Source organism: Bizionia saleffrena (assembly GCF_008086175.1).
Lineage (GTDB): Bacteria > Bacteroidota > Bacteroidia > Flavobacteriales > Flavobacteriaceae > Bizionia > Bizionia saleffrena.
In genome coordinates this window covers 173,014-288,356 of record NZ_VSKM01000001.1, presented here as the reverse complement: position 1 = coordinate 288,356, position 115,343 = coordinate 173,014, and the positions used below count along the sequence as shown (strand labels likewise).

The 115,343-nt window shown below is 34.7% G+C and carries 97 protein-coding genes, 1 pseudogene and 1 CRISPR repeat array (2 of these 99 only partly in view); of the genes and pseudogenes, 53 read left to right on the top strand and 45 right to left on the bottom strand.

Annotated elements, in window-relative coordinates; genetic code table 11:
- Positions 1 to 318: the 5' portion of a glutamine synthetase beta-grasp domain-containing protein gene (locus tag ES676_RS01260; RefSeq protein WP_148368303.1), read on the bottom strand. It extends 699 nt beyond the left edge of the window; only the first 318 of its 1,017 coding nucleotides appear in the window; it begins with the start codon at positions 316 to 318; its stop codon lies off the left edge, out of view.
- 187 nt (positions 319 to 505) lie between these two features.
- Between ES676_RS01260 and ES676_RS01255 the strand changes: the two genes are divergently transcribed.
- The 13 genes from ES676_RS01255 to ES676_RS01195 all read left to right on the top strand — a co-directional run bounded on the left by ES676_RS01255 (position 506) and on the right by ES676_RS01195 (position 15,426).
- Entirely contained in the window at positions 506 to 2,692 is a 2,187-nt protein-coding gene (locus tag ES676_RS01255; protein ID WP_148368216.1) for a glutamine synthetase III family protein, read from the top strand.
- 293 nt (positions 2,693 to 2,985) lie between these two features.
- Entirely contained in the window at positions 2,986 to 4,425 is a 1,440-nt protein-coding gene (locus tag ES676_RS01250) for a curlin (RefSeq protein WP_246130269.1), read from the top strand.
- A gap of 115 nt (positions 4,426 to 4,540) precedes the next feature.
- Complete coding sequence (locus ES676_RS01245; protein ID WP_148368214.1) at positions 4,541 to 5,083, top strand: hypothetical protein; 543 nt, start codon at positions 4,541 to 4,543, stop codon at positions 5,081 to 5,083.
- Positions 5,010 to 5,900 carry a CsgE family curli-type amyloid fiber assembly protein gene (locus ES676_RS01240; protein WP_148368213.1) on the top strand — a complete coding sequence of 297 codons (891 nt, stop codon included), beginning with the start codon at positions 5,010 to 5,012 and terminating at the stop codon, positions 5,898 to 5,900. The genes ES676_RS01245 and ES676_RS01240 overlap by 74 nt, the downstream gene beginning before the upstream one ends.
- A 2-nt stretch (positions 5,901 to 5,902) precedes the next feature.
- On the top strand, positions 5,903 to 6,313 hold the full coding sequence (locus ES676_RS01235) for a curli production assembly/transport component CsgF (RefSeq protein ID WP_148368212.1): 411 nt from the start codon (positions 5,903 to 5,905) through the stop codon (positions 6,311 to 6,313).
- A 17-nt stretch (positions 6,314 to 6,330) separates the two neighbouring features.
- Complete coding sequence (locus ES676_RS01230) at positions 6,331 to 7,824, top strand: CsgG/HfaB family protein (protein ID WP_148368211.1); 1,494 nt, start codon at positions 6,331 to 6,333, stop codon at positions 7,822 to 7,824.
- Entirely contained in the window at positions 7,811 to 9,367 is a 1,557-nt protein-coding gene (locus ES676_RS01225) for a carboxypeptidase-like regulatory domain-containing protein (RefSeq protein ID WP_246130267.1), read from the top strand. Before ES676_RS01230 ends, ES676_RS01225 begins: the two co-directional genes overlap by 14 nt.
- A 91-nt stretch (positions 9,368 to 9,458) precedes the next feature.
- Complete coding sequence (locus ES676_RS01220; RefSeq protein WP_148368210.1) at positions 9,459 to 10,637, top strand: AIR synthase related protein; 1,179 nt, start codon at positions 9,459 to 9,461, stop codon at positions 10,635 to 10,637.
- A gap of 21 nt (positions 10,638 to 10,658) precedes the next feature.
- The gene (locus ES676_RS01215; RefSeq protein ID WP_148368209.1) at positions 10,659 to 11,630 is read left to right on the top strand and encodes a DUF3078 domain-containing protein; all 972 of its coding nucleotides are present in this window, start codon (positions 10,659 to 10,661) and stop codon (positions 11,628 to 11,630) included.
- Positions 11,631 to 11,728: 98 nt separating this feature from the next.
- The gene (locus ES676_RS01210) at positions 11,729 to 12,445 is read left to right on the top strand and encodes a hypothetical protein (RefSeq protein ID WP_148368208.1); all 717 of its coding nucleotides are present in this window, start codon (positions 11,729 to 11,731) and stop codon (positions 12,443 to 12,445) included.
- Between the two features lie 175 nt (positions 12,446 to 12,620).
- Positions 12,621 to 13,697 (top strand): peptide chain release factor 1, encoded by a 1,077-nt coding sequence (gene prfA / locus ES676_RS01205; protein ID WP_148368207.1) that lies wholly within the window; start codon positions 12,621 to 12,623, stop codon positions 13,695 to 13,697.
- A gap of 111 nt (positions 13,698 to 13,808) precedes the next feature.
- Positions 13,809 to 14,630 (top strand): orotidine-5'-phosphate decarboxylase, encoded by an 822-nt coding sequence (gene pyrF, locus ES676_RS01200; protein ID WP_148368301.1) that lies wholly within the window; start codon positions 13,809 to 13,811, stop codon positions 14,628 to 14,630.
- Positions 14,631 to 14,661: 31 nt separating this feature from the next.
- Positions 14,662 to 15,426, top strand: coding sequence for an ABC transporter substrate-binding protein (locus ES676_RS01195; protein ID WP_148368206.1), 765 nt, complete (start codon positions 14,662 to 14,664; stop codon positions 15,424 to 15,426).
- Here ES676_RS01195 and ES676_RS01190 read toward each other — a convergent pair.
- Both ES676_RS01190 and ES676_RS01185 read right to left on the bottom strand, forming a co-directional pair.
- On the bottom strand, positions 15,409 to 15,606 hold the full coding sequence (locus ES676_RS01190) for a Lacal_2735 family protein (protein ID WP_148368205.1): 198 nt from the start codon (positions 15,604 to 15,606) through the stop codon (positions 15,409 to 15,411). The two genes, ES676_RS01195 and ES676_RS01190, sit on opposite strands and share 18 nt — an antisense overlap.
- A 261-nt stretch (positions 15,607 to 15,867) precedes the next feature.
- A complete protein-coding gene (locus ES676_RS01185; protein WP_148368204.1) occupies positions 15,868 to 16,578 on the bottom strand; it encodes a DUF4197 domain-containing protein in 711 nt (236 codons plus the stop codon).
- Between the two features lie 192 nt (positions 16,579 to 16,770).
- Here ES676_RS01185 and ES676_RS01180 point away from each other — a divergent pair, with 192 nt between their 5' ends.
- From ES676_RS01180 to ES676_RS01165, 4 genes are all read left to right on the top strand, one after another.
- A complete protein-coding gene (locus ES676_RS01180) occupies positions 16,771 to 18,252 on the top strand; it encodes a catalase (protein WP_148368203.1) in 1,482 nt (493 codons plus the stop codon).
- Positions 18,253 to 18,534: 282 nt separating this feature from the next.
- Entirely contained in the window at positions 18,535 to 21,951 is a 3,417-nt protein-coding gene (locus tag ES676_RS01175) for a methylmalonyl-CoA mutase family protein (protein WP_148368202.1), read from the top strand.
- A 554-nt stretch (positions 21,952 to 22,505) separates the two neighbouring features.
- Entirely contained in the window at positions 22,506 to 22,745 is a 240-nt protein-coding gene (locus ES676_RS15030; RefSeq protein ID WP_246130266.1) for a transposase, read from the top strand.
- 141 nt (positions 22,746 to 22,886) lie between these two features.
- Positions 22,887 to 23,366: an OsmC family protein gene (locus tag ES676_RS01165; protein ID WP_148368201.1), complete on the top strand. Its 480-nt coding sequence runs from the start codon at positions 22,887 to 22,889 to the stop codon at positions 23,364 to 23,366.
- A gap of 30 nt (positions 23,367 to 23,396) precedes the next feature.
- On the opposite strand, the gene ES676_RS01160 is transcribed toward ES676_RS01165, so the two are convergent.
- From ES676_RS01160 to ES676_RS01150, 3 genes are all read right to left on the bottom strand, one after another.
- Entirely contained in the window at positions 23,397 to 24,875 is a 1,479-nt protein-coding gene (locus tag ES676_RS01160) for a sodium:solute symporter family protein (RefSeq protein ID WP_148368200.1), read from the bottom strand.
- Positions 24,876 to 25,040: 165 nt separating this feature from the next.
- Positions 25,041 to 25,472: a DUF5763 domain-containing protein gene (locus ES676_RS01155; RefSeq protein WP_148368199.1), complete on the bottom strand. Its 432-nt coding sequence runs from the start codon at positions 25,470 to 25,472 to the stop codon at positions 25,041 to 25,043.
- A gap of 123 nt (positions 25,473 to 25,595) precedes the next feature.
- Positions 25,596 to 26,033 (bottom strand): M23 family metallopeptidase, encoded by a 438-nt coding sequence (locus tag ES676_RS01150; RefSeq protein WP_148368198.1) that lies wholly within the window; start codon positions 26,031 to 26,033, stop codon positions 25,596 to 25,598.
- Positions 26,034 to 26,339: 306 nt separating this feature from the next.
- Here ES676_RS01150 and ES676_RS01145 point away from each other — a divergent pair, with 306 nt between their 5' ends.
- Positions 26,340 to 27,017, top strand: coding sequence for a class I SAM-dependent methyltransferase (locus ES676_RS01145; RefSeq protein ID WP_148368197.1), 678 nt, complete (start codon positions 26,340 to 26,342; stop codon positions 27,015 to 27,017).
- Between the two features lie 293 nt (positions 27,018 to 27,310).
- Positions 27,311 to 31,900, top strand: a complete 4,590-nt coding sequence (cas9, locus tag ES676_RS01140) for a type II CRISPR RNA-guided endonuclease Cas9 (protein ID WP_148368196.1) — start codon at positions 27,311 to 27,313, stop codon at positions 31,898 to 31,900.
- 110 nt (positions 31,901 to 32,010) lie between these two features.
- A CRISPR array of direct repeats spans positions 32,011 to 35,004; the repeat unit is 36 nt; unit sequence GTTGTGGTTTGATTAAAGATTAGAAAACACGATATT.
- Between the two features lie 377 nt (positions 35,005 to 35,381).
- Here cas9 and cas2 read toward each other — a convergent pair.
- Positions 35,382 to 35,711, bottom strand: coding sequence for a CRISPR-associated endonuclease Cas2 (gene cas2, locus ES676_RS01135; protein WP_148368195.1), 330 nt, complete (start codon positions 35,709 to 35,711; stop codon positions 35,382 to 35,384).
- Entirely contained in the window at positions 35,702 to 36,586 is an 885-nt protein-coding gene (gene cas1, locus ES676_RS01130; RefSeq protein ID WP_148368194.1) for a type II CRISPR-associated endonuclease Cas1, read from the bottom strand. The genes cas2 and cas1 overlap by 10 nt, the downstream gene beginning before the upstream one ends.
- Before the next feature lie 378 nt (positions 36,587 to 36,964).
- On the opposite strand from cas1, the gene ES676_RS01125 reads away from it, so the two are divergent.
- Entirely contained in the window at positions 36,965 to 37,825 is an 861-nt protein-coding gene (locus ES676_RS01125) for a phospholipase A (RefSeq protein WP_148368193.1), read from the top strand.
- A 78-nt stretch (positions 37,826 to 37,903) separates the two neighbouring features.
- On the opposite strand, the gene ES676_RS01120 is transcribed toward ES676_RS01125, so the two are convergent.
- The gene (locus tag ES676_RS01120) at positions 37,904 to 38,761 is read right to left on the bottom strand and encodes an outer membrane beta-barrel protein (protein WP_148368192.1); all 858 of its coding nucleotides are present in this window, start codon (positions 38,759 to 38,761) and stop codon (positions 37,904 to 37,906) included.
- A gap of 353 nt (positions 38,762 to 39,114) precedes the next feature.
- On the opposite strand from ES676_RS01120, the gene ES676_RS01115 reads away from it, so the two are divergent.
- The 3 genes from ES676_RS01115 to ES676_RS01105 all read left to right on the top strand — a co-directional run bounded on the left by ES676_RS01115 (position 39,115) and on the right by ES676_RS01105 (position 42,673).
- Positions 39,115 to 40,233, top strand: coding sequence for a helix-turn-helix domain-containing protein (locus tag ES676_RS01115; RefSeq protein ID WP_148368191.1), 1,119 nt, complete (start codon positions 39,115 to 39,117; stop codon positions 40,231 to 40,233).
- Positions 40,234 to 40,322: 89 nt separating this feature from the next.
- Positions 40,323 to 41,867, top strand: a complete 1,545-nt coding sequence (locus tag ES676_RS01110) for an alanine/glycine:cation symporter family protein (RefSeq protein WP_148368190.1) — start codon at positions 40,323 to 40,325, stop codon at positions 41,865 to 41,867.
- Between the two features lie 260 nt (positions 41,868 to 42,127).
- Positions 42,128 to 42,673 carry a sigma-70 family RNA polymerase sigma factor gene (locus ES676_RS01105; protein ID WP_148368189.1) on the top strand — a complete coding sequence of 182 codons (546 nt, stop codon included), beginning with the start codon at positions 42,128 to 42,130 and terminating at the stop codon, positions 42,671 to 42,673.
- Here ES676_RS01105 and ES676_RS01100 read toward each other — a convergent pair.
- Positions 42,670 to 43,065 (bottom strand): hypothetical protein, encoded by a 396-nt coding sequence (locus ES676_RS01100; RefSeq protein WP_148368188.1) that lies wholly within the window; start codon positions 43,063 to 43,065, stop codon positions 42,670 to 42,672. The two genes, ES676_RS01105 and ES676_RS01100, sit on opposite strands and share 4 nt — an antisense overlap.
- Before the next feature lie 119 nt (positions 43,066 to 43,184).
- On the opposite strand from ES676_RS01100, the gene ES676_RS01095 reads away from it, so the two are divergent.
- Positions 43,185 to 43,631 carry an Lrp/AsnC family transcriptional regulator gene (locus ES676_RS01095; RefSeq protein WP_148368187.1) on the top strand — a complete coding sequence of 149 codons (447 nt, stop codon included), beginning with the start codon at positions 43,185 to 43,187 and terminating at the stop codon, positions 43,629 to 43,631.
- Positions 43,632 to 43,737: 106 nt separating this feature from the next.
- Here the strand turns inward: ES676_RS01095 and ES676_RS01090 are convergent, their stop codons facing one another.
- Positions 43,738 to 44,967, bottom strand: a complete 1,230-nt coding sequence (locus ES676_RS01090; protein ID WP_148368186.1) for an MDR family MFS transporter — start codon at positions 44,965 to 44,967, stop codon at positions 43,738 to 43,740.
- 254 nt (positions 44,968 to 45,221) lie between these two features.
- Here ES676_RS01090 and ES676_RS01085 point away from each other — a divergent pair, with 254 nt between their 5' ends.
- The gene (locus ES676_RS01085; RefSeq protein ID WP_148368185.1) at positions 45,222 to 45,827 is read left to right on the top strand and encodes a DUF1684 domain-containing protein; all 606 of its coding nucleotides are present in this window, start codon (positions 45,222 to 45,224) and stop codon (positions 45,825 to 45,827) included.
- Here ES676_RS01085 and crcB read toward each other — a convergent pair.
- Both crcB and ES676_RS01075 read right to left on the bottom strand, forming a co-directional pair.
- Complete coding sequence (crcB, locus tag ES676_RS01080; protein WP_148368184.1) at positions 45,824 to 46,192, bottom strand: fluoride efflux transporter CrcB; 369 nt, start codon at positions 46,190 to 46,192, stop codon at positions 45,824 to 45,826. The genes ES676_RS01085 and crcB overlap by 4 nt on opposite strands.
- A 212-nt stretch (positions 46,193 to 46,404) precedes the next feature.
- Positions 46,405 to 47,451 carry an SRPBCC family protein gene (locus tag ES676_RS01075; protein ID WP_148368183.1) on the bottom strand — a complete coding sequence of 349 codons (1,047 nt, stop codon included), beginning with the start codon at positions 47,449 to 47,451 and terminating at the stop codon, positions 46,405 to 46,407.
- Between the two features lie 338 nt (positions 47,452 to 47,789).
- Here ES676_RS01075 and ES676_RS01065 point away from each other — a divergent pair, with 338 nt between their 5' ends.
- Complete coding sequence (locus ES676_RS01065; protein ID WP_148368181.1) at positions 47,790 to 48,179, top strand: pyrophosphohydrolase domain-containing protein; 390 nt, start codon at positions 47,790 to 47,792, stop codon at positions 48,177 to 48,179.
- Positions 48,180 to 48,270: 91 nt separating this feature from the next.
- Here the strand turns inward: ES676_RS01065 and ES676_RS01060 are convergent, their stop codons facing one another.
- Positions 48,271 to 49,338 (bottom strand): branched-chain amino acid aminotransferase, encoded by a 1,068-nt coding sequence (locus tag ES676_RS01060; protein ID WP_148368180.1) that lies wholly within the window; start codon positions 49,336 to 49,338, stop codon positions 48,271 to 48,273.
- A gap of 113 nt (positions 49,339 to 49,451) precedes the next feature.
- Between ES676_RS01060 and ES676_RS01055 the strand changes: the two genes are divergently transcribed.
- From ES676_RS01055 to ES676_RS01045, 3 genes are all read left to right on the top strand, one after another.
- A complete protein-coding gene (locus tag ES676_RS01055; protein WP_148368179.1) occupies positions 49,452 to 49,985 on the top strand; it encodes a DUF4920 domain-containing protein in 534 nt (177 codons plus the stop codon).
- A 1-nt stretch (position 49,986) separates the two neighbouring features.
- Complete coding sequence (mnmD, locus tag ES676_RS01050) at positions 49,987 to 50,670, top strand: tRNA (5-methylaminomethyl-2-thiouridine)(34)-methyltransferase MnmD (RefSeq protein ID WP_148368178.1); 684 nt, start codon at positions 49,987 to 49,989, stop codon at positions 50,668 to 50,670.
- A 76-nt stretch (positions 50,671 to 50,746) separates the two neighbouring features.
- On the top strand, positions 50,747 to 51,649 hold the full coding sequence (locus ES676_RS01045) for a TIGR01777 family oxidoreductase (RefSeq protein WP_148368177.1): 903 nt from the start codon (positions 50,747 to 50,749) through the stop codon (positions 51,647 to 51,649).
- An 84-nt stretch (positions 51,650 to 51,733) separates the two neighbouring features.
- Here ES676_RS01045 and ES676_RS01040 read toward each other — a convergent pair whose 3' ends face one another.
- Positions 51,734 to 52,402, bottom strand: a complete 669-nt coding sequence (locus ES676_RS01040; protein WP_148368176.1) for a YceI family protein — start codon at positions 52,400 to 52,402, stop codon at positions 51,734 to 51,736.
- A 160-nt stretch (positions 52,403 to 52,562) separates the two neighbouring features.
- Here ES676_RS01040 and ES676_RS01035 point away from each other — a divergent pair, with 160 nt between their 5' ends.
- The 9 genes from ES676_RS01035 (at position 52,563) to ES676_RS00995 (ending at position 61,530) form a co-directional block, all read left to right on the top strand.
- Positions 52,563 to 53,099 carry a nucleotide exchange factor GrpE gene (locus tag ES676_RS01035; RefSeq protein ID WP_148368175.1) on the top strand — a complete coding sequence of 179 codons (537 nt, stop codon included), beginning with the start codon at positions 52,563 to 52,565 and terminating at the stop codon, positions 53,097 to 53,099.
- Positions 53,100 to 53,108: 9 nt separating this feature from the next.
- Positions 53,109 to 54,230 carry a molecular chaperone DnaJ gene (gene dnaJ / locus ES676_RS01030; RefSeq protein ID WP_148368174.1) on the top strand — a complete coding sequence of 374 codons (1,122 nt, stop codon included), beginning with the start codon at positions 53,109 to 53,111 and terminating at the stop codon, positions 54,228 to 54,230.
- Positions 54,231 to 54,604: 374 nt separating this feature from the next.
- The gene (locus tag ES676_RS01025) at positions 54,605 to 55,531 is read left to right on the top strand and encodes an ABC transporter ATP-binding protein (RefSeq protein ID WP_148368173.1); all 927 of its coding nucleotides are present in this window, start codon (positions 54,605 to 54,607) and stop codon (positions 55,529 to 55,531) included.
- 6 nt (positions 55,532 to 55,537) lie between these two features.
- Positions 55,538 to 56,851 carry an ABC transporter permease gene (locus ES676_RS01020; protein ID WP_148368172.1) on the top strand — a complete coding sequence of 438 codons (1,314 nt, stop codon included), beginning with the start codon at positions 55,538 to 55,540 and terminating at the stop codon, positions 56,849 to 56,851.
- Position 56,852: 1 nt separating this feature from the next.
- A complete protein-coding gene (locus tag ES676_RS01015) occupies positions 56,853 to 57,806 on the top strand; it encodes a mechanosensitive ion channel family protein (RefSeq protein WP_148368171.1) in 954 nt (317 codons plus the stop codon).
- 25 nt (positions 57,807 to 57,831) lie between these two features.
- Entirely contained in the window at positions 57,832 to 58,731 is a 900-nt protein-coding gene (locus ES676_RS01010) for a DUF6268 family outer membrane beta-barrel protein (RefSeq protein ID WP_246130265.1), read from the top strand.
- A complete protein-coding gene (locus ES676_RS01005; RefSeq protein ID WP_148368170.1) occupies positions 58,731 to 59,894 on the top strand; it encodes a sigma-54-dependent transcriptional regulator in 1,164 nt (387 codons plus the stop codon). The genes ES676_RS01010 and ES676_RS01005 overlap by 1 nt, the downstream gene beginning before the upstream one ends.
- A gap of 12 nt (positions 59,895 to 59,906) precedes the next feature.
- Complete coding sequence (locus tag ES676_RS01000; RefSeq protein ID WP_148368169.1) at positions 59,907 to 60,809, top strand: PPK2 family polyphosphate kinase; 903 nt, start codon at positions 59,907 to 59,909, stop codon at positions 60,807 to 60,809.
- A 151-nt stretch (positions 60,810 to 60,960) separates the two neighbouring features.
- Positions 60,961 to 61,530, top strand: a complete 570-nt coding sequence (locus ES676_RS00995) for a hypothetical protein (RefSeq protein ID WP_148368168.1) — start codon at positions 60,961 to 60,963, stop codon at positions 61,528 to 61,530.
- Between the two features lie 400 nt (positions 61,531 to 61,930).
- Here the strand turns inward: ES676_RS00995 and ES676_RS00990 are convergent, their stop codons facing one another.
- The 3 genes from ES676_RS00990 to ES676_RS00980 form a co-directional block, all read right to left on the bottom strand.
- A complete protein-coding gene (locus tag ES676_RS00990) occupies positions 61,931 to 62,335 on the bottom strand; it encodes a response regulator (protein ID WP_148368167.1) in 405 nt (134 codons plus the stop codon).
- Positions 62,322 to 63,842 carry a PAS domain-containing sensor histidine kinase gene (locus tag ES676_RS00985; RefSeq protein WP_148368166.1) on the bottom strand — a complete coding sequence of 507 codons (1,521 nt, stop codon included), beginning with the start codon at positions 63,840 to 63,842 and terminating at the stop codon, positions 62,322 to 62,324. Before ES676_RS00985 ends, ES676_RS00990 begins: the two co-directional genes overlap by 14 nt.
- Positions 63,843 to 63,983: 141 nt before the next feature.
- On the bottom strand, positions 63,984 to 64,259 hold the full coding sequence (locus tag ES676_RS00980) for a winged helix-turn-helix transcriptional regulator (RefSeq protein WP_394348785.1): 276 nt from the start codon (positions 64,257 to 64,259) through the stop codon (positions 63,984 to 63,986).
- Between the two features lie 156 nt (positions 64,260 to 64,415).
- On the opposite strand from ES676_RS00980, the gene ES676_RS00975 reads away from it, so the two are divergent.
- A complete protein-coding gene (locus tag ES676_RS00975) occupies positions 64,416 to 64,925 on the top strand; it encodes a VOC family protein (protein WP_148368164.1) in 510 nt (169 codons plus the stop codon).
- Positions 64,926 to 65,180: 255 nt separating this feature from the next.
- Entirely contained in the window at positions 65,181 to 66,374 is a 1,194-nt protein-coding gene (gene sucC / locus ES676_RS00970; RefSeq protein WP_148368163.1) for an ADP-forming succinate--CoA ligase subunit beta, read from the top strand.
- Between the two features lie 52 nt (positions 66,375 to 66,426).
- Here sucC and ES676_RS00965 read toward each other — a convergent pair whose 3' ends face one another.
- Positions 66,427 to 66,741: a DUF1456 family protein gene (locus ES676_RS00965; protein WP_148368162.1), complete on the bottom strand. Its 315-nt coding sequence runs from the start codon at positions 66,739 to 66,741 to the stop codon at positions 66,427 to 66,429.
- A gap of 171 nt (positions 66,742 to 66,912) precedes the next feature.
- On the opposite strand from ES676_RS00965, the gene ES676_RS00960 reads away from it, so the two are divergent.
- Positions 66,913 to 67,308 carry a TerB family tellurite resistance protein gene (locus ES676_RS00960; protein WP_148368161.1) on the top strand — a complete coding sequence of 132 codons (396 nt, stop codon included), beginning with the start codon at positions 66,913 to 66,915 and terminating at the stop codon, positions 67,306 to 67,308.
- On the opposite strand, the gene uvrB is transcribed toward ES676_RS00960, so the two are convergent.
- The 12 genes from uvrB to ES676_RS00900 all read right to left on the bottom strand — a co-directional run bounded on the left by uvrB (position 67,305) and on the right by ES676_RS00900 (position 88,387).
- On the bottom strand, positions 67,305 to 69,308 hold the full coding sequence (uvrB, locus tag ES676_RS00955; protein ID WP_148368160.1) for an excinuclease ABC subunit UvrB: 2,004 nt from the start codon (positions 69,306 to 69,308) through the stop codon (positions 67,305 to 67,307). The genes ES676_RS00960 and uvrB overlap by 4 nt on opposite strands.
- Before the next feature lie 41 nt (positions 69,309 to 69,349).
- Complete coding sequence (locus ES676_RS00950; protein ID WP_148368159.1) at positions 69,350 to 69,868, bottom strand: hypothetical protein; 519 nt, start codon at positions 69,866 to 69,868, stop codon at positions 69,350 to 69,352.
- 282 nt (positions 69,869 to 70,150) lie between these two features.
- Complete coding sequence (locus ES676_RS00945; RefSeq protein ID WP_148368158.1) at positions 70,151 to 74,962, bottom strand: T9SS type B sorting domain-containing protein; 4,812 nt, start codon at positions 74,960 to 74,962, stop codon at positions 70,151 to 70,153.
- A gap of 116 nt (positions 74,963 to 75,078) precedes the next feature.
- Positions 75,079 to 76,914: a T9SS type B sorting domain-containing protein gene (locus ES676_RS00940; protein WP_148368157.1), complete on the bottom strand. Its 1,836-nt coding sequence runs from the start codon at positions 76,912 to 76,914 to the stop codon at positions 75,079 to 75,081.
- A gap of 46 nt (positions 76,915 to 76,960) precedes the next feature.
- The gene (locus tag ES676_RS00935; RefSeq protein WP_148368156.1) at positions 76,961 to 79,354 is read right to left on the bottom strand and encodes a T9SS type B sorting domain-containing protein; all 2,394 of its coding nucleotides are present in this window, start codon (positions 79,352 to 79,354) and stop codon (positions 76,961 to 76,963) included.
- A 1-nt stretch (position 79,355) separates the two neighbouring features.
- Complete coding sequence (locus ES676_RS00930) at positions 79,356 to 82,697, bottom strand: T9SS type B sorting domain-containing protein (RefSeq protein ID WP_148368155.1); 3,342 nt, start codon at positions 82,695 to 82,697, stop codon at positions 79,356 to 79,358.
- A gap of 108 nt (positions 82,698 to 82,805) precedes the next feature.
- Complete coding sequence (locus tag ES676_RS00925) at positions 82,806 to 83,639, bottom strand: ABC transporter permease (protein WP_148368154.1); 834 nt, start codon at positions 83,637 to 83,639, stop codon at positions 82,806 to 82,808.
- Positions 83,640 to 83,682: 43 nt separating this feature from the next.
- Complete coding sequence (locus ES676_RS00920; RefSeq protein WP_148368153.1) at positions 83,683 to 84,585, bottom strand: ABC transporter ATP-binding protein; 903 nt, start codon at positions 84,583 to 84,585, stop codon at positions 83,683 to 83,685.
- Positions 84,586 to 84,806: 221 nt separating this feature from the next.
- The gene (locus tag ES676_RS00915) at positions 84,807 to 85,337 is read right to left on the bottom strand and encodes an IS1096 element passenger TnpR family protein (RefSeq protein WP_148368152.1); all 531 of its coding nucleotides are present in this window, start codon (positions 85,335 to 85,337) and stop codon (positions 84,807 to 84,809) included.
- A 22-nt stretch (positions 85,338 to 85,359) separates the two neighbouring features.
- Positions 85,360 to 86,394, bottom strand: coding sequence for a COX15/CtaA family protein (locus ES676_RS00910; RefSeq protein ID WP_148368151.1), 1,035 nt, complete (start codon positions 86,392 to 86,394; stop codon positions 85,360 to 85,362).
- Position 86,395: 1 nt separating this feature from the next.
- Positions 86,396 to 87,811, bottom strand: a complete 1,416-nt coding sequence (locus ES676_RS00905) for a CCA tRNA nucleotidyltransferase (RefSeq protein ID WP_148368150.1) — start codon at positions 87,809 to 87,811, stop codon at positions 86,396 to 86,398.
- 15 nt (positions 87,812 to 87,826) lie between these two features.
- A complete protein-coding gene (locus ES676_RS00900; protein WP_148368149.1) occupies positions 87,827 to 88,387 on the bottom strand; it encodes an L-threonylcarbamoyladenylate synthase in 561 nt (186 codons plus the stop codon).
- Positions 88,388 to 88,512: 125 nt separating this feature from the next.
- On the opposite strand from ES676_RS00900, the gene ES676_RS00895 reads away from it, so the two are divergent.
- From ES676_RS00895 to ES676_RS00885, 3 genes are read left to right on the top strand one after another with little or no spacing between them, the layout of a single operon-like run.
- On the top strand, positions 88,513 to 89,592 hold the full coding sequence (locus ES676_RS00895; protein WP_148368148.1) for a DegT/DnrJ/EryC1/StrS family aminotransferase: 1,080 nt from the start codon (positions 88,513 to 88,515) through the stop codon (positions 89,590 to 89,592).
- Between the two features lie 5 nt (positions 89,593 to 89,597).
- Positions 89,598 to 90,233, top strand: coding sequence for a NeuD/PglB/VioB family sugar acetyltransferase (locus ES676_RS00890; RefSeq protein ID WP_148368147.1), 636 nt, complete (start codon positions 89,598 to 89,600; stop codon positions 90,231 to 90,233).
- 1 nt (position 90,234) lies between these two features.
- Positions 90,235 to 91,068, top strand: coding sequence for a glycosyltransferase family 2 protein (locus ES676_RS00885; RefSeq protein ID WP_148368146.1), 834 nt, complete (start codon positions 90,235 to 90,237; stop codon positions 91,066 to 91,068).
- Here the strand turns inward: ES676_RS00885 and ES676_RS00880 are convergent.
- Positions 91,065 to 92,162 carry a glycosyltransferase family 2 protein gene (locus tag ES676_RS00880; protein WP_148368145.1) on the bottom strand — a complete coding sequence of 366 codons (1,098 nt, stop codon included), beginning with the start codon at positions 92,160 to 92,162 and terminating at the stop codon, positions 91,065 to 91,067. The genes ES676_RS00885 and ES676_RS00880 overlap by 4 nt on opposite strands.
- A 179-nt stretch (positions 92,163 to 92,341) precedes the next feature.
- Here ES676_RS00880 and ES676_RS00875 point away from each other — a divergent pair, with 179 nt between their 5' ends.
- Both ES676_RS00875 and ES676_RS00870 read left to right on the top strand, forming a co-directional pair.
- Positions 92,342 to 93,523, top strand: a complete 1,182-nt coding sequence (locus ES676_RS00875; protein ID WP_148368144.1) for a glycosyltransferase family 2 protein — start codon at positions 92,342 to 92,344, stop codon at positions 93,521 to 93,523.
- Between the two features lie 93 nt (positions 93,524 to 93,616).
- The gene (locus ES676_RS00870) at positions 93,617 to 94,798 is read left to right on the top strand and encodes a glycosyltransferase (RefSeq protein ID WP_246124335.1); all 1,182 of its coding nucleotides are present in this window, start codon (positions 93,617 to 93,619) and stop codon (positions 94,796 to 94,798) included.
- A 5-nt stretch (positions 94,799 to 94,803) separates the two neighbouring features.
- On the opposite strand, the gene ES676_RS00865 is transcribed toward ES676_RS00870, so the two are convergent.
- Complete coding sequence (locus tag ES676_RS00865) at positions 94,804 to 95,769, bottom strand: CgeB family protein (RefSeq protein WP_148368142.1); 966 nt, start codon at positions 95,767 to 95,769, stop codon at positions 94,804 to 94,806.
- A gap of 92 nt (positions 95,770 to 95,861) precedes the next feature.
- Here ES676_RS00865 and ES676_RS00860 point away from each other — a divergent pair, with 92 nt between their 5' ends.
- The 3 genes from ES676_RS00860 (at position 95,862) to ES676_RS00850 (ending at position 98,431) form a co-directional block, all read left to right on the top strand.
- Positions 95,862 to 96,761 carry a hypothetical protein gene (locus ES676_RS00860; RefSeq protein ID WP_148368141.1) on the top strand — a complete coding sequence of 300 codons (900 nt, stop codon included), beginning with the start codon at positions 95,862 to 95,864 and terminating at the stop codon, positions 96,759 to 96,761.
- 3 nt (positions 96,762 to 96,764) lie between these two features.
- On the top strand, positions 96,765 to 97,562 hold the full coding sequence (locus ES676_RS00855) for a glycosyltransferase family 2 protein (RefSeq protein WP_317130813.1): 798 nt from the start codon (positions 96,765 to 96,767) through the stop codon (positions 97,560 to 97,562).
- A 107-nt stretch (positions 97,563 to 97,669) separates the two neighbouring features.
- Positions 97,670 to 98,431 carry a lipopolysaccharide kinase InaA family protein gene (locus ES676_RS00850; protein ID WP_148368140.1) on the top strand — a complete coding sequence of 254 codons (762 nt, stop codon included), beginning with the start codon at positions 97,670 to 97,672 and terminating at the stop codon, positions 98,429 to 98,431.
- Between the two features lies 1 nt (position 98,432).
- On the opposite strand, the gene ES676_RS00845 is transcribed toward ES676_RS00850, so the two are convergent.
- The 4 genes from ES676_RS00845 to ES676_RS00830 all read right to left on the bottom strand — a co-directional run bounded on the left by ES676_RS00845 (position 98,433) and on the right by ES676_RS00830 (position 102,196).
- On the bottom strand, positions 98,433 to 99,188 hold the full coding sequence (locus ES676_RS00845) for a glycosyltransferase family 2 protein (RefSeq protein WP_148368139.1): 756 nt from the start codon (positions 99,186 to 99,188) through the stop codon (positions 98,433 to 98,435).
- On the bottom strand, positions 99,185 to 100,273 hold the full coding sequence (locus ES676_RS00840; RefSeq protein ID WP_148368138.1) for a UDP-N-acetylglucosamine 2-epimerase: 1,089 nt from the start codon (positions 100,271 to 100,273) through the stop codon (positions 99,185 to 99,187). The genes ES676_RS00845 and ES676_RS00840 overlap by 4 nt, the downstream gene beginning before the upstream one ends.
- On the bottom strand, positions 100,273 to 101,319 hold the full coding sequence (locus tag ES676_RS00835; RefSeq protein WP_148368137.1) for a glycosyltransferase family 9 protein: 1,047 nt from the start codon (positions 101,317 to 101,319) through the stop codon (positions 100,273 to 100,275). The genes ES676_RS00840 and ES676_RS00835 overlap by 1 nt, the downstream gene beginning before the upstream one ends.
- Before the next feature lie 61 nt (positions 101,320 to 101,380).
- A complete protein-coding gene (locus tag ES676_RS00830) occupies positions 101,381 to 102,196 on the bottom strand; it encodes a 2,3,4,5-tetrahydropyridine-2,6-dicarboxylate N-succinyltransferase (protein WP_148368136.1) in 816 nt (271 codons plus the stop codon).
- A 224-nt stretch (positions 102,197 to 102,420) separates the two neighbouring features.
- On the opposite strand from ES676_RS00830, the gene ruvX reads away from it, so the two are divergent.
- The 4 genes from ruvX (at position 102,421) to mazG (ending at position 104,850) form a co-directional block, all read left to right on the top strand.
- The gene (gene ruvX, locus ES676_RS00825; RefSeq protein ID WP_148368135.1) at positions 102,421 to 102,831 is read left to right on the top strand and encodes a Holliday junction resolvase RuvX; all 411 of its coding nucleotides are present in this window, start codon (positions 102,421 to 102,423) and stop codon (positions 102,829 to 102,831) included.
- Between the two features lie 81 nt (positions 102,832 to 102,912).
- On the top strand, positions 102,913 to 103,503 hold the full coding sequence (gene def / locus ES676_RS00820; RefSeq protein WP_148368134.1) for a peptide deformylase: 591 nt from the start codon (positions 102,913 to 102,915) through the stop codon (positions 103,501 to 103,503).
- Between the two features lie 57 nt (positions 103,504 to 103,560).
- Positions 103,561 to 103,980, top strand: a complete 420-nt coding sequence (locus ES676_RS00815; protein ID WP_148368133.1) for a DUF5606 family protein — start codon at positions 103,561 to 103,563, stop codon at positions 103,978 to 103,980.
- Positions 103,981 to 104,076: 96 nt separating this feature from the next.
- Entirely contained in the window at positions 104,077 to 104,850 is a 774-nt protein-coding gene (mazG, locus tag ES676_RS00810; RefSeq protein ID WP_148368132.1) for a nucleoside triphosphate pyrophosphohydrolase, read from the top strand.
- Positions 104,851 to 105,185: 335 nt separating this feature from the next.
- On the opposite strand, the gene ES676_RS00805 is transcribed toward mazG, so the two are convergent.
- The 8 genes and pseudogenes from ES676_RS00805 to ES676_RS00775 form a co-directional block, all read right to left on the bottom strand.
- Complete coding sequence (locus ES676_RS00805; RefSeq protein WP_148368131.1) at positions 105,186 to 107,111, bottom strand: DUF349 domain-containing protein; 1,926 nt, start codon at positions 107,109 to 107,111, stop codon at positions 105,186 to 105,188.
- A gap of 109 nt (positions 107,112 to 107,220) precedes the next feature.
- The gene (locus ES676_RS15020) at positions 107,221 to 107,952 is read right to left on the bottom strand and encodes a shikimate dehydrogenase family protein (protein WP_246130274.1); all 732 of its coding nucleotides are present in this window, start codon (positions 107,950 to 107,952) and stop codon (positions 107,221 to 107,223) included.
- Positions 107,953 to 107,958: 6 nt separating this feature from the next.
- Positions 107,959 to 108,969 (bottom strand): annotated as a pseudogene (locus ES676_RS15015) (DUF368 domain-containing protein); the annotation flags it as partial.
- Positions 108,970 to 109,977 carry an undecaprenyl phosphate translocase family protein gene (locus tag ES676_RS00795; protein WP_148368129.1) on the bottom strand — a complete coding sequence of 336 codons (1,008 nt, stop codon included), beginning with the start codon at positions 109,975 to 109,977 and terminating at the stop codon, positions 108,970 to 108,972. It lies immediately after the preceding pseudogene.
- Positions 109,978 to 110,031: 54 nt separating this feature from the next.
- On the bottom strand, positions 110,032 to 111,417 hold the full coding sequence (locus ES676_RS00790; protein ID WP_148368128.1) for a tetratricopeptide repeat protein: 1,386 nt from the start codon (positions 111,415 to 111,417) through the stop codon (positions 110,032 to 110,034).
- Between the two features lie 147 nt (positions 111,418 to 111,564).
- Complete coding sequence (locus ES676_RS00785) at positions 111,565 to 112,755, bottom strand: aspartate aminotransferase family protein (protein WP_148368127.1); 1,191 nt, start codon at positions 112,753 to 112,755, stop codon at positions 111,565 to 111,567.
- On the bottom strand, positions 112,756 to 114,636 hold the full coding sequence (locus tag ES676_RS00780) for an OstA-like protein (RefSeq protein ID WP_246130264.1): 1,881 nt from the start codon (positions 114,634 to 114,636) through the stop codon (positions 112,756 to 112,758).
- 126 nt (positions 114,637 to 114,762) lie between these two features.
- A protein-coding gene (locus tag ES676_RS00775; RefSeq protein WP_148368126.1) for an adenylosuccinate synthase crosses the window boundary here: on the bottom strand, positions 114,763 to 115,343 show its 3' portion. The gene runs 691 nt beyond the window's last position; 581 of the gene's 1,272 nt are visible here — the last part of the coding sequence; the start codon falls outside the window, past its right edge; it ends in the stop codon at positions 114,763 to 114,765.

The following is a 115,343-nucleotide window of genomic DNA, read 5'->3' as shown; positions in this document are numbered from 1 at the left end:
ACCAAACCAGAAATCGTTTTCGTTGTCATCTATTAGTGCTCTACCATTAGAAATATGAGGGGTGCCGTCAGGATTTAAAACTTCTGTCATTACTAAATAACCCTCTTTTCGTGCGGGGTCTGGGTAAATAGCAATCGGCTTTAATAAGCAGTCAGACGCGGTGCCTTCAGCTTGCCGGGTAGAGCTGCCATCAAAAGACCATAAGGGGCAGTCTTCTAATTTTCCACTAAAGTTATCTTCTACTTTAGTTTTGCTTCTCATATTCTGAGTAGGCTCGTAACCATCGAGCCAGATGTATTCTAATTTAGATTTACTCATCATTTATAGTATTATCATTTAAGGCTGCAAATATATGCGATTTTGGTTTTAACTATGAAAAAACACAATTAAAAGTTCGTTTTTCTGATTAAATAGGGTTTTACCCCTAAATTTTATAGGGGTGAAAATAAAAACTGTCAGATAAAATCATTTTTTTTATATATTTGTAAAAAAATAAATAGAATCTATGTCTACATTACGCTTTTTTGCAATTAAAGAAACTTTAAATCGAAAACCGGTTGAAATTATAGAAGGAAAACGGCGCTCTGAGTTATTTGGAGAAAACGTATTTAATAAAGAAACGATGCGCCAATCACTGACAAAAGATGCGTTTGACAGTGTAAATAGTGCTATTGAGAAAGGGACGAAAATAGATAGAAATATAGCCAATCAAATAGCGCAATCTATGAAAGATTGGGCTTTATCAAAAGGGGTTACGCATTACTCACACTGGTTTCAGCCTTTAACAGGTACGACTGCAGAAAAGCACGACGCCTTTTTTGAAACTATTGATGATGGTGGTGCAATCGAGAAATTAGGAGGTAGTCAGCTAGTGCAGCAAGAGCCAGACGCATCTAGTTTTCCAAATGGGGGGATTAGAAACACTTTTGAAGCTAGAGGTTACAGTGCCTGGGATCCCACATCTCCAGCATTTATTTTTGGCACTACTATGTATGTACCCACCGTTTTTGTGTCTTATACAGGGGAAGCTTTAGATAATAAAACACCGTTATTGCGTGCATTGGCTGCTATTGACAATGCTTCGGTGGCCGTGTGTAAATATTTTGATAAAAATGTTAAAAAGGTAAATGCGTCTCTAGGCTGGGAGCAGGAATATTTTTTAATAGATAGTGCTTTAGTGTCATCGAGACCAGATATTTTATTAACCGGAAGAACCGTATTAGGGCATTCTTCGGCCAAAGGTCAGCAATTAGACGATCATTATTTTGGAACCATTCCATCACGTGCAAACGCTTATATGCGAGACTTGGAGATAGAATGTATGTTATTGGGGATTCCTTTAAAGACACGACACAATGAAGTTGCGCCAAATCAGTTTGAATTAGCACCTATATATGAAGAAGCAAATTTAGCAGTCGATCATAATTCATTATTAATGGATGTTATGAACAAAGTTGCAGAGCGTCATAACTTTAAAGTGCTCTTCCACGAGAAGCCATTTAAAGGCGTAAACGGATCTGGAAAACACAACAATTGGAGTTTAAGTACAAACACAGGAGTTAATTTATTAAGTCCCGGTAAAACGCCAATGAGTAATCTTCAGTTTTTAACCTTTTTTATAAATACAATAAAAGCAGTACACGATAACGAAGAATTAGTAAGAGCAACAATTGCTTCGGCGAGTAACGATCATCGTTTGGGAGCGAATGAAGCACCGCCAGCAATAATATCGATATTTATAGGAGAGCAATTAACCAGCGTTTTAAAGGAATTAGAAAACGTTACCAATGGTAAATTATCTCCAAAAGAAAAAACAGATCTTAAATTAAACGTGGTTGGTAAAATACCAGAGATTCTATTAGATAACACAGATAGAAACCGTACCTCTCCATTTGCATTTACAGGTAATAAGTTTGAATTTAGAGCCGTAGGGTCTTTAGCAAATTGTGCTAACCCAATGACTGTAATTAATTCTATAGTAGCAAAACAATTAGTGGATTTTAAAAGTGAAGTGGATGCGCTAATCTCTAAAAAAGAATTGAAGAAAGATGAAGCAATCTTTAATATATTACGAGAGTATATTAAAAAATCATCTAATATTCTTTTTGAGGGTAATGGTTATGGTGAAGCTTGGGAAAAAGAAGCGGCTAGAAGAGGGTTAAGTAATAATAAAACAACACCGGAAGCCTTAAAAGCTAAAATATCTGAGAAAACCATCGCGTTGTACAAGAGTGTTGGGGTTATGAATTGTGTTGAGGTACAATCGCGTTACGATATAGAAATGGAAGACTATATTTTACGTGTTCAAATTGAAGGACGTGTTCTAGGCGATTTAGCTAGAAATCATGTTGTACCAACCGCTATTAAGTATCAAAATACGTTAATTAGTAATGTGCAAGGTTTAAAAGCGATATATGAAGCCGATTTTAAAAGGGTGGCACACGCGCAATTAGAATTGATTGAAGATATTTCGGAGCACGTAGACGTTATTAATACAACAGTTACCAAAATGATTAATAAACGTAAAGACGCCAATACTATTGAAGATTTAGAAACAAAGGCTACCGTATACTGTAATGAGGTGAAACCAATGTTAGATGAAATTAGGTATCATTGTGATAAATTAGAATTGTTGGTGGACGACGAACTTTGGCCATTAACTAAATATAGAGAATTACTCTTTACTACGTAGATATACGTATAAAGACAGTGTATATAGGGCTTCGAGAAATCGAAGCCTTTTTTGTGTCACAACAAATTAGTAGCTTTTTTCTTACACAAAAATGCGCTTTAACGATTTTTGGACTCTAGTAGTCGAATAAAGTGTTAAAAAGCTTGGTTTTTACGTTAGCTAATATGTTTCATTGAAAATAAAACATATCTTTACAATGCTATTAATCAATATATTTAATTATGAAAAAAGTAATTCTTTGTGCTTCGGCACTATTATTTACGGGCGCTATGATGGCCCAGAATCCATCTACCATGTTAGATAACAAGGATGGAAGTGCGATTAGTCCGACTATCGCAACACCTTTATCACAAGCACCTTCATCAGCGAATGCTGGGGAATCTTACCAAAATGGTAATGACAACAAAGTATGGGTTCGTCAAGCTGGGACTAAACAATCTGTATATACTGAACAAGATAATGGATTAGGTACAGGTAACAACGCTGCACGTATTTGGCAAACAGGAGCTGTTCAAGCTACTAGTGGTGTCAAAAATGCTGCTATGGTTAAACAGCTAGGTACAAATAACCAATCGACGACTCAGCAAGAAGGTGATAAAAACCACGCTGTGACTCAACAAGGTTTAAAAGAAGGTACTTTAGGTGTGTCTGAAAACAACAGAGCTAAAATACGTCAAGGTACTGGACAACAAGCGGAGAAAAATTACGCTTCGATTGAGCAAGATGGGGCTAACAACAAGGCGTTAACTCTACAGACTTACGATAACAGTGAGGCTAGAACTGTTCAAGAAGGAGATAACAACAAAGCTAACATTAACCAAAATGCAGGGCCTAATAACTCTAGTGGTCATTCAGCTTTAGTAGAGCAGTATGGAGACTTTAACGAGAGTCATGTAACACAAAGTGGTGCCGGTGCTAGTAATAGATCTGCTTCAACTCAGACTGGTAACGGTAATGAGTCTCATCAAACGCAAGTGAATACTGCAAGTGGTGGTGGTGCGAATGCTAACGAGGCTTTTATTAATCAGGGTACAGTTGGTAATGACGGTGCGATTGCTCAAGATGCGACAGCTCTTTACGGAGATGTATCTGCTCTTGATGCTGTTGTTGGAGTTGGAACTTTTAACGGTCCAGGTTCTTACAATGCATTAGCTATTCAAAATCAAAATGGTGAATCTAATCAATCATCAATTTTCCAATTCGGTGCAGATGCTCCAACAGACGGTAATTATGCAGAGCAAGATGTTGACGGTGACAATAACGATGCTTTAATTGTTCAAAACAATTGGGGTACTTCAGCAGGTGGTAATAACTATGCGAAACAACGTCAAGATGGTGACAAGAACGAGGCTGGATTAGTTCAATTAGGTAATGACAACAAAGCTAGACAAGAACAACATGGTGATAAAAACTATGCAATGGCGACACAAAGAGGAACTGCTAATTTATTAAATACATGGCAAATGGGTGATAAGAACGCTGTAACAAGTGCTCAAAGAGGTCACGATAACCAAATCTTAATTGTTCAAAGAGATGGACAAAGCTATGTAGCTGAGCAGAACTTAAATGATGCTTGGTCTAACGGTAACAACGTAATTGATGTATTGCAATTAGGTCCTAACGGTAACTTTGCAACAGATGGTATAGATTGTGGTTTTGAGACAGAATTAGACCCTAGCTGTCCAGTTCCAGTACCAACATTTAATATTGATGCACCATGTGATGGATGTTAATATCTAATTTCAGTTTTTTATTAATAATAAAAAGTTGAAATATTAAAATAATCTAATATTAAAAGAGGGTGCACTATATAGCAGGTTGCCCTCTTTTTTTTTAAAATAAATAACAATGAAAACAACAATAAATTTAAAAGTAGTTTTTGCTTCTGTTTTATTCATGACTGTTTTTCAAATAAGTTTTTGTCAAAACTATAATAAAGAAAATACAGAAAGTGAAACCACGGTAACAAAGTTAAATGGAGAAAATGTCTCCCCAGAGATTTTTAGCTCCTTTTTTACTACAACTGTTAATCCTAAATTATCAATAGTTCAGGGTAATTCAGTGTTTGTTACTCAGATAGGCGCTTATAATACCATAGCGGCAGATGTTACATCTAATGCTAGTGAAATTAGAATTGCTCAAAACGGAGATTTAAATAAGGTGCAGTTAGATTATGAAGTTAATAAGGTAGTTGCAGATTTAAAGCAAATAGGAAATAATAATAACATTAAAGATTATGTTTTAGATCGAAATGCAGAAATTTCCTTAGATTTAATTCAGAATGGTGATAATTTAAAATTCGAACGTTTTGGAAGTAATGAAATCACAAAAAATATTAAATTTACTCAAACTGACGCTTCTCCTACAATTATTATTAGGAGTTTCGAATAATAGTAGCACAATGAAAATGGTGATTAAGAGCGTGTGCTCTTTGATTGTTTTTTTTATGTTGTCAACAAGCTTGTTGGCGCAAGAAATATATAATCAAGAAGTTAAAGCTCAAATTAATATTGAAAGAACAAGTGAATTTGTAACCTTTACAGCAACAGCTGAAAACTTAGACTTTTCAGATTTTAGTTTGCGATATGAATTTATGGTGTTTAAAGTCGATGGAAATAACAATTCATCGAAAACTTCACAGGCTAATCGTTTCTTTTTAAAAGGAAATGAAAAAAAAATACTATCTTCAGTAACAATAAATAATAACTCCGATGATAAATCTATTCTCTTACTTTTAATCTATCCATTAGAATCCTCAGATAAAAATCAAGGAGCGATAGGAAAGGATCGCCTAGTGGTTTATAATGATGGACAAGGAGGTTTGAAGATTGAGTTGGATAATGAACAAAAGGTAAATGTAAAAGAACAGCCTGAAGATCAAGATACTTCAGCAAAAGATGGCTTTTTTTTAAATGGACTAGTTCTTCAAAAAACATTGACGAAACCGGGAAGAGATTTCTATAGGTATTTTTATTCAGAGTATTATAATAAACAAATTAAGACAGGAAAGAATATTCTTATAGAAGAAGTGCCAGGACAACGACGTAGCACAAGAATATCAGTGAAAGTAGATGGTCAGCTCGTTTGGCAGTTTTTTTCAAGACCACAAAAAGAGTTTTTAAAAGATATGGCAGATAGAGCTTTAGATAGAAGTATTATGTATTTACAGCAATTAGCACAACAAAAAGAGTCATTAAAACGCTATTAATTATGAAATTCAAACTGTTTATCCTGCTATTTTTTGGTGTAATAATGTGCTCGTTCTCTCAGCAGTTTAGTTATAAGCCTTTAAATCCTGCATTTGGAGGAGACACCTTTAATTATAATTGGTTACTTAGTTCTGCATCTGCTCAAAATGGTTTTACAGCGCCAAGAGCAGAAAGCACTCAGCAATCTGAGTTGGATCAATTTGGAAATAGACTAAATCAACAAGTGTTAAGTCAGATTTCGAGAGTGCTACTGGCGCAACAAGTCCAAGCTGTTGGGAATTTCGATGAAGAAGGAACCTTTACTTTTGGAACTCTAAATGTTGAGGTTTTTGAGTCTGACGAAGGCTTAGTTATTAATATTTTAGACACCTCAAATGGTGAGCAAACCCAAGTAATTGTTCCAAATCCATAATTTAAGAATAATATTCTATGCTAACTAATCACAAATGTATTGCCTACTTATCTATTTGTATGCTAATGTGTTCTTGTGGAACATACTTCAATCAGCCATTTACTCAAGAAGCTGCTAGGATAGGAGAAGATTCGAAGTCTACTAACATTCTTCTAGATTTACCTCCGGCAAAAACACCTGTAGAGGTTGCGGTGTATAACTTTAGTGATCAAACAGGTCAATATAAAGCCGTAGAAAACGGAAGTACGTTTAGTACAGCTGTGACTCAAGGAGCAACCACAATTTTAATAAAAGCTTTAGGAGATTCGGGATGGTTTGTACCTATTGAAAGAGAAAACTTAAGTAATCTTTCTACCGAAAGAAATATTATTAGAAACACAAAACAAGAATATATTAAAGGATTGAATCCTAACGAGCCGCCATTGCCGCCATTGCTTTATGCGGGATTAATGCTTGAGGGTGGAATAGTCTCTTATGATACAAATATTATTACAGGTGGTGCAGGAGCGCGTTATTTTGGTGTTGGAGGTTCCGCCAAGTATAGACAAGATCGTATTACGGTCTATTTAAGAGCTGTTTCTACGAGTAATGGAGAGATTTTGAAGACCATCTATGTTTCGAAAACGATTTTATCTCAAGCGGTAGATGTTAGCTTGTTTCGCTTTGTAAAGTTTCAAAGACTACTAGAAGCCGAGACTGGATTTACTCGAAATGAGCCCGTTCAGTTAGCTGTAAAAGATGCCGTGGAGAAAGCAGTTCATGATTTAATACTTGAAGGTATTAAAGATGGCTATTGGTCTACTAAAGCCGGACCGGAAATAGACAAAGAATTAGTCGAAAACTATGTAGCAGAATTAGATGACTCTAAATTAACGGATCTTTATAACCGTAAACTTTATAAGAGACGGCCAATTAGTGCCATTCAATTGTCTTTGGGGGGTGCGCTTATTAACGGAGACTACGTGAATTCTCAATGGAAGTTAAATTCGAGAATAGGATATAAGCGCTATCTCAATAATCATTTTAATTTAAACTTAAACCTTAACAGATTTAATCTCGCTAACGAGAATATCTTTAATCAGAGTTTTTATGCTTTAGATGCAAATTTAGAATACACTATTTTACCATTCGATAAATTATCGCCTTTTGTTTTTGCGGGCGCGGGAACAAATATTTCTAACGATTTTAATGGCATCCACCCCAAATTGTTTTTTGGCGGAGGTCTTGAGTATCTAGCTCTAAATAATCTTGGTATTTCCCTATTTTTAGATAATAATTTTGTGTTTAGCGATGATTTGGACGGTGTTGTTAGAGGGGAAAGAGATGATATGTATCTACGAGCAGGAGTTGGTTTAAATTTTTATTTAGGAAATAACGATCCTAAAAAACAAGAAAAAAGAGCACGTAAAAAAGAATTAAGAAGAATAAAAAGGAATAATATTGAGAAAAGTTTTTATAAAGAAGAAACAAATGAAAGTGAATTAAAACCGGTAAGCAATGATAGTAACTAATATAAAAGATGTGATGATGAAACAGTTAAAAACCTTAGTATTCTTACCACTTTTGTTACTAGTATTTACAACATGTAGTGAAGAACAAATAGATGGTGATCGCATTGGAACAATCAACGGTAAAGTTGTGGCAAAAGGAACCAATGCACCCTTAGAGAACGTAAAAGTATCAACCAATCCTGTGTCTAGTACTGTTTTCACCGACGAGGAAGGAAACTTTATGATTGAGAATGCGGTAGTAAATACGTACGCTGTTCAAGCTGAGTTAGCGGGCTATGTCACAGCTTTTGAGTCGGTTGCAGTGTTGGAGAATACAGTAGCTGTAGTAGCATTTGAGTTAGCCTTAAGTAACGCGAATAACCAACCACCTAGTGTGCCAGTTTTAGTGTTTCCTGAAGATTTACAAACAGACGTTCCTTTCGAGGTACAATTTACTTGGGAATCGTCTGATCCAGATACAGATGATGATTTAAGTTACATACTGGAGTTGAGAAATGGTGCAACAAACAATATAGAACTTTATGAAACTGCTCAAGACACTTTTTATTTAGCATCTAACTTGGATTTAGCAACAACGTATTTCTGGCAAGTAAAAGTAAATGATGGCGTTAATGACGATGTGGTCTCTCAAATCAGTCAGTTTACAACAATTGCTTTACCTAACAATCCTTACTTTTTTGTTAAGAGAGAGGAAGGAAATAGTGTTATTTATTCCGGCAATGAAGATGGCCTAAATGGTAACGAATCAGAAGCTGATATTAGTGTGTTAAAGTTGACGAGTGCTGCGAATAATAGCTTTAGACCTCGTTCAAACCCCGTAATTAATAAAGTTGCGTATCTACGAAATGTGGGAGGGAATACACAGATTTTCACTATGGACACTGGTGGTGGAAATAAAACACAGATAACTTCAGTAATCCCAGTTAATGGATTTAGAATAGATGAGGCCGATTTTTGCTGGGCACAAAACGGGAGTCAGTTATATTACCCGAACCTCGATAAGTTGTACAGAGTAAATGCAGATGGAAGCGGTACGGTTCTAATGTATCAAACAACTGATGGATCTTTCATAACGGAAGTGGAAGAGGCCGCATTCGATACCGATTTATTGCTTATAAAAACGAATGATTATAGTGGGTACAATGCAAGAATTTTTACCTATCGATTATCTTTAAATACAGAAGAGACGATTGTAACGCAAGGGGTGCCTGGCGCTTTAGGCGGTATAGATATTACTGCAAATGGGCAAAGAGTGGTTTATACGCGCGATGTTTCTGGAAGCGAAAATCTAAATTATCGAATTTTTGAGAGTCGTATGTTTGTTTTCGATATACCATCAATGGTTGGGGCTCAACTATCAACAGATGCGGCACTAGGTGAAAACGATTTAGATGTAAAATACGCGCCGAATGAAGGTGCTGTTATTTTTACTAGAGTTGGTAATAATATAGGAGCTATTCCTAGTGTTTTTAAATTACAGTTTGATACCACAATAGAAGAAAAGCAATTATTTAGCGCGGGTTCTATGCCCGACTGGAAATAAAAGCCACTTTTTTCACAATTTAAACCTAAAAGCACACAATATACTTGTGTGCTTTTTATTTATAAATATATTTGCAATTCAACAACATACTATGAGTTCTGAAATAAGTAAACGTTACAGTCAAAGAGGAGTGTCAGCTTCAAAAGAAGATGTTCATAATGCCATAAAAAATATCGATAAAGGATTGTTTCCTAAAGCATTCTGTAAAATCGTTCCCGATTATTTAACCAACGACGACGATTATTGCTTAATAATGCACGCCGATGGAGCAGGTACCAAAAGTGCCTTAGCCTATATGTACTGGAAAGAAACAGGCGATATCTCTGTCTGGAAAGGTATTGCGCAAGATGCTTTAATAATGAATATTGACGACTTGCTTTGTGTCGGTGCTACCGATAATATTATGCTGTCGTCTACCATTGGGAGAAATAAAAATTTGATTCCAGGGGAAGTGCTTTCAGCAATTATTAACGGAACGGAAGAACTCATTGAAGAATTAAAAACCTTCGGGGTTACAATCCACTCTACTGGTGGTGAAACTGCCGATGTTGGTGACTTGGTAAGAACTATTATCGTAGATTCTACAGTTACAGCCAGAATGAAACGTAGCGATGTTATTGATAATGCTAATATAAAAGCGGGTGACGTTATCGTTGGATTGGAGAGTTTCGGACAAGCATCTTACGAAAAAGAGTATAACGGAGGAATGGGAAGCAACGGGCTAACGTCGGCCAGACATGATGTGTTTCATAACTATTTAGCTAAGAAATACCCGGAAAGCTTTGATGCCGCAGTACCAAGTGATTTAGTGTATTCCGGACAAATGATGTTAACAGATACTGTTGAAGATTCGCCAATAGATGCCGGAAAATTAGTGTTATCTGCGACGCGAACGTACGCGCCCATTATTAAAAATATATTGTCGAAATATACAAGTGAAGATGTTCATGGAATGATTCACTGCTCGGGTGGTGCACAAACAAAAATTCTTCATTTTGTAGATCAATTTCATATTGTAAAAGATAATTTATTCCCCGTACCACCGCTTTTTAAATTAATACAAGAACAATCTAAAACGGATTGGAAAGAAATGTACCAAGTGTTTAACTGTGGGCACAGAATGGAATTGTATGTTAGTCCAGAGGTTGCAACCGAAATTATAGAAATATCTAAAAGTTATAATGTTAATGCTCAGATTGTTGGGCGCGTGGAAGCTTCCGAAGATAAAAAGCTTACAATTAAAAGTGAATTTGGTACGTTTACCTATTAAATGCAAATATTTTATTGTCGTATGAGAGTTTTTATTTTATTACTTACGCTATGTATTAGCATAAATGTAGGTGCTCAAGAAAACATTATTACTGTTAAAAGTGAGCAAGAACAAGATTCTATAGTTCAAAAAGATTCAATTAAAACGTGGACTAATAAAAATAAAGTGGGTCTGGATTTAAGTGAAGTAACCTTTGTAAACTGGAATGCAGGAGGGAGTAATTCTATTTCGGCTTTAAGTGGTTTTATAACCAATTTAGATTACAAGAAAGATAAAATTACCTGGAAAAATAGAGCTGTTATTAGATTGGGCGGCAATAAACAAGAGTCTCAAAAACTGCGCAAAACAGACGATGTTTTAGAGATTTCTTCTAAATTTGGTTATCAGAAAGACACATTGTCTAACTGGTATTATTCAGCACGATTTAATTTCAAATCACAATTTCTCCACGGGTATAGTTACCCCAATCGCGATAATCCCATTTCTAAATTTATGGCACCTGGTTATAGCTTTGTTGGTGCGGGCGCAGAGTACGGTAAAAATATAGAGAAAATGTCGCTATACTTATCGCCATTAACGTATAAAGGTACCATTGTATTAGATCGCGATTTATCTAATGCAGGGTCTTTTGGAGTGGAGCCAGCAGTTTACGACGATAATGGGAATACTATTAGAGAGGGAGAACGTGTGCGGTCGGAACTTGGGATTTTAATAACGAGTGCTTACGAGACTAATTTATTCGAAAATATTGACTTTAAAAGTCTAATAGAATTGTATACAGACTATGTAAATAGCTTTGGGAATGTAGATGTAAACTGGGAGCTTTTGGTTAATTTTAAAGTCAATGATTACGTAAAAACGGCTTTAGGTTCGCATCTTATCTACGATGATGATATTAGTACTTACCAAGAAATCGATGGCATGCAAGTAGAGAAGGGGCCAAAAATGCAATGGAAACAGATTCTTGGTGTAGGGGTTATTTTCGATTTTTAAAACAGTTATAATTACGCTTTCTATAAGATTTTAGAATATTTATATTAAAATAAGCGCTTTTTAACTCTTTGTTTGTACTTTCCTTCAAACATTAAGATTTGAAGAAATATCTTTTATTTGCGATAACTATAGTGTTATTTTTAATGAATATTTACGTCATTCAATTTTATGGGTTAGATGTTAGTAGAAGAGCGTGCTTAATTAGTAATTTAGTATTACTGTGTTTCTTTTTAGCGTACAGAGGTTTTAAAAATAAGAAATTACTAATAGCATTTTTATTTTTAATACTTGGAGATATATTAATGTTGAACTTTGAAAACATTATAAATAAAAACCTTACCCTTTTGTCTATTATCATTGGTTATAGTTTTATTTCGCTTCACATATTTCTTAAAATTAATAAAATTAAAACTAAAAAAGGCTTATTTCGAGTGGTTGCAGTTAGTTTAACAGCACTGACTATTATGTTAGTAACAATTATCGATGTGGTAGATTTTAAGCTCAGTGGTATTATTCATAAACTGCTATTTTATATTTATGGGATTGCTATTATTTTTATGCTAATTTTAGTGAGTATCTATAATTTTAGATATTACTCTTTACAATCTACACTATGTGTATACTTTGTTTTAGGATTATTCTTATCGGATATCTTTGTGTTGATTGCCTATTATTTAGACTTCGAAATCTTCTATTTTCCAAATCGTATTTTTTATCTATTAGGCACTTCTATGTTAGTTTGGTATTCAATTTTAGATTTTGGGGAAGAAGTTGTTTTTGAAGACGAATCTTTTTTAGAAGAGAAAGCGAAATAAAAATTCAAAAATATAACGGTTTCCAAAAGTATTCTAGTTAATAAAACTGTTTTAAATCACGGTAGCGTAGAGTAAGTAAAATAAATAAGAGATGAATATTTTTCAAACTCTAAATACCTAATACATATTGCGAATTAATAAATTATCGTATTTTTGTTACACAATAGAAATTTAAATGTTAGAGAAATTACAAATAGTAAAGCAGCGTTTTGATGAGGTTAGTGATTTAATTATTCAACCGGATATTATTTCAAATCAAAAACGTTATGTAGAACTTACTAGAGAATATAAAGATTTGCGTCTCCTAATGGATAAGCGTGAGCAGTATTTAGAATTGAATGGTAATTTAGCTGAAGCGGAGGCCATTATTTCCGAAAGTAGTGATCCTGAAATGGTAGAGATGGCTAAAATGCAATACGACGAAGCTAAAGAAGGAATTCCTGCATTAGATGAAGAAATTAAAGTGTTATTAATCCCTAAAGATCCTCAGGATTCTAAGAATGCTGTGGTTGAATTACGTGCAGGAACTGGAGGAGATGAAGCAAGTATTTTTGCTGGAGACTTGTTTAGAATGTACTCAAAGTACTGTGAAAGTAGAGGTTGGACCGTAAGTACAGTAGATTATAGTGAAGGAACAAATGGTGGTTTTAAAGAGATTCAGTTTGAAGTTACTGGAAACGACGTCTACGGGATATTAAAGTTTGAAGCTGGTGTGCACCGTGTACAGCGTGTACCACAAACAGAAACACAAGGTCGTGTTCATACTAGTGCAGCAACAGTAATGGTATTCCCGGAAGCTGAAGAATTTGATGTAGAGATTAATCCGAAAGATGTTCGTGTAGATTTTTTCTGTTCTTCTGGCCCAGGAGGACAATCAGTAAATACAACATATTCTGCGGTGCGTTTAACACATATTCCTACTGGTTTAGTGGCGCAATGTCAGGATCAAAAATCGCAACATAAAAATAAAGAAAAGGCGTTTAAAGTATTACGTTCTAGACTTTACGATATGGAATTAGCAAAAAAACAAGAAGAAGACTCCGCTTTGCGTGGTACAATGGTAACTTCTGGGGATCGTAGTGCTAAAATTAGAACCTACAATTACTCGCAAGGTCGTGTTACCGATCATAGAATTGGTTTAACACTTTACGATCTGTCTAACATCGTAAATGGAGACATACAAAAAATTCTAGACGAATTAATGTTAGCTGAAAACACTCAGAAACTGAAAGCTAATAGCAATACAATTTAATACTAAAGCCTCTATTTTGAGGCTTTTTTAATAACATATAAGCATAGATTTACCTATGCTTACTTCAAAAATAAACAGATAAAAAACACCCTGTTTTTGGGGAAATCGGTAATGACTACACAACAACTCACTAGCGAAATACGCAAAAAAAACTCGTTTCTATGTATTGGATTAGATGTCGATTTAGATAAAATTCCTAAACATTTATTAGAACTAGAAGATCCTATTTTCGAATTTAATAAAGCCATAATACAGGCTACTCACCATTTGTGTGTCGCTTATAAGCCCAACACTGCTTTTTATGAAGCTTACGGTTTAAAAGGATGGAAAGCGTTACAGAAAACGATAGAATACTTAAATGATAATTATCCGGAGATTTTTACAATCGCTGATGCGAAACGTGGCGATATTGGTAATACAAGTACGATGTATGCTAAGGCTTTTTTCGAGGATTTAGCCTTCGATAGTGTTACGGTCGCTCCTTATATGGGTAAAGATTCTATCGAACCGTTTCTAGCTTTTAACAATAAGCACACTATTATGTTGGCACTAACATCAAATACAGGAGCTTTCGATTTTCAGACTCAAAAAATTGACGATAAAGCGTTGTACAAACACGTCTTGGAAACCTCTAAACAATGGGAGAATTCAGAGCGTTTAATGTATGTAGTTGGGGCAACCAAGGCCGAATATTTTACAGATATTAGAAAAATAGTGCCCCATAGTTTTCTACTCGTTCCTGGTGTTGGCGCTCAAGGCGGAAACTTGCAGGACGTTTGTAAATACGGTATGAACGACCAAGTCGGTTTGCTTATAAATTCGTCTCGTGGGATTATTTACGCTTCAAATGACAAAGATTTTGCTTCTGAAGCAGCAAGTAAAGCGCTACAATTACAACAAGAAATGGAAGCTGTTTTATTGACGCTTTCCTAGAAATGAGAAGCTAATTTTTTAAACGGAGGTTATGATTATAGTAAAACAAACACCAATACGTATCGTTTCTTTGGTACCGTCCCAAACGGAATTGTTATACGATTTAGGTTTAGAAGATAATATTGTGGGCATTACTAAATTCTGTGTGCACCCTATTCACTTTAAAAACACAAAAAAGAGTGTTGGCGGAACGAAACAAATTAAAATTGAAAAAATAAAAGCACTTAAGCCTGATATTATTCTTTGTAATAAAGAGGAAAACACGAAAGAGATCGTGGAAGCGTGCTCCGAAATCTGCAAAGTTCACGTTTCAGAATTGTACACTCTTGAAGACACAATAGCATTGGTTAAAGAATACGGTGTTTTATTTAATAAACGCACGGAAGCGCTAAAAATCAGTGTTAAAATTGAATATAATTTAAACGAGTTCAAAGAGTTTATAAAAGATAAACCAGTGTTAAAAGTGGCCTATTTTATTTGGAGGGAGCCCTGGATGGTAGCTGCTAATAACACCTTTATAAACCATTTATTGGAACTTAATAACTTCAAAAATATTTATGCTAATTTAGAACGCTATCCAGAGGTCGAAATAAATAAATTACAACAACAAGGCGATCCAGATTTGGTATTACTTTCTAGCGAGCCGTATCCGTTTAAAGATGAGCATGCTTTTGAATTGGGCCGATTTTCTCATCACTCAAAAACAGTGTTTGTAGATGGAGAGTATTTCTCTTGGTACGGATCCCGATTAATTGGTGCATTCGATTATTTTAGAACGCTAAGAAATAGGTTGTGAGCTTTCTCCTCGAGCTAAAAACTCTAAACGATTCAGTTTATTAAGCGTTTTTAAGGCTCTAAACTCAGAGACATCGCTCATTGCGTGGTCTGTTTGGCGTAAATTATAAGCCTGCTCCATTAATTGATTATATCTTAAGTCGAGTTTTATTCGATTTTTAGAAATGTTCTTTTGTTTCATTATCAACTATCTTTAGGGAATTCACGTTCATAAATATACGTAAAATATTGAATAATAATGTACTCCGCCTTACTCTAATTTAAAGGGTCAATGAAACTTTAACAGACTCCGTTTTAAGAATATACAAAACCAAAAAAAAACCAATCTTATTTAGAGAGTTGGTTTTTTTTTGGTTTTGTAAACTAACGTACTAATTACTTTGTTTCGAAAGAGAATCTTAATACTTCAAATTATTGTAATCGAATAGTGATAATTGTTACGCTAATCTTGTAGTGCAAAAACACGTTTTAACAAGCTTGTAGTTCTAGATCCAACTTTATTTCTAATGTCTTGTTCCTCAATAGCAATCATTTTATAAACGCCCCGTAAAGCTTCATTAGTGACATAATCGGTTAAATCAGGATTAACAGTGCTTGTAAAAGGAATGCTATTGTACTTATTAATTAAGTTTGCCCAAATTTTATCGGCACCTACTTTACTAAAAGATTTTTTAATGATAGGGTTAAACTTGTTGTATAATTCAGTCTGTGTTTTACTAGTTAGATAGAGTGTTGCAGCAGTATCATTACCTAATAAAATAGTTTTGGCATCGTTAAATGTGATGCCTTTTACAGCAGTAATAAAAATTGGGGTCGCTTCACCAACAGCGTCTTCAGCCGCTCTATTTAAAACTTTTAGTCCTTCATCTGCAAGGTTATCTAAACCAATATCGCGCAAAGCTTTATCGACTTTCTGCAATTCTTCTGGTAATAGAATCTTTACTAAGTCATTATTATAATAACCGTTTTCTAACGTTAGTTTAGAGACTTGCTTATCAATTCCTAAATCTAAAGCTTGGCGCAAACCGGCAGCAATATCTGTGTTACTTAAAATGCCACCAGTTTGTTGCGGATATTGGTTAACCACCTGTTGTAATTCTGCACAAGAATTTAAGGTAAATAGCGCGATGCAAATAATAAGTCCTCTTTTCATTATATATAGTTTTATATGTCCATTCAAAATTAATGTAAAAAGGATAGTTTTTAGGTATGAATAATTCTTTTACGATAGTTTATTGTTATTATTGAATACAGTCAATCAATTATAATTATAGATTAGTTTTACAGTGTTTAATTAGATTTGCAATCAATAAATTAAACACTAGTAACTAATATATAATTGATTATGTCGACTAAAAAAACACTTACCACACAAGCAGGTACGCCTGTAAATAATTATGAAGATTCTCAAAGCGTAGGAGAGAGAGGGCCTCTTTTATTGCAAGATTATTTTTTACAGGAAAAATTAGCGCATTTTAATAGAGAGCGCATTCCGGAACGTGTTGTACACGCAAAAGGTTCTGGCGCTTATGGAACGTTTACGGTAACACACGACATTACAAAATATACCCGAGCAAAAATATTCTCAGAAATTGGGAAGCAGACTAAAATGTTTACGCGTTTCTCTACTGTAGGTGGCGAAAAGGGGTCGGCAGATGCAGAGAGAGATCCAAGAGGTTTTGCTTTAAAGTTTTATACCGAAGCCGGAAACTGGGATTTAGTAGGGAATAATACTCCTGTGTTTTTTATAAAAGATGCTAAAAAATTTCCAGATTTTATCCATACACAAAAAAGAGATCCTTATACAAATTGTAAATCGGCAACAATGGTATGGGATTACTGGTCGCTAAATCCAGAAAGTTTGCACCAGGTTTTAATTTTAATGAGCGATAGAGGAACACCAAAAACCTTTAGACATATGAATGGCTACGGAAGCCATGCTTTTTCTATGATTAATGCCGATAACGAACGAGTGTATGTTAAGTTTCATTACAAAACGATGCAAGGTATCGAGAATTTTACCGATGCTGAAGCGACCGAAATGCGAGGAATAGATCCCGACCACGCTCAGCGTGATTTAGTAAAATCTATAGATGAAAAGAATTTTCCAAAGTATGCATTAAAAATTCAAGTAATGACTTTAGAGGAGGCAAAAACGTTTAAATGGAACCCTTTCGATGTTACAAAAGTATGGTCGCATAACGACTATCCGTTACAAGATGTAGGGGTGATAGAACTCAATGAAAATCCCGATAATTATTTTGCTCACGTAGAACAATCTGCTTTTGCACCTTCTAATTTAGTGGATGGAATAGGGTTTTCTCCAGACAAAATGTTACAAGGTCGAATATTGTCTTACGCCGATGCGCACCGTTATAGAATAGGCGTTAATTTTGATGCTTTACCAGTAAATAAATGCCCATTTATGGTTAATAATTACCATAGAGATGGCGCAATGCGTAGTGATGGAAATGGGGGAAGCGCTCCAAATTACTTCCCAAATAGTTTTGATGATATTGAAGTCGATGACCAGGCAAAAGGTATTAACTATGCGTTAGAAAGTAATTTAGTAGGGTATTTTGATGGAAACGAGAATGATAATGATCATTATACACAGCCTGGAGATTTGTTTAGAATATTTACGCCAGAACAAAAAGCCAATACAATTAGTAATATTGTGGGGGCTATGAGTGGTATTGAGGGCGATAAAAAAGATGAAATTATTAATAGACAATTATGCCACTGGTTTAGAGCAAATGTAGAATTAGGAATGGGAGTAGCTAAAGGTTTAGGAGTTACTATAGACCCAAGCTTGCTAAGACAATAGAGCAAAATATTTTTTATTTATAAAAAAGACGATAAGCTATCTGTATAAAAGTGATGCTTATCGTTCTTTTTTTGCCTTGAAAGCCGTTTTTACTTTTTACTGCAAAACGGTATTTATTTATAACACCGATTAATTGTGGATTACAAATTACAAAACGAATGCCATATTTTGTGCTTCTACAAATCAATAGTGTGCCCTATCATTAGATATTTAAAGATAATAGCCTGTATTTTTTTAATATTCCGTAAATTTGCGCCTACTTAATTTTTGATTATAACACCAATGAAACAAGCAACACCATACAAACCAAAATATAAAGTTAGAATAGTAACCGCAGCGTCTTTATTTGATGGCCACGATGCCTCCATAAATATTATGCGTCGTATTATTCAGTCTACAGGAGTAGAAGTGATTCATTTAGGTCATGACCGTAGTGTAGAAGAAGTGGTCAATACAGCAATTCAAGAAGATGCAAATGCTATTTGCTTAACGTCGTACCAAGGAGGACATAATGAGTATTTTAAGTATATGTACGACCTTTTAAAAGAAAAGGGAGCAGAGCATATTAAAATTTTCGGAGGTGGTGGAGGTGTTATCTTGCCTTCAGAAATTAAAGAATTAATGGATTACGGTATTGAACGAATTTACTCGCCAGACGATGGTCGTGCCATGGGTCTTCAAGGTATGATTAACGATTTAGTACAACTATCGGATTATGCTATTGGAGATGTTTTAAATAATGAAGTAGATAAATTAGCAGAGAAAAATTCACAAGCCATTGCTCGTGTTATTTCTTCGGCTGAAAACTTTCCGGAAGTAGCAAAAGACGCATTAGATAAAATTCATATTAAAAATAAAACCTCTAAAACACCAGTTCTAGGAATCACGGGAACCGGCGGGTCAGGGAAATCGAGTTTAGTGGATGAACTTGTGCGCCGTTTTTTAATAGATTTTCCAGAAAAAACAGTAGGGTTGATTTCTGTAGATCCTTCAAAACGTAAAACTGGAGGTGCTCTTTTAGGGGATCGTATTCGTATGAATGCCATTAATTCACCGAGAGTATATATGCGTAGCTTGGCAACGCGTCAATCTAACTTAGCCTTATCAAAATACGTAAACGAAGCAGTACAAGTGTTAAAAGCTGCAGAATACGATTTAATTATATTAGAAACCTCAGGTATCGGGCAATCGGATACCGAGATAATGGAGCACTCAGACGTTGCTTTATATGTTATGACTCCAGAATTTGGAGCCGCAACGCAATTAGAAAAAATTGATATGCTAGATTTTGCCGATCTAGTAGCGATTAATAAATTCGACAAACGCGGTTCGCTAGATGCGCTTCGCGATGTTAAAAAACAATATATGCGTAACAATAATCTTTGGGATATCCCTCAAGATAAGTTACCAGTATATGGCACTATTGCGTCTCAATTTAACGATCCAGGAATGAACACGCTTTACAAAGCGATTATGGATAAGTTAGTGGAGAAAACAGACTCAGAAATGAAATCTACTTTTGAGGTGGCGCATGAAATGAGTGAGAAAATATTTGTAATTCCACCGAGTCGTACGCGTTACCTTTCTGAAATTGCCGAGAGCAACCGTGCCTACGATAAAACAGCGAATACGCAAGTTGAAGTCGCACAAACACTTTACGGCTTATGTAAAACCATACAGTCTGTGGTCGGTACTGCACCGGTTTTAGATAAATCTGGAATTAACGATGAGATTAATAAAGAGGTAACAGAAGAATCAAAAGATTTTGTAAAATTACTTATTGCAGAATTCGACCGGGTCAAATTAAATTTAGATCCTTATAATTGGGAAATTATTACCGGGTGGAACGATAAAGTAAATAGATATAAAAACCCTATTTATGCGTTTAAAGTTCGTGATAAAGAGATAAAAATTGAAACGCATACAGAGTCGCTATCACACACACAAATACCAAAAATAGCGCTTCCTAAATACCAGGCTTGGGGCGATATCCTAAGATGGTGTTTACAAGAAAACGTGCCAGGAGAATTCCCGTACACTTCAGGATTATACCCGTTTAAAAGAACGGGAGAAGATCCAGCACGTATGTTTGCCGGAGAAGGTGGGCCAGAACGTACAAATCGCCGTTTTCACTATGTAAGTGCCGGTTTACCTGCAAAACGCTTGTCTACCGCTTTCGATAGTGTAACGCTGTACGGAAACGATCCCGATTTACGTCCGGATATTTATGGTAAAATTGGAAATGCAGGGGTTAGTATTTGCTGTTTGGACGATGCTAAAAAACTGTATTCAGGATTTAATTTAGCACACGTATTAACATCGGTGAGTATGACTATTAATGGTCCAGCTCCTATGTTATTAGGGTTCTTTATGAATGCAGCTATCGATCAGCAATGTGAGCTTTATATTAAAGAAAACGAATTAGAAGAAGACGTCGAAGCTAAAATAACTGAAATATATAAAGGTAAAGAACGCCCGCAATACCGCGGCGAATTACCAGAAACTAACGACGGTTTAGGCTTGATGCTTTTAGGGGTTACCGGAGATTTAGTGTTACCGGCAGAGGTTTATGCAGAGATTAAAAAGAATACTATCGCTCAAGTTCGTGGTACAGTGCAAGCCGATATTTTAAAAGAAGATCAAGCACAAAATACTTGTATTTTTTCTACAGAATTCGCATTGCGATTAATGGGAGATGTGCAAGAGTATTTTATTGAGAATAATGTGCGTAACTTCTATTCGGTATCTATTTCTGGGTACCATATTGCCGAAGCTGGCGCCAATCCTATTACACAATTAGCATTGACGTTATCTAATGGTTTTACTTACGTGGAATATTATTTAAGTCGCGGAATGGATATTAATAAATTCGGACCAAACTTATCGTTTTTCTTCTCTAATGGTGTCGATCCAGAATATGCGGTAATCGGTCGTGTGGCTCGTAAAATATGGGCTAAAGCTATGAAGCATAAATATGGCGCCAATGCAAGAGCACAAATGCTTAAATATCATATCCAGACGTCTGGACGTAGTTTGCACGCTCAGGAGATTGATTTTAACGATATTCGTACAACACTGCAAGCGTTATACGCAATTTACGACAACTGTAACTCGTTGCATACAAATGCTTACGATGAAGCGATTACAACGCCAACAGAAGAGTCTGTGCGTCGTGCCATGGCTATTCAGTTAATTATTAATAAAGAATTAGGTTTAGCGAAGAACGAAAACCCAATTCAAGGCTCTTTCATTATTGAAGAGTTAACCGATTTAGTGGAAGAAGCGGTTTTATTAGAGTTTGATAGAATTACCGAGCGTGGTGGTGTTCTAGGGGCGATGGAAACAATGTACCAACGTAGTAAAATACAAGAAGAAAGTTTGTATTATGAAACACTGAAACATAATGGCGAATTCCCAATTATTGGTGTAAATACGTTCCTAAGTTCTAAAGGATCACCAACGGTGGTGCCAGCGGAAGTTATTAGAGCTACAGAAGAAGAGAAAGAATCTCAGATTAACACACTTCGTAATTTACAAGAATCAAATGATACTTCAGCGTTATTAAAAGACCTTCAAGATAGAGCGGTTAATAACGAGAATATATTTGAAGCCTTAATGGAGGTGTGTAAAGTGTGTTCTCTTGGAGAAATCACGTCATCACTATTCGAAGTTGGAGGGCAGTATAGACGAAATATGTAATTAAATTAGAGATTTATTTTCTCATATAACTATTAAAAAGATAGCCTTAGGGCTGTCTTTTTTTTTGGATTTAATTCTCTGATGGAATATTTTGCTGCGAGTCGTTGGTGGGGCTGCGTTGGGTTCTCGTGATAATTCTCGCGATGGCATAGAACAGTTCGCGAGCTTTCCGTAGCTCTCTCTCTCTCTCTCTCTCTCTCTCTTTCTTTCTTTCTTTCTTTCTTTCTTTCTTTCTTTCTTCTAGAAATTGCGCTCGAAATTGCTTCAGAAATCTCGAATTTAATCTATCCAGAATTTTCTTATATTTACGGATGGAATATGAAAAATAGAAAACGGAATAGATTAGAAGCGTATAATTATTAGCGAGATAATTTAATTGCGTTACGATCTGTGTGCAAGATAAAGTATGTTGTTTTGCTGAGGTTTTGAATATTTCTTCATTTGAAAAATCTAATATCGTAATGTACTTAAAGGCGTATGGCAAAATAGTTTTAGAACGCTTGCAATGGCTACCAACCCAATAGGAATATGTTGTGTTTCACGCTAGTGTGGTAATGCCAAATCACGTACACGTTATTATAGAGATAGACAGCTTGAAAGCTTCTGGAAAAGAGGTTAAAATAAAATCGTTGTCAAGTGTAGTCGGTGCTTTTAAAACATCGGCATCTAAACACATTCATCTTTCTGGTTTTAGTGCATTTAAATGGCAGCGCTCTTTTCACGATGCTATTATTAGAGATCAAAAAGGGTATCGGAATATTTCAAATTATAGTCCTAAAAATCCTGAGAAATGATATGAAGACACCTTTTATAGTACGTCTTAATTATGGGTTCTAGAGTATCTGTTTTATTGATCTTGGTTTTTCAAAGACGTTAACAAGAGCACACCTCTTTTATGGCAGCGCATTTCATTATCTTCAGCTTTAAAAATAAATATGCATTTAAATCATACTTTTAAAGCCACCGTAGTTTGGACACTAAAAGAAGGAGAAAGTACTAGTAAACCAAGAACTTTCAGTCGGAATCATAGTGTTCATATTTCAGATTCTAAGCCAGATTTGTCGGTTTCTGCTGCCAAAGCGTTTCGAGGTGACGACTCGTGTTACAATCCTGAAGATTTGTTGCTTTCTGCTTTAGTTTCTTGTCATATGATGTCTTATTTATATGTTTGTGCGCAAAATGGTATTGAAGTGATACACTACACCGATAATGCCGAAGCTTTTTTAAAAGTTAACCCTTCTGGAAGCGGGTTCTTTAATCGCGCTATTTTAAAACCATTAGTAACTATTACAGAGGCTTCAAAAAAAGACTTGGCGATACAATTGCACGAGAAAGCACATCACTTGTGTTTTATTGCTAATTCTTGTAATTTTCCGATTGAAATTCAGCCGGAGATAGTCGTAAATACGCTCTAAATTAGAAGGATTACTTCCGAAGAAAACAAATTAATTATCCTTTTTCAATACGACTGTTTTTCGGTTTAAAATATTGGCTTTTTGAATAAAACGTCTGCTTCTTTCAAAATCGGGACTTGTAAAAAGACTACAAACCACGTACACTATTAACGATGCTGAAAGTCCGATAATCGCTTGTTTTGCTGATGCAATGTCCCAAGCGACGGGCAAATCTACACCTAAAGCAACCAAGAGGTTGTATGTCGAGAATAAGAGTCCGAAAACCATAGAAATAGTTGCGGCTTTTGCAGTTCCTCGAGCCCATAAAAAGCCGAAAATTAAAGGTACAAATGCCCCACTAGTAAGAAAGTCGGAACCAATCCAAGAAATGGTTAATACCGATTTAATTTTAAGTGCAATAAATAATGCAATGGTACACATTATTAAGGTGGACCAGCGCGCAATTTTTACACTTTGGTTCTCTGTGGCTTCGGGATTTATGTATTTTTTATGAATATCGACAGTAAGCGATAAGGCCCCCGTGTTAATTAAAGAGTCCATCGTAGACATCATCGCCGAGCATAAACCCAAAAAAAGCAGAGCACTAAGTAATGGGTTTTCTATTTTACTAATAAGATCTGGTACAATACCAACTTGAGGAACAGTATCATAAATGACACTACTAAACATTCCTGTGTAAGTAACCATAAGGTATAGCGGGATAAAGGCCAAAAAGCTAATAACCATCATTTTTTTTGCATCGGAGGCTTTTTTTGCTGCCGAAATACGTTGCCAAATATTCGCTTGAATCATCCACGAGGTTCCAAAAGTGATCACATAAGCTAGATTATCTGATACTTTATTAAAAAATGAAGTGTAGCCCGTGTTACCGTTGGCTATTGCAGTAGACTTTACAGCTTCCATCCCTCCCGATTGTGTGTAGGTAAGATAAAACAGAAAAATTCCTGTAAAGAGAAAGAAAATAAACTGTAGGAAATCGGTAATAACAACACCTCGAAATCCACCAAATAAAGAATACGTTAATACGATTGCGGTGCCTATTAGCGCGCCCATTTCGTAAGAAATATTAAAAAAAGCATTAAAAAACTTCCCGATAACAATGACTTGAATGGCGGAAGCGATTACCATAAAGATAATAATAAATACGGTTAATAATAGGGCAACATTATCGTTGTAGCGCTCCCTCATTAACTGCGGTTGCGAGAGACTGCCAATATTTCTAATACCTTTGGCAAACAGAAACATTAATGCGGTGGCAATAAGCACGGGAACACCGTAAATCCAGAAAGAGCTCAATCCGTTTTGGTGGGCGTGATCGACCAAATCTATCGCGGAACCACCACCCCACCAAGACGCAATAAATGTAATGGCAAGTAGCCAAGCCGGTAATTTTCGAGAACCCAAAAAGTAATCTTCGCTGTTTTTACTTTTCCTATTTCGTATTCCAATAGTAATTATTCCTAAAACATAAAGTGATAGAAATAGAATGGTAAGGGTGTTATTGGGCATAGCGTGTTCGTGGTACGTTAATTATTGCGCAAAAATAAGTAATTAGGTTTAATCCTTATAGCTTCAGTTGGTTTTAGATTTAATCTTATTGTATTTGAGGAAAAATCTGATAGTTTTCTCTCTTTCAGCTTAAACAACTATAATTCAGGATATTAAAAGTGTTTTTTATTGATGCTGATAGCAATGTCCGCCGCTTTTTACTTTTCTTTTACAGGAGTTGCCAGCTTGGGTACGCGCGCCACAAGTAGCAGTTGTAGTGGGGTATTTAGAAGCTTTAATAGAAGAAGAGTTGTTTTGTTTTGTATGCTGATAACAATATCCGTTTGCAATTCTGGTGTTGTGTTTGCACCTGGAGCCTTTTTTAGTAAAGCCTCTACATCTCTCCGATTCCGATTGTCCTACCGCTTTGTTTGAAGCGGAATAAGTGCGCGAACGATAAGATAAAACGGAAGGTTTACAAATTTTGCAAGGCGCTAAGTTGGATTTTGAAATGTCGTTCGCTCCTAAAAGTTGTTTCGAGACGTTTTCAACCATTCTACACGATGATAAATGGTATTTCTTGCCGGAAGGTGTTTTGTAAACACTTTGCGCGTGCATAGAAATGCTGGTTACACATAAAAATAAGAGTAAATAATACTTCATAAGTAGGCTAAACTAATTAAAAGGAGTTCATTTTCTATATTTAATCTTGTGAATTTCTTGGTTTCAAATATGGTAGTGTTAAGTACCTTTTAAAAAATCAATAGGATTTAAATAAAACATTTTACGCCAACCTTGTCTATCCGTATCTATGCGCCAAATATAAGGGATAATAGGTGCTATTGCATAATGTAAATGTTGTGATTTTCCGGCTGCATTTCCGTTAGTTCCAATGGATCCAATGGTTGGTTTTTTGGTAACCATAGATAGTGTGCTTGTTTTTAAATCGTTTAGATGCGCGTAATAATGTAAACGCCATTTGGGGTCTAGTATAACCACTATATTTTCACCCATTCTTATTGTGCCAGAACATAAAACAAGACCTGACGTGGCAGCGCTAATCTTAGTTCCCTTTTTAGCAAGAATATCCACCCCTTTATGAGTTACCGATTTCCTCCAAGGATAACACCAATACGATTTCGAATTATAGTCGGAAGTGGTAGCATCGTTTACTGGCATTTGTAAATTCTGCGGAACTAAAAGACCAATTACTACGAGCGCTAAAAATGATATGAAGCAGAGTGTGCGTTTTTCAAAATACTGATAAAGGGGTTGCTGAGGGGGGGGGCGAGTAAATAGGAAGCTTACCAACCTTGAGGTTTGTAACAAAGCATCACCATAGTTTTATAAGCTATAAAATACGCATAAAACAGGAGGTTAAACCTCATAATACTTTATTGCATATTATGTAGTAGATTGTATTAATATTACATTTATAAACGCGTAATTATACCGTTATAGTTTACAAATAACGCTAAAGTATTTATGAAAAAGAAAGAGAGTGAGACTAAAAAAATAAAGACGGCCTGGCCAACCAAAATGGCAATGGCGCAGGTTTACGAAATGAAACTTTGGGGTGGTAATAGTGCTAGTTTCTATTCTGGTGCAGGATCGCATGCGCCAGAAATAGTAAATCCATATATAGATGCGGTAACCTCATTTTTAACAGCTTTTGAAAGTCCGATAGTAGTGTGCGATTTGGGTTGCGGGGATTTTAATGTGGGAAAAAAATTGGTAAAGTATACCAAGAACTATACTGCGGTAGATATTGTAACAGACCTAATAGAGCATAATAAAAAACAGTTTAAAGCAGAAAATTTAGAATTTTACTGTTTGGATATTGCCGTAGACGAATTGCCTTTGGGAGATTGTGCTTTATTGCGACAAGTGCTCCAGCATTTATCGAATGCAGAGGTGCAAAATATACTGTGTAAGTTAAGCGGCTTTAAATATGTTATTATAACAGAACATCTCCCCGATGGCGATTTTATATGTAATACAGACATTATTTCGGGACAAGGGACTAGACTGAAAAAACATAGTGGTTTAAATGTATTAGCTCCACCCTTTAATTTAAAGATAACAGCCGAAAAACAATTGTTATCTATCACTTTAAAAGAAGGTAAAGGAAGTATCGTTACTACGCTGTATACACTGTTTTAGTTTGTGATAATAGAAGTTTAGGGATTATTTTAATGAGAGTTGTTGTGTGTTTTACCACAATAATAATTGTGCGGTGGGGTTGTAATATTCTTTTAAACAAAAAAAAGTCCTACCGAAGCAGGACTAAAGATTTTCATCTACGGCATATAGCCTTATTGTGATAAGATTAAAGATTAGAAATTTTAATCAGTTACAAATATAGTGAATAAGTTTTAAATATACAATGTGGAAAACCGTAATGTGGAGAATTATGTTTTTTGTAGCTTTAGGGTTCGAAATAACAAAATGTATTTATGGCGAAGATTTTAGGATTAGATTTAGGAACCAACTCGATTGGTTGGGCAGTAGTATACGATGAGAATAATGAGATTGCAGGAATGGGAAGTAGAATATTCCCTGAGGGCGTTGTGGCAAAAACTATTGGTACAGGCGAAAAGGAAGAGTCAAAAAATGCAGCTAGAAGAAATAGTAGACAACAAAGAAGGCAGTTCTATCGGAAACGTTTAAGAAAAATAAAATTGCTAAGAACTCTAATTGATTTAAACATGTGTCCGTTGTCACACGCCGAATTAGATATTTGGGCGAAATGGGATAAATCAAAAGGTAAGATAGGACGTATAGCTCCTAATTCAAAATCTTATATAGAATGGCATATACAAAATCCATATTATTTAAGAAACAAAGCATTACACAAAGACTTAACGCTTTTTGAGATGGGGCGTGTTTTGTATCACATTATTCAAAGAAGGGGGTTTTTAAGTAATAGAAAAGGAAATGATGAAGGGAAAATATACAAAGGTAAAGAGGGAATGGTTGGTATTGACCAAACTCAAAAAAGTATCGTAGGCAGTACTCTGGGGAGTTTTTTAAATTCAATTTATCCGGTAGAAGGCGAACCGTTTAAATTGATTACTGACGAAAATGGTAATGAGCTTCGTGTTAGGGCGAGATACACCCTACGTGATATGTATGTTGAAGAATTTGATAAGATTTGGACTATTCAAGCAAAGCAATTGGGGTTATTAGGAAAGGTTGGAGAAAAAAATAAACTCACTTTTTTGAAAGGTAATTTGAGTTCAAATAGAAATAAAAAGAAAATAGAAAAGCTGTATAAAAAATACGGGGAAGAGAATGTTAACATTGAGGAAATTAAAAATGGGAAATCAGAAAAAAGTACTTTTAAAATAGTAACAAAATCTATTTTACCTTTAAAAGAATTTTTTGGCGGAGAAATTGAATATGACGAAGAAGGAAAAGTAAGATATAAGAGTGAAGATAGTCTGCTGTTTTGGCAAAGACCATTGCGATCTCAAAAGGGATTGCTGTCAAAATGTAGATTTGAACCCACTGTTGAAAAAGGAGGCGTATATCTACAGAAAGGAAAATCACCTTGTCATCTTTCTCATCCCACCTATGAAGAATTTAGGGCTTACCAGTATATAAACAATATTGAATATGGTAAAAAGCAGAAGTTAAATGGGATCCAAAGATTAATTGTGTTGGACTTAATAAATTGTAAGGATAGTAATTTTGATTTTTCTGAAATTCCCAAAAAACTAAAAATGCCTTATGAAAAATGGAATTATAGCGATGATCAAAAGGTTCCTGGTAATTACACAACAAAGCACTTGGCTGGATTGTTCCCAAAAGAGATTTGGGAAAATCATAAGAATAAAATATGGCATTGTTTTTATGATTTTAAGGATAATGATATTTTAGTAAAAAAGTTGATTTCAGATTTTGGTTTAGATGAAAAGCTATATGATAAAGTAAAGAAAATCAATTTAAAGGAAGGCTATTCTAATGTTTCATTAAAAGCTGTAAAAAACATACTGCCATTTTTAAGAGAAGGGTATCGAATGAGTGATGCTACTATTTTAGGAGGGGTAATGAATGCTTTTGGAAATCTAATTAGCTATTTTAAAGATTCTGAAGATGTTTTAGTAAAAGACATTATAAAGATTATAAGAGACAAATCAAATAAAGAAGGGGAAGCCATCGAGAAAATTAAAATTTATTTGGTGGAAAATAAATTCGGTTTTGTTAATGACGACAAACGTTTTATTAAATTATATCATCATAGTCAAGATATCGAAAGAAAGTCGCTTAAAGAAAAACTTGACCCTGTTGAGAACCTAAGAAACCCTATAGTGCAACAAGGTATTAATGAAACCAGAAGATTAGTCAACCAACTAATTAAAGAGCATGGTCAGTTTGATAGAATTCAAGTGGAATTAGGGCGTAATATCAAAAACAGTAAAAAAGGAAGACAAGAACAATCAAACAGAATTAACGAAAATACAGTAAAAAATGATGCTGCAAGAGAATTACTGACAGAGTATGGTTTAAAGCATAATAGAAACAATATTCAAAAAGTTTTGCTTTATAAAGAGATGCAAGACAGGGGAGTTGTTACTGTTTGCCCATACACAAATACTTCAATTAATATAAGTGATGTGCTAGGAGCGGAAAATAAGATACAGATAGAACACATTATACCTAGAAGTATTTCCTTAAACGATAGTTTTGCCAATAAAACTTTATGTGATTCAAAATTTAATACACTTAAAGGAAAACTAACACCTTATCAATTTTATCAGAAGAATAACGACCCTAAACTTTGGGGAGGAGCAGAGCGCTGGGAAGATATTGAACAAAGAGCATATAAATTATTACCTTATTATAAAGCAAAATGCTTCACTTCAAAAATCAAAATTGAAGACTCAGATGTTCAAAGTAGCTTTATAGAAAGACAGTTAAATGACATGCGCTACATTAGTAAAAAGACTAAAGAAATAATGAGTCAAGTATGCGATGATGTGCGTGTTTTACCTGGAAGTTTAACAGCCGAATTAAGACATCTTTGGGGACTTAACAATATACTTCAACCAGTAATGGATTTGGATATTACTAACAATAACATAAAAGAAGATAGAGTCTATCCACATTATGTTGTAATGGATGAAGATAATAAGGCCGTTTCAACAATTGTGTTATATAATAAAAAGCCTGCACTGAAACCTAGAGAGACTACGATAACTGGAATAATAAATAAGGACGTTTTTAAAACAATAGATGACTATGTTAACTTAACCTATGATACCAGGGCACTTAATAATGGAAAGTATTGGCTTAAACTAAAACTATCGCAACCAACAAAGATGGTTCGAATCTTTAAAGAGCGTCCAGAAAGTACAGAAAAAGAACTTGTTTTAAGAGGTAAAATAGATCGTGAAAAGTTTAAGAATAATAGTGTTGGAATGATTAACGCAAAAAATTTCGATAATGGTTCTTATTGGGCGAAGCTAGCCATAAAAGACAAAAAGTTTGTTTTACCAGAAATAGAGAAACAACCAAAAAAATTGAGAAATCAAGTTTTATTGTTTGGTGAAGTGAAAGATAATTATTTTACATCATTTATTTACGAGTGTGAAACCAATAAAATAGATGGTAAATATTGGCTTTTATTGGATGTAGATTTAGATAACGCTAATTTTAACCGCGCTATTAACGAAATGCCAGCGTTTGATTTAAACCAGATAAGAATTGAAGGTACACTCAATAGTGAGGGAGTTTTTGTTTCAGAAGTTGATACAGATCACCGTTTTAAATCTAAGGAAAAAGCAGGGAAATATTGGGTGGTGTTCGACATTGTTGAGAAACCAAATGAGTTTAATGCTATTGAAAATCCAAAGCCAATCTTAGAAGACAATCAGACTTTGATAGAAGGTAATATTTGGGTTGATAAATATACTGGAGAAATAAAATTCGACCCTAAAAAAAACAGGGGTGATCATAGACATCATGCAATAGATGCCTTGGTTGTTGCTTTATCAAAGCAAAGTTATTTTCAACAATTAAGTGACTATAATGCTCAACGCGAAGCAAAATATAAAGGGTTGCCATATGAAAAAGAACAACTAAATTTTCCAGAACCTTGGACGGATTTTCATACTACAGCAAAAAATAAAGCCGAGAAAATTTTAGTCTCGCATAAACAAAATAGAAAAGTGTTGACACAAGTTAGAAAGCGCATCATTAAAAACGGACAAACATATACAAGTGTTGGGGATGCGGTTAGAGGACAGTTACATAAAGAAAATATTTATGGACAAAGACAGGCGCCGTTTGAAATAAGTAAAGGTTATCATATTCGGAAGAAGGTAAGCGACCTAAAAGATAACCAGCTAAAAAAGATAGTTGATTTAGAGATTCGCAAAATCATTGTTAATGCAAGAGTAGAAGAAGTGAAAATGCAAAAGCAAATAACGATATTGCTCACACAGAAAAAGAAATCTCGTACAGATGAAGAAGAATTGATTATTGCAAATCAAATAGAATCATTTCAAAAAGATATTCAACAACTTTATACTTTAAAAAACAAAAATGGAGAACCCGTACCAATAAAAAAAGTAAGGGTAAGGGAGGAAATGTCTAATGCGCAGAAAGTTAAGGAATTAAATCAGTATGTAAATCCAAGGAACAATCATCATATTTTAATTTATAAAGATGAAAACGGTGAATTGAAAGAATGTATTAATTCATTTTGGAAAGTAGTAGAGCGACAAAAACAAAAACAACCAATATATCAACTGCCTAATACATACAATAAAGGCAGAATTATAAACACCTTAGAGGAAAATGATATGTTTTTATTAGGGCTTACAGATGAGGAGTACAATGATAGCAAAATGAACTATGATTTTTTAACCAAGCATTTGTTTAGAGTTCAAAAAATTTCTGAAGGAGATTATTCCTTTAGACATCATTTAGCCTCCACTTTAGAAAATAAAAAGGAGCAAGTCAGAATTGGCAGCTTAAAGAAATGGAAAGAAATGAATCCAATTAAAGTGAAATTAACTGAAATTGGTTCTTTAATTTAAATTTAAAATAATTAGAAAGTTCTTTGACATACGTTTTATCCTAAGTATCTAAACCACTACGGAAAAGATGTCTTTCTCAATGTTAAGTGGACTGTTTGTGAATCTTCTTGCAGTCGATTTGATTAAAGATTAGAAAACACGATATTTCGCAAGTAGATACGCTAGAAGGCATTATTGTTGTGGTTTGATTAAAGATTAGAAAACACGATATTACGCCTGGTTAAATGCGCCAACGCCGCTAGTTGTGGTTTGATTAAAGATTAGAAAACACGATATTATAACGCTCTCCATAAGTTAACGCAGAACCGTTGTGGTTTGATTAAAGATTAGAAAACACGATATTATCACTGGGGATTTAAATTCTAGCGGTGCGGTTGTGGTTTGATTAAAGATTAGAAAACACGATATTTAGAACGTACTTAACAACATTACCAAGATGGTTGTGGTTTGATTAAAGATTAGAAAACACGATATTAAAGTGGCGTAACCTTAACGACGACTTGCAGTTGTGGTTTGATTAAAGATTAGAAAACACGATATTCTCCAGCCTTTAATATAAAGTTTGATTGTTGTTGTGGTTTGATTAAAGATTAGAAAACACGATATTGTCAGGCAACCGCAGAGAACGGCTTATCTGTTGTGGTTTGATTAAAGATTAGAAAACACGATATTTAATACCTTTTAACGATTTTCGCTGTGTGGTTGTGGTTTGATTAAAGATTAGAAAACACGATATTATATTAGCGTTACTATCGAATGTTTTTATTGTTGTGGTTTGATTAAAGATTAGAAAACACGATATTCTACTCTGCTTTATAACGCGCCTAGCAAATGTTGTGGTTTGATTAAAGATTAGAAAACACGATATTTCTTTGTTAACGGTGTACGACGACGATTGGTTGTGGTTTGATTAAAGATTAGAAAACACGATATTATTCTCGTTAAACCCGAAGGACCAACGTGCGTTGTGGTTTGATTAAAGATTAGAAAACACGATATTCCTATGGGAGATGTAGAGCAAGGCGATGCGGTTGTGGTTTGATTAAAGATTAGAAAACACGATATTTTTATCTTTGAAAAAGAGTTAGATATTATGGTTGTGGTTTGATTAAAGATTAGAAAACACGATATTGTATCTCAAGCATTCCAGAACCCGTGTTCTGTTGTGGTTTGATTAAAGATTAGAAAACACGATATTTATTCGAGGGCGTTCACGATGCAATTAACGTTGTGGTTTGATTAAAGATTAGAAAACACGATATTCTTGCTTATGGATTAAAGGACTACCAAACTGTTGTGGTTTGATTAAAGATTAGAAAACACGATATTCACCGAACACTAACACTTTGGTTAACTTGCGTTGTGGTTTGATTAAAGATTAGAAAACACGATATTAATAGCTGTCTTTGGTGAAGCCAACACGGCGTTGTGGTTTGATTAAAGATTAGAAAACACGATATTTAATTGGTGATATGGCTGATTATAATAATAGTTGTGGTTTGATTAAAGATTAGAAAACACGATATTTAATTCAGCACTAGTAGCACCCATCCATTGTTGTGGTTTGATTAAAGATTAGAAAACACGATATTCAATGGGATATCATTAATGGTTTAGCTGCGTTGTGGTTTGATTAAAGATTAGAAAACACGATATTAATTCGAGAGCATACAGTTGTCGCCTAACGTTGTGGTTTGATTAAAGATTAGAAAACACGATATTTATGTCTGCTATATCACGCGCGGTTTCTGTTGTGGTTTGATTAAAGATTAGAAAACACGATATTCCGAGGTCACAACCTCTAATTCCTGTACCTGTTGTGGTTTGATTAAAGATTAGAAAACACGATATTAATCACTTAAGCGAAAAAGACGCGTTAATTGTTGTGGTTTGATTAAAGATTAGAAAACACGATATTTTCATCTTTGTATTCGTCATCATCGCTATTGTTGTGGTTTGATTAAAGATTAGAAAACACGATATTATAATGTAATTAATTGCATTATATTTGTGCGTTGTGGTTTGATTAAAGATTAGAAAACACGATATTACATCTTTAACAGCACTCGCCGTACCTTCCGTTGTGGTTTGATTAAAGATTAGAAAACACGATATTTTAGATGTTCCTTTATAAAGATTACTGGTGGTTGTGGTTTGATTAAAGATTAGAAAACACGATATTAAGCCGACGAAAAGTCACTTGAACAAAAAGGTTGTGGTTTGATTAAAGATTAGAAAACACGATATTCGAGAAAGTAATTAATATAAAGGCCGATGCGTTGTGGTTTGATTAAAGATTAGAAAACACGATATTAAGCACGTATTATATTAACATTCCCCTCGTGTTGTGGTTTGATTAAAGATTAGAAAACACGATATTAAAAACTAAAACAGGATTAAGCGTAGAGTTGTTGTGGTTTGATTAAAGATTAGAAAACACGATATTTTATATAATGGAATTACTTGTTCATCGGTTGTTGTGGTTTGATTAAAGATTAGAAAACACGATATTAAAAACCCATTATTTATGAGACTTGTCATCGTTGTGGTTTGATTAAAGATTAGAAAACACGATATTCCCAATGCCGCATTATAACCGTTTGCCCGTGTTGTGGTTTGATTAAAGATTAGAAAACACGATATTGGATTGCTTTCTGTTACCTCAAACTCCAGCGTTGTGGTTTGATTAAAGATTAGAAAACACGATATTCTAAAGATTTATCTTCATTCCTTCTAACCGTTGTGGTTTGATTAAAGATTAGAAAACACGATATTAATTTAGCAGAAATAGGTCAAGCGAATTGTGTTGTGGTTTGATTAAAGATTAGAAAACACGATATTTCTTTCTACTAAAGGTTGTGTATAAGTTGTGTTGTGGTTTGATTAAAGATTAGAAAACACGATATTCTGTTGCCAACCCCTCTGATACGGTGAATGTTGTGGTTTGATTAAAGATTAGAAAACACGATATTATCAAAAAAGGAACATCTCGTGTCAACTGGGTTGTGGTTTGATTAAAGATTAGAAAACACGATATTCTAACACGTTCTATCTTGCTCATTGAGACAGTTGTGGTTTGATTAAAGATTAGAAAACACGATATTAGTCGGCTTGTTATCGACTTATAGTAAGCTGTTTAGGTAAGGATATTGTTTTAAAAAATGCTTCTTTTTTGTTCTGATAAGGCACTCTTGAGGCATTTTTTAGTTTTAAACAGTTTTTTAAGTGCTATTTTTTAAAAAATAGTAGTGTATAATTAAAAATAGTTTAATTTTATTAGCCCCCTTTCAAAATAAAAGATGTCTCTTACTTTTTAAAATAACATCTTGCTTTTAGTAAATTATTTTGAGAAGATATTGAAGGTGTTTTTTCTTTTAAAGTTTATCCTGTTTGTTAGTTAGTATCAAGTATTGTTCTTGGTTCTAAGAGTACAGCGGTCTCATGTCTATTATCGTTCTAGAATGAAAAAAAAAATAAATCGTTAAAACAACTCCAGTTGCGTGGGTAAAGGGTCTTTAGAGACTGCAGCTTTACCCCAAAAATTCATAATGTTTCCAAACTGTTTATCTGTTATACGCAAAATACTAACCTTACCTAACGGCGGTAATAAGCGTTTAATTCGTTTTTCATGCACATCAGCACTTTCACTACTGGCGCAATGTCGCATATATACAGAATATTGCATCATTGTAAACCCGTCTTTTAAAAGGTTTTTTCTAAATCCTGACGCATTACGTCTGTCTTTAATAGTCTCGGTAGGTAAATCAAAAAAAACAAATAACCACATAATTCTATAAGCGTTTAATTCCATAACTGTGGAAACTTAATTTTTTTTCTATGTCCGGTATAGCATTGCTGCAACGAACTCGCTGTTTTTTGCAAGCCTACCATTACTGTGCTTTTTTCATTTTTAAAAAATACGGTTCGCGTAAGTGTTTTTAGTAGTTCCGATTTAATATCCGTAGTTAGCTCTTGCTCATCATAATGTTCCATTATAAAATGGACCGCTTCATCCACTATTGGTCTAAAGGGTTCCATAATATCGTCTGCCAAAGCAAAGGCATTATATTTGTTTTTATGATGTATGCCTAAGGTGTTTAATAATCCACTTCCTGACAAAGCTCTCGCTGTTGCTGCTCTTAAAATAGCGTAACCATAATTCAGAAAATTATTGGGGTAATTACCATAACGCTCACGTTTAAAGTCTTGCTCAAAAAACGATTTCCAATAAAAGTTAGCAGCAACGCCTTCCATATTACTAGTGTCTCCGCTTAATACTTTACTTGCAATAAAATCGAATTTATTATTCTGTTGTGTTATTTGTTCTAAAAGAAATCCCTGGTTTTTAATTTTCTCGATCACTGTTTGCTGCCAAAGTTGTTTTTTTAAGGGAAGACTAGCCATAATTTGATGTCTAAAAAGCTGTTGTTGTTTGTGGTGGCTATTTAAATTTAAGAATAAACCATTTGGTAAATGAGAAGCGTCGCATATTATAACGGCAGCGTTATTAGCAATGAGTAAATTTAAGGTGGGAATACTAATAAAAACTTCTGGGCTATCTATAACTATAAACCCAATGTCTTCAATGGGTATACTGCCTTCTCGAGTCTCGTTTTTTATTATAAGTTGAAGGTTTTTACATGAGACTTTACTTTTTCGTTCAATTAATACCGTCTTTTTTAGCATATAAGATATTTTTTATACAGTAATATACCAATACTAAGTATAATACAGAAATTTTATGCGGTGTATAATAGAAAGACTGTTTCAGGATAATCTAGCAGTTGTACTCATAGGGCATTTCTCTGTCGTCTCTAATAATGGTAAAATCGCAATTGTCGCTTCTTTACTCGTTTATGGACTAAATGTGGTTGTGGTTATTATAAATTTACGGTGTGATATAAGTAGTGTAAGTATATAAAAATTTATTTTTTTCCATTAGATTAAATCAATAGTTTTGTTGTGTTATTTTTTGCATAGTTATAACTATCTAAAAAGAGTGCTTGAAAAATAAATAAGTACTTAAAAACTTCTGCATTATAAATAAAACAGTCTCCATATTATATGAAAAAAAATAAAGTTAAACACTCAAGTCGTTTTGTTATTGCGCTAGTAATAGTTGTGCTTTCATCTACTCTTTGTAGTGCGCAGTCTATTTTGAAAGAAGAGTATAACGATTCCATACGTAAACTACCGTATTTTTCTATTCACAAAAACAATTACTTTATTTCGGGTGTGCCCACCAATAAACATATTGACCGCAATACGGCAAATGCAAAATACCAAATAAGTTTTAAACAAATGATCTCTCGAGACGCCCTGCCGTGGGACGCTTATTTATTTATAACTTATACGCAAAAGGCCTTTTGGGATATTTACAAAGAGTCGCTTCCGTTTAGCGATATTAATTTTAACCCTTCAGTGGACGTTGGTAAAGCTATATTCAATAAAAATAATGAATTGCAAGGTATTTTGGGACTGTCTCTGGAGCACGAATCTAATGGTAGAGATAGTATAGCATCTAGAAGTTGGAACCGATTAACGGCCAATTATACCACAACTATTTTAAAAAATACGACCGCAAGTTTTGAGGTGTGGCTGCCATTTATGTATAAAGAAAATAATGCTGATTTGCTGGAATATGTGGGGCTAGGAGAGATTAATATCTCCCACGAAATAAAAAGGAATAAACTTTATGCGGAGGTGATGGTGCGTAAAGGTTTAAATTTTAATGGCAAAGGAGTTGTGAGATCGCGTATTTATTATAATCCGTTTAAACGTAATCTATCCAATCAATATATAATGTTAGAATGGTATTTGGGCCAGGCCGAAACTTTATTAGATTACCAACAATCGCGAAGTATAATTCGCTTAGGTTACGTTATAAAAAGTAACGAGTTTAATTGGTTTAAACAAAGGAAATAGGGGGCGTTAAAAAACAAAAAAAAAGCTGATAAGAATGTTGGAAAACATAATTATCAGCTTTTTTTTTAAGAGACTGTTTTATTTTGTTGCTGAGTTGAATTTGTAAGTCACACCAAAATTAATTCCGAAAGAAGAATAAGGTACTTTTTCAGCTAATTTTTTAGAAGGATCAGTGTTGTCATTCGATAACTCATCTACGTAAGTTGTTTTTTTAACATAGCCTGCTGGTAAATTATCTAAGCTGTAAAATCCGCTTTGAGCAACGGTACCGTCTGGTAATTTGATGTCTGTATTAAACTCTGTAATTTCAGAATCTTTACGTTTTAAGCTAATACCATAGTATTCTGCTTCCACAAATAAACCAAAGTTATTGCCTAAGTCAAATTTATACCCAAGCGCTCCAACAAATCCTAAAGGAAATTGGCCGTGAAAATCTTCTACGTAATCCGTTTCAGAATACGAACCTTCTGGTAGGCCTTGAGCATTTGCTTCTGCAGGAGAGAATGTAGATCTTTGGTTAACTACAGCTTCAGTTTTACCCCCAACTTTAATTAACGCTCCAAAACGACCGTAAAGATTATTTGTAAATTTGTAAACTATAGAAGCTGATGCTCCAAAAGCACGTGCTCTAGCAACTGCATCTACCTGTTGACCTGGTACATTCACTTCAGAAATAGTTTGGTCCGTACCATGAAGATACCCCAGAGCGATATCTGCCCCAAATGAATCGTTGAAAAAGTAAGTCCCCCTTATTTGAACATTAGCGCCCTCACCGTAACTGCCATAAGAGTTTTCTCTTTCAGAGGCTGTAACCGTTTCGCCTAATTTCATACCCGCACTACCCATTGCGTAACCTGTACTAGCAGATATTTCAAATTGAGCATAAGACATTGTGCTCATAAATAACACTGCTAAAAGTACTATTTTTTGTTTCATAATTTTTGATTTTAATTCAAAGCAATTTAAAGATTATAAAACACTTTAGCAACACACTTATGTACTGTTATCCATAAATAGCGTTAAATATTTACAACGCCAGCGCAGCATGATTAAAATGTTTGTTTTAAATAGTAATAGGGAAAGTGCGTTTTTAGATTGATAGTAAGAGACTTATAAGGCGTTAATGGTGGCTTTATATTTCCTGATTTAAAAAGAAAGGAGGTGGGTTATTCTTAAAATTAACTTAAAATAAAAAAATGTGCCAATATAGCGGATACTTTAATAGCAAGAGGTAATTGTATAAGCGACACCAAAATTAGCAGTATCTTTATCGGCTTAAAACAATAGTTATGTTACCCCTTATAGAAAATAACGTTACCGCTATCGTGTGTTTAATTTCCGCTGTCATTATTCAGCGTATTTTTATAAAAGAATTGCGTCGTGGAACGGATAAGGAAGAGATTGAAGGTATAAAATGGTTTGGGTTAGCCATCCTTTTTTGGGGATTGGGTGCGTTTATAAACGTGTTGTGTATTACCTTATTTAATTGGGAAACGTCAAACAAAATCCTTATATATTTAGGGGTGATTATTTCGTTAGCGAATTCCCTATTTATCTTGTTGTCTTTACAATCTATAGAACACGACTCAAAACGGAGTTTAATTGTTAGGGTGGTGCAACGTTTTTCAACCCGAGAATTTGTAGGATTATATTGTGCAGTTCTAGGAATGATTGCCTTTGTGTTTGTGGCCGCATCATATAGCAATAGTGCCATTAGTAATAATTTTATTTGGCTAATCGATATCCCTATTTCGGTGTTTGTAGCATTATCGTTATTCTTTGAATTAAATAAAGCTTTTAAAAGCAGACAAATGCAGTTTATGTATTTGCCAACGTTTGCCTTGTTTACACTTATAATGATTGCGGTTTTGCAACGCATTATTCCACAAGACCGTGTTGTTGCTATCGTCGATCAGGAATTTTGGTCTTTAATGGGGACCATTACTGCTATTTCGTTTAAGTTTTTATTCATATTTCTATTCTCGATCTTATTATATAGTTGGAAATTTTTATCTGAAAATGAACAACAAGAAAGTCAGGTTAATAGGTTAACTGCCGAAAATAAAGCACTGTATTCTAAGTTAGAACACTTTGAAATAGCAAGCGAAAGTCATTTAGATACCATAAAAACGATAAAAAAGGAAATTACAGGCCTACGTGAAGCTCAAAAAACAGTATTATCCGAACGCCAAAAAGAAGTTTTAGCGTACTTAGCACACTACGGCACCACAAAATCGTATGGTGAAATAGCAGAAATAATGAACATTAGTGTCGACGGATTTCAAACCCATATTTATCAAGTTAAAAAAATATTAAATATTAGTGGGAATGCAGGTAAGGAGCAGCTAATTACCTACGCCTTAGTACAAAATCTTCGCATTAATTTAGACCAAAACCCCGCTACTTAACCATATGCTTAAGTAGCGTTAACCTAAATTTAAACATTGGTTAACCTTGCTGCTTGCGATGGTTTATCTCAATTTGGTAAAAAAAACGAATGCAGCCACTTTTAGTAATGCAGAATTCTCTAGACGATACTATAAACTACTATTTTGGCAATGCAACCCAATGGTTTGTAGATGCTGTTTTTTACGAAATTCCTATTACCGACGGTGTTAGTGTGCCGTGGGCAGTAATTATCCTTATTTTGGGAGCGCTTTATTTTACGGTGTTCTTTAAGTTTGTTAACATAAAAGGATTCCGGACCGCTATTAATGTAGTAAAAGGTAAATACGATGCTATAGACGAGGTGTCTTCCAAAGACAAAGAACTCAAATCTCCCGAAAATAATAGCAGCAACACTGCAAAGTCTCCTAAAGATAAAAATAATGGTGAAGTTACTCATTTTCAAGCCTTAACTGCTGCTATTTCTGCTACGGTAGGTTTAGGTAATATCGCCGGTGTGGCAATTGCGTTAACCATAGGTGGGCCAGGAGCAACGTTCTGGATGATTATTGCTGGTCTCTTCGGGATGTCTTCGAAATTTGTAGAATGTACGCTCGGTGTAAAATATCGAGAAGTCGCTGCAGACGGTACAATATATGGCGGTCCAATGTCGTACTTAAAAAACGGACTCAAAGAGAAAGGTTTCGCTAAGCTTGGGAAAGTATTAGCTGTTATTTTTGCGTTTATGTGTATTGGCGGCTCTTTTGGTGGCGGTAATATGTTTCAAGTTAATCAAGCCTACAAACTCGTGGAGTATGTTACCGGAGGAGAAAACAGTGTTCTACACGGTAATGCTTGGGTGTTTGGTTTAATTATGTCCTTTTTTGTGGGTATTGTTATCTTAGGCGGTATTAAAAAAATTGCCAATGTTACCGATAAATTAGTACCGCTAATGGTGCTTGTTTATCTACTTGCCATTATTACTATTTTAGTTCTTAATTATACCAAAATCCCTAATGCGTTCTTAGCAATTTGGGATGGTGCTTTTAACCCTTCAAGTATGGCAGGTGGTTTAGTGGGGGTTATTATTCAAGGATTTAGGCGTGCAGCAATTAGCAACGAAGCGGGTATTGGTAGTTCCTCGATCGCGCATAGTGCCGTAAAAACAAATTATCCAGCAAGTGAAGGTTTAGTTGCCCTTTTAGAACCGTTTATAGATACGGTTGTGGTGTGTACTATGACTGCTTTAGTTTTAATTATTACAGGGCAAGTAACCACAGGAATGGAGATTAATTTCGAACAAGGTGTACTCTTAACCGCATCGGCATTAGAAAGTGGAGTCTCTTGGTTCCCCTATGTTTTGGCTGTTGCTGTTGTGTTATTTGCGTTTTCATCTATGATTACATGGTCGTATTATGGGTATCAGTCATGGAGCTTCCTATTCGGAAGAGGAAAGAAAACAGAGTACACTTATAAAATTTTATTCTGTGTGTGTACCGTAATCGGTTCAGCAGTGAGCCTTTCAGCAGTTATTAATTTTGCTGATGCGATGATATTTGCTATGCTAATTCCTAACATGATTGGTTTGTTTATTCTGCGTAATAAAGTGAAAGAAGAGCTTATACGGTATAAGAAGGTTATCGGAGCGAAATTTTAGTGCTGAAAAAATAATGCTATAAAAAGGCATCTTTTTAAAGATATCAACGTCTATTATATGAACTTAAAATTTTATACCCATGAAAACTACCGAATGTACGTGTAACTGTACCAATTGTAAAGAAGGAAATTGTGCGAACTGTACTTGCGAGAATTGTACGTGTGCAAATTGCAACTGTTAAGTTATATTTAAAATGATGCACTTCAGCGTTTATTTTAGTAGCTTTATGCTAAAGTAAACGCTGTTTTTAGTCCTGATTTATGACCACAAAAGCCATTTGGAAATTATATGCAGAAGCCATTAAACACTTTATACAAAGTAAAGTGAAGGATGAAGCCGTAACCGATGATTTGCTCCAAGACACTTTTATAAAAGTACACACCAAACGCGAGAGTTTAAATGATGAAAGCAAGCTAAAATCGTGGGTGTTCTCGATTGCCAGATATACGGTTTACGATTATTTTAGACAAAACAAGTTAACAATCGATATCGCGGATAATGAGTTTCTAGCAGAAAATAATGAAGATAATGAGCATACCGAAAAAGACTGCTTACGCGGCATTATAAAAAATCTGCCTAAAAAATACCGAACACCGTTATTCTTAGCAGATATAAAAGGGATGAAGCAAGCCGATATAGCAACACAGCTACAATTGCCATTGCCAACGGTAAAGTCGCAAATACAGCGCGCAAGAACACTCATTGCTAAAGGGTTTATGGATTGCTGCGGGTTTAAACTTAATGATGAAGGGTACCTAGTAGGCGAACTACAAGAAAAAGCAGATTGTAAGGTCTGTGCGCATTAAAGCGTTAACATCCAGTGGTTCTTTATAGCTTTAAACTTTCGTAGTTCTTTTCTTAAAATTGGTAAATAGTCCTTTCCATTACTTTTAGATGTTTCTAAACGCTTACAATTTCTATACAATGCATTTGTAATGCGCTCTAAAGAGGCAATGTGTTTTTGCTTTTTTAAGGCACACAATTCTAATTCTACATTAATAATTTCGGGAGCCAAAGATACCGACTGCTGTACAATATCACCGCTAAAATAAATGTGCTCGTCTTCAGACCCATCTGCTTTTAAGTACGATAAATCTTGATTTAAATACGACGAAATACTTCTTGATAAGACAAAAATTTCTAATGCCTTTTTGTAAACAGGCAATTCAGAAAGGTAAGTAGGCATTATAGTAGACATAATTCGTATATCAATTTTACTCAAAAATAGGCACAAGTAAGCGGAAAATACTTTTTATATTAAAGCAAAACACTATATTTGCTTTAATATTTAACTAAATTATACTAATATTCTTTAATATGAGCATCGATTCCCTTAACTGGAAGATTTTAAACTGTTTACAGGAAAATGCTAGGCTCTCCAATGCCGAAATTGGACGACGCGTAGGGGTGAGTTCTCCTGCGGTCTCGGAGCGTATTAAGAAAATGCAAGACTTAGGGGTTATAGAAAGCTACAATGCAACAATCTCGTCATTTGAGGCAGGCTACCAACTTAAAGCATTAATTACTTTACGCGCCTTTATGGGGAAATTGAAGCCTTTTTTAGAGAAGGTTAAAACGTACGAGGAGGTTGTAAACTGCTACCGCATTACCGGAAATGAAAACTTTGTAATGGAGGTTGTTTTAAAAAACCAAAAGCATTTAGAGTTATTTATCGACCAACTTATTAGTTATGGTGAGACCAAAACCCAAATTGTTTTGTCGCACGTGGTTAAAAATAATACCATAAAAAAAGCAGGCTATTAACACAAATATATTCTGCAACACCTGCTTTCGTAAACCTTAAGAAGGCTCGTTTTTAAAGCTTCAGCTTAGCGTGTTTGTATTAAGCACTCTAGTCTAAAGTAAAGGATTATAGGTCGCTAGTTTTCTTCATATAATTATTCAAAAATATCAGTAGCAATACGCACAACGCTCCTAAACCAGTCATCACCAACCAGGTATTATTAAAGCCAACGCCATCTACCAGTCGTAATCCTGCATTATGACCAAAAATGTGCGAAAATGAAAAAGCTATAGAGTACATCGCCATATATTCCCCTTGGTTTCCTTTTTTAGCACGTTGCAAAGCAAAAGCGTTAGAAAACGGAAAAGCAATCATTTCGCCAATCGTCATTAATAGCATCCCGACAATTAATATACCTACCCAATTTGTCATAATCAGAATAATAAAGCTGCTTGCGGTTAATAGGGCGCCAAACAATATAAGCGTTGCTTTTTTAAATTTTGTTTTATCTAACCAGGCAATTAAAGGCATTTCGAATAGAAAAATAAAGAAACCATTAAAGCCCATTAATAATCCAATTTCGAATTCACTAAGGGCGTGCTCTCTTCTGTAATAGATAGGCATCGTAGAGAAATATTGAAGAAAGATAACGCCAAATAATACCATAGCAACAAAGAAAATTAGAAATGGGAAATCTTTATAAACAGATATGGGATTGCGTACCGTGATTTGGTCTTGTACTGTTGTTTTTTTAGGATGCAATACACGTACTAATAGTAGCGAGGCTAAAATACAAGAGATACCGTCAATCCAGAACAAACCACCATAACTTATTGTGGTAATAATTAAGCCGCCTATTGCTGGTCCTGCCGAAAAGCCCAAGTTTATTGCTAATCTAATAAGGGTTACACTTCGTGTTTTGTTTTCAGGTTTACTGTAAGCGCTTAACGCCACAAACATAGCCGGTCTAAACATATCGGCAACGACCATTAATAAAAAGATACCAATGCAAATAGAAGTAAGCGTATTAAGATATTGCAGACCAATAAACATAAAACCAGAAGTTAAAAGGCTAAAAACCATTATTTTGTAATAGCCAATTTTATCAGTTAATTTACCGCCAAGCCAAGAACCTACTACCGAACCTAAACCAAATGCAGAAAGAATGCTTCCTACATCTTTAAAACTGAAATGCAACTCTTCCGTTAAGTAAATAGAGAGAAACGGAATAACCATTGTACCAGCTCTATTTACAAGTGTAATGAGAGCAAGCCACCATACTTCTTTAGACAGTCCGTTAAAGGTGTCCAAATAAGGGTTCCAGATCTTATGTACAATAAGGTTGTAAATTTTCATTGTTACGTGTGTTTACCAAAGCATTCGCTTAAGTTTTAGAAATAAGAAAGTCCAACAATGGTGCTGGACTTTTTAAAATGTATTTTTTAAACGTTTAAAAGCATCAGTGCACATAAGTAGTCCGCGTTGTATTTATACAAGTGGTAATCTGCTTATAATTCCTAAATTCTAATCGCATTATATTTGTACTTTTGAAGAAGTAAAACTAAGCAAAAAAAGTTTATATTGTATTTGTGAATCGAAAAAAAATCCAAATGAAAAACCTGAGTGTCCTTATCGTTATAGTTGTCTTTGTCTTAAGTTGTTCGCAAAATAAAACACCTGTTATGGGCGACACACCGTTTCAGAAAAAGATAAATTCCGAATTTAAAGATGCAACAACATCGCCTTTAAAAGCAAAGGATAGAAAGACGTTTAGAAGTTTAGACTTTTATACCTATGATAACGATTTTGTGGTTTCGGCAACAGTAAAACGAACACCAGATTCAGAATTTTTTAACATGAAAACCACTACCGACCGCTTGACTAAAAGTCGTGTTTACGGCGTGTTAACTTTTAAACTGAAGGATAGCACCTACCAACTTAACGTGTATCAAGATAAAGTATTAATGACGACCGAAGGTTTTGAAAATTACTTATTGCTTCCGTTTTTAGATGAAACTAATGGCGAGGCGACGTACGGCGCCGGACGTTACATTGATTTAGAAATACCGGATAGCGATACACTAATTATCGATTTCAATTCGGCCTACAATCCCTATTGCGCTTATAACGAAACGTACTCTTGTCCGTTAGTGCCTAGTATAAACTATTTAGAAACCATTGTTGAAGCTGGAGTAAAAAAATACAAAAAACATTAGAAGCTTTTAGCTATAAATACGCCGCCAAAAACGGCTAAGAAACCAATAATAAAACTCGCAATGGTGTATAGAGCAAAACTGGTAAAGTCTCCAGATTTTAAAAACACATGATTTTCGTAAGCAAAAGTAGAAAAGGTGGTCAAGCCGCCACAAAAACCCGTTGCTAAAAGTACTATTTGGTTTTCTGATAATACATTTTTAGCCGCCAAGCCTAGAATAATACCAATAATTAAGCTTCCAATAATATTAGCAGCAAAGGTACCATAAGGAATTCCTGTGGACTGATTGTTTAGATGCTTCCCAATGGTATAACGTAAAACGCTGCCAAAACCACCTCCAATAAAAACAAGTATTAAGTTTTTCATACGCTATAATTCTTCTAAGATTACCCTATAACACTACAATAGTATTTAATTTTTTTTAATCTGGTCGTAAAATCGGGTAGAATCCTTCTAAGTTTTTAAATGATTGAATACCTTAAATTAAATTGTGAGCAGCTGTTTTTTAAAATAGAATTATAAAAAAAGCAGTTCTCATTAAAGAACTGCTTTTTTACACCTATATTTTCTATTGTATATTATTCGATTTCTTGTTCCTGTTCTTTAACAGCAATATAAATTTCGGTAACTAAATTTGCTGGGTTAGGAGTATTCAGGGGGTTGTTTAAATACGATTCTAACATTGGGCCGTTTTCATCGGGTTTTAATCCGTTAGCTTCAATAAATTTAAACGTACTATCCCAAGCCGCTTTTAAATTGCTATAGTCACCTTTTAAGGTCGTTTTTACAGCGGTGAATGGAATAAGTTGTCCGGTTAATATATCGGTTTCCGTAGTAATTACTTTTGCCGTAGTTGGTACTGCAGACGAAAACATAACGGCATTGTTCTCTACATCTCTTTTGTGATATAAAATAAAAGGGGCACCAGCCATTGTAATATTGTTTGTTTTAGCATAAGCCATTACTGTGGGTAACATCTCCTGCATTTTAGAAACGTAGTCACTTAATTTAGTAGAGGTTGTATTATAGAGGTAGTAACCACCACTGTGTGATGTTGTTTCACTGTCGGTTGTAACACTGTATTTTTTCATTGCTGTAACCACAATACTGTCTAATTTTTCTAAACTTCGTTCGTAGTCTGAGCCAATTTGTTCGTCCATAGATCCAGAGAACGCTGTGTAAGCTTTAAACATAAATGGAAGGTTATCGCCAGAGATAGCCCAAGTAACATCAGTTGTGCCCTCAGCATTTGGAGCAAATGTCCAAGAGACATTTGATTTTGGGTAATCTTCATCAAGTTCCATTTCTTGTGTAATAGAGGTATATGGAGATGCTGCAATTGTTCGCATTGTTCCAATACCATCATCACCTTCCCAAGAATAAGAGCCGCCAACACCGTTTGTGTTTTCTGGTAACATAATTTTTAAGCTTTCCTCTTTTTCAGCCCACGACGACCAAGATTCCCAGTTTTTAAAATCGATAACATTATCATAAATTACTGCAGCTGGTGCATTAATTGTGCGGGTACGCGAAACGTTATAGGAATTTGGTTGTACAGCAATGTAAATAGAAAGAGCTATTATAGCAATAAGTAATAGAAAGAAAATGTATTTGAAAGCTTTCATAATTTGGTGTGAGTTAGTTATCAAATTTACTAAAATTAAATAAGTATTTTCAGTGTTTTAAAAATGATAAGAGTATTAGTAGAGTTATAAAGTAACTACTAAGTAAATATAAATTTTATGCCCGCAATAAAACTAATAAAACCTATAAATGCGAGTAGTACCCATAGTGTGCCTTTATAGTGTTGTCTGTGTAACTTAAAGTCTTTTCTGTAAGTGTAAATAATTGCGCAGATAAACACGATTGCAAATAAAACACCAAAAACTAATTGTCCTCTACTAAACATATTCTTATTTTTATGCAAAAATAACCATTACAATCTTAATTTACTTTTTTAACTATGAAAAATAAAATAAAAGCAGTAACCGATTTTCATACCGCCTTTAAAATTGGACATCGCGAGACACCAATAGCCAATTTAGGTGAGGCAAAAAATACGTTGCGATTTAATTTAATGCAAGAAGAAAATGAAGAGTATTTAGAAGCCGCCAATAATAACGATATCGTTGAGGTTGCCGATGCCTTGGGCGATATGCTTTATATTTTATGTGGTACCATTATAGAACACGGAATGCAATATAAAATTGAAGACGTGTTTAATGAGATACAACGCAGTAATATGAGTAAATTAGGAAAAAATGGTGAGCCTATCTATCGAGAAGATGGTAAAGTACTTAAAGGCCCCGACTACTTTAAACCTAATATTGCTAAGATTTTAGATCTTAAATAATGCTAAGAATAATGCAGATTGTCTCCTACAATGTTAGCGAGAAGATTACATAAAAAAAAGGGAATAATTTAAAAATTATTCCCTTTTTTAATTATATTTTATATCTCCATCCGTGTGGATCTTCTGCCAAATTATATTGTATGGCATTTAATTTCTCTTTAAAGAAAGCAGAGTAAGGAGCGTCTTGTTTTGGTAATTCGTGTTTAAACTCTTTATGCTTAAATCCTAATATAGGGTTTATAACTGCCGCAGTACCAGAACCAAAAATTTCTTTTAAACTTCCGTTTTGAGCAGCGTCGTTAATTTCTTCAACTTTAATAGGTCTAATTTCAACGTCTATATTATTATCTTTAGCTAACTGAATCACACTTTTTCTAGTAATACCATCTAAAATTCTATCACTAGTTGGTGCCGTAATTAGGGTGTCGTTTATTCTAAAGAATATATTCATTGTTCCGGCTTCCTCTAAAAATTCGTGAGCGCTAGAATCTGTCCAAATAATTTGTTGGTAACCTTCTTTATGCGCTAAGCTCGTTGGGTAAAACTGTGCAGCGTAATTACCGGCAGCTTTAGCAAAACCAACACCGCCATCTGTAGCACGGCTATATTCCGTTGCAATAAGTACGCGAACTTCTCCAGCATAATAGGCTTGAGCGGGCGACATAATAATCATAAACTTATATTCGCTTGCTGGCGATGCAGAAATAGCAGGCTCGGTAGCAATAACAAAAGGTCTTATGTACATAGCACTTCCTTTTGTGTTTTTAATCCAAGCGTCGTCTAGTTTTAAAAGTTCTGTTAAACCCTCAAAAAAAACTTCTTTTGGAAATTCGGGCATAGCTAAACGCGCAGCCGAAATATTAATACGATTAAAGTTGTCTTCCGGTCTAAATAACCAAACTTGGTTATCTTGATCTTTAAAGGCTTTCATTCCTTCAAAAACCGCTTGGCCGTAATGAAAAACTCTTGCAGAGGGGTCAAGTGTTAATGGACTATAAGGTATTACTTTTCCTACTTGCCATTTACCATCTTTAAAGTCACAAGAGAACATATGATCGGTAAAAGAGCGTCCAAACGATAAATTATTAAAATCTACGCTATCAATTTTAGACTCTTTAGCTTTAGTTATTTCTAAATTATGTTTTTTTTCTGTGTTCATGATTCATTATTTTCAGCTGCGAAAATACAGAATTAAGGCGTATAAAAAGGGATTTTACACTTAAAATAGTATATTTACACGTGTTAAATAAAACACAATTCAATATAATTAATATGAAAAACTATTTACTTATTCCAGTTTTAGCTATTGCCTTAGTCTCTTGTAAAGAGGAAAACAAAGCTACAGATGCAGCGGTTGTAGAGACCGTAACCGAAATGGTAATTCCAGAAAATGTGACGAAAGGTGATTACGAATCTTTCGGTAAAGAAATTGTAGCAGACGATGCTATTGCTGCATCTTCTATGGCAGAACATTATAAAGGAATGAAAATTGGTGATAGCATCGACTCTAAAATTATTGCTAAAATAGACGAAGTTTGTCAGGCAAAAGGATGCTGGATGAAATTAGATTTAGGAGATGAAGAACAAGCAATGGTTAAATTTAAAGATTACGCTTTCTTTATGCCAAAAGACAGTAAGGGAAAAGAAGTGATTATTAACGGAAAAGCGTATGTTAAAGAAGTGTCTGTAGAGGAACAACGTCATTATGCAGAGGATGCAGGAGAATCTCCAGAAGCTATCGCCGCAATTACAGAGCCAAAACGCACCTATTCTTTTGAAGCTGACGGCGTACTTTTAAAAAAGTAATTTGAAACGCCAAATAATAACCACCGATGATGGTTCTAAAACTATTCATATTCCAGAATGGAATGAGCAGTACCATTCTAAACACGGCGCCATACAAGAGGCTAATTATGTGTATCTCGACAAAGGATTAATAGGGTTTTTATCTTCTGATAAACATCAAGGAAGCATTCCAAACGTATCGATTTTAGAAATAGGATTTGGTACTGGGTTGAATGCTTTTTTAACCTTGTTATATGCCGAAAAGCATCAGTTAGCGATTAAATATGTTGGAGTAGAAGCCTACCCCATTACGGCTGAAGAGCTTCAGTCGCTTAATTATTCAGAGGTCGCTTCAGACAATACATCAGAACTGTTTAATACAATACATTCGGTACCTTGGGAGACTTTTGAAACAATTTGTGAAGTCTTTCAGCTTAAAAAACAAAAAAAGAGTTTTCTAGAGATTGATGCTATAGCAGAATTCGATGTTATTTATTTTGATGCTTTTGGACCCAGAGTACAACCAGAATTATGGACCGAAGCCGTTTTTAAAACTATGTACACCGCCTTGAAAACAAATGGCGTTTTGGTAACGTATTGTGTACAAGGACACGCAAGACGTGCTATGATAAGTGCTGGTTTTACTGTAGAAAAACTTGAAGGTCCACCTGGAAAACGACATATGCTTAGAGCGCATAAAGAGTAGTGATAGCAATATGTTAAACCTAACTTAAACATAAAGAATGATGGTGCGATATTTTGTACTTTAAATAAAAAAAGAAATGCGCGTACTAATTACTGGAGCTACTGGATTAATAGGAAGTGAAATCGTTAAACAATGTCATGATAAGGATTTATTAGTGAGTTATTTAACGACGAGTACTTCCAAAATATCTAAAGATGATAACTATCGCGGTTATTTATGGAATCCTGAAACTGAAGAAATTGACGTTGATTGTTTAAAGGATGTGGACACCATTATTCATTTAGTGGGTGCCAGCATTTCTGAACGATGGACTACCGAACAAAAAAAAAATATTATAGATAGCCGTGTTAAAACAACGGCATTATTACATAAAGCATTAGCCAATAATGCGCATTCTATTAAACATATAGTTTCGGCGAGCGCAATTGGTATATACCCCGATTCTTTAACGAATTATTACACGGAAGAAGAGGAGCAAGTAAGCACTTCTTTTTTAGGTAAGGTCGTTTCCCTATGGGAAAATGCAGTCGATAATTTTTCTTCTTTGGGCATTACCGTGTCTAAAGTACGAATTGGACTAGTTCTGTCTAACGACGGAGGTGCTTTTCCAGAATTGAAAAAACCAATAAAATACGGACTTGGCGCAAATATGGGCTCGGGCGAACAATGGAATTCGTGGATTCATATTCAGGATTTAGCGCGCCTATTTATTTATATTACAGAGCATAAATTAGAAGGGGTGTATAATGGTGTTGCTCCAAATTCAAAAACCAATGCCGAAATCACAAAAGCAATCGCAAACCAATTGGATGTGCCATTGTTTTTACCAAACATTCCAAAATTTGTAATGAAATTAGTGTTAGGCGAAATGCATATTCTGCTGTTCGAAAGTCAGCGTGTGTGTTCTAAGAAAATCGAGAATAAAGGATTTCATTTCAAGTACCACAATTTGAGTGCGGCGTTAAATGAACTGATCTAGATAAAAGTAATAGCGACGGTATAAAAAAAAAGCCATTCTTAAATTAAGAATGGCTTTTTTTTGGTTGGTATTAACAATAAAGTATTACGCTTTTGTTGCTTTAATAATGATTTTTAATTCAATTTCGTCATTAATAAATTTATCTCCAAGATCTTCAAATACAGATTTAGAACTATAATTTACAGACCATTTTGTTCTATCAATAGTAAAGGCTTCACTTGTTAAAGTTAAATCGTCACCGCTTGTAGTAAAACTTACAGGAATAGTAATATTATTTTTATTTCCTTTTAAAGCTAAGTTTCCAGATAACATCATTTTGCCATCGGCATCAGTCGATGTGCCTGTAACTTCAAAAGCACCGGTAGGGAAATTTTCAACATTAAAGAAATGGTCTTCTTTACCTTCCATACTTCCTTTTAAATGGCCTTCAAGATCTGCTTTATCGTCACCTTCTAAATCGTTAACTGTAATAGACGTCATATCGATTAAAAAACTACCACTTTGGATTACATTATCTTCCAGGTTAAGCATACCTTTCTCTAATTTAATAGTTCCGTAATGCGTTCCTGTAGGCTTAAATCCTTTCCACTCGATAGTAGAATCGTCTGTAAGCACTTTATATTTTTGAGCCGTTACTTCAGTTACTGCGGCAGCTTCAGGTTCTGTTGTGTTAGCTTCTTTCCCTTCTTTACATCCAACAACAGCTAAGCCAATAGCAACAACGGCGAAAATATTTAAAAAATTTTTCTTCATAATTTTAATTTGTATTAAATGATTAGTGAGTTCAAATATAATTAATAAGACTATTAGTTTTACAAAATAAATCTTAAAGTTAAAAAGTGACATTATGACATTTTTATAAGAATGGCAGCACTTTTGCCACAAGTACATTGTGTTTAAAAAGGATACAAATATGAGTGAAGACATAGATAAAAACGAAGAAGCGGTAGAGCATCCAATGGATGAGAATACGGCTGAAGTTATTGAAAACGAAGCGCTTTCTATAGAAGAAAAGCTTACCGAAGAATTAAATCAAGAAAAAGATAAATTTTTACGTCTTTTTGCAGAATTTGAAAATTACAAACGAAGAACGTCGAAAGAGCGTGTAGAGTTGTTTAAAACAGCAAGTGAAGATGTAATACTGTCACTACTTCCTGTTCTTGATGATTTTGACCGTGCATATCTGGAAATGTCTAAGACTAAAGAAAAAGACCTTTTAAAAGGAGTGGAATTGATTAGTAAAAAATTAAAAAACACTTTAGAACAAAAAGGCTTAGCTGTAGTTGAGGTTAAATCTGGAGATAATTTTGATGCCGATGTGCACCAGGCGATCACGCAGGTGGCAGCACCAAGCGATAAGCTTAAGGGGAAAATTATGGACGTTTTAGAGAAAGGATATAAATTAGGAGACAAAATAATTCGTTTCCCAAAGGTGGTGACAGGCCAATAAAACAAAACGATGGCAAAGAGAGACTATTACGAAATACTAGGCATACAGAAAGGTGCTACAGCAGCTGAAGTTAAAAAGGCATATCGAAAAAAAGCGATAGAGTTTCATCCAGATAAAAATCCTGATGATACAGAAGCCGAAAGTAAGTTTAAAGATGCAGCTGAAGCTTATGAAGTTTTAAGTAACGCAGATAAAAAAGCGCGTTACGACCAATTTGGTCACCAAGCATTCGATGGTAGCGGCGGTTTTGGCGGCGGTCGTGGCGGTGGTATGGATATGGATGACATATTTAGCCAATTTGGTGATATTTTCGGTGGCGGCTTTAGCGGCGGCGGCGGTTTTGGAGGCGGTGGCGGCCAACGACGTGTTAAAGGGAGTAACCTTCGTGTGCGCTTAAAACTTACCTTAGAAGAAATTGCTAATGGTGTAGAGAGAAAAATAAAAGTAAAACGTAAAGTTCAAGCCGCAGGTACAACATATAAAACCTGTTCTACATGTAATGGCGCTGGCCAAGTGATGCGTGTTACCAACACTATTTTAGGCCGTATGCAGACGGCAAGTACGTGTACATCATGTGGTGGAGCAGGACAAATTATCGACAAAAAACCCGACGATGCCGATGCACAAGGTTTTAAAATAAAAGAAGAAACGATTCCTGTGAAAATTCCAGCAGGTGTTGTCGAAGGGATGCAGCTTAAAGTGTCTGGTAAAGGTAACGAGGCCCCAGGTAACGGTGTTTCGGGAGATTTGTTAGTAGCGATTGAAGAAGCAGAGCACGCCACCTTACAGCGTGAAGGTGATAACTTACATTACGATTTATATGTGAGCATACCAGATGCGGTTTTAGGAAATTCTAAAGAAATTGATACTGTAAACGGTAAAGTGCGTATTAAAATTGAAGCCGGAATGCAATCTGGTAAAATTTTACGCTTACGCGGAAAAGGAATACCAAGTATTAACGGTTATGGTACAGGAGATTTACTAGTTCATGTAAATGTTTGGACGCCTAAAACATTAAATAATACACAAAAAGAATTTTTCGAAAGTATGAAAGATGATGAGCATTTCGAACCTAAACCGGAAAACTCAGACAAATCATTTTTTGAGAAAGTAAAGGATATGTTTTCTTAATTAAGAAATTAAGTTAAGAAATTATTTTTTATGGTATATAAAAAAAACCCTGTTTTTCAGGGTTTTTTTGTTTTTAAGGAAGTTATTAGCCACTTTAAAGATTAATATAGTAAAAAATAGTATATTTGGTATATTGCTGGTATTGCGCCAGTAATATTTTTTCTTTTTCATAGCAATTTTTTCCCATCCTTATTTTTAAGGGTGGGTTTTGTTTTTAGGTCGTTTTCTAAATTGATATTAAGAACGTATTACTTGTAACTATTTTATAATTTTCAACTATTTTAATAGAACACATTAAAATACGCTATACAGCTAAACAGCAATCATTCCTTTTTTTTATATTTACAATGTGAAAATCATAGAAATATAATTATATGAACAATTTATTAGAGGTGCATTCAGTGTCCAAATCGTTTGGGGAGCATACTGTTCTCAATAATGTGTCTATAGCGGTACCTAAAGGTAGTGTTTTTGGACTTTTAGGTCCAAACGGTGCTGGGAAAACGACGCTGCTTAGAGTTATCAATCAAATAACAATGCCAGATACTGGTCACGTTTTATTGGATGGTGAACCTTTAAAAAATGCACATATTAAAGATATTGGCTATTTACCCGAAGAACGCGGGTTGTATAAAACGATGAAAGTTGGTGAACAAGCGATGTATTTAGCACAGCTTAAAGGAATGCCAAAGGCCGAAGCCAAAAAGAAACTTCACGAATGGTTTGAGCGTTTGGAAATAGGGGATTGGTGGAATAAAAAAATCCAAGAGCTATCTAAAGGAATGGCACAAAAAATACAATTTGTGGTTACCGTACTACACGAGCCAAAGTTGTTAATTTTCGATGAGCCTTTTTCAGGTTTCGATCCTATTAACGCAAATATTATTAAGGATGAGATTTTAAGACTTAAAAATGAAGGCGCCACTGTTATTTTTTCGACCCACAGAATGGAATCTGTTGAAGAGCTTTGCGATCATATTGCATTACTACATCAATCTAATAAAATTTTAGATGGCAATTTAATCGATATAAAAAAACAATATAAAACCAACACCTTTGAGGTGGGGTTAAATACCGATAATCCTGAGCAAGTACGAAAAAGTCTTTCAGAGAGATTTATTGTTAGTCCCGCCGAATTTAGAACACTTGGTAACGAATTAAAATTAAATATTAAACTGTCTCAAAACGGATCGTCGAACGAATTGTTAAGTTATTTAACAGGTAAAGGCGACGTTTCGCATTTCGTTGAGGTTATCCCTAGTGTGAATGACATATTTATTAAAACCGTAAAAAGTAACTAACACCTTATGAATCATTTACCACTTATAATTAAACGTGAATATCTTACTAAGGTTAGAAATAAATCGTTTATAATAATGACCGTTTTAAGTCCTATTATTATGATTGCTTTGGTGACTTTAGTAGCGTATTTATCACAAATAAATAACGATAAAGTTCGCCATATTTCTGTATTAGATACGTCTGGATTGGTGTACGATGTGTTTGAAGATTCAGAGTTTACCAAATATAATATTATTAATAATATGTCTTTGGACGCTGCTAAAGTAGTTGTTAAAGAACAAGAAGATTATGGTTTGTTACATATTTCTGCTTTCGATACGCCCGAAAATATAACGAAAGGTATCGCGTTTTATTCGGAAGAATCTGCTTCTATTTCGGTGATTTCAGATTTAGAAATGAAAATCGAAAGGCGATTAACAGATTTAAATTTAATAGCAAAAGAAGTTGATATTTCATTAATAAAATCATCAACTATCGATATAACGATTAAACAGGAAAATTTTGATGGCGAAAGAACATCAAAATTAGATAGTTTTTTCAAACTTATATTTGGTGGTGCCTCGGGGTATTTACTGTTTATGTTCATCATTATTTATGGTAATATGATTATGCGTTCGGTTATAGAAGAGAAAACAAGTCGTATTATCGAAGTTATTATTTCATCGGTAAAACCAATACAATTAATGCTGGGTAAAATTATAGGTACTTCCTTAGCGGGGGTCACTCAATTTGCTATTTGGATTATTTTAGGCGGTGTGCTATTTACGTTGGTCACACTTATTTTCGATATTGATTTGTCGCAATTACAAACACCACAGCAACAATTGCTTCAACAATCGCTATCAGATTCAGATATAAATACGCAGGTTGAATTGGGGCTAGCAGCCATTCAACGTCTACCATTAGTGAACTTAATTATTGCTTTTTTTCTGTTCTTTATTAGTGGCTATTTACTGTATAGTTCGCTGTACGCTGCTATTGGGGCTGCTGTGGATAGCGAAACCGATACACAACAGTTTATGTTTCCTATTTTAATGCCTTTAATTCTATCTGTTTATGTTGGGTTTTTCACTGTAATCGAAGACCCACACGGTACTATTTCAACATTATTCTCGTTTATACCATTTACGTCGCCCGTTGTTATGTTAATGCGTATTCCGTTTGGAGTGCCAATTTGGCAACAAGTTGTCTCTTTAATTATTTTAATCACTACTTTTATAGTAACGGTATGGTTTGCAGCGAAAATTTATAGGGTTGGTATTTTAATGTATGGAAAGAAACCTAGTTATCGCGAATTATTAAAATGGATGAAATACTAATATGCAAGATAAAGTAGCTGAAAACTTAGATAGGATTGAAGACGCGATAACCGGTAGTTCTTTTTGGGAACAATTTATTAATCTTCTAGAAATAAAGCTGTTACAAAGTGACGATAATACTATTACATTAACGGTAGGATTGTTATTGGTAGTTGTTGTTATTTTAATTCTAACCAGTTTTATTTTAGCAGTCTTTAAACGATTATTATCACAACGGTTGCCTAAAGAAGATAAAGCTAAATTTAATACTGTATTTTCATTTACAAGATGGTTTATTTATGTAATCGTTTTAATAATAGCATTATCAGGAATAGGCGTTAATGTTACGGCAATTATTGCTGCTTCAGCGGGACTTTTAATAGGTGTTGGACTAGCGTTACAAACCCTTTTTCAAGACTTTATTTCGGGTGTGTTTATACTAATTGATCAATCGGTGCACGTAGGAGATATTATTGAGTTAGAAGGTAAAGTAGGGCGTGTAGAAGAAATAAAACTGCGAACAACTAGAGCGGTGACATTCGATAATAAAGTGCTTATTATACCCAATCATTTATATTTAACAAACAGTTTGTATAACTGGACTCAAAATGGGACAAACACCAGAGAGTGGGTAGATGTTGGCGTTGGTTTTAACAGCGATATCCAACTGGTAGAAAAATTACTAATGCAAGCAGCAGAATCTATAGATTTAGTATTTAAATCACCACCCCCAAAAGTTACATTTATTGAGTTTGGAGAGAGTACGCTTAATTTTAGAGTAGCGTTTACGTTAGAAGACAGTTTTAATGCTAGAATACCAAAAAGTGATATTCGCTTTGAGATCAATAGATTGTTTAGAGAAAATAATATTAATATTGCTTACCCACAACGCGATATTCATATTATTCAAAAACCAGATCAGAATATTAAATTTAGAATGAACGTTTCAGAATCTGATACCAATAAAACAGAATAAATAACTTTAACAATTAAATAAGCATATGCTAAAACCTATAAAAAGTAATTCTTTACTTAAATATCCGTTTGTTTTTTTGGCGTTTTTCGCTCTTCAGTTTGCCCATGCACAATTAACCGATTTGGCGCGATTAGAGTATACCTATCTTCCAAAGTCAAAATCTGAAGACAGTTTCAACCGTTTTCGGGGTTTAATCAATTATCCTATTAAATTAAAAGAAGACACTTATTTAGTTATTGGAGGAGAGTACAGTCGTATTGCTTTAGATTTGGAGGATAAATATCCGTTTGATACGTCAAACTTTAAACGCTTACACATTATAGATTTTAGTCTGGCATATACATTTAAAGTTTCAGAACAATGGCGTTTGGGCGCTAAAATAACACCGAGAATAGCCTCTACGTTACGGCATGAAATAACAGCGAACGACTTATTTTTAAATGGTGGTGTTTATGCGATTGCCGATCGTAGAGATGATGAATCGTTAAATAAGCCCTATCGATTAATAATTGGGTTAACCTACAACAGTACAACGGGAATTCCCCTACCATTGCCCTTTGTTAGCTATTTTAGGCGTGTAAACGACAACTGGTCGTACAACTTGGGTGTTCCTAAAACAAACGTAAAATACTTTTTTAACGAGAAAAATATTATTCAAACCTATGCCAGTATCGACGGTTATTTTGCGAATGCACAAGAGGCTTTGTTAATTGATGGCAAAGTAGCCGAAAGCGTATCCCTGTCTATTATTGTTGCAGGGTTGGGTTACGAGCATTGTTTTACAGATCATATAGTATGGTATGCCTATGCAGGGTATTCTTTAAAAATGAATAACAGATTACGAGATAAAGACCGGGAGGATGTCTATAATTTAGATAATGATAATGCGCTTTATTTACGAACTGGAATTAAACTAAAAATATAATGTCTAAAATATTAGTAATAGAAGACGAAGCAGCTATAAGGCGCGTTTTGGTAAAAATTCTTTCCGAAGAAAATGATAAATACCAATTAGAAGAAGCCGAAGATGGACTTGTGGGAATAGAAAAAATAAAGAGAGAAGATTTCGACCTCGTGCTTTGCGATATTAAAATGCCAAAAATGGATGGTGTCGAAGTCTTGGAGGCGATTAAAAAGATAAAACCAGAAATCCCTATTGTTATGATATCGGGACACGGCGATTTAGATACTGCCGTAAATACAATGCGTTTGGGTGCTTTCGATTATATCTCGAAACCGCCAGATTTAAACCGTTTATTAAACACCGTGCGCCACGCCTTAGATAAAAAAGAACTTGTAAAAGAGAATAAAATTCTAAAAAAGAAGGTGAGCAAAAAATATGAAATGATTGGTGACAGCGATGTCATTGCGCAAATAAAACAAATTATAGATAAAGTAGCTCCTACAGATGCCCGCGTATTAATTACTGGGCCTAACGGAACAGGAAAAGAGATCGTTGCGCATTGGTTACACGAAAAAAGCGACCGGGCTAAAGGTAATATGATTGAGGTAAACTGCGCCGCAATACCTAGCGAATTAATAGAAAGCGAATTATTTGGGCACGTAAAAGGAGCCTTTACCAGCGCTATAAAAGAGCGCGCTGGAAAATTCGAAGCCGCAAACGGCGGGTCTATTTTCTTAGATGAAATCGGTGATATGAGCTTATCGGCGCAAGCTAAAGTATTGCGTGCATTACAAGAAAGCAAAATACAACGGGTGGGTAGTGACAAAGACATAAAAGTTGATGTTCGTATTATTGCAGCAACCAATAAGGATCTAAAAGCCGAAATAGCAAAAGGAACTTTTAGAGAGGATTTATACCACCGTTTAGCAGTGATTTTAATTAAAGTGCCCGCTTTAAACGAGAGACGCGACGATATTCCATTACTAATTACACACTTTGCTTCAAAAATATCTAGCGAGCAAGGTACAGCCATAAAAACGTTTTCACCAAAAGCAATACAGTTGCTGCAAGAATACGATTGGACAGGAAATATTAGAGAACTTCGCAATGTGGTAGAGCGCTTAATTATTCTTGGTGGTAAAGAAGTTAGCGAGCAAGACGTTAAATTGTTTGCTTCAAAATAAGATTCTATTACTATGAAAAACATCTCGATTTCCGACTTTAAAATCACAGAGACTATCGATCTCAAAAATCGTTTAACGGCTATCGATATGGAAGCCAATGACGCTATCTTAAAAAAAGAATTAAAAGACGTTCGTAAAAAGCTAGGCAAATTGCAAGACACGCTTTATGCTCACGATAAATATGCCGTTTTAGTGTGTTTACAAGGTATGGACACGGCAGGAAAAGACAGTTTAATTCGCGAGGTATTTAAAGATTTTAACGTGCGTGGTGTCGTGGTGCATAGTTTTAAAGTGCCCACCAGTTTAGAGCGCGATCATGATTATTTGTGGCGTCATTACATTGCGTTGCCGGCGCGAGGTAAATTTGGAGTGCATAACCGCACCCATTACGAAAATGTACTTGTAACCCGCGTACACCCTGAGTATTTGCTGGGCGAACAGCTACCAGACGTTAATAATTTGGAAGATATTACGCCAGCATTTTGGTCTCAGCGTTTCGAGCAAATTAATAATTTCGAAAAGCATATAGCAGCCAACGGCACAATCATCTTTAAATTCTTTTTAAATATTTCGAAAAACGAGCAGAAAAATCGCTTGTTACGCCGCTTAAATAAAAAAGAAAAAAACTGGAAATTCTCTTCGGGCGATTTAGAGGAACGCAAACTATGGGATAGTTACATGACGTGCTACGAAAAAGCTATAAATAATACATCTAAACCCAACGCACCTTGGTTTATAATTCCCGCAGATAATAAAAAAACGGCACGTTATATCGTAGCCAAAATTCTATACGACACCTTAAAAACCTACACCGATATTGAAGAACCGGAATTAGACGCGAAAACGAAAGCCAATATCGATGCTTATAAAAACGAGTTAAACCACGAACAAGACAGCGCGAAAAACAAAAAATAAGGCTAAAAATAGAATAGCGATGTGCATAATGCTAAACCTAAGTTGGTTTTGGGCGTTACCTAAAGGTCTCGTTTTACGTTATATCTTTTTTTGCCATTTGCTAAAGCAAAAAAAGGATGCCACTGCAACCGCTAACGCAAATAAACAAACAATGAAAATAATAACGCTGCTTTCAATACTCCTTTCAACAGTAGCCTTTTCTCAAGAAAGCGACAACGAATTACCGTATTTCCAATTACCCGAAGCTGCAAAATCATTTACAGCAGGAACAGTCGCGGCACGACAAGTGGATGCATTGGGTTTTAGGTTTTATTGGGCTTCTAAAGATTTAAATACAATCGATTTAGACTATAAACCGTCAGACGTGTCAAGGACGGCGCTTAAAACCATAGCACATATTTTCGATTTAAGTCGTGTTCTTTTAAACGCCACAATGCAAGAACCACAGTCTAAAATCGAAACGGACTCACTATCATATCAGGTTTTAAGAAGTGAAACCCTGCATAACCTAAAAAAAGCTTCCGATATCCTTAAAGAAAGTGAGGATATTTCTCAGTATAAAATCATTTTTGAAGATCATCAATATGAGTTTTGGAATGCCATTAATGGCCCCATAGCAGATGCTGTTTGGCATTGCGGACAATTAGCTACTTTTCGTCGTGTTACCAAAAATCCTATTAGCGCAAGGGTTAATCATTTTACAGGAACAGTAAAAAAATAAATTAGCTGTTCTACTATAATGTATAAAATATAGGAGGTTTTATTGTACAAAATGGTGCCGAAGCGCGGTGAGTTTTAAGGTGATATTGGGATTGTTTCTATTGCTTTTATACACGATTGTAAGTAATAGCTCTACATGGTAAACTAATGTGTACTATTAATATTTGGTTATACTAGCACGCGGTTTTAGAGTGAGAACTCTTCACTGTAAGATCAGTCTCAGCTATCGTTCCTTAAACTAGAGAGGTGGTGAATAAAGAGTTTAAATGAAGAATGTGTGAACCAAAAACATAGATTTAAGACATGTTTATAGGGTAATTGGGGAGTCTGTTTTATTGCGAAGAGCCAAACAAGTACCAAAACGGACTTACATTTTTTGGCAATTAATAAATAGTTGAGATTTATTTTTTCAATATAAATTTTTTAGTTATTTTTCTCAATGACGCTTTATCAATAGGTTTTATAATAAAACCACTAATCTTTTCATATTCTTTAGCTTTTTCGATATCTACCGGATCTATTGAAGAACTTACAATATATAAGGTTACCACTTTACTTAATTTTAGTTTTATAAATTCATCTAGAAATTGCCAACCGTCCATTATAGGCATATTAAGATCTAAAAAGATGAGATCCGGCACTTCCGTATCGTCTATATAAAGTGGTTTAAGATGATTGAAAGCATCTTCACCATTGTTAAAGACTAAAAAGTCCCCACCAAAATCAGATAACCTCAATACTTTTTTTGCGGTAAAAATAAATATTGGATCGTCGTCTATGATACAAATTAAATTAATTGTTTTCATATTTAAAATATACAGTGAATGTTGAGCCCTTATTAACTTCGCTTATAACGTCAATTTTTCCTCCAATGGCGTCAATTTGGTTTTTTGTAATAAATAAACCTAAGCCTCTAGAATCTTTATGTTTATGAAATGTCTTATACAGACCAAACATTTTATGTCTATGTAAATCTAAATTTATGCCTAAACCATTATCAGAAATATCTAGTTTAATATATTTTCCTTCCATACTGGCTGAAATGGTTATTTTAGGGGCAATATTTTCTCTTCGGTACTTAATAGCATTCGTAATTATGTTTAATAAAATGCTGTCTAAATAAGCAGGTAAAGCTAAGACAATTATAGAACTATTAATATTAAGATTTATCTCTGTGTTGGTTTCTATAATTTTAGCTATCGAACTGTTTATCGCTTTATTGGTAAAGTCAAGAAGATTTAAAGACTCTAAACCGGTGTCTTTTTTACTGTTTACTATCGAAATTTCGTTTAAATTCCCTACGGTGTCTGCCAAGTTCTTTACGGCCTGCTGAATAAGTGGGAAATACTCATTATTGGTTGCTGAGGGGATGTCTTCTTGTAATAATTCTAAAAGCATTGATAAATTTCCAGTGTGCGATCGTAAATTATGAGAAACAATATGAGCGAAATTTAAAAGTCTTAAATTTTGATCTTCTGTGGTTTTAAGTAATTTCTCTACCGTTTTATTAGCCTTTCTCATTGGGCCAATATTTATAACGCTTTTAATAAAATATAACGGCACATTATTCTCATCTCTTAAAAGCGAGGTCGATAAAAGACCGTGAATCTTTTTACCACTTTTATGAATATACCTTTTTTCTAATTGGAAGTTAGAAAAACGCCCATCCAGCAATTTTGAAATCTGTGTTTCAGTTTTATCGTAATCTTTAGGATGCGTTATTGTTTTACATTCAATACTTAGAAGTTCTTTTTCCGAATAGCCTAAAAAATCGCAAAGGCTTTTATTTACGGATAAAAAACCACCATGTAACCCGACTACAGCCATTCCGTTAGGAGAATGCGTTAATATAGTCCTTATTTCTTTTTCTTTTTGAATGGTCTCATGAAAGATATTTGCTTTAGCAGTTATGTCTTGGAATATACCCATAACTTTAATACAAATTCCCTCTTTAAAAACAGGATAGCCTATAGAGCGTACCCATTTACAATTATTTTTAGCAGTTGTTAATTGATATTCTATGTCGTATTTTTTTCCAGTGCTGACGGCTGTTTTAAAGAGATCATCTAATAAATCTCTATCCTTAAAGGAGGTGTAGAAATCTCGAGTGGCATCAAACTTTGGGACATAATCGGGGTCTACTTCGTGGATCTGTTTTGTCATCGGACTCCAATATATACGCATCGTTTCTAAATCTACTTCCCAAGCGCCTATAGTGATGGACTCTTGAATCGCATTTAAAAAAGTTGTGGTGTCATCCGGAGTATTTAAACCATCATCTATGGACAATAGTTTTTTATAAAAATCTTTCATTGGCTAAGGGAGACCGTTTATTGCTATCAGAATATAATATTCTATTGTTTTTTATTAAGAGATATATATAGTATTGTGAAATTAAAATATTTAATCTACTAATCTATAAAATTAAATGCGAAGAATGTGCTTTTTACACCATTAATTATCAGAGTCTTGTAATCCCCAGTGGTCCAAATGTCGCAAAATGAGCTCTAACGATTGTCCGCGCTCACTCAGTTTATATTCTACTTTTGGAGGAACAACAGGAAAAACCTCTCTATAAATGAGACCATCTTTTTCTAATTCTCGTACTGTTTGCGTAAACATTTTATTAGAAATTCCGGAGACTCTCTTTTGCAGCACTCCAGAGCGAGCGGCACCCTCTAATAAATGGAATAAAACCAGAGGTTTCCATTTTGTACCTATTAAATTCATTGTGTAGTGAAGCGGACAAGGATTATTTTGATTCATTTTAGTGTATAACTACTTGATATTATTCTATTTACTCTCTTTGGTAACTATAGTGCTTTTAGGTAAGTTGTTGTATTTTAGACAAATATAGTTTTGTTTTGCAGTATTAATAACATAATTATGACGACAACTAAAAATTATCCAAAATCATTTTCGCATATTGGTATTACCGTTCCCGATATTAAAAAAGCCGTTTCCTTCTATTCTGAAGTTATGGGGTGGTATGTTATTATGGAACCTTCAAAAGTGAAAAAAGAGAGCGATACTGCCATTGGGCAAATGTGTATTGATGTTTTTGGAGAGGATTGGGAGGGATTTGAAATTGCTCATTTATCAACTTCCGATGGGATAGGTATAGAATTATTCTCGTTTCCAAATGGGGTAAAAGAGGCTCCAGAATTTAATCCTTTTAACACAGGTCTTTTTCATTTCTGCATTCAAGATCCAAATATAGAAACGTTAATAGATAAAATTGTCTCTTATGGAGGTAAACAACGTATGCCTATAAGGTCGTATTATCCCAACGAGAAACCGTATAAAATGTGTTATGTCGAAGGTCCTTTTGGTATTGTTTTCGAAGTCTACACTCGTAGTAACGAGTTGACCTATTCTTCGGGGGCGTACTCATAATAAATGCCGAATTATAGACTATATGAAACCCTCATTTGGTTATAAAAAGCAAGCGCTTCAAGTTGTAGAAAATAGAAATTGAGAAATAGTCATCTTCATTTGCGATATAAAGTGAGCATTTTATTTAAAATGCGACGCTGTGCATAAACAACTCTAAAAAATATTGGTAAAAAGCTTAAGGTTAATTACTTTTGTGACATTAAAACTCTTCACCATATTATAACGAAGAAAAACTAATTTTTTTATTCTTAAAAGATGAATTTACACGAATATCAAGGGAAAGAACTATTAAGCAGCTTTGGCGTACGTATTCAACGTGGTATTGTTGCCCAAAATGCAGACGAAGCTGTAGCTGCTGCAAAAAAATTAACTGAAGATACAGGAACAAGCTGGCACGTTATAAAAGCACAAGTTCACGCAGGAGGACGCGGAAAAGGTGGTGGAGTTAAGTTAGCAAAAAGCTTAGACCAAGTTAAAGAAATAGCAGGACAAATTATAGGAATGGATTTGGTAACACCTCAAACTTCGGCTGAAGGGAAGCGTGTGCACCAAGTTTTAGTTGCTGAAGATGTTTATTATCCTGGGGCTAACGAACCAAAAGAATATTACATGTCTGTTTTATTAAATCGTGGTACAGGTCGTAATATGATTATGTATTCTACTGAAGGTGGAATGGACATTGAAACAGTCGCTGAAGAAACTCCAGAATTAATTTTTACTGAAGAAATAGATCCTTCAACAGGTATTTTAGCTTTTCAAGCACGTCGTATCGCTTTTAACTTAGGTTTAAGCGGAATGGCTTTTAAAGAAATGACAAAATTTGTTACTTCTTTATATAAAGCTTATGTAGAGTCTGATTCTTCTTTATTTGAAATCAATCCCGTTTTAAGAACTAGTGATGACAAAATAATGGCTGTAGATGCTAAAGTATCTTTAGATGATAATGCATTATACAGACATAAAGATTTAGCAGCGTTAAGAGATTTACGTGAAGAAAGTGCTATCGAGGTGGAAGCAGGAGAACTAGGATTAAACTATGTAGACCTTGAAGGAAACGTTGGTTGTATGGTAAATGGTGCTGGTTTAGCAATGGCGACTATGGATTTAATTAAGCAAGCAGGTGGTGAGCCAGCAAACTTTTTAGATGTTGGTGGAACTGCTGATGCTGCTCGTGTAGAAGCTGCTTTTAGAATTATATTAAAAGATAAAGGCGTCAAAGCAATCTTAGTTAATATTTTTGGAGGTATTGTACGTTGTGACCGTGTTGCTCAAGGTATTGTAGAGGCTTACAAGAATATGGGAGACGCTATGAATGTGCCAATTATTGTACGTTTACAAGGAACAAATGCAGATATAGCAAAAGAATTAATTGATAATTCTGGATTAGATGTTATGAGTGCAACAGAGTTTCAAGAAGCTGCAGATAAGGTTCAAGCTGTTTTAGCATAGTACTTTAAAAATATAGAGTGTAACAAATAGTTACACAAAAAAAGAGCAACTTTTAAAGGTTGCTCTTTTTTTGTGATGTAATGTCTGGTTTTACCTTCGGTTTACTTTTCTTGTTATCTGTAGTAGACGTTTTTGCTTTGTTTTTTGGAGGCATAGGGCCACGAAGATGAATGACTAAACCATTTAAGAAATTTCTTAATACTTGATCGCCACATTCCATATAATTTGGGTGGTCTTCGCGTCTAAAAAAAGCGCCTAACTCACTTTTAGAAAGCCTAAAGTCTACAAGCTCTAAAATTTTAATAATATCGTCGTCTCTTAATTGATGAGCAACTCTTAATTTTTTAAAAATATCGTTATTTGTCATTGGTTAACTATTTGATAATGAGTTGTTTTTAAGCTTTTTAATAAGTAAAACCGATAAAAAGTATTTAAAATACGGTGTAAATCTACATATTTTTCGACAAGTTACATTGTTTCAACGATTATATATTTTTGTTTTATTCTAACTTTACTCACTTGTTAAATAGGTGATAATATGTCTAATAGAATAGAGAAAATATGTTTGCTGTCTGATATTATGGCTTTCATAAAGTCTGATAAGATTATAGAAAGTATAGACTTTGAGTTTATACTTGATATTGCCCAATTTTTAAAAGTGTCGCAAGAAGATTTTGACTATGCTATCACAAATGCTATCTATAGAACAGAAACAACCAATTTTAACAATAGAATTCTTCATTTTTACAATTTGGTATCTTTATTACCTATCGAATATTCCCAAAGAGAATTAGAAAAACTATTTACATTCGGCTTAAAAATGTGCCTCAGTCACGAATTGGTAACTAAAGTATTGTATCTTATAGAAAGTTTTCCGAATAGAAGAGTGCCTAAAGAAGTCTTAATAGATGCTGCAAAAGTGCAATATAATTAAACTTTAAGTTTCTCTAATTTTCCTTGATACACTTTAATTTCATCTCGTAATTGTGCCGCAATAATAAAATCTAAAGCTTTAGCGGCTTGCTCCATTATTTTCCTTTTTTGTCTAATTTTATCTTCCAATTCTGGTTTAGATAAGTATTCATTTTCTGGTTCTGCAGCCTTTAACGCTTCCAGTTGGTAGCTATACGTACTTACCGAGTTTTTAGAAAGCGCACTATTAAGACTTTTATTAAGTGCTGTGGGTTGTATGTTGTGTTTGGTATTATATGCAATTTGTTTCGCTCTGCGGTATTCCGTTTCGTCCATCGTTTTTTGCATACTTTTCGTTATTTTATCCGCATACAGAATCGCTTTTCCTTCAAGATGTCTGGCGGCTCTTCCTACGGTTTGCGTCAATGATCTTGCCGAACGTAAAAAACCCTCTTTATCGGCATCTAGAATAGCAACTAAGGACACTTCAGGTAAATCTAAACCTTCACGCAATAAGTTTACACCAACTAACACATCAAAGATACCTTTACGTAAATCTTGCATAATTTCTACACGCTCTAAAGTGTCTACATCACTGTGTATATAACGAACTCTTATGTCAATTCGCGAGAGATATTTAGTCAATTCTTCGGCCATACGTTTCGTTAACGTTGTAATTAAAGTACGTTGGTCTTTTTCTACACGAATCTGAATTTCTTCAATTAAATCATCAATTTGATTCAGACTGGGGCGGACTTCTATTATAGGATCTAAAAGTCCTGTCGGTCTTATTAATTGCTCGACATACACACCGTCTGTTTTTTGTAACTCGTAATCTGCCGGCGTCGCACTCACATAAATGACTTGATTTTGAAGCGCTTCAAACTCTTCAAATTTTAATGGCCTATTATCCATCGCTGCCGGCAACCGGAATCCGTAATCGACTAAATTTTCTTTACGACTTCTGTCGCCACCGTACATGGCGTGTACTTGCGAAATGGTAACGTGACTTTCGTCGACCACCATTAAAAAATCGTCTGGGAAATAGTCTAATAAACAGAAGGGGCGTGTTCCGGGTTCACGACCATCTAAATAGCGTGAATAGTTTTCAATACCAGAGCAATACCCTAATTCCCGAATCATTTCTAAATCGAATTCGGTTCGTTCTTTTAAGCGTTTCGCTTCAAGATGTTTGCCAATCTCAATAAAGTAATCGTGTTGTTTCATCAAATCGTCTTGAATACTTTTTATGGCATTTTGTAACACGTCTGGAGAGGTTACAAACATATTGGCAGGATAAATAGTTAGTCTGTCGTAGGTGTCGATAACTTCATTGGTCTGCACATTAAACTGTTCAATTTCTTCAATTTCGTCTCCAAAAAAGTGAATACGAAAAGCATCATCGGCATAACTCGGGAAAACATCTACGGTATCGCCTTTAATTCTAAAGTTACCATGTTTAAAATCGGCTTCGGTTCTAGAGTATAAACTCTGTACTAATTTGTGTAATAATTCGGTGCGGGAAATCTCTTGATCGCGTTCTAAAGTGACCACGTTTTTTTGAAATTCCACGGGATTTCCTATACCATATAAACACGATACAGAAGCAATGACAATAACATCGCGACGTCCTGATAATAGAGACGACGTTGTGCTTAAACGCATTTTTTCTATTTCTTCATTTATCGAAAGATCTTTTTCGATGTAAACACCTGAAGAAGGGATGTAAGCTTCTGGTTGATAATAGTCGTAATACGACACAAAATATTCAACCGCATTATTGGGAAAAAACTGCTTAAACTCAGAATACAATTGGGCTGCTAATGTTTTGTTATGAGCCAACACTAAGGTCGGTTTTTGCACCTCTTCAATAACATTGGCTACGGTAAATGTTTTACCAGAGCCGGTAACGCCTAATAATGTTTGGTATTTCTCATTTGTATTTAGACCCTCGGCAAGTTGTTTAATTGCTGAAGGCTGATCGCCCGTGGGACTAAATTCAGATTGTATTTTAAATTTCATAATTTTTTAGTCTATCTCACTAGTGAAATGTATCCGCGATATTACGTCGCATTTGGAGGTGTTGCAATGTGTCCATAATTGTTGTTTGGTGGCGACAAACCTTCTAATATGCCGTGCCAATCTTTAATTAGGTTTGGCTGTGCAAGAAGTTTGCCATAACGTATAAAAATAAGAATTTTTATATTAGTATTACTTTCGGTATTGCTTCCTAAAGGATTTCTGGTAGTAAGCATTTTATCACAATCGAAATTAGAGTTCAACTCAGAACTGCCAGGTCCTAAAAAAATAGGAGAACTGTAGAGGTGATGCTGTGCGTCTGCATAACTCCAATTATTAAAATATGTTTCGTTAGGTGCCGTGGTTGTTGGTGTTTTAATTGTTTGTTGGTTAAAGTCTCTATCTATAACCGTGGTCTTCGGTTCTTGTAGGTTGTTTTCTAAATCAATTTCACCTCCCCAACTAGGCGCAGTGTCATCGCTTAAAGCTTTAATCGGGTTTTGTACATTATAAAGTTTACCCGTGTTTAAAGCACTTCTGTTTTTAAACAAAAAGGAAGGCATCGTATCCTCTAAATGACCTAAGCTTCTGTACGTGCCATTAAAATTTCGGACTGCAGTATTGGTTACTTTAACATTTGTAAAGTAATTGTTTACAAATAGTACGTTTTTAATACAGTGTTGCTGGGTGTCTATTGGTTTATTAGCTGTAATAGTCTGAGATTTTACCGAAGTGGTTAATACTGTCAGGAATTATAATAAGGAGCTTTTTCATCTTTAGCAATTAGTATACAAAGATAAGTAACTCCTTAATAGTTATTAAAAAAGATCTGTTAAAGCGTTATGTTATCGGCGTAAGGCAAAATGGCCTTTCACTTCAAACGAGATAGCGCCTTTTACCACTTTTGCGAGATACCAATAATCGGTTGCTGGCATCGCATTACCGTTGTAATTACCATCCCAACCTCTCGAATTGTGTTTAAGTATTTTTAATAATTTACCGTAACGATTAAAAATAGTGACTACTGTTCCTGGCAACTGACTGACACCTGTAATGTGCCACGTATCAAAATACCCGTCACCATTTGGGGTAACAAATTGCGGCGCATCAATAATGACAACATCTTTTGTGGTCGAGTTGCAACCGTATAAATCGATAACGGTAATGGTATGCGGTCCTAAAGCGACGTTGGTGAAAACGTTAGCCTCTTGAGGGTTTTGCTCATCTAATTGATACAGATAATTTCCTATTCCAGAGATACTAACCGTAATGTTGTTTGGGTTACTAAAATCGATCGTTTCGGTGAAGGTTATTTCGGCACTTTCAGATTCTAGAACATTAAAAGGTGCTGTTGTAATACAACCAAAATCTGTCGTTACAGTTACCCAATAGCTACCAATATTTTCAATAATAATATTAGGAGTAATTTCTCCAGTAGACCATAAATAAGTATCTGTTGAATACCCCGTTTCTGCAGTAACGGTAAGTGGTAAATTATCTAAACAAATAACTTGATCGGTAATATCGACAATAGGTTTCGGGTGAATAATCGTGGTAAAACGAGTGGTAGTAAAACAGTGCGTCGAATTGTTTTCTAAGCGAATATAAATGGATTGATTGTGTGATGCGGGGTACAAAGTACTACTAATAGCATTTGTATTGCTTTCGGCGTTGTCTTCTGTTTCAAAATAAGATACGGTATAGTCGTTAGTATTTAAACTCCCTAAAACTAGAGGTGTTTGTTGCGATAAATCGAATATTAAAAGGGCATCATAATCATCATCACAAGCTTCTAAATCAGGAACGAAACTCGCTATTGGTAATGGATTAACTCTAAAGCTAAAATTGTTAAAAGACACACATTGCGTTGCAATAAACTCGGCACGAACATAAATGGTTTCGTAGTTTGTGGGGTATATATAAAATGTACTTAACGGATTGGTTTCTAGATCGGCATCTTCTTGAGAGGTATAAAAAGAAACGGCTACATTCTCTTGGTTACCTATTAATTCAGGAATCATAGCGTTCAAATCGAAAGTATTATCGGTGTTTTCACACTCTTCAATAAGCGGAAGTGTTGCAATAGTTGGAGGTAGATTAACTATCAATGCAATAGGCACTGACACTGCACAATTAGATACGGTATTAGTAACTTCTATATAAACCGTTTGCGGATTTGACGTATTACTGTAATTTGTAGGGTCGGTGATAGGATTCGCATTATTTTCTAAATCTGTTGCGTTTTCATAATAGGTGATGACACTATTATCTTGACGTATTTGAAGTACTTCAACTTCAGCAACCGTTAAATCAAAACTAACACTACCATCGCTATTTGTATCACAAACTTGCATATCGGGTGCTGGATTTATTTCTGGCGATTGTACAACATTTAAAGTAAAGGACGCTATGCCTTTGCAATACGTGCTATTATCGATACTGACAAAAAGCTCTTGCGGATTTACAGTATTGGTGATATTTTCTGGTAAAGCGTTCTCTTGGTTTTCGGCGTTTGCTTGTGTTAAATGAAAAGTGATATCTAAAGTTTCAGGTGAATTTAAAGCGATTTGCGCTGCAATATCGGTCAGCGAAAATTCTGCCACGGCATCGTTAGAAATATCGTCGCATAAAAACACATTTATAGGTGCATTATACACCGGAATAGAACCGACCTCAATAGTAAAAGACGATACTCCAAAACACGAAGTATCTGTTGTGTTTTCCACGCGAACGTATATTGTTTGCGTTTGCGACGTGTTGTTATAGAGTACCGTTTTATCAATAGGGTTAACGTTGTTTATGGCGTTGTTTTCAGTTTCAAAATACAACACTTCTTTACCTTGTTGTCCGTTTAAAATTTCGTTGTCTTTTTCAGAGAACAAAAAATCTGCAATTTGGTTACCATCACTTTCACACTGTCTAAAATTAGTAATAGGAATAAATTCTGGTAACGTATTTACAATAAAAGTAATCGGAACTAGTGCAAAACATCCTGTCGCAGTGTAACTTACTTTTGCATAAATAGTCGTTGTTTGCGCTTGGTAGTTTAGCGTGTTTGTAATTTCGTTCTCGCTACTATTCGCATCGTTTATTGTAGGGAAATAACTTATTTCTATGTCATCATCCGTGGAAATAGAAGTGTTTAAATTTTCTAAATTAACCGTCGAAAGCCCGTCTTGATCGTCATCACAAATAATAATATCCGAAATAGCATTAGTAGCTGGTGCCGGAAGCACGTTAATAGTTACAGGTTGTATAGCGTAGCAACCTGTTGTGTCATTGGTAACACGAACAAACAATTGCGTTGGGTTCTGCGTGTTATTAAAAATTGATGGTAAAGCATTTACATCTGTTTCGGCATCTGTTTCAGAATTAAAATAACGTACGGATGGCATTGCAATCCCTTCGCTAAGAATGCCGTTAAAACTATCTAAATCTATTGCTGTTAGCGCATCGTTATCTGTATCGCAAAAGGTTAATGTGTCTGTGTTTATTATGTGTACCGACGGATTTACAAAAAGCTCAATGTTTGCATAGTGAAAACAATCTGGGTTTTCGATAGCGATAAATAACGTTTGAGAAGTCAGTACCGTGTAAGACACTGAGCTATCTATAGGATTTGTGTTGTTATCTAAATCCTCTTGAGTTTCGTAAAAAGTAATGGTAATATCTGGGAGTCCGTTGGCAATAACATCTGTAATTGACACTAAATCAAAAGGAGCAGCCCCATCATCGGGAGCTTCATCACACGTGCTGAAATCTCGAATATTCGTACCCGTTTCTAAAATATTGGTATGTAATTCTATAGCCACAATTTCGTAACAAGAGTTAGAATCGTTTTGAATTCTAACGTAAACGGTTTGAACGTTTGGTATGGTATTAGTGAAATCCGACGGATTAACTATGGGGTTTTCACCGCTATTAGCATCTTCAATAGTAATGTGATACGTTATTATTGTGTTTGTGGTATCGGTAATAATGGCCTCTAAAACAGACGTTAAATCGAAGGACTCAAAACCATCATCATCAAGTTCGCAAGCGCTAATTTGTTGGGTGCCGTTATTTACACTTGGGCTCTCTAGCAGTTCTAAAGTTATAGTTGTAAATGCGGTACAACCAGAGTTTACATTCACTACACGAATAAATAATGTTTCGGTAGTATTTTGTGGTGTGTAGGGCGAAGCAATAGCATTGCTTCCCGTGGTGGCATCGTTTTGGGTATAATGGTATGTAACACTTAATTGCGCATTGTTATTTGTAATTGTCGTGTCATTATCGGTTAGATAAACGTCTCCGCTACCGTTATTACAGACATCCAAATTGTCCGGTTCTGTTATAATTGGCAAGCTATTTACGATAAGATTTACTGTAGAAATATAAACACATCCGCTAGAGGTGTCGACCGCTCTAATAAATACCGTTTCTGGGTTTGTTGCATTTGTTATAGTACTCACAGAATTACTGCCGCTTTCGGCGTCTTGAAGCGAATTATGATACGAAATCGTATAATTAGCATTCGGTAAACCCGCAAGCATCTCGTTGTCTTTAGTGGTTAACTCGAAGACTTCTGAGCCATCATTACTGTTGTCGTCACACAATTCAAAATCACTAATTTCTGGGCCCGCTTGCACCGTGTTTAAAGTCACTTGAATTGTATCGTTAAAATTACAGGTTGCGTTACTAAATGGAACCGTGATTTCTACCATATAGCTGGCTGAGGTATTTACCGCTAAAGTACTAGTCGTTTCATTGGATAAAAGTACACCGTCCTCATACCACGAATACACCGCTTGCGGATTATTAGTTTCCGCATTTAAAATGGCTGAAGCACTGCAGCTTAAAATATCAGCACCTAAATCGATACTATCTGTAAAACTATTGCCTTCTATAAAGACTGCCGAATCAAAATTTCTATCGTTTTGGTCGGCAATAACAAGCTTAATGTGGTACTGTGTATTTGGTGTAATGTTTGCGGTTGCCGACAGTACCGTTGTACGGCCATTAAAATTAGTATCACCAATATTATAACCTTCAAAATACTGTTCATTCTCCGCAGGGCAAAATCCTACAATGTCATCGTGAATGGTATTGGTGTTAACAGGAGTACTTGTACCAGGTATTACTGCGATGTTTTGATACGGGCTAGTGGTGCCTACTTCTTTAATTAAAAAAGCAAAACCATCAGAATACATACACGGATATTCTCTGAAATATTCTTCGGAAGCCAAAATATAATTAAACTGAATGGCACTTGAAGCAGAGATAAAATCGAATTCTATGGAAGTTGCATTTAATGTATTCGAAATGCCTAAGGCCGTTTCCAAATCGGGATCTGTTAACCAATCAGATTCACCTTCATTTAAAGGGCTAGTATTACTAACACCACCAGCCGAGCTTACATTTCCAGTGGATAAAACAATACCGTTTTGGAAGGGGAAATTTGAGGCTTCTTGTTCAAAATAACCAAAACTAGCAAAACCGTTTATACTACCATTTACAGAGGAGGTTACATTCGAAATTTGCACGCAGCCTTCTGCTAAATTAGTTTCAATAAGTTGTTGCGCAGATAAAGAATTATCTACGGCTATCTGTTGGGCATTTAGATGCGTTATAAAACAAATAAAAAGACTGGTGAAGTAAGTAAGTTTTCTTAACATAAGTAAGGGGCATTGTGTTAAGTTAGTATTAAATCGATTAAATATTAACCGACTAACGGTGCGAATTTACCGTTTTATAGTTTAATTACCAATAAATTAGATGAAATACATTATAATTAGTAGTTTAAGTAGACCCAACCCGTCATAGATTTATAGTTGGCATCATTTAAATGTAAGACGTAAAAGTAAGTTCCCGTAGGTACGAGGTATCCTTTATTGAAACCTCGATTGGAAATTCCATACCATTTTAAGTCATTGTTTCCTATAAAAATTAACGTCCCCCAGCGGTTATAAATCAAAAGTTCGTGTTTTTCGAAAATGGTGTAAAGGCCTGCAATATTAAAATGATCGTTAATACCATCATTGTTTGGCGAAAAGCCTTCAGGTATAAATGGCGGACAGTTTTCTGTGAGTACGTTGAAAGTATAGATATCGAAACAGGTTTCAGTTTCCGCTTTCAAATAAAGGGTTTGTGGTGTTGTTAACGACTGATAGTAATTTGGTAAAGTGATCACGTTGGTGTGAGCCTGTAAATCTTCAATAGAAGTGAAATAATAAAAATTGAAATACGACTCATTAATTTGATTTTGAATGGCTGTAATATCGAACACAGCGGTATTGTTTGAAATATCACACGCCATTAAGGGCTGAAGGGGTTTTATTTCAGGTAACGGAATAAGAGTTATCTCCTGAGTTGTTGTGTTATTGATTTCAATGATTTCGACAACGTTTCCAGTACTGCTTCCGTTATCGTCTACCACAATTGTTAAGGTAAAGTTGTCTGGAATAGTACTGGGAATTTGAATGTTAATACTATGCGTTTCCGAAGCACCAATCGCGATGGTATTTAGTGTCGATGAAGTGTCAATAAGTGTATTATTCGCATAAAAAGCAATGGGCGTGTTTGTTGGTAAAATATCAGTGCTATTTAGGTTGTAAACGGTGTAGTCAATTTCTAGAGTGCGGTTTCCACAGTTTATATAATAGGCATCAATAGTAATTGTGGCATCTGGCAACTGACTATTTAAAACGGTAATAATGTTATTTAGTAGAATTAAATCCGCTTGAAAAAAACCATTAGCGTCTAATCCGCCAGTCGTTAGTTTTATGGAAACCGAGGTATCGCCAATAGCTATATTATTTTCAATGTTATAGACATCTAAATCGCCATTATAAAAGGTGTTTGAATTGGTAAAGGAATTGGTGCCATTAAAAGCATTATCGGCAGCGTTTAACGGCGGATTAGCAATAATATTGCCATTAATAGATAAGCTTTCGCCATAATTTAACGCATTATCGCCTTCCCAAGCTAGGAATCCTATTTTTGCATTTTCATTATCTAAAACGTTTACGTTTTCTAAGAGAATTACTTTTTCCTGTACATTCCGATTTATAATTTCGAGACCTTGAAATAAATTAATTTGATTTAAAGGTAGTGCGGGGTTCTCATAAACGACATAGAGACTCCAACCAGCAAAATTAGTCCGGTTTTCGCAATAGCCAGGATTGCTGGCTAGGGAATTGGCAATGTCTAAATCTGAAAACGTGTACGACGTATTTCCAGCAGCCAGAATTTGATCGGTAACATCGGCCATACAGGAAAAATAATTAAGAGTACCGTAATTAGAATCTAAATAGTCTGTAATATACGCGTTGTCGGCGGTGATTGAGGAGCCGTTAAAACTCACCTCTAAATCACCAGTTCCAGAACCTGCCCAATATAAATAAGCCGCAATAATAGAGCAGTTGGTGTCCAGGTATAAATCGGCTTGGGAGGCCGGAAGTATCTCGCAGAAATCTTGTACAATATTATTTTCGGCAGGATTTAAAGTGTTGCCAATAGCTGTGTAATCGTAACGCCCGTTAAATTGCTGAAATAACGAGATGTCTTGGCTAAACATTTCATTATTAACGCCTAATAACAGTATAAAGAAGCAAACGGTTCGTAACATTTTGGTAAAAGTCTTCCCTAAAAGTACAATTTATTTTTCTGTATTGTTAACGTTTCAAAGTGAAATGATTTTTAAAACGGCGTCCGTCTTCTAAAGTTACAAAAAACCAATAATCACTTGTTGGCATCGGTTTCCCGTTGTAAGTACCATCCCAACCGCGACTTGACGGTTTTATTTCGGTAATAAATTTCCCGAAACGGTTAAAAATATGAATAACGGTATTGGGCTCTTCGGTAGCAGAAACACCATAGACTTGCCAGAAATCGTTAACGCCATCTCCATTAGGTGTAAAGTAAGGCGGGAAATCTATAATGGAAAACGAAATTTCTGCGCGACCACAATTATTTTTATCGCGAACGTAAACCGTATGAATTCCAGGACTTATGTTCGAAAAATAATTAGAGTTTTGATAGCCCCCATTGGGGTTGTCTAAAGAAAATTCATAATCACCCAATCCCGATATAATAATAAGGGCATTAGTTCCTGTCGTTTCTACGGCATTTATTGTGGCTAAGCTAGAAGCGCTTACAACAACGGTTCTTATTGCCGAGCACCCGTCAGGATTTTCAGTGGTTATGGACGCGTTTTGGGTAATTGTTACAGTATAAGTTCCGGCCATATCGACAGTGATTTGTGAGCTTGTTTCTCCCGCAACAGACCATATAAAAGAATAATTACTCATTGGCAGCGGTAAATTTCCAACATCCAAAATAACAGAGGTATTGCCGTTATCGCAAAAGAATACTGCTTCAAACTCTTCAATATCGGGACGGTCTAAAAGTAGAATGTCGAGTTCATTAATGCTATAACATCCGTTTCCGTTCGCCGTATCTAATTTTACAAAAATAGTAGTATTACTAGTCGTTGTAAACGTTAAAGGATTTAAGATAGGATTCGTAGTCGTTATCGCATCGTTTTCGGTGGTGAAAAAACTAAAATTGAGATCAGGATTATTCTGAATACTTGTAGGAATAGCATTAATTAAATTAAAACTCGTAGTGCTAGAATCGTCAGGATTACAAATTACTAAAGGCGGTAAGTCTAAAACGGGAGGTTCGTTATCAATGCTTAACATCCGGTATAAAATTTGTGTTTCACCTTCAACTTCAAAAGTAATAGTAACGTTGTAATTACCTGGAGCGGTAAAAACGTGGCTAGGATTCATACTGTTTGAGAAATTATTTACGCCTGAAGCTGGGTCGCCGAAATCCCAAGAAATACTAGTAATAGTAGATGCCGTATCGATACTAAATTGTGTGGTATCTCCAAAACAAGTGTTATTAAATACATTGGTTGCAAAGAAATAGGATTGAATAAAAGGCGGTAATCCTAAAGACGAAATGTTGTTTTGTCCTAGATTAACGCTTTCAGGACTATAATTACACTCTAAGCCCAAAATATTCGGTGAATTAATAACGCCAATACTATTAGAACCTGATTTGGCAACATATATTTTTCCGTCTATGGCTTGTTGTACAGCGCCTAAAAGCCCCTCTTCTTCAATAATAATTGTATCAGAATCAATGATTTGTAGTGCACTGCCTGCGGTAAGATCATATTGGTGGATCTTCGAGAAATTATCACCATCTCTTATAATTTCGGTGACATACAGTATTCTACTATCTGGAGAAAATTCGCAACCGTAAGGCCCTAAATCGTCAGAGGTGAAATTATCAATAATTAAAGGATTTGTTAAGACTCCAGTGGTTGGATTAAAGTCGAAAATTTCTACAATACCATTAGTATAAGATTTTACAGAAGCTATTTTTTCTTTATTGGGAGACGCCTTTAAATAGCCAATACTATTGTTTAAAACACCTTGATGGAAAGACCCTATCGCACTAATTATTGGTGTTGTATTTACGCCAGTAGCACCTACTAAATAGGACACAAATTCATTACTGTTCCATTTATGACCAATTACCCAAACGCTTTCGCCATCGGCACTTTCAACGGCTGTTATTTTTTCTGTAGACGAGCTAATTAACATTACATTTTTAGTAGAGGTTATAGCGCCTAAGTCGTTATCAAGCGTCATATCAACTTCCGAAAAACGCAAGCCATCCGATCCTGCTCGCCCATCTACGGTGAAAATATAATAAATAGAAGCGCTATTTGGTTTTGGAATAATAATAGCCGATTGCGTACTAGAGGCATCTCCGGTTAATCCCGTTCCATTATTCATTACTTGATGATTCTTATTCCAAACAGTAACACCATCGGTATAAAATAATAATTCGCCCAATTTTGAAGATATGGTAGCACAGCCTTCCTCGGTGTTTAATTCTCCATTTAACTCAGGAACGGGATATCCCGTATTAAAATTCAAGCCTGCACCTTGACCGAAAAACCAAAAAGCACTTTCATTTTGAGCGCTAAGATTTGCACTGGTTAGACTCAAAATAAGAGCTAAAAAAAAGCTGTAAATAAAGTGTTTCATATTATCTTTTTAATGTAAAATGACTCTTGTAACTACGACCGTCTTCTAAAGTGATAAAAAACCAATAATCACTTGTCGGCATCGGTTTGCCATTATAAGTACCATCCCAACCCCGGCTTGACGGTTTTATTTGAGTAATAAATTTCCCGAAACGATCGAATATTTTTATATCAGATCTTGATTGAAATTGTGAGTTAATACCATAGACTTGCCACGTATCATTTACACCATCGCCATTAGGTGTAAAATAAAGCGGGAAACCAACGACCGAAATAGTTTGATCAATACTACCACAATTATTTTTTACATCTGTAACGATTACCGAATAAATGCCTGGAGACACTTGTGTAAAGGTATTACTTTCTTGGAAAGAAGTCGTTTCTCCCGCTTCATTAACTAGCGCGTAAACATAATCGCCTTCACCAGAAGTGAGCACGGTTACTGTATTATTACGAATACTATTATCTGTAATCTCTACGGCATTTATAGTTGCAATGTTTGAGGGTTCTATTTCAATTGTTCGTGTTTTCGAGCAGTTTGTGTTCGGGTTAGTAACGGTTACCGTGTAGGTTCCTATTTCATTTATATCAATGTTTTGAGTGGTTTCGCCTGTAGACCATTCATATAAAAAGTTATTTGGGTTGGCATTTATAACGCCGCCATTTATGGTTACTGTTTCAGGGAAATCGTTAAGACAATACAATAACGATTCATTGTTCGCTAATTGTGGTAATGGGGTTATAGTTAATAACACGTCACTAATTCCATAACATGCATTATCATTTTCTACGCGTACATAAATGGTTTGTGAGTAGGGTACGGTGTTTTCGTAACTAGAATTTGAGGCGCCCGTTTCAATAATAGGATTAACTTCTAATAAAGCATCCGTATAACTTTCGTAATAATTTATAGTTAAATCTTGAGGTAGTCCAGTTAGAATAGCATCTGTAAACGTGCTGAGGTCGAATATGTGGATACCGTCTTCCGAATCTAAAGTGTCGCACACTGGGTCGGCAACATAATCACTAATTTGTGTCGTACTAACTTCAATTGTTAAGGTAGTGAAATTAACACAGTCTGTTTCTGTGTTTGATGCGCGCACAAAAAGTGTTTGCGGATTTTCAATATTATTATAGGCATCAGCACTTAAAGGATTTGCATTGTTTTGCGCATTATCGCTGGTTAAAAAATACGAAACTGCAATAGTGTCTGTTTGGTTGTTTAGAATTGTATTATCCGCTTCAGTTAAATTAAAAGTGGTAATTCCATCGTTTATGCCATCTTCATCACACTGAAATAAGCTACTCGCTACAACATCGGGAATTGGGTTTATATTCAGCACAAATGAACCCGTTACAAAGCACACTATATTATTTATATTTTCAACTCGAACAAAAATAGTTTCTGTAAATGCTGTTTGGTTTGTGTAATTATTAGCTAATGCGTTTGTATTGTTGACGGCATCTGTTTGTGAGCTGTGGTAAGACACTGTATAATCGGAAGTATTTTGATCGCTTAAAATAGTAGCATTAAAATTACTTAGGTCGGTTTCAGAAAAGCCGTCTGTAGGGTTAGCATCGGTATCACAATTATTAAAATCGACTAAACTTGAGAGCGTTGGGGTAGTTGTCATTGTTATAGTAACCGCTGTCGTTTGGTAACACTTAGGGTTTTCATTATTTTCTACTCGAGCGACTAAAGTTTCAATTGGTGTTATTACGGTGTAGTCACCTAGAAGTTCATTCTCATTGGCATCAGCATCAATTTGCGTGTTAAAATATTTTACACTGAAGGCTGTTGGATCTTGTGTTAATAGAATCTCCGGATTTAAAAGGGTTAAATTGAAAGCTTCAGAATTATCATTATCGACATCACAAATTGAAATGGTGTTGGGTGGATTAGCAGTGGGAATACCGTAGTAAGTTACAATTGCAAGACCTTCCAACGTATTACAGTTTCCGTTTTGTAAGTCGATAACCACTTCGTAGGTGCCGTTGTCGGTAATCTCTAATTCGTAAGGTGTAGCGGGGTTTGTTGGCGGAATGGCATTACCATCTTTAGTCCAGCTGTACGTTGCACCTGGCACATTGTCGGCTGTTAATATGTAAGTGTCTCCATCGCATAATGGTAGACTTACAGTATTAACATTATTTTGAATAATATCGATAGTCTGACTAAAAAAAGAGGTGATAAATGGAGGTAAACCTTGGCGGGCATTTCTACCATTTAAACTTACGGCATTGTGTAAGTAATTACTATCTACTCCTAAAATGTTTGGCGCGTCTATGACGCCTAAAAAAGGAAGCCCGACGTCGTAGGTAGAGCTTAAAGCACGATAAATTTTTCCATCTGGACCTAATTGTAAACCACCGCGATACAGTGTGCGATCGTCAAGAACGACTTGGCTTGCAGAAATATTATTAATTGCTAAATTGTATTGAATAAGAGATGATTTGTGATTACTGGGAATGTTGTTTTCCGATGGACTTTGAAAAAAATCGTTAGAAGAGGTTACGTACAGTAATTGACTATTTGGGGAAAATTCTACACCATACGGTTTGTTACTATTTTGAGTATTTATTTGAAGGTTCTGACGGTTAGAGACAAGTCCCGATTGTTTATCAAAATCAGCAATAAATAAACCGTCTTTAACATTTGCGCAAGCTAATCGGTTGCCGTCTGGCGAGAACTTTAAACTGCCACGCGCATCATTTACGTTAACGTTCAAACTAGAGGTAATCGCTGTACTATTTACGCCTGTATTGGAGACTTCGTAAGCGTGAAAGGTATTCATTCCCGTTGTGTTATACCCGCTACTGCTAGAGAAGGCGATAACCCAAATATTTCCGGTAACACAATCTTTTAAAACTGCTGAAATTTTTTCGGAACAGGCAGCTAATAAGTTTATGTTTTTATCAGTGACTGCACCATTGCCATTGTCGGCGGTCATATCAACAACAGAATAATTTAAACCTGTAAGATTTTGGTTAGAGCCCACCGTAAAAATATAGTAAATATCAGGATCACCTGGTTTAGGTACAATAATCGCCGACTGCGAACTTGAAGCATCCCCAAAAAGACCTATGCCGTTCGTCATTGTGTTGTGAGCGGCGTTGTAAACCGTTGTTCCATCTGTGTATAAAACTAAATCGCCATTACCATTAGATATGGTTGTACAGCCTTCAACGGTCGCTAACTGCCCATCACTTAAAGCGGTAATGGTACTTGTGTTTATATCAAAATTTATTCCAGCATTATCTCCAAAATACCAGTTAGACGCTTCGTTTTGTCCGTAAGTAAATACAAAACTCAACAAAAATAATAGTAAAAAATTTCTTTTCATTTTTATAATATAACAATACCTATCAAAGGTATCATTTTAAAAATAAAACATTAACTGTACTATTATTAAAAAGGGGCAGTTATTTAAGATGCTTGCCAATTAACAGTATTATAAATCTCTTTTTTGCAATAGTTTATAAGAAAACACAATAAAGAAGGTGGTCCAAAATAGTACAATAACGATATCGTACCAATGTACGGCATAGTCGAAATCGAATTGCTCTCCAACTTGATTAGCCATTTCTTTAACCGCTCCTAATCTTGAAAAGGGCTGTTTAATTAAATTAGACATGGATTGTAAGGGGAAGAATTGCGTAATAGTATCGGCGTATTCTGTAGTTTTATCCCATAAGTTTAAAACGATTCTTGCTAGACCTTCTACCATATACCACACAAACAAAAAGCCTAAAGCGAACGCAGAACGTTTTATTAAAATCCCCAAGAACAAACAGAAAGAAAAGAAGCCTAATAGCTTAATAAAAAAGGCGAATAAATAATCTAAATCGCTAAATACAATACTGGCTTCTGTAAAGCTAGAAAAAATATAACCCAAAATTAAAGAGATAATAAAGACGAAAATTGTAGAAATAAGCGCAAAAGCGGCAACAGTTAAAAATTTTGAAAGAATAAACTCCTTTTTACTTAAACCGTCTATTAAGTTCTGTTTTATAGTTTTATTGCTGTATTCGTTGGCCATCATACTTACAATAACTATGGCTAAAAAGAATTTTAAGGCCGCAGCAACATAGGTGTTAAAATGCCAGATAAACGGAAAATTGAAAATGCCTTGTTCTGCTAAATGAAATCTAAAAAAGCCGAAATCAAATTTTATAGCTGAGATAAGCGCAATACATGATAAAAGAATAAAATAGGCAAGGATAAGTACTTTGCTCGCTCTATTATTCCATAATTTTATAAATTCTATATTTAAAAGTCGTAACATATATGAGAGTTTTACTGAAGCCTGTTCAGAAGGTTTTTTAGTTTTAAGCGGAAGGGTTGTCGGTTAGTTTTAAGAATTGTTCTTCTAAACTTTCTTTTCTCATAATCAAATGCGAGAGGAAGATACCAGAATTAAAAAGCTGCTTATTAAATTCTGAAGCAGACAGAGGTTCTTTTAAAAAGGCAGTAACCATATCGTCTTTCTTTACTGTTTTGTTAATAGAAGGGTGGGCTTCTAAAAATGTGATAAGCTTAGCGCTGTCTTCGCTCTTAAGTTCGAAAAAACCGTGGCTAGAAATCATTTCGTCTACACGTCCAGAATATAATTTTTCACCTTTTCTAAGTACGACAACGTGTGTGCATACTTTTTCGACTTCATCTAACAAATGAGACGCTAATAGAATAGTGGTGCCGTTACTTGCAATTTGCTGTATTAAGGCTCTTATTTTATGAATGCCTTGCGGATCTAAGCCATTTGTGGGCTCGTCTAAAATTAAAATTTCGGGATCGTTAAGAAGCGCAGATGCTATGGCTAAACGTTGTTTCATTCCCAGAGAGAAGGTTTGAAACTTACTGTCTTTTCGTTCTATTAAATCGACTAACTCTAACTTTTCTAAAATTTTAGAAGTATCGATACCTTTTATCTTACAAACCAGTTCTAGATTCTTGTATGCCGTCATGTACGGGTAAAAATTTGGCCTTTCTATAATAGCACCTACTTTCTTAAGAGCGTTATGCGTGGTAACTTTACCGTCGAACCATTTAAAATCCCCACTGGTTTTATTGACTACATTTAAAGCAATACCTAAGGTGGTCGATTTCCCGCTTCCGTTAGGTCCTAAAATGCCATAGACATTACCTTTTTCAATGGTAAACGATAAGTTCTTTACGGCGGTAAGTAGTCCGTATTTTTTAGTTAGATTATTAATGGTAAGAATAGTGCTCAAGATAATTGGTTTTTGGTGCGTTAAAAATAAGACGATACTATAAGCCTTTTGTTACATCGTTTTCTAATAAAATAGATTTTATATTTTTATAAAGTACTCTTTCTAGACTTTTTATTGCTAACAATTGGCCATAAAAAAAGCTAAAATAAAAAAAACAATGTGCTCCTTTATTTTAGCTTTTCAGTCTTTTAAAGACTTTAAATATAGTGTAATGTGTTAGACTAATTCCAGTTTTCGTCGAAATTTAGATTATCGTAATCATTAACATCGAAATCGTCGTCAAATTCATCGAAAACATCGTCTTCATCTTCATCTAAGTTTTCAGCTTCAAACACTTTATCAGGTGCTTCATCTGGTACTTGCCCTTTAACGAACATTAAATTAGGGTAATCTACACCTTCAGTTTCTTCAGCAATTTCAGCTAACTCCACAAAAAACGTCCACAAACTAAAAAAGTCGTACACATAAATTAATTTTGTTTGTTCTTCGTGTATAGTATCCGAAAGGTTGGTTTCATTCATTAATCGGACGTCACTGCCACCCTCACTCATATCAAAAAGCGATATTTCTTCACCTTGGTTCCATTGCTCATCACTTAAGTAAAAGGACGCCATTTCTGTACCATCAAATCCAAACGATTGTGTAATAATATTGTGTAAATCTTCTAAAGTGTCTGTTTCACGTATTTCTAAATCGCGAAAAATATCCTCTTTCGTATCGTTATCTAAGATGACTCTAAATCTATAAATCATAATCTTTAATTAAGGTGCAAAGTTACAAAGTTTCAATTTTGTTTTTAGGTTTTGACGCCTCTAATATCAGGTAGAACTGAAAACCGAATAGAATACTTGCTAATACAATGTGAAGCGATTGACTGCCAAACGGAAAATTGAAATTAGCCATCGCAATACCCGTTATTGTTTCTAGAATTAAAAGCACAATAACCCCATTTAGTTTGTTGTGTTTTAAGTGGTGCTTTCTATTTAAATACAGTAAAAAGAAATTAACAGCAAGGACTAGAATAGAAAACGAACGGTGAATGTAAAAGGTTATAGGAGCATCGTTAAGCCACAAGGCATTTGTGCCATAACCTAGTGCTTTAATTTGCTCGTCGACAAACTGTCTTACTTGCGTTCCTAAAACTATTTGAATAAGTGTTAATACCGATGAAAACACGAGTAGCTTATAAAAGAAAGCATTGTATTTAAACGGTCTTTTATTGGTTTTGGTTATGTAGATTAAATATAAAATAAGGGCCACAATAACGAGCGCCATTACCATATGAATGGTTATTTTGTAGGGTGATAAATTAGAATCTACAACTGTTTTGCCTAGCCAAGCTTGGAAACCCATGCTAAATAGAATTAAGACTGAAAGTATGGGGATCCAACTATTTTTTCGCCAAAACCAAAAGGACATAACTGTAAAAATTAAAATAGGAATTCCAGACAATGCGCCCGACAAACGGTTGATATATTCCACCCAAGTGTGCACGGGGTTGTAAACGGCATAATCGTGTTTTGTGTACGCTTCCCAATTACTAGAGTTTAAAGCATTGCCAGAACTGAATTTGGTTTTAGCGACCAAAAGGGCTTCATCTTTAATAATAACAATGCCTTTTTTGTATTCGAAATTAGGTTTAAATTCTAATTCTGAAGCTTCGGTAGGCGGAATGTAGTATCCAAAACATTTTGGCCAATCGGGACAGCCCATTCCAGACCCCGTCATGCGCACAACAGCCCCTGCGATAATTACAACATAGACTAAAATTAATGCTGTTTTTACTAACGTTCTAAAATTTTTATGCATTTTAAATCTGTTTTAACCCCAGTTTTTCTCCTACTTTAAGCATTATATTGAAGGCTGCATCGTGTTCGTTTGGGATATCTCCTTCTATAATAGCTTCTTTAATGGCCTCTTTAATAACACCTATTTCGCGAGAAGGTTTTAAGTTGAAGGTTTTCATTATTTCTTCACCGGTAACTGGCGGCTGAAAATTACGCACTTGGTCGCGTTCTTCTACTTCAACTATTTTCTCTCTAACAATTTTAAAGTTGTTATGGTATTTATTAAATTTTTTAGGATTTTTTGTCGTGATATCGGCCTCACAAAGCGTCATTAAATCATCGACAAATTCGCCAGCATCAAAAACCAGACGTCTTACTGCGGAATCGGTAACCGTCTCCTGAGCAAGAACAATAGGTCGCGAACTCATAAATACTAGCTTTTGGACAAATTTCATTTTTTCATTAAGCGGCATTTTTAAACGCTTAAATAAATGATAGATCATTTTAGAGCCTTCAAATTCGTGTGCGTGAAATGTCCACCCTGCTTTTTTGCTAAATTTTTTCGTCGGTGCTTTTCCTATATCGTGTAATAAAGCCGCCCAGCGTAACCACAGATCGTTGGTATGTTCCGCTATATTGTCTACAACCTCCAAGGTGTGATAAAAGTTATCTTTATGGGTTTGGCCGTCAACTTCGTCAATACCCTTTAGAGCCGTAAGTTCGGGTAAGATATGTTTTAAAAGTCCGGTTTTCTCTAACAGTAAAAAGCCTTTGGAAGGTGTTTTACTTTCAATAATTTTATGAAGCTCGACAACAATGCGTTCGTTGGTAATAATTTTAATGCGTTCGCTGTTTCTTGTAATAGCTAGTAACGATTCGTGTTCAATCTCAAAATCTAATTGCGAAGCAAAACGAATAGCGCGGAGCATTCTTAAAGGGTCATCGCTATAGGTTATATCCGGGTTTAAAGGTGTTTTTATAATCTTATTGTCAAGATCTTCAATACCATTAAAAGGATCTAAAAGATCACCGAAATGAGTTTTAGAGAGGTTTAAAGCTAAAGCATTCATTGTGAAATCGCGACGATCTTGGTCGTCTTGAAGTGATCCGTTTTCAACAACCGGGTTTCTGCTGTCTTGTGTATACGATTCTTTACGGGCACCAACAAACTCGATTTCTATCTCTTGAAAACGCAACATTGCTGTACCATACGTTTTAAAAATCTGAACTTTTGGTTTATTAGGCAAATTTTTTGCAACTTGTTTTGCTAGAGCGATACCGCTGCCAATAGCAACAATATCGATGTCTTTAGCGTCGCCGCGATGTAATAAAAAATCACGAACAAAACCTCCAATGACATAACTGTCTAAATTTAATTCGGCTGCAGATTTAGATATGGTATTAAATATGGTATGCTGTAATGCTTCTTTGTAATTCATCGCTTTCTTGCCCACTTACTCGCGAATAATTTTTATAGATCCGCTAGTACTTAGTTTAAAAATACTAGACGGTTTTGTGTTTTTAGTTTCGCTCTGCGAATTTACAATATAATCCACACCTTTTAAAATGACCTCGCTTATTTCTTTAAACGATTTTGGCGTAGGATCACCAGAAATATTAGCCGATGTAGAGACTAACGGTTTACCCAATTTTCTAATTAATTTTTCGCAAAACTCGTGCTTAACTACGCGAATTGCAAGTGTGTTGTCTTCGGCAATTAAATTTTCGGCAACGCCAGCAGGATTATCGTAAATAACAGTGGTGGGTGTTACCGATAAATCTAAAATATCGTAGGCGACGTTAGGGACATTATCCACGTGTTTTTCTAACAACCCATAATTGTGTACAAGGCAAATCATCGCTTTTTTTTCGGTACGCTGCTTTAATTTATAAATTTTCTCTACCGCTTCGGCATTTGTTGCATCGCAACCAATACCCCAAACCGTATCTGTAGGGTATAAAATAATGCCACCTGACTTTAAAATTTCGTAAACTTTATATATTTCTTCTTTCATCTCTGCAAAGGTCTTGAATTTTCTATTAATACGACACGTTTCAATAGTATTAAAAGTAATTGTAATTGATATTTAAATTTTAAATTTGTCGTTTAAATAGTAAAAATAGTTGCTAATTTGTATTTATGATTAATGTAACCCAAACTTTTTTACCTCCAATAGAGGAATATACGCTCATTTTAAATAGAGCGTGGAGGAATAAATGGATTACCAATAGGGGAGAGCTTTTAATAGAATTGGAGGCTAAGTTGTCTGATGTTTTGGGAGTTGAACATTTCTTTGTCACTACAAATGGTACGTTGCCCTTACAAATAGCGATAAAAGCGTTAGGAATAACCAAGGAAATAATAACGACTCCTTTTAGTTATGTGGCAACAACTTCTAGTATTGTTTGGGAGAACTGTACACCTGTTTTTGTGGATATAGAAAAAGAAACGTTAACTATAGATTGTTCGAAAATTGAAGCAGCAATAACGAGTGACACCGAAGCTATTTTAGTTACTCACGTTTTTGGAAATCCTTGCGATATAGAAGCTATTGCAGTACTTGCTAAAAAACACAATCTTAAAGTTATATACGATGGCGCGCACTGTTTTAATGTGCAATACAAAGGACAATCAATTTTTAATTATGGCGATGTAAGTACGGTTAGTTTTCACTCCACCAAGCTATTTCATACTGGTGAAGGCGGCGCTATGTTTATGAGAGATAAAGTTTTATACGATAAAGTTCTTTATCATCACAATTTCGGACACAATGGTCGCGAAAAATTTCACGGTCTAGGTATTAATGCCAAAGCGTCAGAGCTACAAGCAGCAATGGGATTGGCTGTTTTGCCGTATATGAAAACAATTATTGAAAAGAGAAAACAGTTAGTGGAGATTTACGAAAATGTATTTAGAGGTTTGGAAGGGATTCAATTAGTGAGATTTCGAGAAGGTGCGACCCGAAACTATTCTTATATGCCGGTTATTTTTAAAGATGAAGGGACTCTTTTAAAGGTGAAGAAGGCCTTAGAAGATAAAGATATTGTACCCAGACGTTATTTTTATCCGTCTTTAAATACATTAGACTACGTGCATTCTAATAAAGAAATGCCAGTTTCAGAATCTATTTCAAAACGCATTCTGTGTTTGCCTTTGTATTATGAGCTTAAAGAAGAGGAAGTGAAATTAATACTATCAATAATTACTAATACAATTTAATAATTTTGAAACCAATTATCTATTTAATAGGCGTCGGAAATTACACAGAAGTTATAATCGAGCTTGCTGAGGATTGTGGTTATGACGTCAAGGGACTGTATCACTATAATAATGAAAGAATAGGTGAGTTAGTTTTAGGTGTTCCTATTATTGGATGCACAGAAGAGGTGTATAAAGAAGACATAAGTAATTTAAATTTTGCTGTAACTATGGGCGAAAATAAATTGCGATGTCAAATTGCGGAGAAGTTAAGATTATTAGGAGCTAACACTCCAAATTTAATCCATCCTAATGCTTTTATTAGTCCATCGGCGGTTATTGGAGAAGGATGTTTTATACATTTAAACGCTAAGATTAGTACTAATTGTACCTTAGGTAATGACTGTGTCATTGATTTTAATAGTTTAGTAGCACATCACGCGCGCTTGGATAATGGCTGTTATTTGTCTTCATTATCTATGGTTGGCTCGTATTGTAAACTAGGGAAACGTGTCCTTTTAGGGATGAATGCGTTAGTTATTCCCTTAAAATTAATATTGGGGGACGATTGTATTGTAGGAGCAAAAGCTAACGTTACAAAATCATTTCCCGATAACACTGTGCTTATTGGTAACCCTGCTAAGCCACTTATAAAAAAATAAAATGAGACCATTATTAAGTATTTGTTGTACCACGTTTAATCATGTAAAATATGTTAAAGAAACTATTGAAGGTTTCTTGACTCAACAAACTAATTTTCCTATCGAAATTATAATTCATGATGATGCATCTACAGATGGAACCGCAGATATTATTAAAGAATACGCTAGCAAGGACGATAGAATAGTGACCATTTTACAAGATGAAAACCAATATTCAAAAAAAATAAAACCGTGGAGGAACTTTGTCTTTCCAAAAGCAAAAGGTAAATATATCGCGTTATGCGAAGGGGATGATTACTGGACCGACCCCTTAAAACTACAAAAGCAAGTCGATTTTTTAGAAGCCAATAATGATTTTGCATTATGTTTTCATAATAGTAAAAAGTATTTTCAAGGAACGGATACTTTTGAGATAAATACAGCATCGGCAGAGGTACCTAATGTAACAACTTCGGTAGATTTGGCAGACTATAATTATATAGCCACTCCAACTGTTGTTATGCGCAATGATTTTAAATTGTCGCCATGGTTTGACTTGATGCCAGTTGGCGATTGGCCTTTGTTTTTTATTCAAGTTCAAGATAAAAAAATAATGAAACTTGACGATTATATGTGTGTTTATAGAATACACGATAAAGGTATATGGTCTTCAGCAAGTGAGCAGCAGCGACTGGAAATGGATATAAATACAATAAAACCGATATTAGATAATGTAGACTTACCTAAAGTGGCAAATACAGCTCTAAATAAAAAATATAAAGAAAAAGTAAGGGCATTAAAAAAGCTAAATAAAAAGCCGTTTTTCAGTTTTAAGCATTTATTTTCTAAATCTTAAACGACTTTTGTAACAGTTCTGTTTTCTGTGGCGTTTAATAATTTGGCGCGCTTTAAAACCGATCGTCTTTTTAGTCTATTTTTAATTTTTTTACTCCCATAAAAGGTTAAATAATCTAATATTTCTTCTGGACTAAAAAGTTCGACAAGTTTAAAATGATAGTGCATTTTTTCTTCACCTTCAGATAAAATTGGAGTAGAACGTGCTGTAAAGGAGTTTTTAAATGTGGCTTTAATTAATGGTGTCGCTTGTTGTTTCGTTTCAGTATCTAGTTTTTCGTAACAATGTCTTAATGTTAACATTTTTAAATAAGTAATGTACATAGATACCATATTTTTATCTGTCTTATACTCTTCGTTTTTATAATAGTTCTTGTAGAGATACTCAATTATAAAAAGATAAGATTCTAAATTTTTTATGTTGAAGTTATTGGTAATAGAAGCCGTATTTGCGACGTTATAAAAATAGGTCGCTTGATCATTAAAGATAATGCCTTTAGTATGAAATAACGTTTCGAAAAACCACAGTTCGTCCTCGTGATAAATTCCTCTTTTAAAGTTTAAATTATGGAAATCGATAAACGTTTTTTTAATTAAACGGTTCCAAGCAACACAAATAAATGGTTCTTCAATGGCCTTACTTAATAGTTTTTTAGAGTCGTTTTTAAATACTGTAAACGGTTTTGGCGTGTGCGATAAGTGATCTTTTATTGTTTTATTCTGTCCTTCTGTAATAGCGCATTTCCCATAAACGATATCTGTGTCTTCACTAGTTAATGCTAATAAATTACTAAGCGTATTATCGGGAATTAAATCATCTGAGTCTAAAAAATAAACATAGCTACCAGACGCTTTTTCTAGCCCTTTATTTCGCGCTGCCGAAAGGCCTTGGTTCTCTTGATAAAAATATTTAAATCGACTGTCTTTTGCTACCCATTCCTTACAAATGGAAGCGGTGTTATCCTGACTGCCGTCGTTTATAATAAGACATTCCCAGTTCTTATAATCTTGAGAATGGACACTTTCTAATGTTTTGGAAACAAAATCCTTAACATTATAACAAGGAACAATTATAGACACTACAGGATTGGACATAGATGAAGTTATAATTTTAAAACAGCTAAATTAAATTAATTTGAAGAATATACACTCGTAAGTCTATAAAAAAGGCGTTATCAAGAAATAAACGTAAGTTTTTTAAAATAATGACACTTTAAATCGTTTAAAACAGAATACTCTAAAAGAGGTTCTGATAAAATTGCTATTTTTGGACTATGAATACAAATATTAAGACGATAAAACCGAAACCATTAGCGTTTTTTGAGAGTAACCCTTTAACTCTTAAACGCGTTTCCCGACCCAAGGTTTCTATAATTATACCCGTTTATAATCACATAGTGTATACGTTAAATTGCTTATATTCTATTAAAGAAGATTGTGAGCAAAACGACGTTGAGGTTATCGTTATTAACGATTGTAGCACAGACGACACTTTAGAGCGTTTAGATACGGTTGACGGTATTACAGTTATTACAAATGAAGAGAATCTAGGGTTTTTAAAAAATATAAATAAAGGTATAAAAGCATCTCAGGGGGACTATGTTTTGCTATTAAATAACGACGTTATTGTAGAGCCTCATTTATTAGAAGAAATGTTAGCGGTTTTTGAAAACCGGAAAAATGTTGGGGGAGTCGGTGCTATGGGGATTCATCCTAGCGGCGTATTACTAGAAGCAGGAGCTACCATTTATTCCGATGGCGGTGTCGATAATATAGGTCGAGAGAACAGTCTAGAAAATCCTAAAAATCATTTTCTTAAAAAAGTTGATTATTGTTCTGGCTATTGCTTGCTGATAAAACGTTTCTTTCCAGATAAAACGTTAGTACAGCTCGACGAGTTCTTTTTACCTGCTTATTACGAAGAAACAGATTTGTGTATGCAGATACGTCATACTTATGGATTGGATATTTATTACCAACCCTTTGCAAAATTAATTCATTTTGAAAGTATATCCTATGGTAAAGAGGTCACTGATAAAAAACGACAACTCGTCGCTAAAAATAAAATTAACTTCTACAAAAAGTGGAAAAACGTTTTAGATAAAGCACCATACGATAAAACACGATTGAATCAGAAATACCTCAATAAGAATTATATAGGTGAGAAAGTGTTAGTACTAGAAGATGCCTTGACTCCCAAATTATTAGCGGAAATAAAAGCTAAGGATTGTACAGTCCATAAGGTTGCTATTCTTCTTAAAGACAAGGCGAATATAAAAAACATAAAAAAATGGCAACGTCACGGCGTCGAAATTGTGTATCCTTACGTATCTAAAGAGAACAAAACTATCAGTTTTTTAAAAATTATATCATTTATGGCTCCAGGTTTCGATAGAATTGAAACAAAAAGCATAATAAATAAATTTTATTTTTATTTAAAATCATTTATTGAATAATCGTGTTATTTTTGCGCGTGCTATTAAAATAATAAACAATCAAAATTCGAAGGTATTTCCATGTATAAAAATATTAAAAAACAAATCAGACTTGTGAAATTAAAAAATAAACTCTTAAAAGAGGGTGTTTTTTTTAACGAGGAGTCGCTGGTTTTTTCAAAAAAGAATGTTTTAATTATAGATGAAATTATACCAGAATTTAATAAAGATTCGGGCTCTAGAAGACTTAAGGAAATTATTTCAATTTTATTAAAAAATAATATAGGTGTTTTCTTATTGGCAGATTACAGGCAGCATCGTTATAAAAGTGATTATTTTGGAGTTTATAAAAAAATGGGCGTTAACGTATACCAACCCGCTATTTTTAAGGATGAGGTGTTAACGATTGAAGGTTTTATAAAATTAATTGCTCCAAAATTAAATTATGCGTGGTTACACAGACCGCATATTTTTGAGAAATACCAAAGCATTGTTAGAAACGCAAACCCGAAAGTGAAGTTAATTTACGATATGGTCGATTTTCATTATGTTAGATTACAGCGTGAATACGAGCTAAATAATAATGAAGATAATAAAATTGAGGCTCAGAAATATTTAAATCTAGAAACTAGTAATAGTAAAAAAGCAGATGTTACTATTGCTATTTCAGATACCGATAAAAGCTTACTTTTAAAACATTATAACAAACCAGAGCAAATAAAAGTGTTGAGTAATATTCATCAATATTTACCAAAAACGGCTAACTTTAAGCCCTTCGAAAAAAGGTGTAATTTGTTATTTATAGGTAATTTTAGACACACACCAAACCAAGATGCTATTGTGTTTTTACACGATAAAATTATGCCGATTGTTTGGAAAACGCTTCCTGAATTAAAAGTGGATATTATTGGGAGTTATGCTACCGAAGATATTAAAGCATTGCATTCAGATCAATTCAATATTATTGGTTTTGTAGACAAGGTTGAAGATTATTTTTATAATTCGAGACTATTTATAGCGCCGTTGCGCTATGGAGCCGGAATAAAAGGTAAAATAGGGCAGAGCTTAGAATACAGTTTACCGCTAATCACTACAGATATTGGAGCCGAAGGATTTAATTTTGGCAAACACCATAATACAATGGTTGCCAATACCAAAGAAGAAATTGCTGCAAAAATAATTGAAGTGTACACTAATAAAGAAAGTTGGGAGACTTTAAGTGCTTTTTCTGAACATATCCTGGAACCTTTTTCTTTAAAAAGCACTGAAGATACTGTGTTGAGTTTAATAAAATAAGCGATTTATTTTAAGTTGAAAACCTTCTCAATCCACTTCTCGATAGTGTATTTATTATAGGTTTGCTGCTTTAGTTCTTCGTAATTTTTGGCGAAAAAATCTTTACTTGGGAGTGTATTACTTTCGTCCATTACAAAAATATTGTTAGGGTTGTAAAACGAATAATTAAGCACATTTTTATTATTGGTAATCACTTTCTTTTTTAAGGCTAAAGCTTCAAAAAAACGGAAACTTAATCCTGTTTGGTTTTCGCGGACAAAATCAACAATAACTTTTGCTTTTTTATATTCTTCTATCAAGTGTTCCTGCGAAATATAGTCATCTTTAAATTCAATATATTGAGCCCCTTTTGTTTTAAGTGCCACGAGTTTTCTGTTTTTGCCTAAAATCAGACACTTAAAAGTGACGTCCATTTTTTTAAACCGTGCTGCCACATCAATCAACCTTGGCACTCTATCATCTAAGGAGCCTACATAAACGGCATCGTAAACTTCATTGGCTGTATCTATAACTTCCGTAAGATAATTGTAATTAGTAATAGGCAGAAAATTATATTGGGCAACGTCGTTGGCATCAAAAGAATAAATAGAGTCGAAAATACCGTCTAGTAAGTGTGTAATGGGATTCCTTTCCATACTGTCGTATAAATACGCAATATATTTATTCGTGCGTTTCTTTATTTGTAAATGGTGTTCTAAATCAATTACTTCTGGATTAATAACTAGTATCTGATCTTGAAAACCTAAACGGTCTAATTCGTGCACTATAAAATCCTGTCGTCTTAGTTTTTTTAAATTTTTATTCAAAAACACTTTACTAAGTGCGTTTGTAATTTTATCAAAGACCGAGGCGTGTTTGTAATTTCCAATTTTAATATGGTAACTATCTATACCCTTTTTTTTAAGCGCAATAGCGATGTGTTTATCGTAATCCCAATGATCAAAACTGATAATACATATTTTTTTAGGCATCTAGTCGGTTTTATAATTAATATCAAAAATAGTATAATGTTTAGTATATCGGCAATTGTTTGTTATTTTTGAAGCACTAAGTTAATCAATTTATGAAAAATATTATAGTTGGGTTTTTAATGTCTTACGATTACGACAAACTAAAGCAGTCTATACCAGCAGTGTATAATGAAGCGGATAAAATTTACTTGGCGATAGATCACGAATACCGTACCTGGAAAGGAACGACTTTTTCAGTCGTTCCCGAGTTTTACGAATGGTTAGAAGATATGGATGTCGATAATAAAATCGAAATTTACCGTGATGATTTTTACAGACCAGAACTTAGTACCATACAAAACGATACCCGAGAGCGCCATTTATTATCGTTAAAAATGGGCGAAGGCAATTGGTTTATTCAAGTAGATGCCGATGAGGTTTTTATCGATTTTAAGCAGTTTGTAGATACTTTAAAATCAAAGAATCATTTTTTAGAAAACCCCAAGGCAAACCCCATACAAATAGCAGGGTTTTTAATCAATATATATAAATATTTAGACGACGGATTGTTATTTGTAGATGCCCCAACAAAAGTAATGTTGGCTACAAATTACCCTAATTATAAGCGTGCGCGAAATACTAAAGAGCGTATAATTTATACTAATAATGTATTGCTGCACGAGTGTCTATCGCGTACAGAAGCCGAATTAACGTTTAAGTTAGAAAATTGGGGCCACAGTCACCAAGTAAATAAAGAGTTTTTTCCAAAATGGAAAAAGGCAAACAAAGACAATTATAAAACGCTTAAAAATCTATTTTATTTAGATCCCCATATTTGGAAGAGTTTAGACTATTTTCCGACTCAGAATGTAACTGAAATAAAATATTTAATTGAAAGCAACCCTAAATTACAGCCTTCTACATCATTTTTGCTAAAGAAAAATTTCGGACAATGGTTTAAGTTTTTAGGCCCTTTTAAAAAGAGTAAAATAGCTTTCGAATCTTATTTTTAAATTATGCGATACATTTCAAATACCTTAATAATAGCGACCTATAATTGGCCTGAAGCTCTAGAGCTTGTTTTGCTTAGTGTAAAAAATCAGACGATTTTACCAAACGAAATCATTATTGCCGACGATGGTTCTACAGTCCAAACCAAAGCCATAATCGATCGTTTCAAAAGCGAACTATCTATGCCGTTGCATCACGAATGGCAAGAGGATAATGGGTTTCGCAAAGCACAAATTTTAAATAAAGCCATTGCAAAGGCCAGTGGCGATTATATTATTCAAGTGGATGGCGATTGTATAATGCATCCTAATTTTATACAAGATCATTTAAAATTTGCGAATCCAAACACCTATTTGTTCGGTTCGCGAGTAAACATTCAAAAACCGTATTTAGGCACACTGTTTTCTAAAAAACAAGTGCAATTTAATGCTTTTTCTCAAGGTATAAAAAAACGTACGCGCGCGTTACATATCCCTATACTAAGTGCTTTGTATAAAGAAAGTGATGCTTTCTCTAATAAATTTAGAGGGTGTAACACCTCGTATTATAAATCCGATTTTATCGCTGTAAATGGATATAACGAAGATATCTCTGGCTGGGGACGTGAAGACTCAGAATTAATGTTACGCTACCATAATATAGGATTACATGCTAGAAGATTACGCTATCGCGGTATCGTGTTTCATGTTTATCACAATGAAAAATCTAGAAATAAATTGGAAATAAATGATAAAATAGAACAGCATACTATTACCGAAAAATCAACGTGGACGAATAACGGGGTAGATAAGTATTTGAAATAGACTCTTTTTATGAGTGAACGCTAAATAAACACTAAATTTACAGTCTAAATCAAACCCGTATTGAGCGAAAGATCAACTTCAAGCAACATCAGTTAGAAATTATAAAAATGCATAGAGTAATAAATCCAACATACCAAACTCATAGTGACGCCATAGATTATTTTATTTTGAATTATGAGACTGAGGGTGCGCCTTTTGGAGATCAGGAAAGAAATAGTTTGCGACTGTTTAAATTAAACAACAAAACACTAAATGCCAAGTCGTTTAAAAAACCCAATGCTATAAATAAAATTGTATATAAATATTTTAGGAAGAGTAAAGCACAACGTTCTTTTGAATATGCCAATAAGTTGAAAGAGTTAGGGATTGGCACACCAGAACCTGTGGCCTTTTATGAATTAAACAATAATTTAATTTTCGAAAAAAGTTATTATATAAGTGAACAATTAGACTGTGATATTACCTATCGAGAATTGTGTAAAAATTTAGATATACCAAATCACGAAGCAATACTTAGGGCTTTCACACATTTTACATTTCAACTACATGAAAAAGGCATTAACTTTTTAGATCATTCTCCAGGCAATACCCTAATTAAGTATAATAACGGTGATTACGAATTCTTCCTGGTAGATTTAAACCGAATGAATTTTGAAACAATGTCCTTCGAAAAGCGTATTAAAAACTTCGCAAAACTGACTATTCATAAAAGTATAATTGAAATTATGAGTGATGAATACGCTAAATTAATCACTGAAGATTATGAGAAAGTTTTTAATTTAATGTGGTACGAAACACAAGATTTTCAAGACTCTTTTCAGAGACGAAGACGACTAAAGAAAAAAATAAAGTTTTGGAAAAATAAATGATTTAATCTCTTCCTTTGCGTAATAACCAAAGCTTTACATATCTCATAAATACAACATAAGCTTGTACATTACCAATAGTAAAACCAACTAAACCATCCCTAAAACCACTTTGAACAATATAGTGTTTAAAAAATCCCCAAAAGGGTTTTACCACAAAATGATAGGGTGTTAGCTTTCCAGTTTTTTTATCGTAATCTTTAGCTTGTAAAGTGGCGTAGTGATTCATCTTTTCCATATAAAGATTAAAACTACGGTAAGAATAATGTAAAAACTTTTGCTTTAATACGCCTGTAGAGCCATTTACGAGTAGAGATTCATGTACTTGTTTATTATTATACTTACAAAAATCTCTTTTAAATAGTCTAATCACACTATCGTTGCGCCAACCGCTATACTGCACGCGTTGACCCATAAAATGATTAATACGTTTTATATTGTAAGCCTCGTGAGGTATGTTATTTAAACTTAAAACTGAAAGTATTTCCTGTTGCAATTCTGGAGTGACCCTCTCATCGGCATCAACAAGAAGAATCCATTCGTGTTTTGCCTGAGAAATAGCATAGTTTTTTTGTGCACTATAGGCATCGAATTTACGTTGTAAAACAGTTGTTGCAAGACTTTGCGCTTTTTCAAAAGTACCATCTGTGCTATAACTATCAATTACTAAAATTTCATCAGCAAAACCAACTGTAGCAAGGACCGCCTCAATATTGTGGATCTCATTTTTAGTGGGTATAATAGCAGTTAATTTAATCACAGGTTACGCTTTTTAGTATAAGGTTTAGAATAACTCTTAAAAGTGAAATAGTTTAAACGTTTTCTAATTTTGTATTTTCTAATTAAATTTAAGGGCTTTCTTTTTAAATAGCTTTTGTCTTTATGCAGGAATTCTATGGTGGTATCTACAATTCTTTCTGAGGATTTTCCATCGTAATACGGGTGCAATTCCGCAACAAAAGTAGCAATATTTTTAATTAAATTTTGAGGTTTTGCGAGGGCCGTTTTAAAACTCTCTTTAATTTGAGATGCTTCACTAATATTAATTAAATAATTATGATTAAACGTATGGTTAAAAGTAACTACGGGTTTTTTTTGTAATAAAAATTCTTGAATTGCCGAGGTTGTATCAGCAAACATAATATCCGCTTTTTTAAATAAAGGCACAAGGTCTGTCGTGTCATAATATTGAAAGTGTTCATTATTTAACGCATGCCATTTTTGCTTAATATCCTCAGGAAGTTTTGGGTGTAAAACCATCATAAATTTAAATTGCCCAGTGCTCGATAACTTCTTAATTTCGTTAAAAACAGCAGCGTTGTAAGCCAAGCTTAAGCGCGGGGTAAAGGTGGAGGCTATAAAAATAGTTGGTAAATCACTAGTGGTACTAACGTCTTCCAACGGAAACAAAGGATCTACCTTAGCCCAGCCCGTTTCTATAACTTCAAAAGAAGGATTTTGTTTCTGTTGCCGTTTAAAACCTGTTGTTGTCGATGGCCCTTGCGTACAGTATAAATCGAAAAACCCTCGAATTCTAAAATGCGCATCTCCGTTTTTCTTTTCAGGTCTTTTATAGGTAAGAAACCCATGAAAAATCTGAACTTTAATCCCACTAATAAAATCGGGGACCTCGTTTGTAGCCGTTAAAACAATATGTGGTTCATAAGCGATTACGTCTTTAATATTTTCTAATACATTTTCTTTACTATGTAAAGCAACGTGCCCTTCTTTAATGTCGCTAAACCATTGTACTTTATAACCTCTTTTTATAATCTCTTTTTCTAAAGGCAAACCAATAGGTACTGAGTAGCTGTGCGATATGTATATTAGAAATTTATAATGCATTAGATATTGATTTTTAAAAATGAAATAAGCTTCTCAGATATAAAATTAGGTTTAAATTTTAAATAATACTCTCGCGGTTGCTTTTTTGCTAAACTAATATCATAGGCTATATAATCAGAAAGGTGGACGGCGATATGTTGTTTTGTTTCATTATCTCCAAACCAATTCTTCTTATTTAAATAAGGTGAAAAGATGGTAAATGTTGGTAAAGATAAAGCTTTGGCCATATTGTTGGCACCACCTTCATTGCCTATTAAAGTAGTACATAGGCTTGTAATTGCTAAAAATTCTCTTAAACTTTTGCCATAGACATCTAAAAAAATATGTGCTTTAGTTTCAGGTAAGCAGTTCTTGTAAATGGCTTCAGCTTGTACCCTTTGGCTTGGTATATAATTAAAGAGTATTTGCGCATTTTCGACTGTATGTGCAATCGTATTTAAAAGGGTAGCCATATATTTAAAAGGATACGTTTTTGTAGCATTACTGCCCAAAACACTGATCATAAATAAAGGCTTTTCCAAATCTATACCAGATGCCGCTAATAGTGTTTTTGCTCCTTCAATTTCATCAGGTTTTAAATATATTTGTGGTTGTATGTCCTTAAAACTTATATTTAAAGGTTCTAGTAGCCTGAAGCGATTTTCTAGAGCTAAGCTGCTGTGGTGTTTTGGTGTTTGAATTCTTTCAATAGGGTGTGTAAGTAAAAACGCAGTATATTTTTTATAGTAAGCAATCCTCATTTTAGCTTTAGAGAAATAAGAAATAAGAGTACTGCTTAATTTTCCATAAGCATCAATGGTAATATCATAGTCTTCAGCTTTAATTGTTTTTAAAAATTTATAAAAATCAATTTTAGACGCTTCGATATTGGGTGTAACAAAAATAAATTTATCGATAAAGGGGTTGTTGTCTACAACGGCCAGAGTATGCGAATTAATAAGATAATGCAGTTCGGCAGCAGGATATCTTTTACGTAACGATTCCAACAATATACTTGTAGTAAGCACATCGCCAATCATTTTTTGCTGTATAACTAAAATTTTCATACGTCCAATTTAAAATCTCATTACTAAGATTTAAATACTAAATTTAATATTATAAAAATCTCTAAACCGCCACATTATACTCACGTAAAGCATCATTTAAAGAGGTTTTTTTATTTGTACTCTCCTTACGTTTTCCAATAATTAAAGCACAAGGTACTTGAAACTCCCCTGCTGGAAATTTTTTGGTATAACTACCAGGAATTACCACAGAACGTGCCGGCACAAGGCCTTTCGTTTCCACGGGCTCATCTCCCGTAACATCTATAATTTTTGTGCTCATCGTTAGGACTACATTAGCACCTAAAACGGCTTCTTTTTCCACACGAACGCCTTCCACAACAATACAGCGCGAACCAATAAAAGCACCATCTTCAATAATTACCGGCGCCGCTTGTAAAGGTTCTAAAACTCCGCCAATACCAACACCGCCCGAAAGGTGAACATTTTTGCCAATCTGGGCACAACTTCCCACCGTGGCCCACGTATCTACCATCGTACCCTCATCGACATACGCACCAATATTTACGTAACTCGGCATTAAAATCACACCCGCCGAAATATAGGCGCCGTGTCTCGCAATCGCGTTTGGTACCACACGAATGCCTTTTTCGGCATAGCCTCTTTTTAACGGGATTTTATCATGATATTCGAAAATTCCAGCCTCCATTGTTTCCATTTTCTGTATCGGAAAATACAATACCACAGCTTTTTTCACCCATTTGTTAACCTGCCACCCAGAATCTGTAGGTTCCGCGACACGTAACGCGCCGTCGTCTAGTAATTGCACCACTTTTCTAATCGCATCGGTGGTTTGTTTGTCGTTTAATAATGCGCGGTCGTTCCAAGCATTTTCTATAATTTGTTGTAAATCTTTCATTATAAATAATTTTGTAAATCTGTAAAAAGGGGAGTGCAAGGCGTTTTGAATACTTTGGGCGTGCCCTAAAGGTCAGGCTTTTCGTTATATCTTTTTAATTTTTGTTAAAATTAAAAAGGATGCCACTACAATCCTTCACGCAAATATAACCACTACATTTAAATTTGGCGCAATAATTAATCTAATAAGGATATAAACCTTAAATTTGCATAAAAAAATACAAAATGGCTCAAATTCTAGCAATAGATTATGGAAAGGTACGAACAGGCTTAGCGGTTACCGACGATCTGCAAATTATCGCTTCGGGATTAACCACTGTGCCTACCAAAGAGCTCATTGATTTTTTAAAAGACTATACAAAAAAGAATAGTGTAGAATTATTTTTAGTGGGCGAACCTAAACAAATGAATAACGAAGCCAGCGAGAGTGAAATTTTAATAGCACCTTTTGTTAGTCAATTACGCACCTTTTTTCCTGAAATTCCAATAAAACGTATCGATGAGCGTTTCACTTCGAAAATGGCAGTACAGACCTTAATCGATAGTGGATTAAAGAAAAAAAAACGTCAGAATAAAGCGTTATTAGACGAAATTAGCGCCACCATTATCTTACAAAGTTACTTGTATAACAAGTAAAAAGAGACCCAAAGACAATCGAGATGATAAGGGATGAAAATATAGTAAAAAAATAGAATAAGATATTAAAATTTATAAGTAATGGTACTACCAATAGTCGCTTATGGCGATCCAGTTTTGAAACAAAAAGCAAAAGAAATCGCAGAAGATTACGCTAATTTAAATGAGGTAATAGCGAATATGGAAGAAACTATGCACGGTGCATTCGGTGTTGGCCTAGCGGCGCCACAAGTAGGTTTACCAATACGTATGTTTTTGGTAGACGCTTCACCCTTTGCAGACGACGAGGTTTTAGAAGAAGAGGAGCGTAAATTTCTAGAAAGTTTTAAACACACCTTTATAAACCCAGTAATCTTAGAGGAATCTGGAGACGAATGGGCTTTTAACGAAGGGTGTTTAAGTATTCCAGACGTTCGAGAAGATGTGTTTAGAAAACCAAATATTAAAGTGGAATATGTAGACGAAGACTTTAAACCGCATACTTTAGAATTATCAGGATTGGCAGCGCGTGTATTTCAACACGAGTACGATCATATCGAGGGTGTTTTATTTACCGACAGGTTGTCGTCATTAAAAAAACGCCTTATAAAAAGTAAATTACTCAATATTTCAAAAGGGAAAATTAATGTGGATTACCGTATGCGTTTTCCAAATATGAAAAAGAAACGATAAAAATTTGTAAATAAGAGACGAACACTTCATATTTGCAATCTTTAAAAATAATAGACTATGGGATTAGATAAAATTTTAGCAGTTTCTGGAAAGCCAGGATTATATAAGTTAGTCGCACAAACTAGAGGCGGTTTTGTAGCAGAATCATTAATCGATAACCGTCGTATATCGGTTGGAATACAACAAAACGTTAGTGTGTTAAGTGAAATCGCTATTTATACTTTAACAGCAGAGGTACCGTTAAAAGAGGTGCTTAATAAAATTAAAGACAAAGAAAATGGTGCACAAACGAGCGTGAGCCATAAAGAAAGTAAAGATAAATTAGAAGAGTATTTCTTCGAAGTATTGCCAGATTACGATGAAGATCGTGTGTATGCTAGCGACATTAAAAAAGTGATGCAATGGTATAATATGCTACAAAAAAATGACTTATTGAATTTTGAAGAAGAAGCAGTTACGGCTGACGAAGAAGAATAGATTCTCTCCTTTTAAAACGTTTAAAAATCCAGCAATTTGCTGGATTTTTTGTTTCTACTTTATTATTAGTTGTACTTTTGCAAAAACTTTATTTTTATGAATTCTAGAGCCAATCAATTACAAGCATTCGATCGTTTATTAACAATTATGGACGAGCTAAGAGCGCAATGTCCTTGGGACAAAAAACAAACTATGGAAAGCCTAAGACCGCTAACCATCGAGGAAACCTACGAATTAGGAGATGCTATTTTAGATAACGATTTAGAGGAAGTAAAAAAAGAATTGGGAGATGTACTATTACATTTGGTATTCTATTCTAAAATAGGAAGCGAAAAGAATAGTTTTGATATTGGCGATGTTTGCAACAGTATTTGTGATAAATTAATTTACCGTCACCCGCATATTTATGGCGATGTTACCGTAAAAGATGAAGACGAAGTAAAGCGTAATTGGGAAAATTTAAAATTAAAAGAGGGTAAAAATAGTGTGTTAGAGGGGGTTCCGAAGAGCTTGCCAGCTTTGGTAAAAGCAACACGAATACAAGATAAAGTGGCGGGTGTAGGTTTCGATTGGGAACGACCAGAACAAGTTTGGGAAAAAGTAGAGGAGGAGCTGGAGGAGTTTAAAGTCGAGATAGCTAAAAACGATACAGACGCTATGGAAAGCGAATTTGGAGATGTTTTATTTTCTTTAGTTAATTATGCTAGATTTTTAAAAATTAACCCGGAAAACGCACTCGAACGCACCAACAAAAAGTTTAAATCGCGCTTTGAGTATTTAGAGCGGAAAGCGAAAGAATTAGGCAAAGAATTGAAGGATATGACACTTGCAGAAATGGATGTGTTTTGGGAAGAAGCCAAAAAACTTTAATTTTTTTGGCCTAAAAAATCCAAAATTGTTTTTGCTGCGTATATAGTATTAAATGACATCATCTTTCATAGGTAAATAATTGGTTAATAGCATAAACTTTTAAGATGTCATTTTTATAGATATATTATCTCTTATTCTTATATAAGAAATAATTGGTTAGTTTAGTTAGGAGTCAAAATCCTGCTTGTCGTTTTAGATAAGCAGGATTTGATTTTTTATAACGTTTTGTAACCTCAATTGTAAGAATTGAAATTATTAACTAAATAGTTTCTAATTGTGAAACATAAAAAAAGACCCACAGAGTGAGTCTTTATAAGTTAAACTAAGTATTATATTTAGTATAAGTCTTTTATTTTTCTAAGTTTTGATTTCCAAATTTCTAAAGCATCTTTTTGCTTTTTGATATTATCGTAAACCGATTTTACCAGAGGATTCGTTTTATCGGGGTTATTAAAGAATTGTAAATTGTTTTCCAACTGAATAATTTCAGATTTAATTTCATCTACCTTTTTTCTAATAAAAGAACGCTCATTGTCTAAAAATCTAGAATCTTCAGCCGACGATAAATCTTGAAGTTTATTTTCAAATTTCAGCATTTCAACTTCTTTTTTATTCATATCTAAATGATTGAATAAACCATCTAACACAGCGTTAAAGTCATTTTCAATTTTACGTTTTTTACCAGGAACGCGACCAATATTTTTCCATTGAGAGATATAACCGGTTATTGTGGTTAAATCTTCTTTTTGGATGCCTTTTAATTCAACATTTTTAACTTCGTTTAAAAGAGCTTCTTTCTCAGTAAGTGCTTGTTCTTCTTCTGCACTTGCTGCATTTCTTAAATGATGAACTCTGTCAAAATAATGATTGCAAGCGGCTTTAAACTGTTTCCAGATTTTATCGCTGTCTTTTCTTGGTACGTGGCCAATACGTTTCCAGTCGCCTTGAATTTTCTTCATTAGTGGCGTAACCGTATCGAAATCCTCAGTGTCTTTATTGTCTTCGGCAATTTTAATTAAAGCTTGTTTTTGACTTAAATTATCAAATTGATCTTTCTTTAGGCTTTTGTAAAATGCATTTTTATTTCTGTTAAAAGCACGTACCGCTTCTTTAAACTTAGTCCACGTGGCTTCATTAACTTTAATAGGCACTTTACCTGCTTTAAAAAAGGCATTTCTTAAGACTTCAACTTCTTTAATTTTATTTTGCCATTCGCTATGCGATTTTACTTCCTGAGTAGAAAGGGCTTCAATTTTAGTGATTATTTCTTCTTTTTCAACAAGGTTTTTCTCGTATACTTCATCTTGCTTGTCGTAATAAGCCTGACGTTTATCGTTAATAACTTTAGTAGCTTGTTTGAAACGATCCCAGATTAAATCGCGATGTTCTTTGGCTACAGGACCTAAATCCTCTTTCCATAACTTATGTAAAACCTGCAACTCTCTAAATGAGCGATTGGTATTATCGTCTGTAGCTAATTCTTCAGCTCGATCTATAATTTTTATTTTCTGAATAAGATTATGTTCGAAATCCTTATCGCGTAAATCGCGATCTAAATGTAATAACTCGTAAAAACGCTCTACATTAAAGTGGTAGCTATTCCAAGCATTATTGTATTTGTCTCTAGGAATTGGCCCAGCGGTTTTCCAACGGTCTTGTAAGTCTTTAAACGCTTTATACTTAGAATTCATAGAAGTTTCAGCATCGTCAGTTAATGCTTTAATCTCTTCAATAATTTCTAAACGCGTCGATAAATTAGTTTTTAAGTTTTTTTCAAGCCCATTATAATAAGCACTAGTGCGAGATCTGTACTCTTTATAAGCGTCGTTAAAAGCCCGTTTTATGGGTGTAGAATATTTAAAATCTATTATGTTGCCACCTTGGCTAATAAATTCCTCTTTCTTTTCTTCTAATAACGTGTTGAATTGGTCATTAAATTCGCTTTTAATGCCTTCAACCTGTGTTTTTATAGCTTGAACTTTGTGGTTTTTAAGCAAGTTCTCAAGTTCGATAACCAATTCGTCTAACGATAGTTCTGGGTAATCTTTCAATTCGATAGAATGCCTTTCACTATTGTCTACATCTTCTGCATCTTCTGCATTGGAAGCATCGATTTCATTTAGAACATCGTCTACATCTGTTTCATTTACAGCGTTTTCGTTGTTGTTTTCTTGTTGAGATTCAACGGTATTACGAGACTCTAATTGGTCTGTATTTTCTTCTTTTCCATCTGCATTTTGCAGGTTATCTTGCTCTGACATTTTTAAAATGTTAAGGGTTATCACATAATATTTTAGACTTTAAAGATACTAAAAGTTCAGTATTTACAAAGGGCTAAGTAATTAATATTAAAGACTTTTTAATGTAGGTTTATGTATTCCAAATCTCCCACGCCTTTTCGGCTTGATATTCTAACATTTTTAAACCGTTAATAATTGTGGCGTTTTGCTTTTCTCCTAAGGCCAAAAATTTTGTTTTCTCCGGATTATAGATTAAATCGAATAAAACATGTGTTTTTGTGATGCTATTATAAGGAATATCTGGACAAACATCGGTATTTGGATGCGTGCCTAAAGGTGTGCAATTGATGAGTATTAAATGGCTTTTAATGTCTTCTTCGGAAAGTGTCTTGTAAGTTAATGTAGCGCTATTTGAAGCTAATCTGGACACTAATTGATAGCTAATACCAAGCTCTTCTAAAGCAAATGCAACCGCCTTACTTGCACCTCCAGTACCAAAAATTAGCGCTTTAGAATGTGCTGTTTGCAAATAGGGTTGCAATACTTTTTTAAAGCCGTAAAAATCGGTGTTATGACCAATATATTTTCCGCTTTTATCAATTTTAATAGTGTTAACAGCACCAATACGCTGTGCATCGGGACTCAACGCATCCAAGTAAGGAATAATCGTTTCTTTGTACGGAATAGTAACATTCAAGCCTTTTAAATGTGGTGTTAATTTTACAGAGTTTTCAAAGGCGCTAATAGTTGCAATGTCAAAGTTTACATACGAAGCATCGCGTAAAGCTTCAACTTTAAATTTATTTTTAAAATAAGTCCTAGAGAAGGAGTAGTCTATGTTTTTTCCTACTAACCCAAATATACGTTTAGATTGTCTAGTTTTATGACCATAGTACTCTAACGCCAAAACAATAATAATACCTAGAATAACATACGAAACGGCGATGGCTGACTCGGTATTCAGTGCCGGTAAATAGCGTTCGTAGTTTTCAATAATATGTTTACCGTTAGTGTCTTGCATTAAGACTCCCGCATCATCTGTTTTAAAATCGGTGTTTTTCCATGGCCAAACAACGCCTAAAGAGCCAACAATAAATCCTAAAATAGAGGCCAAACTAATGCTCTTATAATGTTTTAAAATATAGTTTAGAATATGAGAAAAAGTGACCAACCCCACTACGGAGCCCAAAGTAAAAACAGCTAATACCTTAAGCATTTTAATACGTTCTAGGTTACTTGTAAAACTGAAATCGCCACTAAAAATCTCGTAGAAAGTATCAAATAGGGCGTTTACGGAGTCTACAAGAAGCAAAACATAATTGCCTAATAGAATTAATATAAAGGAGCCTGAAAAACCGGGAAGTGTCATCCCTGACACGCTAATAATACCACAGAAAAACACGAATAATAGATTGTCATTTTCGGTCGCAGGGTCTAAAAAACTAATACTTATCCCTATGAGAGTACCTATGCACAATGCCAAATAGGTTGTTATTTTCCAATCTTTAAATTCTTTACCAATAGAGTAGATGGAAGCGATTATCATTCCGAAGAACACACTCCAAACATAGAGCTCGTAATGCTTTATAAGATAATCTAATAATTTCGAAATGCTAAAATAACTGATTATCATTCCTGAAAACAGAAGACCTAAAAAGCGGCCATTAACGTAAGTGTAAAACGATTTAAATCGGCCCGAAACTAGAAGTTTAAAGGCTTTACCATTCACCTTCTGTAGCGAATAGATAAACTCTTCGTAAAAACCAGCAACAAACGCGACCACTCCACCAGAGACACCAGGAACTTTATTGGCGGCGCCCATAACTAGCCCTTTTAAGACTAGAAAAAACTTATCTGAAAAGGTTCTAGTATTCTCCATTTATTCTCTTGTACCGATTTTTTCTAGAATGAAGATAGTTAAAAAACCGGCAATCATGAATCCTATTGCTGGTAAAGTTTGTGGATCTATATGATTATTAATTTCTGAATATTCAATAGGAAAAACGCTGTTTTCAATAATGGTTTTGTAAGACTCAAAATCATCGGTACTCTTTTGCAACACGGACAACGTTCCAAGGTTTGAAACTGTACTGAAATAGACAACTTCACCAGATTGGTCGGCCATAACGGTCATTGTTTTTTTCCAAGGCCACACTTTATTAAGTGAACCAAAAATAAAACCAGTTAGCACAGCTAACGTTGTGTTTTTATAATTGTTAAATAACCATTTTAAAATACGACTAAAACTTAATAAACCAATAACGGCACCTAAAGCAAATAGACCAATTTTTTTAAGATTGAAATCGTGAAAAGCATCACTTAACGTTTTATAAGCACCTAAAATAACAAGGATAAAAGATCCTGAAATACCTGGTAAAATCATGGCGCAGATGGCAATAGCTCCAGCAAATAATAAGTATAAAGGATGGCTGTTTCCGGCAAGTGCGGGTAAGCCAGTAATATAGTAAGCAGAGATTGCGCCAATTATTAAGGCCGCAAAAGTAGTGGCTTTCCATTGCGTTATTTGTTTACCAACAAAGTAAATGCTCACCACTATTAAACCAAAAAAGAAAGACCAAATGAGCACCGGATGGTACTCGATTAAATACTTAGCCAATCGCATAAAGGAGATAAAACTAATAATAATTCCTGTTAATAGGGCTAAAATAAAGTTACCGTTGGCCTGTTTCCAAAACGCTTTAAAACCGTGATTTTTAAGTGTTTTAAATAACGATAGATTTATGTTACTAATCGTCGTAATTAATTCTTCGTAAATACCAGAAATAAAAGCTATGGTACCTCCAGAAACCCCAGGCACAGCGTCGGCTGCTCCCATTGCTACGCCTTTAAGCGCTATAATAAAATAATCGGATAATCGTCTTTGCATTTTTTAATTTTAACTCGATCAAAGGTATGTAAATTAAAGTATCCGATTATGATATTACCGTTTTTTTAGTAGGTTCTTAACCTCAATAGACTGGTATATATCAGGGAAAAGTTCCTCTAAAATAATAATTTGATCCGCATCAAAACGCATTGCGTTATTTAAGTGGTAACTTGATTTTTCAAATTCTAACAGTGAAAAATATAAACCAGCTAATCTAAACTCTATTTCTGCGTTTTCAGGGTAAAACTGACCAGCCTGGAGTAAATTAAAGGTTGCCGCTTCGGGTTCCCCTAACATTTTAAGTAAATCTGAACGTTGTAGCCACGTGTCTAATTCATAATTACCAAGTTCTATAGCGCGTTTATAACCAATTTCAGCTTCTTCTAAAAAGTTTAAACGGTAATTTATTTTCGCATACAACTTCCAATAATTTACATTCTCCATGTCTAAATTAATAGCCTTATTAATGTAATATAATGCTTTTTGATAGTTTTTTAATTTGCAATAAAACTTCGTAATAGCAATCCATCCTTTATCTAATAAAGGATCTTCATGTACTGTTTTAAAATAATATTGAACGGCTAATTTTTTTTCGCCTAGCTTCTCGTAACAGTTAGCAATTCGCAATAGTGCAAACGATGTAGGATCCTCTAAGGTTAGCGTTATGGTATAATTCTCAATTGCTTCATTAAAACGCTTTAAACGTTCTAAAACGCGACCTTTTTCTATGTAAGCACCAACAAAAGTATCGTCAGAAATTATGGCAAAATCAAACGCTCTTAATGCTTTCTCATATTCCTTTAACGACGCGTATTGCTTACCTAATTGATGCCATGCCACTTCGCAATAAGGGTTTGTTTCTAAATAGAGATTTAAATAATCAATCGCTTCATCACTTTGCTCTAAAAAGTCAAAACAATAAATAACGTTATATAATGCTGAGTAATCTTCAGGATCGGCTTCTAGGCATTTCATAAAATGATCTCTGGCATTCTCAAACTGATCTAGAAAAAGATACTCCATACCGATCAATGAATATAAATCGGCGGCGTCATCGGTTAAAGTCAGTGCCTTTTTGAGCACATTAATTGCTTTTTGATGATTATTTTCTTTAGAGAGCACATTGGCTTTCTGAATATAAATCTCTTCGTTTGAAGGCTCTAAAACATATAATTGATCAAGCAAGTTATTTGCTTTATCTAGTTCGTTTTCGAAAATAAAAACCTCCGTTTTAAATAATTTTAAATTAACAGAAGTGGGGTGCTGCTCTAAACCAAGTTTAATCGCTTTTTTTGCTAAAGCAACTTTTCCTTGGTTAAGATAGTGGTGAATTATATTTTCGAACTCATTCGAATCAAAAAACAAAACATTATTTGTTTTCAACATAGACTCAAATCTCGATAACGGTATTTTATTATTCTCTTCTTGGCTAAATTCCATAGGTCATAGTTTACCATTCTAGTAATAAATGTAACGCTCAATTGTAGTTTAAAGCGTCTTTTACGCAAATGTTTTTAACAAAGTAATGAACATCCTTAAAAATGATGTTCGCTTTGGGTGTTCTACTTTGATTTATAAAAGGTTATATTATTGCAAACGCTTTTGTATTTTATTAAGGACAGCAATAATAATGCCACAGCCTTTAATGATTTCGTCGTTTGAAATGGTTAACGGAGGCGTTATCCGTACAGCTTTAGTTTCAAAAAGTAACCAAAACAGAATAAGACCTTCGTTATGTGCTTCCAAAACAAGTTTGGTGGTAATGTCTGCGGAAGGCGTTAGCGCTGCCAACATTAAACCTTTGCCTCTTACCTCTGTAATTAAAGGATGTTGAAGGTGCTTGCGAAATAAAACTTCTTTTTTTAAAGCCTCTGCCATTACGTCACTCTCTGTAATTTCTTGCAGGGTGGCTAGGGCAGAGGCGGCAATTATGGGGTGACCACCAAAGGTTGTAATATGTCCCATTTTTGGGGTGTTGGAAAGCGTATCCATTAATTTAGTTGATGCTGTAAAAGCACCAATGGGCATACCGCCGCCAAGACCTTTTCCAGTAACTAGAACATCTGGGATACAATTGTAATTCTCGAAACCAAAGAGGGTGCCTGTGCGCCCAATTCCGGGTTGTATTTCGTCTAAAATAAGCAAAGCACCAACGTCTTCGCAACGCTGTTTTACCTTAGTTAAATAATTGTTTACAGGCACGATAAAACCGGCACCACCTTGAATCGTTTCTAAAATAACACCAGCTGTTTTTTCTGTAATAAGCTGGATGTCCTTTTCATTATTAAACCGAATATGATTTACTTCTGGTAAAAGTGGTCTAAATGGCGCCTTGCGTTCTTCAAAATCCATTAAACTTAAAGATCCCAAAGTATTACCGTGGTAAGCATTATGTGCAGAAATTATCTCTTGACGTTTTGTAGCTCGACGTGCTAATTTAATAGCCCCTTCAATGGCTTCTGTGCCCGAGTTTACCAAATAGGTTTTCTCCAGTGATTTAGGCAGATGTTTAGCTAGTAATTTGCATAGGTCTACCGTTGTTTTCTGGATGTATTCGCCATAGACCATAACATGTAAATAGCTGTCTAATTGCTGTTTTATAGCGGCAACAACGCGGGGGTGTCTGTGGCCTAAACTACAAGCAGAAACGCCTGCAACAAAATCTAAATAAGCTTTGTTATTAGTATCGTAAATATAAGAACCTTCGGCATGTGAAATTTCAATTGCTAAAGGGTGCGGTGATGTTTGCGCTTGATACTGAAAAAAATCGTTCTTCATTTATTTAGGAGCAAGGGGTTTCTTAAATGTAGGATTTAAGTCTTTTTTTTGTTTTTTAATGGGTGTTCTCTTTAAAGTAGCATTAGGCATCGCTTGTATTAGCGAATCTTTTAAGAAAGATTTCGGAATTTGGCGTGATGCCTTTCCTGTTTTTTTTTCTAGTTTTTTATCTAAATATCGCGTCTTCGGCCGGCTTTCTTCATCCGCTAGTTCTACGCGATTTAATAAATCTTCATCGAAAAATTCTTCTTCAGGAACAAAAGGATCTAATCCTTTAATAATGGGTAGATTTAAAGGCGGGTCGTCTCTAAATAAATCCGCAACACTTAAGGGGCGTTCGTCTTCTCGCCAATCGAAACCCTTCAATCGTCTTGAGGTTTCGGGTAATTCGTTTTCAGGATAGGTTTTGGCTTCAGGGTTAATTAGTCGTCTGTATTCTTCAATATCTCCAACATTAAAAATTATTTCAATATTTGCCGATCGCCCAACATCTATACCTACCAAAGCATTATCTTCATTTCTAACATAAAAAATAGATTCGGCATTTTTATAAATATTTACATTTTTTAGTTGATTCTGATCGCTAAACTGTCCAATTAAACGCTTCCCTGCAATTTGGCTGTACCCCTCTTTACTTAACGTATCCTTACTAATAAGGAAAGCATTTTCAAAAACGATAAGAGAATCTAATTTTTCTGTCTCTACATTCGATTTTAAATGAATGGTATCTCCGGTTAATTGGTTCCCTAAATTCCATAGAATTGGTCGACGTTTCACAGCAAATGCATCTTTGCTCTTCAATTTTGAAAGGTTGATCAATTTCGTTAATCCCGAGTGATGATTCACATGAATAGAATCGGATTTTGCACTTAAATCTGATTTATAAATTTTCGCATTTCTAAAAGCACGCGTAATTCTATTATCTTCTTTACCCGTAATCATTAACGTATCGGCGTGGATATAAATAGAGTCTTTTTCTTGTAATGAAATTGCTAACGCACGTTTGGTAATGAATGTGGAATCTTTAGATTTAAAAACTTCGGCATAATGACCTTTTATAATACTGTTATTAATAGTGTCAGTGATTTTTATATTATTTGAAGCTGAAGCGAAATCGCGTTTTCTATCAAAATATATGCTATCGCCTTTAACCTCACGAAAATCGTAATCTATTTTAGAATTTTTAATAAAGTACCCCGTGTCGTCGCTAGTATTATAAAATCCGCGTTCGCAATAAATAGTGCTCGTTTCCCCAACAATAGTCGACGGGCCGTACATATAGGCGTGACCAGTTTCAGAATAAAAATCTAATTGATTTGTTGTTAATACATATTCGGGATTTACTAATTTTACAGTGTTTAAAAACCTGTATTTTTTGTCATTCATATAATAACGCCCCACAGTACTCGTAATAACGCCCGAAGAATCTCTTACAACTTTACCATTTTCGTTATAATAAGCTTCTTGTTTCGCACGATCGAAATAGAGTTTATCGGTAGTTAAAACCGAACTTGGCTCGGTTAAAACAACTTCACCTTTGGCATATGCTAATCTCGTTTTACCACTATATTCTGCGTATTTAGCCACCATTTGGATGGTGTCACCTTGTTTCATCAATACGTTTCCATAGGCTTCAATAAAGTTTTCTTTTCCGTAAAACACGGCTTGATCGCACCACATATCGATACCATCGTGATAAACGTGAACTTGACCTTGGTCGCTTCGTGTTAAAATACTAGCGCCGGGAAAATTCTTTTCATCTTTTTCACCAAAAGCACCAGAGTTTTTTATTTCTATACTTTTTCGTTCTTGGGCGTGAATTAGTCCAACTGAAAAGCATAAAATAAGGAGTAAAATATAGTGTGTTTTATTAATCTTCACAATAATGAGTTTAAACAAAAATAACGATAATTATAATTTGTGAGGAGGTATTAGGAGGAATTTAATACAAAAAAAACCTGCAAAGATTTGGTCTAGGCAGGTTCAGTTTTTATTGATAATAAGTAATTACCTAAAAATAGTTTGTTTTCTATCTGGTCCAACAGATACAATAGTAATAGGGATTTCTAATTCTTTTTCTAGGAAGGCAATGTACTCATTTAGAGCCTCTGGTAACGTTGAAGAATCTTCCATACCCGTTAAATCTTCACTCCAACCTTTAAAATCTTTGTAAAGCGGTGTTACGTTTTCCGGCTCAATATTATAAGGTAAATGTTCTATTGTTTCGCCTTGGTACGTATAAGCAGTTGCCACTTTTAAAGTTTTAAAACCAGATAAAACATCGGCTTTCATCATCATTAATTGCGTTACACCATTTACTTGACAAGCGTATTTTAGAGCTACTAGATCTAACCAACCACAACGTCTTGCGCGGCCTGTTGTTGCGCCAAATTCCTGACCAATTTTAGCCATCTGTGCACCATCTTCGTCGAATAACTCAGTAGGGAAGGGGCCAGAACCAACACGTGTTGTGTACGCTTTAAATATGCCAAAAACTTCGCCAATTTGATTAGGGGCAACACCTAAACCTGTACAGGCACCAGCAGCGGTAGTATTACTAGAGGTTACAAAGGGATAGGTGCCGAAAT

Coding starts and splice junctions, on each gene's coding strand:
- ES676_RS01255 (WP_148368216.1), top strand. CDS start 506: ATGTCTACATTACGCTTTTTTGCAATTAAAGAAACTTTAAATCGAAAA.
- ES676_RS01250 (WP_246130269.1), top strand. CDS start 2,986: ATGTTAGATAACAAGGATGGAAGTGCGATTAGTCCGACTATCGCAACA.
- ES676_RS01245 (WP_148368214.1), top strand. CDS start 4,541: ATGAAAACAACAATAAATTTAAAAGTAGTTTTTGCTTCTGTTTTATTC.
- ES676_RS01240 (WP_148368213.1), top strand. CDS start 5,010: ATGAAATCACAAAAAATATTAAATTTACTCAAACTGACGCTTCTCCTA.
- ES676_RS01235 (WP_148368212.1), top strand. CDS start 5,903: ATGAAATTCAAACTGTTTATCCTGCTATTTTTTGGTGTAATAATGTGC.
- ES676_RS01230 (WP_148368211.1), top strand. CDS start 6,331: ATGCTAACTAATCACAAATGTATTGCCTACTTATCTATTTGTATGCTA.
- ES676_RS01225 (WP_246130267.1), top strand. CDS start 7,811: ATGATAGTAACTAATATAAAAGATGTGATGATGAAACAGTTAAAAACC.
- ES676_RS01220 (WP_148368210.1), top strand. CDS start 9,459: ATGAGTTCTGAAATAAGTAAACGTTACAGTCAAAGAGGAGTGTCAGCT.
- ES676_RS01215 (WP_148368209.1), top strand. CDS start 10,659: ATGAGAGTTTTTATTTTATTACTTACGCTATGTATTAGCATAAATGTA.
- prfA (WP_148368207.1), top strand. CDS start 12,621: ATGTTAGAGAAATTACAAATAGTAAAGCAGCGTTTTGATGAGGTTAGT.
- pyrF (WP_148368301.1), top strand. CDS start 13,809: ATGACTACACAACAACTCACTAGCGAAATACGCAAAAAAAACTCGTTT.
- ES676_RS01195 (WP_148368206.1), top strand. CDS start 14,662: ATGATTATAGTAAAACAAACACCAATACGTATCGTTTCTTTGGTACCG.
- ES676_RS01190 (WP_148368205.1), bottom strand. CDS start 15,606: ATGAAACAAAAGAACATTTCTAAAAATCGAATAAAACTCGACTTAAGA.
- ES676_RS01185 (WP_148368204.1), bottom strand. CDS start 16,578: ATGAAAAGAGGACTTATTATTTGCATCGCGCTATTTACCTTAAATTCT.
- ES676_RS01180 (WP_148368203.1), top strand. CDS start 16,771: ATGTCGACTAAAAAAACACTTACCACACAAGCAGGTACGCCTGTAAAT.
- ES676_RS01175 (WP_148368202.1), top strand. CDS start 18,535: ATGAAACAAGCAACACCATACAAACCAAAATATAAAGTTAGAATAGTA.
- ES676_RS15030 (WP_246130266.1), top strand. CDS start 22,506: ATGCCAAATCACGTACACGTTATTATAGAGATAGACAGCTTGAAAGCT.
- ES676_RS01165 (WP_148368201.1), top strand. CDS start 22,887: ATGCATTTAAATCATACTTTTAAAGCCACCGTAGTTTGGACACTAAAA.
- ES676_RS01160 (WP_148368200.1), bottom strand. CDS start 24,875: ATGCCCAATAACACCCTTACCATTCTATTTCTATCACTTTATGTTTTA.
- ES676_RS01155 (WP_148368199.1), bottom strand. CDS start 25,472: ATGCACGCGCAAAGTGTTTACAAAACACCTTCCGGCAAGAAATACCAT.
- ES676_RS01150 (WP_148368198.1), bottom strand. CDS start 26,033: ATGCCAGTAAACGATGCTACCACTTCCGACTATAATTCGAAATCGTAT.
- ES676_RS01145 (WP_148368197.1), top strand. CDS start 26,340: ATGAAAAAGAAAGAGAGTGAGACTAAAAAAATAAAGACGGCCTGGCCA.
- cas9 (WP_148368196.1), top strand. CDS start 27,311: ATGGCGAAGATTTTAGGATTAGATTTAGGAACCAACTCGATTGGTTGG.
- cas2 (WP_148368195.1), bottom strand. CDS start 35,711: ATGGAATTAAACGCTTATAGAATTATGTGGTTATTTGTTTTTTTTGAT.
- cas1 (WP_148368194.1), bottom strand. CDS start 36,586: ATGCTAAAAAAGACGGTATTAATTGAACGAAAAAGTAAAGTCTCATGT.
- ES676_RS01125 (WP_148368193.1), top strand. CDS start 36,965: ATGAAAAAAAATAAAGTTAAACACTCAAGTCGTTTTGTTATTGCGCTA.
- ES676_RS01120 (WP_148368192.1), bottom strand. CDS start 38,761: ATGAAACAAAAAATAGTACTTTTAGCAGTGTTATTTATGAGCACAATG.
- ES676_RS01115 (WP_148368191.1), top strand. CDS start 39,115: ATGTTACCCCTTATAGAAAATAACGTTACCGCTATCGTGTGTTTAATT.
- ES676_RS01110 (WP_148368190.1), top strand. CDS start 40,323: ATGCAGCCACTTTTAGTAATGCAGAATTCTCTAGACGATACTATAAAC.
- ES676_RS01105 (WP_148368189.1), top strand. CDS start 42,128: ATGACCACAAAAGCCATTTGGAAATTATATGCAGAAGCCATTAAACAC.
- ES676_RS01100 (WP_148368188.1), bottom strand. CDS start 43,065: ATGTCTACTATAATGCCTACTTACCTTTCTGAATTGCCTGTTTACAAA.
- ES676_RS01095 (WP_148368187.1), top strand. CDS start 43,185: ATGAGCATCGATTCCCTTAACTGGAAGATTTTAAACTGTTTACAGGAA.
- ES676_RS01090 (WP_148368186.1), bottom strand. CDS start 44,967: ATGAAAATTTACAACCTTATTGTACATAAGATCTGGAACCCTTATTTG.
- ES676_RS01085 (WP_148368185.1), top strand. CDS start 45,222: ATGAAAAACCTGAGTGTCCTTATCGTTATAGTTGTCTTTGTCTTAAGT.
- crcB (WP_148368184.1), bottom strand. CDS start 46,192: ATGAAAAACTTAATACTTGTTTTTATTGGAGGTGGTTTTGGCAGCGTT.
- ES676_RS01075 (WP_148368183.1), bottom strand. CDS start 47,451: ATGAAAGCTTTCAAATACATTTTCTTTCTATTACTTATTGCTATAATA.
- ES676_RS01065 (WP_148368181.1), top strand. CDS start 47,790: ATGAAAAATAAAATAAAAGCAGTAACCGATTTTCATACCGCCTTTAAA.
- ES676_RS01060 (WP_148368180.1), bottom strand. CDS start 49,338: ATGAACACAGAAAAAAAACATAATTTAGAAATAACTAAAGCTAAAGAG.
- ES676_RS01055 (WP_148368179.1), top strand. CDS start 49,452: ATGAAAAACTATTTACTTATTCCAGTTTTAGCTATTGCCTTAGTCTCT.
- ES676_RS01045 (WP_148368177.1), top strand. CDS start 50,747: ATGCGCGTACTAATTACTGGAGCTACTGGATTAATAGGAAGTGAAATC.
- ES676_RS01040 (WP_148368176.1), bottom strand. CDS start 52,402: ATGAAGAAAAATTTTTTAAATATTTTCGCCGTTGTTGCTATTGGCTTA.
- ES676_RS01035 (WP_148368175.1), top strand. CDS start 52,563: ATGAGTGAAGACATAGATAAAAACGAAGAAGCGGTAGAGCATCCAATG.
- dnaJ (WP_148368174.1), top strand. CDS start 53,109: ATGGCAAAGAGAGACTATTACGAAATACTAGGCATACAGAAAGGTGCT.
- ES676_RS01025 (WP_148368173.1), top strand. CDS start 54,605: ATGAACAATTTATTAGAGGTGCATTCAGTGTCCAAATCGTTTGGGGAG.
- ES676_RS01020 (WP_148368172.1), top strand. CDS start 55,538: ATGAATCATTTACCACTTATAATTAAACGTGAATATCTTACTAAGGTT.
- ES676_RS01015 (WP_148368171.1), top strand. CDS start 56,853: ATGCAAGATAAAGTAGCTGAAAACTTAGATAGGATTGAAGACGCGATA.
- ES676_RS01010 (WP_246130265.1), top strand. CDS start 57,832: ATGCTAAAACCTATAAAAAGTAATTCTTTACTTAAATATCCGTTTGTT.
- ES676_RS01005 (WP_148368170.1), top strand. CDS start 58,731: ATGTCTAAAATATTAGTAATAGAAGACGAAGCAGCTATAAGGCGCGTT.
- ES676_RS01000 (WP_148368169.1), top strand. CDS start 59,907: ATGAAAAACATCTCGATTTCCGACTTTAAAATCACAGAGACTATCGAT.
- ES676_RS00995 (WP_148368168.1), top strand. CDS start 60,961: ATGAAAATAATAACGCTGCTTTCAATACTCCTTTCAACAGTAGCCTTT.
- ES676_RS00990 (WP_148368167.1), bottom strand. CDS start 62,335: ATGAAAACAATTAATTTAATTTGTATCATAGACGACGATCCAATATTT.
- ES676_RS00985 (WP_148368166.1), bottom strand. CDS start 63,842: ATGAAAGATTTTTATAAAAAACTATTGTCCATAGATGATGGTTTAAAT.
- ES676_RS00980 (WP_394348785.1), bottom strand. CDS start 64,259: ATGAATTTAATAGGTACAAAATGGAAACCTCTGGTTTTATTCCATTTA.
- ES676_RS00975 (WP_148368164.1), top strand. CDS start 64,416: ATGACGACAACTAAAAATTATCCAAAATCATTTTCGCATATTGGTATT.
- sucC (WP_148368163.1), top strand. CDS start 65,181: ATGAATTTACACGAATATCAAGGGAAAGAACTATTAAGCAGCTTTGGC.
- ES676_RS00965 (WP_148368162.1), bottom strand. CDS start 66,741: ATGACAAATAACGATATTTTTAAAAAATTAAGAGTTGCTCATCAATTA.
- ES676_RS00960 (WP_148368161.1), top strand. CDS start 66,913: ATGTCTAATAGAATAGAGAAAATATGTTTGCTGTCTGATATTATGGCT.
- uvrB (WP_148368160.1), bottom strand. CDS start 69,308: ATGAAATTTAAAATACAATCTGAATTTAGTCCCACGGGCGATCAGCCT.
- ES676_RS00950 (WP_148368159.1), bottom strand. CDS start 69,868: ATGCCTTCCTTTTTGTTTAAAAACAGAAGTGCTTTAAACACGGGTAAA.
- ES676_RS00945 (WP_148368158.1), bottom strand. CDS start 74,962: ATGTTAAGAAAACTTACTTACTTCACCAGTCTTTTTATTTGTTTTATA.
- ES676_RS00940 (WP_148368157.1), bottom strand. CDS start 76,914: ATGTTACGAACCGTTTGCTTCTTTATACTGTTATTAGGCGTTAATAAT.
- ES676_RS00935 (WP_148368156.1), bottom strand. CDS start 79,354: ATGAAACACTTTATTTACAGCTTTTTTTTAGCTCTTATTTTGAGTCTA.
- ES676_RS00930 (WP_148368155.1), bottom strand. CDS start 82,697: ATGAAAAGAAATTTTTTACTATTATTTTTGTTGAGTTTTGTATTTACT.
- ES676_RS00925 (WP_148368154.1), bottom strand. CDS start 83,639: ATGTTACGACTTTTAAATATAGAATTTATAAAATTATGGAATAATAGA.
- ES676_RS00915 (WP_148368152.1), bottom strand. CDS start 85,337: ATGATTTATAGATTTAGAGTCATCTTAGATAACGATACGAAAGAGGAT.
- ES676_RS00910 (WP_148368151.1), bottom strand. CDS start 86,394: ATGCATAAAAATTTTAGAACGTTAGTAAAAACAGCATTAATTTTAGTC.
- ES676_RS00905 (WP_148368150.1), bottom strand. CDS start 87,811: ATGAATTACAAAGAAGCATTACAGCATACCATATTTAATACCATATCT.
- ES676_RS00900 (WP_148368149.1), bottom strand. CDS start 88,387: ATGAAAGAAGAAATATATAAAGTTTACGAAATTTTAAAGTCAGGTGGC.
- ES676_RS00895 (WP_148368148.1), top strand. CDS start 88,513: ATGATTAATGTAACCCAAACTTTTTTACCTCCAATAGAGGAATATACG.
- ES676_RS00885 (WP_148368146.1), top strand. CDS start 90,235: ATGAGACCATTATTAAGTATTTGTTGTACCACGTTTAATCATGTAAAA.
- ES676_RS00880 (WP_148368145.1), bottom strand. CDS start 92,162: ATGTCCAATCCTGTAGTGTCTATAATTGTTCCTTGTTATAATGTTAAG.
- ES676_RS00875 (WP_148368144.1), top strand. CDS start 92,342: ATGAATACAAATATTAAGACGATAAAACCGAAACCATTAGCGTTTTTT.
- ES676_RS00865 (WP_148368142.1), bottom strand. CDS start 95,769: ATGCCTAAAAAAATATGTATTATCAGTTTTGATCATTGGGATTACGAT.
- ES676_RS00860 (WP_148368141.1), top strand. CDS start 95,862: ATGAAAAATATTATAGTTGGGTTTTTAATGTCTTACGATTACGACAAA.
- ES676_RS00855 (WP_317130813.1), top strand. CDS start 96,765: ATGCGATACATTTCAAATACCTTAATAATAGCGACCTATAATTGGCCT.
- ES676_RS00850 (WP_148368140.1), top strand. CDS start 97,670: ATGCATAGAGTAATAAATCCAACATACCAAACTCATAGTGACGCCATA.
- ES676_RS00840 (WP_148368138.1), bottom strand. CDS start 100,273: ATGCATTATAAATTTCTAATATACATATCGCACAGCTACTCAGTACCT.
- ES676_RS00835 (WP_148368137.1), bottom strand. CDS start 101,319: ATGAAAATTTTAGTTATACAGCAAAAAATGATTGGCGATGTGCTTACT.
- ES676_RS00830 (WP_148368136.1), bottom strand. CDS start 102,196: ATGAAAGATTTACAACAAATTATAGAAAATGCTTGGAACGACCGCGCA.
- ruvX (WP_148368135.1), top strand. CDS start 102,421: ATGGCTCAAATTCTAGCAATAGATTATGGAAAGGTACGAACAGGCTTA.
- def (WP_148368134.1), top strand. CDS start 102,913: ATGGTACTACCAATAGTCGCTTATGGCGATCCAGTTTTGAAACAAAAA.
- ES676_RS00815 (WP_148368133.1), top strand. CDS start 103,561: ATGGGATTAGATAAAATTTTAGCAGTTTCTGGAAAGCCAGGATTATAT.
- mazG (WP_148368132.1), top strand. CDS start 104,077: ATGAATTCTAGAGCCAATCAATTACAAGCATTCGATCGTTTATTAACA.
- ES676_RS00805 (WP_148368131.1), bottom strand. CDS start 107,111: ATGTCAGAGCAAGATAACCTGCAAAATGCAGATGGAAAAGAAGAAAAT.
- ES676_RS00795 (WP_148368129.1), bottom strand. CDS start 109,977: ATGCAAAGACGATTATCCGATTATTTTATTATAGCGCTTAAAGGCGTA.
- ES676_RS00790 (WP_148368128.1), bottom strand. CDS start 111,417: ATGGAATTTAGCCAAGAAGAGAATAATAAAATACCGTTATCGAGATTT.
- ES676_RS00785 (WP_148368127.1), bottom strand. CDS start 112,755: ATGAAGAACGATTTTTTTCAGTATCAAGCGCAAACATCACCGCACCCT.